This window comes from Haladaptatus rarus, assembly GCF_054177585.1.
Genome location: NZ_JBPEHG010000011.1, coordinates 57,672 through 146,481 on the forward strand (window position 1 = coordinate 57,672; position 88,810 = coordinate 146,481).

At 60.3% G+C, this 88,810-nt stretch carries 84 protein-coding genes, 3 tRNA genes and 1 pseudogene (1 of these 88 running past the window's edge); 36 read left to right on the forward strand and 52 right to left on the reverse strand.

Annotated elements, in window-relative coordinates; all coding sequences use genetic code 11:
- Together ACR3FE_RS19795 and ACR3FE_RS19800 are read right to left on the reverse strand one after the other, a co-directional pair.
- A protein-coding gene (locus tag ACR3FE_RS19795; protein WP_458209362.1) for an ABC transporter permease crosses the window boundary here: on the reverse strand, positions 1–189 show its 5' portion. The gene continues 774 nt to the left of window position 1, outside the view; the window shows 189 of its 963 coding nt (coding positions 1–189); it begins with the start codon at positions 187–189; its stop codon lies off the left edge, out of view.
- Between the two features lie 87 nt (positions 190–276).
- Positions 277–1,992, reverse strand: a complete 1,716-nt coding sequence (locus ACR3FE_RS19800; protein WP_458209252.1) for an ABC transporter substrate-binding protein — start codon at positions 1,990–1,992, stop codon at positions 277–279.
- 151 nt (positions 1,993–2,143) lie between these two features.
- On the opposite strand from ACR3FE_RS19800, the gene ACR3FE_RS19805 reads away from it, so the two are divergent.
- Positions 2,144–3,412, forward strand: a complete 1,269-nt coding sequence (locus tag ACR3FE_RS19805; RefSeq protein ID WP_458209253.1) for an amidohydrolase — start codon at positions 2,144–2,146, stop codon at positions 3,410–3,412.
- A 118-nt stretch (positions 3,413–3,530) separates the two neighbouring features.
- Here the strand turns inward: ACR3FE_RS19805 and ACR3FE_RS19810 are convergent.
- Positions 3,531–3,827: pseudogene (locus ACR3FE_RS19810) on the reverse strand (DUF1990 family protein); the annotation flags it as partial.
- 25 nt (positions 3,828–3,852) lie between these two features.
- Positions 3,853–6,606 carry a lamin tail domain-containing protein gene (locus tag ACR3FE_RS19815; protein WP_458209254.1) on the reverse strand — a complete coding sequence of 918 codons (2,754 nt, stop codon included), beginning with the start codon at positions 6,604–6,606 and terminating at the stop codon, positions 3,853–3,855.
- Between the two features lie 278 nt (positions 6,607–6,884).
- On the opposite strand from ACR3FE_RS19815, the gene ACR3FE_RS19820 reads away from it, so the two are divergent.
- The 3 genes from ACR3FE_RS19820 (at position 6,885) to ACR3FE_RS19830 (ending at position 9,976) form a co-directional block, all read left to right on the forward strand.
- A complete protein-coding gene (locus ACR3FE_RS19820; RefSeq protein WP_458209255.1) occupies positions 6,885–7,469 on the forward strand; it encodes a DUF7504 family protein in 585 nt (194 codons plus the stop codon).
- A gap of 82 nt (positions 7,470–7,551) precedes the next feature.
- A complete protein-coding gene (locus ACR3FE_RS19825) occupies positions 7,552–8,688 on the forward strand; it encodes an SAM-dependent methyltransferase (RefSeq protein WP_458209256.1) in 1,137 nt (378 codons plus the stop codon).
- A 10-nt stretch (positions 8,689–8,698) separates the two neighbouring features.
- Positions 8,699–9,976: an MFS transporter gene (locus tag ACR3FE_RS19830; protein WP_458209257.1), complete on the forward strand. Its 1,278-nt coding sequence runs from the start codon at positions 8,699–8,701 to the stop codon at positions 9,974–9,976.
- Between the two features lie 22 nt (positions 9,977–9,998).
- Here the strand turns inward: ACR3FE_RS19830 and ACR3FE_RS19835 are convergent, their stop codons facing one another.
- The 5 genes from ACR3FE_RS19835 to ACR3FE_RS19855 all read right to left on the reverse strand — a co-directional run bounded on the left by ACR3FE_RS19835 (position 9,999) and on the right by ACR3FE_RS19855 (position 15,458).
- Positions 9,999–10,922, reverse strand: a complete 924-nt coding sequence (locus tag ACR3FE_RS19835) for a helix-turn-helix transcriptional regulator (RefSeq protein ID WP_458209259.1) — start codon at positions 10,920–10,922, stop codon at positions 9,999–10,001.
- 33 nt (positions 10,923–10,955) lie between these two features.
- A complete protein-coding gene (locus ACR3FE_RS19840; protein ID WP_458209363.1) occupies positions 10,956–11,825 on the reverse strand; it encodes an NmrA family NAD(P)-binding protein in 870 nt (289 codons plus the stop codon).
- A gap of 112 nt (positions 11,826–11,937) precedes the next feature.
- Positions 11,938–13,422, reverse strand: coding sequence for an MATE family efflux transporter (locus ACR3FE_RS19845; protein ID WP_458209261.1), 1,485 nt, complete (start codon positions 13,420–13,422; stop codon positions 11,938–11,940).
- Positions 13,419–14,027, reverse strand: coding sequence for a TetR/AcrR family transcriptional regulator (locus ACR3FE_RS19850; RefSeq protein WP_458209262.1), 609 nt, complete (start codon positions 14,025–14,027; stop codon positions 13,419–13,421). Before ACR3FE_RS19850 ends, ACR3FE_RS19845 begins: the two co-directional genes overlap by 4 nt.
- 93 nt (positions 14,028–14,120) lie before the next feature.
- Positions 14,121–15,458, reverse strand: a complete 1,338-nt coding sequence (locus ACR3FE_RS19855; RefSeq protein WP_458209263.1) for a serpin family protein — start codon at positions 15,456–15,458, stop codon at positions 14,121–14,123.
- A gap of 146 nt (positions 15,459–15,604) precedes the next feature.
- On the opposite strand from ACR3FE_RS19855, the gene ACR3FE_RS19860 reads away from it, so the two are divergent.
- Both ACR3FE_RS19860 and ACR3FE_RS19865 read left to right on the forward strand, forming a co-directional pair.
- Complete coding sequence (locus ACR3FE_RS19860) at positions 15,605–15,850, forward strand: hypothetical protein (protein ID WP_458209264.1); 246 nt, start codon at positions 15,605–15,607, stop codon at positions 15,848–15,850.
- A gap of 148 nt (positions 15,851–15,998) precedes the next feature.
- Positions 15,999–16,072, forward strand: a tRNA-Arg gene (locus ACR3FE_RS19865).
- A gap of 23 nt (positions 16,073–16,095) precedes the next feature.
- Here the strand turns inward: ACR3FE_RS19865 and ACR3FE_RS19870 are convergent.
- Complete coding sequence (locus ACR3FE_RS19870; RefSeq protein WP_458209265.1) at positions 16,096–16,257, reverse strand: hypothetical protein; 162 nt, start codon at positions 16,255–16,257, stop codon at positions 16,096–16,098.
- Positions 16,258–16,275: 18 nt separating this feature from the next.
- Between ACR3FE_RS19870 and ACR3FE_RS19875 the strand changes: the two genes are divergently transcribed.
- The 3 genes from ACR3FE_RS19875 to ACR3FE_RS19885 all read left to right on the forward strand — a co-directional run bounded on the left by ACR3FE_RS19875 (position 16,276) and on the right by ACR3FE_RS19885 (position 16,767).
- Positions 16,276–16,348 (forward strand) — tRNA-Glu (locus tag ACR3FE_RS19875).
- A gap of 2 nt (positions 16,349–16,350) precedes the next feature.
- Positions 16,351–16,647 carry a hypothetical protein gene (locus ACR3FE_RS19880; RefSeq protein ID WP_458209266.1) on the forward strand — a complete coding sequence of 99 codons (297 nt, stop codon included), beginning with the start codon at positions 16,351–16,353 and terminating at the stop codon, positions 16,645–16,647.
- Positions 16,648–16,696: 49 nt separating this feature from the next.
- Positions 16,697–16,767, forward strand: a tRNA-Tyr gene (locus ACR3FE_RS19885).
- A 12-nt stretch (positions 16,768–16,779) separates the two neighbouring features.
- Here ACR3FE_RS19885 and ACR3FE_RS19890 read toward each other — a convergent pair.
- From ACR3FE_RS19890 to ACR3FE_RS19925, 8 genes are all read right to left on the reverse strand, one after another.
- Positions 16,780–17,391 carry a hypothetical protein gene (locus ACR3FE_RS19890; RefSeq protein ID WP_458209268.1) on the reverse strand — a complete coding sequence of 204 codons (612 nt, stop codon included), beginning with the start codon at positions 17,389–17,391 and terminating at the stop codon, positions 16,780–16,782.
- A gap of 107 nt (positions 17,392–17,498) precedes the next feature.
- Entirely contained in the window at positions 17,499–18,794 is a 1,296-nt protein-coding gene (locus ACR3FE_RS19895) for an aryl-sulfate sulfotransferase (protein WP_458209269.1), read from the reverse strand.
- Positions 18,795–18,974: 180 nt separating this feature from the next.
- Positions 18,975–20,162 (reverse strand): hypothetical protein, encoded by a 1,188-nt coding sequence (locus ACR3FE_RS19900; protein WP_458209270.1) that lies wholly within the window; start codon positions 20,160–20,162, stop codon positions 18,975–18,977.
- 206 nt (positions 20,163–20,368) lie between these two features.
- On the reverse strand, positions 20,369–20,596 hold the full coding sequence (locus ACR3FE_RS19905) for a hypothetical protein (RefSeq protein ID WP_458209271.1): 228 nt from the start codon (positions 20,594–20,596) through the stop codon (positions 20,369–20,371).
- Between the two features lie 13 nt (positions 20,597–20,609).
- Positions 20,610–20,846, reverse strand: coding sequence for an Lrp/AsnC family transcriptional regulator (locus ACR3FE_RS19910; RefSeq protein WP_458209272.1), 237 nt, complete (start codon positions 20,844–20,846; stop codon positions 20,610–20,612).
- A 94-nt stretch (positions 20,847–20,940) separates the two neighbouring features.
- On the reverse strand, positions 20,941–23,040 hold the full coding sequence (locus tag ACR3FE_RS19915) for a type B DNA-directed DNA polymerase (RefSeq protein WP_458209274.1): 2,100 nt from the start codon (positions 23,038–23,040) through the stop codon (positions 20,941–20,943).
- A gap of 1 nt (position 23,041) precedes the next feature.
- Positions 23,042–23,218: a DUF8156 family protein gene (locus ACR3FE_RS19920; protein ID WP_458209275.1), complete on the reverse strand. Its 177-nt coding sequence runs from the start codon at positions 23,216–23,218 to the stop codon at positions 23,042–23,044.
- Between the two features lie 81 nt (positions 23,219–23,299).
- Positions 23,300–23,974 (reverse strand): P-loop NTPase family protein, encoded by a 675-nt coding sequence (locus ACR3FE_RS19925; protein ID WP_458209276.1) that lies wholly within the window; start codon positions 23,972–23,974, stop codon positions 23,300–23,302.
- 357 nt (positions 23,975–24,331) lie between these two features.
- On the opposite strand from ACR3FE_RS19925, the gene ACR3FE_RS19930 reads away from it, so the two are divergent.
- Positions 24,332–25,510, forward strand: a complete 1,179-nt coding sequence (locus tag ACR3FE_RS19930; protein WP_458209278.1) for a M24 family metallopeptidase — start codon at positions 24,332–24,334, stop codon at positions 25,508–25,510.
- A 21-nt stretch (positions 25,511–25,531) separates the two neighbouring features.
- On the opposite strand, the gene ACR3FE_RS19935 is transcribed toward ACR3FE_RS19930, so the two are convergent.
- Positions 25,532–28,618 (reverse strand): FAD-binding and (Fe-S)-binding domain-containing protein, encoded by a 3,087-nt coding sequence (locus ACR3FE_RS19935; RefSeq protein WP_458209280.1) that lies wholly within the window; start codon positions 28,616–28,618, stop codon positions 25,532–25,534.
- 7 nt (positions 28,619–28,625) lie between these two features.
- Positions 28,626–29,603, reverse strand: a complete 978-nt coding sequence (locus ACR3FE_RS19940) for an NAD(P)-dependent oxidoreductase (RefSeq protein ID WP_458209282.1) — start codon at positions 29,601–29,603, stop codon at positions 28,626–28,628.
- A 132-nt stretch (positions 29,604–29,735) separates the two neighbouring features.
- Here ACR3FE_RS19940 and ACR3FE_RS19945 point away from each other — a divergent pair, with 132 nt between their 5' ends.
- Positions 29,736–31,016: an amidohydrolase gene (locus ACR3FE_RS19945; protein WP_458209283.1), complete on the forward strand. Its 1,281-nt coding sequence runs from the start codon at positions 29,736–29,738 to the stop codon at positions 31,014–31,016.
- On the forward strand, positions 31,013–32,281 hold the full coding sequence (gene ilvA, locus ACR3FE_RS19950; RefSeq protein ID WP_458209284.1) for a threonine ammonia-lyase: 1,269 nt from the start codon (positions 31,013–31,015) through the stop codon (positions 32,279–32,281). The genes ACR3FE_RS19945 and ilvA overlap by 4 nt, the downstream gene beginning before the upstream one ends.
- A 48-nt stretch (positions 32,282–32,329) precedes the next feature.
- On the opposite strand, the gene ACR3FE_RS19955 is transcribed toward ilvA, so the two are convergent.
- Both ACR3FE_RS19955 and ACR3FE_RS19960 read right to left on the reverse strand, forming a co-directional pair.
- Positions 32,330–33,670, reverse strand: coding sequence for an aminotransferase class III-fold pyridoxal phosphate-dependent enzyme (locus tag ACR3FE_RS19955; protein WP_458209285.1), 1,341 nt, complete (start codon positions 33,668–33,670; stop codon positions 32,330–32,332).
- Positions 33,671–33,759: 89 nt separating this feature from the next.
- On the reverse strand, positions 33,760–35,391 hold the full coding sequence (locus ACR3FE_RS19960) for a BCCT family transporter (protein WP_458209287.1): 1,632 nt from the start codon (positions 35,389–35,391) through the stop codon (positions 33,760–33,762).
- A 541-nt stretch (positions 35,392–35,932) separates the two neighbouring features.
- Here ACR3FE_RS19960 and ACR3FE_RS19965 point away from each other — a divergent pair.
- A complete protein-coding gene (locus tag ACR3FE_RS19965; RefSeq protein ID WP_458209288.1) occupies positions 35,933–36,586 on the forward strand; it encodes a DUF8102 family protein in 654 nt (217 codons plus the stop codon).
- Positions 36,587–36,601: 15 nt separating this feature from the next.
- Here ACR3FE_RS19965 and ACR3FE_RS19970 read toward each other — a convergent pair whose 3' ends face one another.
- The 3 genes from ACR3FE_RS19970 to ACR3FE_RS19980 form a co-directional block, all read right to left on the reverse strand.
- Positions 36,602–36,991 carry a Rid family detoxifying hydrolase gene (locus ACR3FE_RS19970; protein WP_458209289.1) on the reverse strand — a complete coding sequence of 130 codons (390 nt, stop codon included), beginning with the start codon at positions 36,989–36,991 and terminating at the stop codon, positions 36,602–36,604.
- A 56-nt stretch (positions 36,992–37,047) separates the two neighbouring features.
- On the reverse strand, positions 37,048–38,430 hold the full coding sequence (locus ACR3FE_RS19975) for an aspartate aminotransferase family protein (protein WP_458209290.1): 1,383 nt from the start codon (positions 38,428–38,430) through the stop codon (positions 37,048–37,050).
- Positions 38,431–38,610: 180 nt separating this feature from the next.
- Positions 38,611–39,612, reverse strand: coding sequence for a Cdc6/Cdc18 family protein (locus ACR3FE_RS19980; RefSeq protein ID WP_458209291.1), 1,002 nt, complete (start codon positions 39,610–39,612; stop codon positions 38,611–38,613).
- A gap of 239 nt (positions 39,613–39,851) precedes the next feature.
- On the opposite strand from ACR3FE_RS19980, the gene ACR3FE_RS19985 reads away from it, so the two are divergent.
- A complete protein-coding gene (locus ACR3FE_RS19985; protein ID WP_458209292.1) occupies positions 39,852–40,241 on the forward strand; it encodes a DUF7344 domain-containing protein in 390 nt (129 codons plus the stop codon).
- A 109-nt stretch (positions 40,242–40,350) separates the two neighbouring features.
- On the opposite strand, the gene ACR3FE_RS19990 is transcribed toward ACR3FE_RS19985, so the two are convergent.
- Positions 40,351–40,632: a hypothetical protein gene (locus ACR3FE_RS19990; protein WP_458209294.1), complete on the reverse strand. Its 282-nt coding sequence runs from the start codon at positions 40,630–40,632 to the stop codon at positions 40,351–40,353.
- A 505-nt stretch (positions 40,633–41,137) separates the two neighbouring features.
- Between ACR3FE_RS19990 and ACR3FE_RS19995 the strand changes: the two genes are divergently transcribed.
- Positions 41,138–41,515, forward strand: a complete 378-nt coding sequence (locus ACR3FE_RS19995) for a DUF7522 family protein (protein ID WP_458209296.1) — start codon at positions 41,138–41,140, stop codon at positions 41,513–41,515.
- Between the two features lie 17 nt (positions 41,516–41,532).
- Here ACR3FE_RS19995 and ACR3FE_RS20000 read toward each other — a convergent pair whose 3' ends face one another.
- A complete protein-coding gene (locus ACR3FE_RS20000) occupies positions 41,533–44,964 on the reverse strand; it encodes a PAS domain S-box protein (protein ID WP_458209297.1) in 3,432 nt (1,143 codons plus the stop codon).
- 385 nt (positions 44,965–45,349) lie between these two features.
- Between ACR3FE_RS20000 and ACR3FE_RS20005 the strand changes: the two genes are divergently transcribed.
- Entirely contained in the window at positions 45,350–45,475 is a 126-nt protein-coding gene (locus ACR3FE_RS20005; RefSeq protein WP_458209299.1) for a hypothetical protein, read from the forward strand.
- Between the two features lie 18 nt (positions 45,476–45,493).
- Here the strand turns inward: ACR3FE_RS20005 and ACR3FE_RS20010 are convergent, their stop codons facing one another.
- Positions 45,494–46,051 carry a 20S proteasome subunit A/B gene (locus ACR3FE_RS20010; RefSeq protein ID WP_458209301.1) on the reverse strand — a complete coding sequence of 186 codons (558 nt, stop codon included), beginning with the start codon at positions 46,049–46,051 and terminating at the stop codon, positions 45,494–45,496.
- A gap of 105 nt (positions 46,052–46,156) precedes the next feature.
- Positions 46,157–46,630, reverse strand: a complete 474-nt coding sequence (locus ACR3FE_RS20015; protein ID WP_458209303.1) for a molybdopterin-dependent oxidoreductase — start codon at positions 46,628–46,630, stop codon at positions 46,157–46,159.
- A 347-nt stretch (positions 46,631–46,977) separates the two neighbouring features.
- On the opposite strand from ACR3FE_RS20015, the gene ACR3FE_RS20020 reads away from it, so the two are divergent.
- Both ACR3FE_RS20020 and ACR3FE_RS20025 read left to right on the forward strand, forming a co-directional pair.
- Entirely contained in the window at positions 46,978–47,670 is a 693-nt protein-coding gene (locus tag ACR3FE_RS20020; protein WP_458209304.1) for a hypothetical protein, read from the forward strand.
- Positions 47,671–47,752: 82 nt separating this feature from the next.
- Positions 47,753–48,211, forward strand: a complete 459-nt coding sequence (locus ACR3FE_RS20025; protein ID WP_458209306.1) for a pyridoxamine 5'-phosphate oxidase family protein — start codon at positions 47,753–47,755, stop codon at positions 48,209–48,211.
- An 11-nt stretch (positions 48,212–48,222) separates the two neighbouring features.
- Here ACR3FE_RS20025 and ACR3FE_RS20030 read toward each other — a convergent pair whose 3' ends face one another.
- The gene (locus ACR3FE_RS20030; protein WP_458209307.1) at positions 48,223–48,699 is read right to left on the reverse strand and encodes a DUF4112 domain-containing protein; all 477 of its coding nucleotides are present in this window, start codon (positions 48,697–48,699) and stop codon (positions 48,223–48,225) included.
- 208 nt (positions 48,700–48,907) lie between these two features.
- On the opposite strand from ACR3FE_RS20030, the gene ACR3FE_RS20035 reads away from it, so the two are divergent.
- Positions 48,908–50,611 carry a cbb3-type cytochrome c oxidase subunit I gene (locus tag ACR3FE_RS20035; RefSeq protein ID WP_458209365.1) on the forward strand — a complete coding sequence of 568 codons (1,704 nt, stop codon included), beginning with the start codon at positions 48,908–48,910 and terminating at the stop codon, positions 50,609–50,611.
- Here ACR3FE_RS20035 and ACR3FE_RS20040 read toward each other — a convergent pair.
- From ACR3FE_RS20040 to ACR3FE_RS20060, 5 genes are all read right to left on the reverse strand, one after another.
- Entirely contained in the window at positions 50,608–50,790 is a 183-nt protein-coding gene (locus ACR3FE_RS20040) for a hypothetical protein (protein WP_458209308.1), read from the reverse strand. The two genes, ACR3FE_RS20035 and ACR3FE_RS20040, sit on opposite strands and share 4 nt — an antisense overlap.
- A 208-nt stretch (positions 50,791–50,998) precedes the next feature.
- A complete protein-coding gene (locus ACR3FE_RS20045; RefSeq protein WP_458209310.1) occupies positions 50,999–52,390 on the reverse strand; it encodes a S8 family peptidase in 1,392 nt (463 codons plus the stop codon).
- A 204-nt stretch (positions 52,391–52,594) separates the two neighbouring features.
- Complete coding sequence (locus tag ACR3FE_RS20050; RefSeq protein WP_458209311.1) at positions 52,595–53,644, reverse strand: ABC transporter permease; 1,050 nt, start codon at positions 53,642–53,644, stop codon at positions 52,595–52,597.
- On the reverse strand, positions 53,637–55,502 hold the full coding sequence (locus ACR3FE_RS20055; RefSeq protein WP_458209313.1) for an ABC transporter permease subunit: 1,866 nt from the start codon (positions 55,500–55,502) through the stop codon (positions 53,637–53,639). The genes ACR3FE_RS20050 and ACR3FE_RS20055 overlap by 8 nt, the downstream gene beginning before the upstream one ends.
- The gene (locus ACR3FE_RS20060) at positions 55,499–56,386 is read right to left on the reverse strand and encodes an ABC transporter ATP-binding protein (RefSeq protein WP_458209314.1); all 888 of its coding nucleotides are present in this window, start codon (positions 56,384–56,386) and stop codon (positions 55,499–55,501) included. The genes ACR3FE_RS20055 and ACR3FE_RS20060 overlap by 4 nt, the downstream gene beginning before the upstream one ends.
- A 200-nt stretch (positions 56,387–56,586) precedes the next feature.
- On the opposite strand from ACR3FE_RS20060, the gene ACR3FE_RS20065 reads away from it, so the two are divergent.
- Positions 56,587–57,816 (forward strand): Zn-dependent hydrolase, encoded by a 1,230-nt coding sequence (locus ACR3FE_RS20065; protein ID WP_458209316.1) that lies wholly within the window; start codon positions 56,587–56,589, stop codon positions 57,814–57,816.
- On the opposite strand, the gene ACR3FE_RS20070 is transcribed toward ACR3FE_RS20065, so the two are convergent.
- The gene (locus tag ACR3FE_RS20070) at positions 57,813–58,520 is read right to left on the reverse strand and encodes a DUF502 domain-containing protein (protein WP_458209317.1); all 708 of its coding nucleotides are present in this window, start codon (positions 58,518–58,520) and stop codon (positions 57,813–57,815) included. The two genes, ACR3FE_RS20065 and ACR3FE_RS20070, sit on opposite strands and share 4 nt — an antisense overlap.
- 126 nt (positions 58,521–58,646) lie before the next feature.
- On the opposite strand from ACR3FE_RS20070, the gene ACR3FE_RS20075 reads away from it, so the two are divergent.
- Together ACR3FE_RS20075 and ACR3FE_RS20080 are read left to right on the forward strand one after the other, a co-directional pair.
- Entirely contained in the window at positions 58,647–59,315 is a 669-nt protein-coding gene (locus ACR3FE_RS20075; protein ID WP_458209318.1) for a helix-turn-helix domain-containing protein, read from the forward strand.
- 86 nt (positions 59,316–59,401) lie between these two features.
- Positions 59,402–60,205: a YihY/virulence factor BrkB family protein gene (locus ACR3FE_RS20080; RefSeq protein WP_458209319.1), complete on the forward strand. Its 804-nt coding sequence runs from the start codon at positions 59,402–59,404 to the stop codon at positions 60,203–60,205.
- 57 nt (positions 60,206–60,262) lie between these two features.
- Here the strand turns inward: ACR3FE_RS20080 and ACR3FE_RS20085 are convergent, their stop codons facing one another.
- Positions 60,263–61,450: an AI-2E family transporter gene (locus ACR3FE_RS20085; protein WP_458209320.1), complete on the reverse strand. Its 1,188-nt coding sequence runs from the start codon at positions 61,448–61,450 to the stop codon at positions 60,263–60,265.
- 378 nt (positions 61,451–61,828) lie between these two features.
- On the opposite strand from ACR3FE_RS20085, the gene ACR3FE_RS20090 reads away from it, so the two are divergent.
- Positions 61,829–62,584, forward strand: a complete 756-nt coding sequence (locus ACR3FE_RS20090) for a hypothetical protein (protein WP_458209321.1) — start codon at positions 61,829–61,831, stop codon at positions 62,582–62,584.
- A gap of 25 nt (positions 62,585–62,609) precedes the next feature.
- Entirely contained in the window at positions 62,610–63,266 is a 657-nt protein-coding gene (locus tag ACR3FE_RS20095; protein ID WP_458209322.1) for an O-methyltransferase, read from the forward strand.
- Positions 63,267–63,344: 78 nt separating this feature from the next.
- On the opposite strand, the gene ACR3FE_RS20100 is transcribed toward ACR3FE_RS20095, so the two are convergent.
- The 5 genes from ACR3FE_RS20100 to trpS all read right to left on the reverse strand — a co-directional run bounded on the left by ACR3FE_RS20100 (position 63,345) and on the right by trpS (position 67,409).
- Positions 63,345–63,611 carry a hypothetical protein gene (locus ACR3FE_RS20100; RefSeq protein ID WP_458209324.1) on the reverse strand — a complete coding sequence of 89 codons (267 nt, stop codon included), beginning with the start codon at positions 63,609–63,611 and terminating at the stop codon, positions 63,345–63,347.
- 54 nt (positions 63,612–63,665) lie between these two features.
- The gene (hflX, locus tag ACR3FE_RS20105; protein ID WP_458209325.1) at positions 63,666–64,622 is read right to left on the reverse strand and encodes a GTPase HflX; all 957 of its coding nucleotides are present in this window, start codon (positions 64,620–64,622) and stop codon (positions 63,666–63,668) included.
- Between the two features lie 317 nt (positions 64,623–64,939).
- On the reverse strand, positions 64,940–65,734 hold the full coding sequence (locus ACR3FE_RS20110; protein ID WP_458209326.1) for a creatininase family protein: 795 nt from the start codon (positions 65,732–65,734) through the stop codon (positions 64,940–64,942).
- 101 nt (positions 65,735–65,835) lie between these two features.
- Positions 65,836–66,303 carry a GNAT family N-acetyltransferase gene (locus ACR3FE_RS20115; RefSeq protein WP_458209327.1) on the reverse strand — a complete coding sequence of 156 codons (468 nt, stop codon included), beginning with the start codon at positions 66,301–66,303 and terminating at the stop codon, positions 65,836–65,838.
- Positions 66,303–67,409, reverse strand: coding sequence for a tryptophan--tRNA ligase (trpS, locus tag ACR3FE_RS20120; RefSeq protein ID WP_458209329.1), 1,107 nt, complete (start codon positions 67,407–67,409; stop codon positions 66,303–66,305). Before trpS ends, ACR3FE_RS20115 begins: the two co-directional genes overlap by 1 nt.
- 466 nt (positions 67,410–67,875) lie before the next feature.
- Here trpS and ACR3FE_RS20125 point away from each other — a divergent pair, with 466 nt between their 5' ends.
- Complete coding sequence (locus ACR3FE_RS20125; RefSeq protein ID WP_458209330.1) at positions 67,876–68,550, forward strand: helix-turn-helix domain-containing protein; 675 nt, start codon at positions 67,876–67,878, stop codon at positions 68,548–68,550.
- Between the two features lie 57 nt (positions 68,551–68,607).
- On the opposite strand, the gene ACR3FE_RS20130 is transcribed toward ACR3FE_RS20125, so the two are convergent.
- Positions 68,608–69,885 carry a TIGR00341 family protein gene (locus ACR3FE_RS20130; RefSeq protein ID WP_458209331.1) on the reverse strand — a complete coding sequence of 426 codons (1,278 nt, stop codon included), beginning with the start codon at positions 69,883–69,885 and terminating at the stop codon, positions 68,608–68,610.
- A 154-nt stretch (positions 69,886–70,039) separates the two neighbouring features.
- Between ACR3FE_RS20130 and ACR3FE_RS20135 the strand changes: the two genes are divergently transcribed.
- From ACR3FE_RS20135 to ACR3FE_RS20165, 7 genes are all read left to right on the forward strand, one after another.
- Entirely contained in the window at positions 70,040–70,327 is a 288-nt protein-coding gene (locus tag ACR3FE_RS20135; protein ID WP_458209332.1) for a winged helix-turn-helix domain-containing protein, read from the forward strand.
- Between the two features lie 54 nt (positions 70,328–70,381).
- Positions 70,382–70,684 carry a DUF8036 family membrane protein gene (locus tag ACR3FE_RS20140; RefSeq protein WP_458209334.1) on the forward strand — a complete coding sequence of 101 codons (303 nt, stop codon included), beginning with the start codon at positions 70,382–70,384 and terminating at the stop codon, positions 70,682–70,684.
- An 81-nt stretch (positions 70,685–70,765) separates the two neighbouring features.
- Positions 70,766–71,344 (forward strand): COG4315 family predicted lipoprotein, encoded by a 579-nt coding sequence (locus ACR3FE_RS20145; RefSeq protein WP_458209336.1) that lies wholly within the window; start codon positions 70,766–70,768, stop codon positions 71,342–71,344.
- 120 nt (positions 71,345–71,464) lie between these two features.
- Complete coding sequence (locus ACR3FE_RS20150) at positions 71,465–71,722, forward strand: hypothetical protein (protein WP_458209337.1); 258 nt, start codon at positions 71,465–71,467, stop codon at positions 71,720–71,722.
- Positions 71,723–71,859: 137 nt separating this feature from the next.
- The gene (locus tag ACR3FE_RS20155) at positions 71,860–72,015 is read left to right on the forward strand and encodes a hypothetical protein (RefSeq protein ID WP_458209338.1); all 156 of its coding nucleotides are present in this window, start codon (positions 71,860–71,862) and stop codon (positions 72,013–72,015) included.
- Positions 72,016–72,160: 145 nt separating this feature from the next.
- A complete protein-coding gene (locus ACR3FE_RS20160; RefSeq protein WP_458209340.1) occupies positions 72,161–74,008 on the forward strand; it encodes a S9 family peptidase in 1,848 nt (615 codons plus the stop codon).
- Between the two features lie 142 nt (positions 74,009–74,150).
- Positions 74,151–75,398: a hypothetical protein gene (locus tag ACR3FE_RS20165; RefSeq protein ID WP_458209342.1), complete on the forward strand. Its 1,248-nt coding sequence runs from the start codon at positions 74,151–74,153 to the stop codon at positions 75,396–75,398.
- A 9-nt stretch (positions 75,399–75,407) separates the two neighbouring features.
- Here the strand turns inward: ACR3FE_RS20165 and ACR3FE_RS20170 are convergent, their stop codons facing one another.
- Both ACR3FE_RS20170 and ACR3FE_RS20175 read right to left on the reverse strand, forming a co-directional pair.
- Positions 75,408–76,628 carry an MFS transporter gene (locus tag ACR3FE_RS20170; RefSeq protein ID WP_458209343.1) on the reverse strand — a complete coding sequence of 407 codons (1,221 nt, stop codon included), beginning with the start codon at positions 76,626–76,628 and terminating at the stop codon, positions 75,408–75,410.
- A 115-nt stretch (positions 76,629–76,743) separates the two neighbouring features.
- Complete coding sequence (locus ACR3FE_RS20175) at positions 76,744–78,006, reverse strand: DUF2238 domain-containing protein (RefSeq protein WP_458209345.1); 1,263 nt, start codon at positions 78,004–78,006, stop codon at positions 76,744–76,746.
- Positions 78,007–78,160: 154 nt separating this feature from the next.
- On the opposite strand from ACR3FE_RS20175, the gene ACR3FE_RS20180 reads away from it, so the two are divergent.
- Together ACR3FE_RS20180 and ACR3FE_RS20185 are read left to right on the forward strand one after the other, a co-directional pair.
- Positions 78,161–80,167, forward strand: coding sequence for a hydantoinase/oxoprolinase family protein (locus ACR3FE_RS20180; protein WP_458209346.1), 2,007 nt, complete (start codon positions 78,161–78,163; stop codon positions 80,165–80,167).
- Positions 80,164–81,774, forward strand: a complete 1,611-nt coding sequence (locus ACR3FE_RS20185) for a hydantoinase B/oxoprolinase family protein (protein ID WP_458209347.1) — start codon at positions 80,164–80,166, stop codon at positions 81,772–81,774. Before ACR3FE_RS20180 ends, ACR3FE_RS20185 begins: the two co-directional genes overlap by 4 nt.
- Positions 81,775–81,816: 42 nt before the next feature.
- On the opposite strand, the gene ACR3FE_RS20190 is transcribed toward ACR3FE_RS20185, so the two are convergent.
- Positions 81,817–82,065 carry a hypothetical protein gene (locus tag ACR3FE_RS20190; protein WP_458209348.1) on the reverse strand — a complete coding sequence of 83 codons (249 nt, stop codon included), beginning with the start codon at positions 82,063–82,065 and terminating at the stop codon, positions 81,817–81,819.
- Between the two features lie 287 nt (positions 82,066–82,352).
- On the opposite strand from ACR3FE_RS20190, the gene ACR3FE_RS20195 reads away from it, so the two are divergent.
- Positions 82,353–83,345, forward strand: a complete 993-nt coding sequence (locus tag ACR3FE_RS20195; protein ID WP_458209349.1) for a winged helix-turn-helix domain-containing protein — start codon at positions 82,353–82,355, stop codon at positions 83,343–83,345.
- A gap of 31 nt (positions 83,346–83,376) precedes the next feature.
- Here the strand turns inward: ACR3FE_RS20195 and ACR3FE_RS20200 are convergent, their stop codons facing one another.
- The 5 genes from ACR3FE_RS20200 to ACR3FE_RS20220 all read right to left on the reverse strand — a co-directional run bounded on the left by ACR3FE_RS20200 (position 83,377) and on the right by ACR3FE_RS20220 (position 86,119).
- Complete coding sequence (locus ACR3FE_RS20200; RefSeq protein WP_458209350.1) at positions 83,377–83,541, reverse strand: hypothetical protein; 165 nt, start codon at positions 83,539–83,541, stop codon at positions 83,377–83,379.
- Positions 83,542–83,921: 380 nt separating this feature from the next.
- Positions 83,922–84,488, reverse strand: a complete 567-nt coding sequence (locus ACR3FE_RS20205) for a metal-dependent hydrolase (protein ID WP_458209352.1) — start codon at positions 84,486–84,488, stop codon at positions 83,922–83,924.
- A gap of 97 nt (positions 84,489–84,585) precedes the next feature.
- Positions 84,586–84,876 (reverse strand): DUF8036 family membrane protein, encoded by a 291-nt coding sequence (locus tag ACR3FE_RS20210; RefSeq protein WP_458209353.1) that lies wholly within the window; start codon positions 84,874–84,876, stop codon positions 84,586–84,588.
- A 2-nt stretch (positions 84,877–84,878) separates the two neighbouring features.
- Positions 84,879–85,157 carry an ArsR/SmtB family transcription factor gene (locus tag ACR3FE_RS20215; RefSeq protein WP_458209354.1) on the reverse strand — a complete coding sequence of 93 codons (279 nt, stop codon included), beginning with the start codon at positions 85,155–85,157 and terminating at the stop codon, positions 84,879–84,881.
- Positions 85,158–85,303: 146 nt separating this feature from the next.
- Positions 85,304–86,119, reverse strand: coding sequence for a spondin domain-containing protein (locus ACR3FE_RS20220; protein WP_458209356.1), 816 nt, complete (start codon positions 86,117–86,119; stop codon positions 85,304–85,306).
- Positions 86,120–86,368: 249 nt separating this feature from the next.
- On the opposite strand from ACR3FE_RS20220, the gene ACR3FE_RS20225 reads away from it, so the two are divergent.
- On the forward strand, positions 86,369–87,580 hold the full coding sequence (locus ACR3FE_RS20225) for a glycoside hydrolase 5 family protein (RefSeq protein WP_458209357.1): 1,212 nt from the start codon (positions 86,369–86,371) through the stop codon (positions 87,578–87,580).
- Positions 87,581–87,592: 12 nt separating this feature from the next.
- Here the strand turns inward: ACR3FE_RS20225 and ACR3FE_RS20230 are convergent, their stop codons facing one another.
- Positions 87,593–88,231 carry a right-handed parallel beta-helix repeat-containing protein gene (locus ACR3FE_RS20230; protein WP_458209358.1) on the reverse strand — a complete coding sequence of 213 codons (639 nt, stop codon included), beginning with the start codon at positions 88,229–88,231 and terminating at the stop codon, positions 87,593–87,595.
- Positions 88,232–88,810 lie beyond the last annotated feature (579 nt).

Sequence of the window (88,810 nt, forward strand, 5' to 3'; positions counted from 1 at the left end):
GACGTACAGCGGCTGGTTGAGTCCGAGGTCTGCCCGAATCTGACTGACGAGCTCCTCGCTCTGGAGTGGGCCGAGCATCACACGAACCGGGCCACCCGGTGCGAGATGGACGAGACCGAACACGACGACGCTCACCCCGAGCAAGACCGGAATCGTTAGTAGGAGTCGTTTCAGCACGTATCGGGCCATACTCATCGACGATGCACCGTCCTGCCGCTCAAATGATGTGTGGTAAGTTGTCGCATATGTAATCTCTGAAAGACCGAAGTCGATGGGTTAGTTCCCTTCGCCGACCATCACAGTTCGATACTCGTCTTCGAACGTCCCGATGTCGTACCCTTCGACGTCGTTACGCCACGCTTCCAGTTTGTTCACGTAAGCGATGTCGATCTGGATGGCGTTCTCGACGACGTACTCTTCGAGTTCGTAGACGATCTCCTTCTGTTTGTCCTCGCTCTGGGCGGACTGTGCCTCCCGAAGGCGGGACACGAACCACTCGTGACCATTCGAGAAGTCGCCCTTGGCATCTTTCGGGGCTGGTGGGCCACTCGGTTTGTACGGCTTCTTCAGGTCGTCGGCGGGATGGTGCCAGTTGTTGTGGTTGTGGTTGTTGTCGGCGTACCCGGCGTCGAGCCAGTAGGTCGCCACGGGGATCGACTGGCCCCAGTCTTCCATCGCCGCGTGCCAGTCGGTCGTGCCGTACACCTGATTGAACAGCGTCGATTTGTCCATCGTCGTGACGCTCACGTCGATGCCGATCTGTGAGAGCTGGTTCTGGATGATGACCGCTTCGTCCTTGAACCACGACCCCTTCGTCGCCATGATCTCCATCGAGAACCCGTCCGGATTGCCCGCCTTTTCGAGCTCCTTTTTGGCCTTCTTGGGGTCATACATCTTCATATCCTTGAGTTTCGGCGAGGTCCACTCGTCGTCGGGATACCACGGGCCTTTCTGGACGACTCCCTGTCCGTGGAACACCTCGTCGAGTATCTCCTGGGCGTTGATACCGAACAGCACTGCCCGACGATTGTTGACGTTACTCATCGGGTTGTTCTTCGCTTCCATCAGGTTGAGGTACAGCACCTCCGTCGTGTTGCCGGGGACGCTCTCCGCAGAGATTTTCGGTTGCCCCTTCAGTGACTCGAAATCCTTCGGCGGCACCTTGTTCGTCAGGTCGATGTTACCCGAGCGGAGTTTCGCGAGGCGGGTGGAGTTCTCTCCGATGAAGTTGAATTTGATCTCGTCTACCTTCGGCTGGCCGTCTTTCCAGTAATCGTCGAACTTCTTCAGCAGGACGTGACTGCCGCTCTTCCATTCGGCGAATTTGAACGGTCCCGTGCCCTTGCCTTTCGGGTTCTTCGTGAGTTTCGTGGAGAGTCCGCTCGGGCCTTTTCCCTTCTCGACGTTCCCACGCGACCCTTTCGGGACGATACCTTCGACACCGCGTGTCAACCACCAGTTCAACGTCGAAAACGGCTTTTCTAAGTTCAGTCGAAGCGTTCGGTCGCCCACGATTTCGGTTCCCGTAACGAACGGCAGCCGACTTTTGATCGGGGATTTGTTCTTCGGGTCGAGGATCCAATCGACGCTATATTTGAAGTCCTCGGCCGTTACGTCGTCGCCGCTATGGAACTTCAGTCCCTTACGGAGTTTGTAATCGAACGCCTTCCCGCCGTTCGTCGGTTCGGGAACCTTCTCGACCAGTCCCGGTTTCAGCTCGTTCTTTGGCGTGAGTTCGATGACCTCGTCGTAGACGAGCCCGCCGATAGTGCTGGTCGCAGTGTCGGTCCAGAGAGCCGGATCGAAGTTCCAGACCTCCGAAGAAAGAGCGACGTTCAATCGTACTTTCTTCCCGCCGTTGCCGTCGCCGCCTGACGAATCGTTCGAGGTGTTACCCGAACAGCCAGCGAGTGCGGTTCCAGATAAGACTCCTGCAAGACCCAAGAACTGACGCCGGTCCAAGTCAAACGTCAGCGTGTCACGTTCTGACATGCTATGTAGTTCATCAAGTCACCAAGCAGCCAAAAACTTTTTCCATGTTCTATAATAGTATCCGCTCTAGATAGTGTTTTCTGCAAACTAGTTTTGATTTTCATTACCGGTACCAGTAGAATTTTCACAGTGCTTTACAGAATCATCCACCATGTCAGAATCTACCAAACCATCGCTCGTCGAACTGCGCCGTGACCTCCATGCACATCCGGAGTCTGGATGGAAGGAGTTCCGAACCACCGCGATCGTCGCCGAGGAACTGGACGACGGTGACTTCACGCTCCATCTGGGAACAGATGCCGTCGCCGGAAACGAGCGTCTCGGCGTCCCACCCGAAGACGAGGTTCGCACCGCCATCGAACGAGCACGCCGGGAAGGTGCGCCGGAGACGTATCTCGACCGGATGGACGGAATCACGGGGCTCGTCGCAGAGAAGACCTACGGCGACGGGACGGGGCCGGTCGTAGGCGTCCGCGTGGACATGGACGCGCTGGAGCGCACGGAGGCGCAGGACGACGACCACCGACCCGCCAGAGAGGGGTTCGCCAGCACGCATCCGAACGAGATGCACGCCTGCGGGCACGACGGCCACACCGCCATCGGGGTCGGTGTCGCCCGCGAACTCGACGAGCACGGTGGTTTCGACGGCACCGTGAAACTGTTCTTCCAGCCTGCCGAGGAAGGGGGTCGTGGCGGCCTGCCGATGAGTGAGACAGCTCTCCTCGACGATGTCGACCACTTCGTCGCCATCCACCTTGGCCTCGGGTTCGAGACGGGGACGGTCGTCGCGGCATACGACCGCCCGCTTTCGAACGCCAAGCTGGACGTGACCTTCGAGGGCGAACCGAGCCACGCTGGCGGCGCACCGGAGGAAGGGCGCAACGCACTCCAAGCAGCCACGACCGCGATCCAGAATTGCTACGCGATTCCGCGGCACAGTGACGGTGTCACACGCATCAACGTCGGACAGGTTCACTCGCCGAATCCACAGAACATCATCCCCGAACACGTGGCGATGCGCGTCGAAGTGCGCGGTGGCTCCGCGGAGTTGAACGAGTACATGCTAGACCGGGCACGACAGATCGTTTCCGCCGCGGCAGATATGCACGACGTGTCCGTGGAGACCGGGCTGTACGGCAAGACGACCACGTTCACTGCCGACGACGACATCACTGCAGTGGTCGCCGACGCGGCCCGCGATGTCGATGGCGTCTCCGAGGTCGTGGAGCGAGACGAGATCGGCGGCAGCGAGGACGCCTCCTATCTTATCAGGCGCGTGCAAGAAAACGGAGGGGAGGCAACCTACGTCGGAATCGGTGCGAGCAACCCGTACGGCCACCACACCGCACGATTCGACATCGAAGAAGAATCGCTCGACATCGGCGTCGGCGTCGTGGCCGAAACGATACGCCGGTTGTAGAGACGGGGTTGCCGTCTCGCGCGATGATCTCTGCTGTCAGCAAACCACTCGACGGTTCATGTCCACTCAACTGCTCGAACGACGTTCCACGACGACCTCTTTCGTCTTCTTCGCGTCGATGCCGAACAGGAATCCCGAGATGAACAGGAGCTCGTTCCCGACGTAGTACTGCTGGACGATGTGCCCGACGAGCGAGTTGACCGGGTCGGGTGCGACGCCACCGAGCAACACGAGCACGAGTGCGATGATGGCAGCGAGTCCGGCGAACCAGCGTGTCACCGTTCCCGAGATGAATCCGACGACGAAGATGCCGATAGCCGTGAGGAGGCTCATACCCGCGATTGGTTCGTATTCCGCTTAGCTGTTGATGGTTCGAGAGCGACCGCAGAGCAGATACGAAGCGCCGAAAAACCAGATCGGAAACGAGTTCGACTGTCGAGTTAGTAGCTGTACGCCTCTACCTGCGTTCCAGTGTCGTCGAAGACGTAGACCGTATCTCCCGAGTTGTTCCAGATCGCAGAACCGCTTCCCCAGTAGAGGTCGGTGGACGTGTCCGTGCCACTGCCGGTGTGGAGCGTTACGGTTGCACCGGCGTCGAGGGAGAAGCCATCTGGGAACTGGTAGGTGTGCGCGACTTCGTCCTCGACGGTGTAGCTGGTGAGGTCGAGCGCCGCAGTTCCGGGATTCTCGAAGACGACGTACTCGTCGTTCAGGTTGTCCGTATCGCTTCCAGATGCATCAGCGTGGACGCTCTTGACTGCGATGGAACCGCTGCCGGACGAAGGGGAGTACGACTTCTTCGCGATGAGTGCCCCAGCGTCGTCGTACACGTAGCAGGTGTCACCGTCGTTGTTCCAGACCGCCGACCCACGGTTCCAGTAGAGGTCGCTGTCGGTGTCCGTTCCGCTCCCCGTGTGGAGCGTTACGGTCGCTCCCGGCGTGAGTGTGAAGCCATTCGGGAACTGGTAGGTGTACCCCGCTTCGTCTTCGACGGTCCATCCGGTGAGGTCGAGGTCGCCGCTATCGGTGTTCTCGAAGACGACGTACTCGTCGTTGAGATTGTCAGAGTCGGTTCCACTCGCGTCACCGTGGATCTCGGAGATGGCGAGTGACCCCGTCCCTCCAACGGAGGGGTATGCCGAGAAGATGGGATAGTCAGTGTTGAACCGGGTCGTCGTCGGGAGCGACGAATCGGCGTTCACGTTGTTCGTCGAATCCGTGACGTCGTCGTCGTTGAGGCGAAGATCGGTTCCGAGGGAGGATGCGACGGTGTTTAGGTTCGACACTGCCGAATCCGGGGCTGCGCTCGCACCCAGCAGGATGACTGCACCACCGTCGTCGACGAGTCCCTGGATCGCGTCGAGTTCGGCACTCGTGAACGACTCGGGGGGCGCGGAGACGATGAGGGCGCGACCACGGGAGAGGTTCGCGGCGGTGAGCTCGTTCACCTGCTCGAACTCGATGTCGAACCCTTCGAGGTGGCGTTGATAGTACGCCGCATCTTCGCTGGAGAGCGCGTAGTCGGCACTGAACTGGTCGTGGCCGCCGTCGATGAGCACCTGTCCGTCGAGGGTCGAAAGGTAATCGATGAGGTTCGTCAGGACGACGAAGTTCTCGTAGGTGGACGTATCGACCGCGAAGTCCTCCTCTAGCTCGTAGCTCTCGTCGATGACGAGTCCGCCGACGATGGCGACACCGGCCGTTTCGTCGACACCGACGAGTGGCAGGTCAGCACTTCCGTAGTCGTATCCACCGGTCGTCGATTGGGTCGCCGAGGATTCCGCGTAGATGGCTACATCGCTGTCGGGCACCGGGCCGGAGGTCGTTTTGACCGTCGTGGCCTCCGGGAAGAATAGGTCGTCTGCATCACGGTTGCGATACTCCGGCGAGTTCGAGGGGTCGCTGTCGGTCCAGACGCGCAAGGAGTTCGACCGCGCGTCCGCCTCGGCGTCGTAGAACGTTTCGTGATACGAGAACGACGAGCTGTAGAGGCGGGCGTACCCCTCCCGTACCATATCGTAGTTGTAGAAGGTGTTCCGAACACCGCTTCCCGACTTGTCGTAATGTATGTACCCGAGCAGTCGGTCGTAGGCGTCGAAGATACCCGGTTCGGCATCGTCGAACGAGAGGTCGATGCGGATTCCCGAGAGTTCTTGGATGGCGTAATCGGAGGCGTTCGCGCCCCACGTGGCGAGGTAATCGAGACTCTCGATTCCTTCCCACTCCTCTTCACGCTCGAATCGCTGGTACTGTTCTTTCTCCGGTGTGTCGATGCCGAGGATGCGAACCGCCTCTTCCCGACCGCTGTCGAAGCGTACGTCGACGGTGTCGCCGTCGTTCACGTCGATGACTGCCACGTCGTGTGTCGCGTTCGGGTCGATCTCCATCCCCGGTCGGTCGGCGAAGTAGTCGAAGGAGGTGTTGTACTGGTCGGTCGTCGGCTTGTAGTACACTCCCGCGTTGTTCGTATCATCGGTCACCTGGTCGTCGTTGAATCGGAAGGCGAGCGACAGTGCGTCTGCGATGTCGTTGAAGTTCGCCGTCTCGTCGTAGTTCGAATAGTCCGCCCGGTCGTGGAGGAGGAGGACGCCACCGCCCGCGACGAAATCGGCGAGCGACTGCTTTTCCGAGGACGTGAACGCCGTGGAGGGGGCAGTGATCCACGCCGCATCCGCCGACGAGAGGTCGGACGCCAACGTCGAGGTGGCCTGCACGGTGTATCCGTTCTCCCCGCCGTAGTTCGCCATGTTCGAGAAGTCGTTCAAGCTGTGGTACTGGTCGTGTCCCTCGTCGTAGAGTATCGTCCCGGAACCACCGAGATGGGCATCCCAGACGTTGAGGACGAACTCCTCGTTCCCGCTTTTGAAGTTCGCATCGTTCGAGTCGAGTGTCGCACCGAATCCGACCACGTCGCCATCGACGGCGACCAGCGGGATGTCGGTCGAACTATTGTAGATCGTCGCGTCCCCGTTCCCGTCCGAATCCTCGTTCGAAGCCGTGCTCTCGGCCCAGACCGCGATATTCCTGTCGTCGGTGAGTTTCCGGCCTTTCTTGTCGAGGAGACTCGCGGTCGAATCGAATTCGAGGGAATCGATGGTTGTCGTTGCTGCCTGTGCGAGATCGATCGAGTCGCTCGTCGTCGCACTTCCGGCAGTTGCGAGTCCAAGCATGCTGACAAACTGTCGCCGTCGCATACCTCAAAGGCGATAGTAATCGGTGATAAATTGTTTGATTCTTAAATTATATTTATTAAAAATACTGATTCTCTGTCAGATTTGAATTCGAAATCCACCGACACCGACGTCGCTCTATCAATTCCGAGGATTCCGCTCTGTCCGCTCCAAGGGATTCGACACGCATGCTTTCGTGTCCGAGGAAACCTCTCCTGCTGGGGGGAGTATCTTCGGCAAACGAGCTATGAAAAGAGTTATATGACATCGAATTGCTGTGTTAGCCGAACACGAACAAATTCATGAGTGACCGTTTCCGGGAATCTGATACGGGTGGGACGAACGTTCTCGTCCACACACCACCGCTGGATACCAACGGAGAGTCGAAATGTCTCGATTTTCTCACTTCGACACCTCCTGCTCGGTCGAACGTTCTCATCGTCTCCTACGTTCGAACCCCTGACGAGTGGTTAGAGCGGTGGAACGAGTCCGTCGGCGATCATCCAGCACGACTCGGCTTCGTCCACGTCGGGGATTCGATGCGTTCTGCTGCCACGACCGCATCACAGTCTTCTTCCGTAGCACAGTCACCGGACATCGTCGAGGCGGTGGCGAGTCCAACGAATCTCACCGGTCTGGGCATTAAGATCAGCGAATATCTGGCGAAGTGGGAGGAAAACGAGAACCAGACCGTCGTCTGCTTCGACTCCCTCACGGTGCTCCTACAGTACACCAAGGACGTACAAACCACGTTCCAGTTCCTCCACACACTCATCGGGCGTGTCCAGACGGCGGAGGCACGCGCCTGCTACAAGATTACGCCATCCGCTCACGACGACCAGACGGTCGCGACACTCACCAGTCTCTTCGATACCGTTGTCGAGTAACGTCGAGGGTTCAGGCCGACGTACTGCGACTCTTCGTCCTCCAGATGTAACCCGTTTCAGCCTGTGAAACGGATTTCCGTTCGTGGAATCGCTCCCGGTAGATGGGGCTAACGGCCTCGCTCTCGTCCGATTCGGTATGGCACAGCAAACCATCGAAGCCGAGAAAGAACAGTTCATCGACCAGCTGCTCGACGCGAGCATCGGGACGTTCACGACGTTCACGACCTACCTCGGCGACCAGTTGGGGTACTACGAGGCGTTGGCCGACTCGGAACCTACGACAGCGGAGACACTCGCCGAGCAGACCGGGACACACGAGCGGTACGCCAGAGAGTGGCTGGAAGCGCAGGCCGTCGTCGGCATCCTCGACGTCGAAGACGAGACCGCACCGCCGAGCGCACGGCGATACAGCCTCCCACCGGGTCGCGCAGAAGCACTGACCGACGAAGCGAGCCTCGATTACGTCGCAGGACTTCCGCAAGTCGTGGTCGGGTCGGTACTCCCGGTACACGACGTCGTCGATGCGTTCCGAGTCGGCGACGGCGTCCCCTTCGAAGAATTCAGTCCGGATCTCCACGAAGGGCAGGCCCGAATGAACCGCGCGTCGTTCCTGACGTTGCTGGGTACCGAATGGCTCCCGGCAGTCGACGACGTTCACAAGCGACTCCAGAATGGCGGCCGGGTCGCAGATATCGGCTGTGGGTTCGGCTACTCCTGTGTCGGAATCGCACAAGGGTATCCCGACGCCCACGTCGATGGGTACGACCTTGACCGCGAATCGGTGGAGGCGGCGCGTGATATCGTTGCCGATGCCGGTCTCGAAGAGCGCGTCACGATCCATCATCGTGACGCTGCCGATTCCGAGATCGACGGTGACTACGACCTCGTGACCGCATTCGAGTGCATCCACGACATGTCCGATCCCGTCGGCGCACTGGAGACCATGCGCCGACTCGCTGGTGACGATGGGACGGTCATCGTCATGGACGAGCGAACCGGCGAGACGTTCGCGGAGGCCAACGATATCGAGCCGATCCTCTACGGATTCAGCGTTCTGCACTGTCTGCCGGTCGGAATGGCCGACCAACCCTCGGCTGCCACGGGCACCGTGATGCGCGCAGATACCCTGCAGTCGTACGCCGAAGAGGCAGGCTTCTCCCGATTCGATGTCTTGCCCATCGAGAACTTCTTCTTCCGGTTCTATCGGTTGGAGTCGTGAGGTGAACGAGATGAAAGACACGTCCGAATCGACGAACCCCGATTCGACGCATGCCGAACCGCCGACCGACGAGCAGACGCCCGACGAATCCGCGTCCGTTCCGTGGCGATCTTCGACCGTACAGGTCGTCCTCCTCAGTACGGTTCTCGCACCGCTGGGCGTCCCATTGGTGAGTCCGGCCCTGCCCGTCATCCGTGATGCGTTCGGTGTCACCAACGCAGAAGCGAGCCTGCTGGTCTCCGCGTACTTCGTGACGGGGATCGTCCTCTCGCCGTTCATCGGCCTCCTCGCGGATCGCGTCGGACGGCGCCGAGTGTTGATTCCCAGTTTGCTGCTGTTCAGCCTGACCGGCGGGGCGATGGTGTTCGCACCGTCGTTCGAACTCGACGTCGCCCTACGAGTCGTCCAGGGAACAGCAGCGGCGGGAATCTTCATCACCACGGTGACGCTCGTCGGCGACGTCTTCGATGGAACCCAGCGCAACGCCGTTCTCGGCGTCAACATCGCCGCGCTGTCCGCAGGTGCGGCCCTGTTCCCCATCGTCGGCGGGGCACTCGCCGCGATCTCGTGGAATGCGCCGTTCGTCATGTACCTCGCCGCCCTGCCCGTCGCGTTGTTCGCGGCGTGGGTACTGGAGGAACCGGCTGCCGAACACGAAGCGAAGGGTCTCGCCTACCTCAGGGGTGCATTCCGTTCGATGGCCTCCACGAACGCGCTCGTCCTGTACGGTGCGGCGTTCGCGACCGAGGTGTTGCTATTCGGCGCGATCATCACCGGACTACCGTTCCTCCTGACCGCATCCTACGCGATCGCACCCGTGTTCGTGGGACTCGTACTGACCGCGTCGGAGGTGTCTTCGACGGTCGTCTCGTCCCAGAACGGACGGTTTGCGAAGTATCTCTCCAACTATCAGCTTATCGCGCTCAGCTTCGGTTGCTACGGCGTCGGTCTCGTGGGTGCGTGGCTCGCATCGTCACCCGTTCTCATCGCGGTCGCGGTCGGTATGTTCGGGGCAGGTGTCGGCCTCTCGATGCCCGCCGTCGACGCGGCTATCAGCGACCTCGTCGAGACGCGGTATCGCGGTGGCGCGCTCAGTCTGCGGAACAGCACGACCTTCCTCGGGCGAGCGACCGGCCCGATCCTGTTCACCGGTATCGCGGCTATCATCGGCTACGAGTCGTTGCTCTTTGCTGCCGGAGTGGTCGCGCTGACGAGTGGCCTCCTGGTGGTCGCCGTATCCGGCAGTCGTTCCGAACCCATCGGCGCACCTGAAGAAATGGAGGGATGAGCGACAGTCCGCCTTCTTCGAGTCAATTCGTGGTGTCGAGATACTCGTCGATGTGGTCGTCGAGGGGTTCGGAGTCGTCACGGTAGACCGTGTAGACGCGCTCTGCCCACTCGCGGGCGATGGCGGCGTCGGTATCGACGAACACCTGCATCGTCCCGGTGGTTTCGTCGTAGCCGCCGATGCCGACTCGGTCGTCGAAGATGGCGAGTCCGTACGGAAGCGCCTCGCGCGTCCGTAGTGCGAAGTGTCCACGGTCGATCGCTTCCCTCGCTCGATCCGGGAACACGTCGAAGAGCGTCTCGACGACCGATGGGAGATAGATGATCTCGGTGTCGGTGTCCTCGTAGGTGGAATCGAAGAACGAACCACTCGTGAGCGGCACCATGTGGGTGGTGTTGAAGCCTCGCAGCGTCGTCGATTCGTCGGCGAGTGAGACGAATCGACGCACCGGGCGGTACGGGTCGTCCGGTGTCGCAGTCGTCACGGTCGCGTCGGCGAACGGTTCGATGACGAACTCCTGATGTTCCTCGCAGATGCAATCCCATAGCGGCGTGAGACGCTCGTACGTGGCGACGTTTCGCTCGAATCGAAGGACTTCGTCGGCCATTCCCATCCCCTTCCCGGTGAGCCGATACCGACCGTCGACCTTCTCGACCAGTCCGTGCTCGTCCAACCACCGGGTGAATCGGTGGCTGGTGGTTCGAGAGATGTCCAGTCGGCCTTCGATCTCGCGCCGATCCAGTGGCTCTTTCCGGAGTGCTTCGAGCACTGGGCCATGACGAACGAGGTCGAGGAGATCGTTCCTGTCGATGCGTTGTTCGTCCGAGCGCAACTGTTCGCCAGCGACTCGTAGGTCTAACTCCGCCTGCAGGAGTTCGTCGAAGATGTCCGTCCCTCCCGTCTGTCGTTCGACGTTCCGGTGCTCCTCTTCGACGTGTTCGCTCATGCTCTAACCGAGGATATGGAGTAAGATAACAGTTCACACGAGGGAGGTGGACGACCCGTTATCAGCACGGAACGAATCCACGTAGTCCCGAACGAACTGCCGCATCGTGTGCGGTGCTCGGCCCAGGACGGCCTCCACATCGATCGTCGTCCGTCCGGAAGATCCGAGGCGAGCTACCGAGTACTCGATGGTCATGAACGTGACGAGTGACGCAGGCACACCTCGCTGGTACATGTGCCGGGCGAACGCGGGCCTCGAAGGGTTTGCGTAGGTTATCGGGCGACCGAGCGTGTCTGCAAAGATATCGGCCACGGAGAAAAAGTCCAGTGCGGCCGGGCCAGTGAGATCGTACGCGCGATTCTCGTGACCTGGTTCGATGAGGGTCGTCGCAGCCACCGCCGCGACATCTCGGGCATCCACGAAACTCAGCGAGCCGTCGCCCGCCGGAACGAATATCTCGTCTCGCTCGACGATCTCCGGTCGATGGATCTCGCTCAAGTTCTGCATGAAGTACGAAGCCCGGAGGAACGTGTACGTCAATCCGGTTCCTTGCAGATGCCTCTCGATCCGTCGGTGTGGAAGGATCGGTAACTTCTCCGCACCGAGAATCGAGAGGTACGTGGCGTGGTCGATGCCGACTCGACTAGCGGCGTCAAGGAACGTCCGAACTGGATCCACGCCGACTTCCGGCGGGACCAGGAGAAACATTCGGCCGACGTTTTCGAGCACACGGCCCCACGTTTCAGGATGGTCGAGGTCGAACGCGGTGTACTCGGCCCCGTCACCGAACCGTTCGCGTGCTTTTTCCGGTGCTCGTGTGGCGATGCGAACCGCTACCGGTGCGTCGAGTAAGCGAGAGACGAGCGGCGCACCGACCGTTCCCGTTGCGCCGATGACGAGGATGCGGTCTCTCCCTTTCTCGTCGACCTCGTTCCTTTCCCCGTTCGTCTCGTCTCTCTCGTCGAGACCCCTCTCTTCCTCGTCTCTTTCGTCAGGCACGTCCCTCTCGTCGCGTTCAGTCGTCAACGGGCGTCACCTCCTTTCCAGGGGATTCGCGCTCGACGACGCCGTCGGTCCACGTCCCGCGCAGGAAGTAGGCACCGGAGACGAGTAGCATCAGCACGTTCGCCACCGCGATACCGTACCAGACGCCCATCGCACCCATGTCGAACCAGGCGACGAGGGCGTACGCTGGCGGAATTCGAAGCAGGATGAGCCCGAGAATCCCGAATATCATCGCCAGTCGGGTGCTTCCGCTACCGCGGTAGGCACCCTGGACGACGTAGAACGCGCCCAGGAACACGTACGTGAGGCCGACGATACGCAAGTAGTCCGCACCGGTGGCGATCACGGATGCGGCCTCCTCGCCGGTGATGAAGATGCCGACGATAGCTGCCGCGTTGAGGTAGACGACAGCCGAAATACCGAGGAGAGCGACGGCGATGATTCCTGCACTGGCGAAGACCGCGCGTTTCGCACGGTCGGGTTGCTTCGCGCCGAGGTTCTGCCCGACGACCGTCTCGGTACCACGCGCGAGACCGAGTGCAGGGAGAACCACCAGCGAGGTGATTCGCGTGCCGATACCGAACGCGGCGACCGCCTCGGCTCCAGCGAGCGCCACCAGCGCCGTGACGACAGTCACGCCCAGTGATTGCGTGCTCATCTCGATGCTCGCAGGGGCACCGATGCGGACGATCTTGCGAACCATCTCGCGCTTCGGGACGAAGTCGTAGGGCGAGAGATGGATGCCGACGCGACCGGAGAGCAGCAAGCCGATCGCGATGACTGCGCCCACACCGCGAGAAGCGATCGTCGCGATCGCGGCCCCTTGCACGCCGAAACCAGCGAACTCCGTCATCTCGTAGAGCGTGGTCTGAAGGGCTGTCTGTCCCGTCACTTCGAACAGCAGGTTGTCCTGGAATCCGAGGATGAGGAACGGGTCGATGACGACGTTCAGAACGACGCCGAGGAGCATCAGATACAACGGCGTCTTCGTGTCGCCCCAGCCTTGCAGCAGCGACTGGAAGATGAAGAACGCGAAGACGAAGGGGATACCGAGAAACATCGTTCGCGTGTAGTCGACCGAGAGGCGGAAGACCTCGGTTCCGGGCGTCGAACCGATCACCTGGAGTAACCACGGAGCTAGCAGATAGCCGGCGATAGAGAAGATGACCGAAAGGCCGACGACGAACCCGATGGTCTGGCCCGCCACGTCGCTGATTCGGTCGAGGTTACCGGCACCTTTGTTCTGGGCGACGAGTACCGTCCCCGCGACCGTGAAACCGGCTGCAAGCGTGATGAAGAAGAACACGAGTGCCCACGAGAACGAGAGCGCACTGACCGCGTCCTGTCCGAGTCGCCCGACCCAGAACGTGTCCGCGAGGTTGTACGCGACCTGCAGCATGTTCGTGAGGACGATAGGAAACGAGAGGAACAACAGCGGCTTGATGAGCGGTCCGTCCGTGACGTTCACCGCACGTCCGGGACCGGCTCCGCTCATACGTCCCCCTGAAGGATGGTTCGGACGTACCGCTCGACCTGCTCACGAACCGTCGGGGTAGTGTCGTCGTCGCTCGTGACACGCTGTGTCATCGACCCGTTGACGATGGTGACGAGAAACGTCGCCGTCGCCTCGGGATCGACGCCCTCGAATTCCCCCGTCTCGATACCGGATTCGATGATCGACTCGATACCATCTCGGAAGAAGCGATCGCTGCGAGTGAAGTGATCCCGGTATCGCTCGTCGTGGGCCGCCTGAGCACGGAGTTCGACCATCGCTCGCGCGAACTCGCGTCGCTCGTCCGGGAGTGGCGTCGCGAGGACGTGATCGAGAACCGCACGGAGGTGGTCGTCTGCACCGTCGGCGTCCTCGACGGGAACCGTTCGCTCGAAGCGTTCGAGCATGAATTCGAGGAAGTCGAGGAGGAGTTCGTCTTTCCCGTCGTAGTGGTGGTAGATGAGCGACTTACTCTTGGGAAACTCGGCGGAGATACGCTCTATCGTCAGCCCTGCGTACCCGTGCTCGCAAAGGGCGAGATAGGTCGCGCACATGATCTCTTCGCGCGTTCCCTCGGGTGCGTCGAGGAACGAATCGGGCGTCGCCATTGCTGACTGAATATTCATTCAACACGGATAGCCTTTCTCATTCCGACTGTTCCGGCCATAACCATTCCGGACGACCGGGGGTAGAGAGAAGAATCAGTCGGCCTGGGCGGCATCCGCATCGACGACGCGACCGAGGAAGAGCACGGTGTCGGTCGGTCGATGCCGGATCAGGAAGTAGAACGGTCTATCGACGGTCATCTCGAACGGATCGAGCGGTGCCGACGTCGCCACCATCTCGACGGCGGTCGCCGCCGCCGCTTCGGTTCCCTCCTCATCGACGGCGACGTAGCTCTTGTGGAGCACGTCGTCGATTCGCAACGATTCCCCGGCTTTTTCCAGGTCGGCCATTCCACCGAAGTCGGCGGCGTTCGAGAACGCGATGGGCATGCCGAGTTCAGCGAGTGTTTGAGGGAGTGAAAACGTCGATTCGACCGAGAATCTCGGGAGCGAGATCGTTCCCTTCTGTTGTTCCATCTCATTCAGCATCGTTACCACTCGGTCTGCGTTCAGCGACTCCACGAACTCCTCGAATCTGCCTTCTTCGGGGAGGACGACGATCATCCCCACTTCGTCACCGACGTATGGGAGTTCGAGGACCTGATGGCCGTCGACAGACGCATAGGGGAACGAATCGTGTTGGCGCATCATCGGTACCTGTGTGGTCGTCCCATCGAGCGCGGTGAACCGTTTCTGTTTCGTCTGGTCTTTCTCGAACGGCTCTTTCCACGTCGCTTGGAAGTAGATGGCGTTGGTCAGGACGAGTCGGGTCAACGAACTGAGCGCACCCTTCGGGAGCAGGTCGGTGATCTTCTCTTCGGTCTGGTCGGCGACCCACTCGTTGATGGTTCGTGTCGCTTCCTCGTGATTTCCTTCGAAATCGCAGACGTAGAGACCGGCGTCGTAGTAGGTCTTGAGCGTCGTGAGAAAGTCGTCTCGCCACGGGTAATCCTGTTGCCCCCAGACGGCGTTCGCGGTCGTAAGTTGGAACGGGACGTCTTTCTTCGATCCAGTGTCATCCTCGTTGCTCGCGGCCAGTCGGTCGTCGGTTTCACCGAACGCGGCGTGCAGCGTCCCGTCTTCCAGTGGGAACTGGAGCGCGTCGGCCATCTGGGTTCGTGTCTCGCCGCGAGCACCTGCGTAGGTCATCGCCAGCGCGACCGAGATGCTGTAGGGCGAGAGGAACTGGTTCTTCGTCGGTTCTTCCTCCACGAGCGACGAGAGTAACGTCAGGCCGAATCCGGTGTTTCCACGGGCCAGCGTTTCGATCGTCTCGTCGTTGGCCGTGGCCGGATTCGGATCGTTCTCACCGGTCACGGTCTGAACGTTCGGCTTGGGGTCGTTCGATGTCATCGGTGAAAGGCAGCCAGGGAGGAGGGCGCCCGCTACGAGCGCGTTCGAAAGTGCGAGAACCATGCGTCGAGTCAGCGGCATATCTGATAGATGCGTATCAGTGACGAAAGGTGTTGGGTAGACTCAAAGAGCCGTATGACATAGTGACTGAAAAGGTCGGGGGTAACCGTTCGATACTCGCTCAGTAGACCCATGCTAGTCAATGTCAGTGTAGCATAAGGATTATTATGACAGCTCGAATAGGTCTGCGTACACCCAACCGAATCCGAGTGGACATCATGACGACCAGAACCAACCCATCGCGCCGGATGCTCGCCTCCTTCTGGGAGAGCGACGTGTCCGCCACCGGGAAATCCGGCTGGCAAGGCTATGGATGCCTTGGCCAGCAGGAAATTCCGCTGGTAGCACGCGACGGGTGGTATGGTCTGACCGGTGTCCACGCGACCCGGGGCAAACCCACGCTCGTTGCGTAAGGCTGGAACGCCATCGCGCCGACGGCGGGTGTTTCTCTTCGATTTCGACGAATCGAGAGGAACCACCTTCCGCGTGGGTCTCGGGCCTTGTTACGGGCTCTTTTCGACCACCTGTCTTCCGGTGCTGGCTTTCCACCGACTTGCTATGAGTCCCATGGTGTAGCCGGCCTAACACGCGAGGCATCGAACCTCGAACCGCACGTTCGAACCGTGGTGGGACTATCGAATCCGCGGCATCGCCGCGGTCACGCCCAAAAGCGGGCGTGGTCGTCATCGACTAACCGATGGCGACGAACGACGAGCGGCATCGCTATCCGACCGCCAGGGATCGCCATCGGCGACGGCGGCACACTGCCGCCCGAGATGAGCGATTCCCGGACGCCACCCCCCGCTGACGTTCGAAGCACGCCCCTCCGTTCTGCCCGGCTCCCGTGGGGTAGTGGTCGATCCTCCCACCCTTTCGAGGTGGGGACGCGCGTTCGAATCGCGCCGGGAGTATCATGTCACAGGCAGTACACGCAGTCACGGTCACTGCGGAGGTCACGCTGCTCGTTTCACGCGGAACCGACGGCGACCTCACGACGGCAGCACGCAGTGTTCTGACGGCTATCGACAGTGTTCACACCGTCGATAACGTTTCGAACTCCGGTTTCCGTCCTCGTGCGACGGACATCGAGGTCGATATCACCGCACAGTTGACCGTCGCCGCACCGACCGACCCGGACACTATCGCCGACGACCTCGTCGACGGTTTCGGCGTTCGTTCGGCCACCGTGACTGCGATCGACGGTGTATAGTAGCAAAGACTGTTTCGGGAGACAAGCGGCTGCCTCCCGATCTCGATCTCTCTCCGTGGTCTACCGGTACGACGCCGGGGTGTAATCCCGGAGATGCAGGTTCGATTCCTGCCGGAGAGATTTGATGAGACGCTAACGGGACGGGGTGGATTTCCGTTTTCGGTGCGGCGACTGCAACAGTTCAGCGGCGGCTATCACCAGTAGTGATCCGAGACCGACGTAGGTGATCGCGGAGTCGGGCGTGCGAACGGCGAGGAACAGTAGTGCGATGGTGACGAGAACTGTCACTGCCAACAATCCGCCCTTGATCGCCCGATTCACCTGTGCGGGCACGAGTCGACGTTCACCATTCGCACGTAAAGTGACGAACCCGCGGCCTAGAAGCAGGACGCCGATTCCGACGTAGAGGAACATGAATCTGCCAGCCACAGGAGTCACTGCGAGCAGACCCACGCCGACGACGAACGCCAAGATGGCAGTGAAGCGGGTTGCGTGGCAAACCGGCAGATTCCAGGAACTGTCTCGACGTATCCGCTCGATGAACGATATCGTCGCTACCAGTATCGCCACCCCGAGTCCGAGGTAGAGGAGAACTTTCCCACCTCTGACGACGGCGAGCGAAACGAGTACTGACATCGCCAGTATCCCTGCTATGGCAAGTCCGAAGTCGGTCACCCGTCTCGCCGTCTCCGGAAGGCGGCGGAATACGCTATGGTCTCGCAGGCCACCGACGCCACCATTCACGAGGAGGGCACCGAGTCCCGCGTAGATGGTCGTCTAATCCGTCGCAATCGGAATCAGAGCGATGAGGCTCGCACCACCGACGACTGACGCTGCGGCGGCGAGATGAGTTACGTGGCGCAGTGGGCGTTGCAAGGATTCCCGTCGCCGATGCGACGATCTGGGATCAGACCGACCGCCTCCGTGAACATCCAGCCGACGAACAACAGCGTCGCCGAGAGCAAGAATCCGTACTCCTTGAGCGTGATCCACCCTGGTAACACCCAGGTCAGTATCTGGAACGTCTTCCGATACGACGAATCCAGTTTGAAGAGCACGTTCCACGTCGCCGCCGCAGACCCGGATCTGGTATCGGGTTCGTCGTACTCGTGGCCCTGACTGGCCATCGTCGGCCCGGCGGGTTCGTCACCGTATCGGAGTCGCTCGACGTCGTAGGTTCCTCGCTCGATGTGGAACTGCCAGACGACCTTCCGGTCGGGAGTCACTTCGAGGACGCGGTCGTTCAGTGAATCCGCGATGAGCGTGTTTCCGTTCGGCAATCGGTCGGCATCGCGCGGCCAGTGGAGGTGGCCGGAGTACACCCACGTCCGTTTCCAGTCGCCGTCCTGCCGTCGATACTCGACGATCCGGTGGTTCTCGCTGTCCGAGACGAGAACGGTGGGCGGATTCCGTTCGAGCAGAACTGGGTTGTGTTGTTCGTACAGGATATCGTAATCGTCCTCGGAACCCAACGTCCACTCAATCTGCTTCGACTCTCTATCGACCAACATCACACGGTCGAAGTTCCGGGGACTCAGTAGGAACGCAGAGCCGTTATCGACCGAATCGATGTCGTTCAGATGCGTGTAGTCTTTCTCCGGGCCACCGACGTTCGGCGAGAAGTGCTTCTCGAAATCGTATTCCCAGACGATCTCCTTCGTCGTCGCGTTATAGACGTAGGCGCGGTCGTTTCGCTTGTCGGCGACAGCGTAGCGGTCGTTTCCGAGATAGTCGACGTCGTGTGCGTCCGGCGGAACTTTGAACTTCACGAGTTCCTCACCGGTTCGCCAGTTCGCCACGACAACGACGCGCCGGAAGGCGTTCTTCCCGATCTGTTCACCCGCCACGAACAGGATACGGTCGTCGCCGATGGGGTCGATATCCATGTAACGCCGATACGCATCGTGTTTCCAGAGGATCTGCTTCGAATCCGTGTGGACTGCGACGAGTGCCCCCGCATGTTCGTAGATGTGTGTCGAGCCACCCTGTGTTGAGATGAACGTGACGTTCGTGGCGGTCTTTCGAAGTTCACTGTTCTGGCTTACCGCCGCCGTATCGTTCGTCAGCGCGGTGAAACTGATTGGTGTCAGCAGAAGCAAGACGACGAGAACGACTCCGAGACGAGCAGTGTTCTTCGAGGGTGACATGTATCGTCGTGGCATAGATGGATGATAATCCGTTAAGTAACTTTTTCCACCGAAAAATCATAAAATAGCATTTATTATTTTACATTCATTCCGGTGGCTGGAGTGAACGGACCCTCCCATGGCAATATCGTTGTGCCGTTCGTGTTCCGGTACGGTTACTGGTCTTATATCAACGGATCTTTAGGTGGATCGTTCCCGAAAGAGGCCGACGAGGAGGACGGCGTACAGTCCTGCCCCGAGTACCGTCAGGACGTTTCCTGCCAGCGTGACGCGGGGGAGATCACCGACGAGACCAACGATTTCGACCAGTAATCCGCCGCCGAGACAGAGGATAGAGACGATGGCAGTCCGGTCAGACGCACCGGGAAACGACCCGATAGCGGGCGGATAGAACTGGTAGGCGACGCCGACGATGGTCAATCCGAGGAATCCGAGCAGGTTCGCCCGGAAGTGCGCCGTCACCAACGAGGAGGGGATCGACCCGAACGCGAACGAGAGACCGAGAAGAACCGCCACGACACCGCTTGCAACACCTGCGAGGACGCCGTAGAATCCGACTCGCCGACGATCAGAACGGTAGTACAGCGTGCCGTAGGCGGCAGCGAACCCAAGGATAGCGACCGCTTCGGTGATGGCCGCGGCCCGAAACCAGAGGTCTCCTCTGAGCGTCTCGGCGAGGAGGAGAGGCCCGAGCGCCCCCGTCGGGAGGACGATAGCGACCAGCCACCGTGGTGATGTTGCGACCAAGAATCGCGGGAGTAGCCGAAATCCGATAGCGAACAGGATCATCGTGGCCGCTCCAGCAGCCAACAGGTGCGTTATCTGTGGAAAGTAGCCGTCGAATAGCGGCGGAAGTTCCGTGTAGTACGCCAGCGTCCCGTAGGTTCCGAGCACGAGATAGCCGAACGCGACCGGCATGAATCCATTCGCCATGCGGTCGATGGGTCGGCGATCGGCGTTCGCACTGCTCGTTCCCGTTTCGCTGCCGGTGAGGTTATCGCGGACGCTCCAGGTCAGCGCAGTCAGAAAGACACCGATGCCGATAGTCCACGAGAGCGCGCCCGCAGTTCCGAGATATGGAACAGGGTCGGTGGCAACCGTATCGAGAACGAGCGCGCCCGTCCCGAACACCGTGAGAGGAAAGTGGATGGCTGGTGCGCGCGGAAACGCGAGTTCGCGGTCGAAGTACGTGGGGACGAGCGAATAGGCCTTCCCGAACACCATGTGCAGAACGAACCCGAACAGGCCGAGAAAGACCTCCGTTCGACGCGCGATCCCACCGAGCGACGCGAGTTGCCACACCATCAGGAAGAGCGCGCTGGTGACGACGAACCGACGTGCCCAACGGGTAACCGATGTCGATACCATCTGATCAGTGCTCCCACGAACGCATCACCGACGATATGCTTCGCTCGCGGTATAATACCAGCACATCATCCGCTGCTACCACAACCTCCATACCGACAGCTCCCTCGCCTGCAGTTTCCCCACAGACAGCCTCACCACCCACACCCTCATCGCTGACCGCCTCACCACCCCCTCCTAACCGACATCTCCACCAACATCCTTCTCGCCTACGTCGTATCCGCTTCAGGATGGTTCAGTCGATACTTCGTCATCCCCTTTTGTCTCCGTCGCGCGATTCGCTGTTCGACGACCAACTCACTGAGTACCTCTTCGACTTCCTCCCGGGAATCGTCGTCCCCGACTAGCGAAACGAGCGAACGCGCCGTGATCGGCCCCGGATATGCTCGTTCCAGCTCTCGTACTATCGCCTGTTTCGTCGATTCCTTCGACATCATTCGGCGTTCGCTGTCACTCCATCGCCATGTACGTGTGAGTGTTCTCGACCCCGTTTATCGTCAGGATTCCGGACGCGACCGTCTCTCTGACGGCTGCGGGCGTATCGACCGCGATCTTGGCGATGATATCGACGTCGCCAGCGACGATGTGCGCGTCGGTGACTCCATCGAGTTCGGTGATCGTATCTCGTATCCGTTCGACCGCCGGGACGTTCGCTTTGATCAGAACGTATGCTGTTACTGTAACCATCGAAACTCCTCCTCCCTCGAATGGTACTCGACGTGAGTGATTATCAGCGTAGTGGCACTCCGCAGATAAGTCGTCGTCAGGAGGGGCATTCCAATCAAACGAACGACCGGAGCGAGCAGTCGTCGTGCTCCGAGAGATACTGCTCGATCCGTCTCTGCCGCCAGCCTACCGGTGACAGCACGCTCGCTGCCGCCCGAAGCAGTAACTCTCTATAGAACGTGGCGTCGTAGTCGGTCGGTTCCTCGACTGCCAGCGCCACCCGGTCGTGTGACCGTTTTTCGTCGTCGACGACCACGTACGAGACGCTCTGGCCCGGCGCACGCTCGAAACCGAGGGCAGCTGCGCGGTCCAGTGCGGCGACACTCCGCGTCGATCGGGTGTACTCCTCGCGGGGCTTCGAGACACGGTTCGTGATGACGAGATCGGCGGGGTCGATGGCCCCCCGCTGGAGGTGGTCGAGCCACGACCGAAGGACGTCGCAGATTCGTTCTGGCTCTCGATGCTCGTCCATCGCGGTGACGAGTTCCTTCTGTGCGTCCTCGACGAACGACGGGGTGTTTCGCTGGCGACACTCGATACCGCGATACTTGTACTCGTCCGTGCCTGCGACCTTCCCGAAATACTTCGTCAGCGCACCAGCGTCAGAATCGCGCAGTGGGACGAACGCGATCCAGTCGTAGTGGGCTTCGTGTTCGAGTCGGATATCGATCTGTTCTGAGATCCGTGTGGCAACGTCGTCGAGTGGCGTCTGTTCCGCTTCGTCCATCGGTGTGACCCAGACGCTATCGACGATACCGTGGACGATGCGCCAGCCGTGGTCTTCGAGCATCGATTTCGTCTCCAGAAGGATCTCCCTGGCGAACGCGTTGATGGCTTCGTGGCACTCTATCCGCCCGAATTTGGCGTTCGAAAAGCCCTGATAGCCGAAACAGGAGACGAGTATCCACTTGAGCGCACTCGACTGGCCTTCGAGTGCTGCTCGCCGGTCTTCGTCGTCCGTCTCTCGAATCTCGGCCTTGATCGCGTCCCGATCCTCGACGAGCGGTGCGAGCACGTCCGGCAGATAGCCGCGCTCGTCGCAGATGGAATAGCCGAGTCCGGGCACGTCCTCACGGTCGGCGTGACAGTCACACCGGATCTTCTCCGGACTCACGTTCCGCGTGACGATGATGTTCGGATACAGCGACGAGAAATCGAGTTCGTGGACGTCCTCGTGCAGTCCGACGTCCGGCGAGAAGGTGAACCCGCCCCGGTCGGCGTCGTGGAGCTGTCGCATCGTCTTGAACAGTTCGTGCCGCCACGAATGCCACGGGACGAGCACGTCTCGCCGTCGCGCTTCTCGAATCTGGATCGCGGTGAGGATGGTTCCGATAGACGACCACGAGAGTTCCTGGAGGGGTTTTCCCGACCGCCGCACGAGGTCGAGACAGCCTGCCATATTCGTCTGGTTCCACATGAACGTGTTCGACCTGTCGACGATGACCCGGCCAGGGAGATTGTACCGTGCCGGTGAGTGACCGACCCGACCGTAGCTCGTGTACGTCGATTCGCCAGCGAGCTGCTGCCAACCGGGCCGCCGACCGAGTTGGAATCGCACGTCGAGTCGCTCCGCCTGACGATAGAGCACGGGAACGACCTCACTGGTGTTCAGCAGGAGGACATCCGGATCGACGCGGTCGATGCGGCCAGATAGCGTTTCGAGCACACTCCTCCCGTCGCCCGTCACCAGTTCCTCGTCGATGGTGAGTTCGGTGACCGTCTCGCTCACGAGTTCTGCCTCCGGGACGGCTACCTGCATCGTGACGAGGTCGCGGTCTGGAACCGGTGACCGGTCGGTTTCGAGACAGTACCGAAACTCCCGCGAGAGGTCGACGTTGTAACAGCGATACTCTCCCGGTGCCCCCCATCGCTGTATCATTCGGGCGGCCGTCGTAACCGCATCGAGATCGACGACGTCGACTCGCAACACTGGCTCGGGGTCGTGTCGAAAGCTCACTCGCTCGTCCACGACGCCGACGCGGTCGACGGCGGGATGGTCACGGAGTCCAGCGCGGGCGTCTGCGAGCGACCCGGAACCGTGTGCGGAGACGTACATCGTCGGCGTGTACGACCTGTCGCGCTCGTACTCAGCACCCGTCTTCGTCAGCGACCAGCGGAAGACGTCCCCATCGAGATAGTCGACCTTGTAGACCATGTCACTCTTCGTCGTTCAGATCTGCTTCGAGATGGTCGAGGCGGTCTTCGAGGTCGTCGAGCTGTTTCTGCTGTTCCAGCAGTATCGAGACGAGCGCGGTTACCTCGACGGACTGGTGATTCTGGAGACCGCCTGCGTCCGCGTGTGCTCGCGCGGACTCGAAGAGACGGTCGAACACGGCCTGGTCGGCACGTCGAAGGGCACGTCGGTACTCTCCCAGCGCGTCTCCATCGCTTGCAACAGGTCACGGTACGTCGAATTAGTACGCCCCATGTGCGCTCACCTCCGGCGTTGCGGTCGCACTGCTGATCGCTTCGTGACGGGTCGCGAGGATTCGTTTCCAGAACGCCAGCGTTGTCTGTACCGTCCCATCGCCGAGTGGGTACACCAGCGTCTCGTACTCCTCGCCGGTAAACCGCGGCCCGAACTGCGTCTGTTCACAGCGAACGACGTCGTCTGCCACGTCTCGAACCGGTTCGGTGAACGAGTCGGTCGCGTGCCGAGTCAGAAGAACCGGCACGTCGAGCGTGGCTGCGATATCCGCGACGAGTTCGACACCTGCCGAGAGCATTCGTTCGCCATCGCCACGAGCGAGGTCGTCGGAGCGGTAGAACCGATCGACCGCTGGAAGGACGACGACCGCTGTGTCGTCGGATATCTCGGCTGCGAGACTCTGTAACAGACTCTGGTGTTGCCACGCGGTGAACGCACGAGCGATGTGGATTCTGTCGAGGATTCGCATGCTCGGTGCGATCTGCGCGAGTGGCTGTGTCGTCCCGTGGCCGTGTGCATCGACCCAGACTGCCGACCCTCCATCGGTCAGGAGTTGATCGAGGACGAGTGACAGTAACGCGCCGGTCACTCGCTCGTCGGTTTCGAGCACTGTTACACCACTCTCGACCGGCGGGAGCGTCGGCATTCGACTGTGGCTCATCACGTGTAGATATTTTCCAGGAGCCACATAGGCAAGACAGGGTCGTTTCCGGTGTTTCCGAAAGGCGAACGGAGCGATTTCAGGTACTGTGGACGATCTCTCGGCAGTACGCGGCTGCTGGAAAATCGAGCGAGAACTCCTCTCTTTCCGTCGTTTGATTCCAAATGCCAATAGCTGGCGTGCTTCGACTGCACCACCACGTTCCGTTCCGATTGTCGATTCCGAAAATTTCGCCCGATACGCACAGGAGAGGAGGTGCAATGACGATTCGAGGGAACGAATCAGTACACACAATCCGTTTGTAACGTACACAAAAAACTTAACCGATATCCGGTAGACTATTCGAGTGACGTTGTCATGCCACAAGCCGTCTTCGACAGCAACGAATACGAACGGCGGATAGCGCGGACGAAAGAACGGATGCGTGAGGAGGACTTGGATGCACTCGTCGTCTCCGACCCAGCGAACATGAACTATCTCGCTGGCTACGACGGGTGGTCGTTCTACGTCCACCAGGCCGTCATCGTCACCCACGACCGCGAAGAACCGGTCTGGGTCGGGCGAGAGATGGACGCGAACGGTGCACGCGCGACGACGTGGCTCGCCGAGGAGAACATCCGGTCGTACAGCGACGACCACGTACAGTCGCCCTACGACCTCCATCCGATGGATTTCTTCGCGGAGATACTGGACGAACTCGACGTCGCGGATGGTCGCATCGGCCTGGAGATGGACGCCTACTACTTCACCGCGAAGTCGTACACCCGACTTCAGAAGAACCTCCCCGACGCCGAGTTCGACGATGCGACGCTCCTCGTCAACTGGGTTCGAATCATCAAATCCGAAGCGGAGTTGGAGTACATGCGCCAGGCCGCCCGCGTCTCCGAGAACGCGATGCAGGCCGGACTCGACGCCGTCGGGGAGGGTATCCCCGAGTACGAAGTGGCAGCGGAGATCTACGACGGACTCATCAGGGGCACCGACGAATTCGGTGGTGACTACCCCTCCATCGTTCCGTTGATGCCGTCCGGCGACCACACCGGAACGCCACACCTCACGTGGACCGACCGCCCCTTCGAGCGCGGCGACCCGGTCATCATCGAACTCTCCGGCTGTCGGAACCGGTATCACTCCCCGCTGGCGCGAACCACCTTCGTCGGCGAGCCGCCCGAGGAGATGCAGTACCGGGCGGAAATCGTTGTCGAAGGTCTCGAAGCCGCTATCGACCACGTCGAACCGGGTGTCACCGCCGAATCGGTCGAAAAGGCGTGGCGAGAGGTCATCGAAAAGTACGACATCGAGAAGGAAGACCGGATCGGCTACTCCATGGGACTCGGCTACCCGCCGGACTGGGGCGAACACACCGCCAGTCTCCGCCCCGGTGACGAGACGGTGCTCGAAGAGAACATGACGTTCCACATGATTCCGGGCCTCTGGTTCGACGACTTCGGCGTCGAACTCAGCGAGACGTTCCGCGTCACCTCGACCGGTGCCGAGGTGTTAGCCGAGTTCCCGCGAGAACTCTTCACCGCCTGAAGCGGCGAAGACCGACCAGAACTATCGCATCGCTTTGGCTACCTTTTCGATCGGATGGGCAGGGTCGTCTCCACGCCTGCGGTCTCCGATCTGAGTTCGACACGATGCGCCAGGTGCGACGACCGCGTCTCCGTCGCTTTCGTCTATCTGGTCGAAAAGGATGCTGCCGATGGCCCTGCTCAACGAGTAGTGTTCCGCCTCGTAGCCGAACGAGCCGGCCATGCCACAACAGCCGGAATCGAGCGCGTCGACCTCGTAGCCCGCGGCACGGAGAACGGTGGCCGCGTGGCCCGCTTTCTTCGTCGCCTTCTGGTGGCAGTGACCGTGGTACGTGAGTCGCTCGTCGGGAGTTCCGAATGCAAGGTCGTCCGTCAGGTCGAAGGTGTCGAGATATTCCATGACGCCATACGTGTTCGCGGCGATGCGCTCGACACCCTGTCCAGTGAGCAGGTCGCGGTAATCCGACTGGAACATCACGGCGTCGGAGGGTTCGACCAGCACCACGTCCCACCCATCGGCAACGTGCGGTGCAAGCGCCCCGACGTTGTGGGCTGCTCGGGACTGAGACATATCGAGGAACCCTTTCGAATGGGCTGGACGCCCCGTCGCAGTCACGTCGTCGGGAATCCTGACGTGGACGCCCGCCGATTCGAGCACCTCGACGGTCGCCTTCCCGGCCTCGGGATGGTTGTAGTTCGTGTAGGTGTCCGGAAAGAGGAGCACCTTCCGGGTCGCCTCCGTCGCGGGAACGTGTGCCCCACCGCGACTCTCGAACCAGTCTTCGAGGCTCTCGCGGTGGAACGTCGGCAGTGAGCGTTCGCGGGCGATGCCGAGAACTTTCTCGGTGACAGCACGCACCCCCGGCAGTTTCGTCGCCCAGTTCGAGAGCGGCGCGAGGGTGCTCCCGAACGCCGAAAGCTGATCGATGTTCGCGAACAGTCGATCGCGGAGGCTCGCACCGTGTTGCTGGTGGTGGGCGTGTTCGACCTCTGCTTTGAGTTTCGCCATGTCGACCTCGCTCGGGCAGTCGCGGGCACAGCCCTTGCAGCCGATACAGAGATCCATCACTTCGTGCATGAACTCCGCATCGAACTGCTCTCCCTCTGGGAGGTCACCGCTCATCGCCTGCCGAAGCATGTTCGCCCGACCGCGCGTGCTGAGGCTCTCCTCGTCCGCGGCGCGGTAGGTCGGGCACATCACACCACCCGTCGTTTCCTGGCCGCCGCGACAGCCACCGCAGCCGTGACAGAGTTCGACCATCCCCTGGAACCCGTTCTCGTTCTCCCAGTTCAACACGGGGTCGAACCCAGAATCGAACTCGTAGGTGGGTGAAAAACGGAGGTTCTCGGTCATGTCAACGTCGCCGCAGACCTGTCCGGGATTCAGGAGCCAGTCGGGGTCGAAGGCGGATTTGAGGTCGCGAAACACCTCCCAGACGTGTTCGCCGTACAGTTTCCGATTCCACTGGGTACGGGCGCGACCGTCGCCGTGCTCGCCCGAGACGCTCCCGCCGTACTCCACGACGAGATCGGTCGCTGCATCCGCGATGGATTCCATCTGGTTCACGCCCGCCGGACTCTTCGTATCGACGAGCGGACGCATGTGCATACAGCCGGGACCAGCGTGGGCGTAGAAACTGGCGAACGTGTCGTTGTCCGTCAACACCTGCTGGAAGTCCGCGACGTACTCGGGGAGGTGTTCGGTCGGGACGGCGGTGTCCTCGATGAACGAGATATGCTTCGCGTCAGACGTTCGGGAGAGCAGGATAGGCATCCCGCTCTTCCGGAGCTTCCACAGTTGAGCACGCTCGTCGTCCTCGTACGCTTCTAACGCAGCGAACGCACCCTGTCGATCGGGTTCGTCGGTGGCTGCATCCGCGGCAGAATCGTCGTCCGCCGGGGATTCGTCGCCGACGCGGTCGGCCACGAGGTCGGCGACCTTCTGGCGTCGTTCGTCGTCCGAGTCGGCGTAGAACTCGACCAGCAGTGCCGTCTCGGTTCCGTCCGGAAGCCGCGAAGCGACCTCCGCGAACTCCTCGGTCTCCCGCGCGAGGTTGAGCAGTACGTCGTCGATGGCTTCGACCGCCGCCGGGTCGTGCTTGCGAACGATGGTATCTACGTCGGCCATCGCGTCGAGGAGATCGCGGTACGTGAGGAGTGCGACCGACTTCGTTTCGGGAATCGGCTCGAGCGAGACGGTGGCTTCGGTGATGATTCCGAGGGTTCCTTCGCTCCCGGCGAAGACGCGAGCTACGTTGATGTGTCCTTCCTCGGCTTCCTTCACCAGTCGGTCGAGATTGTAGCCCGAGACGTTGCGCTTGAGTTGCGGATACACCTCCCGTATCGCCTCGGCCTCCTCGTCGATGACGTGGCGGAGTGCGTCGTATATCCGCGCTTCGCGGTCGCCCTCCGGGTCGGCACGCTCCCGGAGTTCGTCGACGGTCACCTCGCCGAACGTCGTCACGATACCGTCCGAGAGGACGACTTCGATCTCCTCGACGTAGGCGTCGGTCTTGCCGTACTTCAACGAGTGCGCCCCGGTCGAGTTGTTCCCGATGGCTCCGCCGAGCGCGCTCCGATTTCCGGCGGCGGGGTCGGGTGCGAACTTCAGTCCGTGTGGGGCGACCGCTTCGTTCAACTCGGCGAGGACGGTTCCGGCCTGTGCGCGCGCTCGTCGGTCGTCGGGATCGATATCGACGACGCTGTCCATGGCGACGGTGAAATCGAGGACGACCGCCTCGTTGACCGCTTGCCCGGCGAGACTCGTGCCACCGCCCCGAGGGAGAACGGGAATCTCGCGTTCGGCGCAGTACTCGACGACGGCAGCCACGTCCGCGGTCGATTCCGGAAGGACGACTCCGACGGGCGTCACCTCGTAAGCGCTAGCGTCCGTCGCGTACAGTTGGCGGGTGTATTCGTCGAATCGAACGTCGCCCTCGATGCGGGCGCTGAGGTCGGTGACGAGGGCCGAGCGCGTTACGTCACCGCCAACGTAGTCGTAATCGGCTCGTGAGTCGTCTGCTGGGTCGGCAGCGGAGTTCGTGACAGCATCGATGTCGGCGTTCACGTCCCTTCGCTCGCGGGTGGGTCTGGGGTCTTGTGATGCCATCGTTTCGTCAGTCGTCGTCGGATTTCGGCGCGAGAACCTGATTCTCTAGCGTCTCTCCGGTATCGAGTCGTGGGACGTTCTCTGCCACGATGTCCGCGAGGCGTTCCCAGTGGCGCGGCGTGTGTCCCCCAGTGTGGGGCGTGATGAGGCAGTTTTCGAGGTTCCAGAGTGGATGGTCGGCTGGGAGCGGCTCGGGGTCGGTCACGTCCAAAGCTGCCCCGCGAATCTTGTTCGACCGGAGTGCCGAGACGAGCGCGTCGGTATCGACGATTCCCCCACGCGCGGTGTTGACGAGAACGGCGTCCGTCGGCATCGTCGCGAACTCCGATTCACCGACGAGTCCGCGCGTCATCTCGTTGAGCGGGCAGGCGACGACGACGTACTCACTCCGCGAGAAAGCGTCGTGGATGGCTTCCTCTTCGAAGCCGACGACTTCGTCCGTCGGACCGCCTTTCTCCGGGGTGTATCGGACACCGATGGTCTCGACTTCGAAGCCCTGGAGACGCTGGACGACGGCTTTGCCGATGGAGCCGAGACCGACGACTGTGACGGTGCTGTCGGTGAGTTCACCGGACTGGAAGTGCCGCCACTCGGCACGTTGCTTGCGTCGCCATCCTTCGTGGAGGCGGCGTGCGATGATGAGCATGTTGCCGATGGCTTGCTCGGCGATACCGGGTGCGTGGATGCCGCCAGCGTTCGTCACGGCGATGCCACGCTCTGCGAAGGCGTCCATCGGAACGTGGTCGGTACCCGCGAACGTGCACGCGAACAGTTCGAGTCGGTCGGCACGGGCGAGCAGGTCTTCGTCGACGGTGATGCCGGTGACGACCCGTGCGTCGGTGACGAGTTCGCGTTCCTGTTTCGGCGTTCGTGCGAGCGCGACCGATCGCCCGGGGAGGCGCTGGCGCAACTCCTCGGCGTACGATTCCATCGAGAGTCCTTCCGTCCCCTCGCGGAGGACGACGATATCGGGGTTCTCACTCATTCTCTCACCACCGCGTCGGCTGACGCGAATCGATGGTCGAACGATTGTGACAGTCCAACTTAGTCCTTTTGTGTAGTCGCAGTCAACGGAAAGCGTTTACAATTAAGTGGATGGGGCGTGTCAGTCTCACGCATGGCAGAGTCAGTACGAGGACGACTCACCGACGTCCGACGGGAGTTCCATCGGTATCCAGAACCAGCGTGGTGTGAGTTCTACACGACGCACCGACTCGTCGAAGAACTGCGGGCGATCGGCGTCGACGAACTCGCCGTCGGAACCGAAGTGTACGATAGCGACGACCGGATGGCCGTCCCCGAAGACGACGACATCGACAGGTGGTACGAAAAGGCGAGAGAGCGCGGCGCAGACCCGGACCTCCTCGACCGGATGGCGAACGGAAACACGGGCGTCGTCGCTGTCCTCGACCGGGGTTCCGGGCCGACGGTCGGTCTCCGCGTCGACATCGACGCCTTGTTCATCGAGGAATCGACGGCAGACGACCACGAACCCGTAGCCGAAGGGTTCCGGTCGGAAGGAGACGGGACGATGCACGCCTGCGGTCACGACGCACACATGACGTGGGGGCTCGCCACCCTCGAAGCCATCAAAGACAGCGATTTCGAGGGGAAACTCGTCGTCTTCTTCCAGCCTGCCGAGGAGGTGTCGGGTGGGGGCCATCCGATGGCCGAGAGCCGGTTCGTCGACGACATCGACTACTTGTTCGCCGTCCACGTCGGACTCGACCACCCGACCGGCGAAGTCGTCGCTGGCATCGAACGCCCACTCGCCATGTGCCACGTCGATGCGACCTTCGAGGGAACGTCGGCACATGCGGGGAAAGCGCCTGAAGAGGGTGATAACGCGATGCAGGCGCTCGGCACCGCCATCCAGAACGCCTACGGTATCCCCCGCCACTCGGATGGGATGACCCGCGTGAACCTCGGAAAGGCTGAAGCAGGCACCGCGAGCAACGTCATCGCTGAACGCGCGCACGTCGTGGCAGAAGCGCGCGGCGAGACGACCGAACTCAAGGAGTACATGAAATCTCGCCTGACGAAAACGCTGGAGTCCGCCGCGGAGATGCACGGCTGTGATGTGGATATCGACATCGTGAGCGAATCTCCCCGTGCCGACAGCGATCCCGAACTCGTCGACGTCGTGGCAGACGTGGCTCGTGGCGTCGATGGCGTGAAATCGGTCGTCCCGACTGCGGATTTCGGCGCGAGTGAGGATGCCACTTTCCTGATGCAGCGAGTGAAGGAGGAAGGCGGCCTGACGACGTATCTCATCGTCGGCACCGACCACCCGACGAGTCACCATACGCCGACGTTCGACGTGGACGAGCGAAGTCTCGGTATCGGCGTCGACGTGCTGACGAGGTCGATACTGTCCGTCACAGCAGACGAGTCATGAGTTCCGAGCGGACGAACAGCGACCGCCCGACTGCCGACGAGGTCGTCACCGCCGCCGACGTGGAAGCCGCCCGTGACCGTCTCGAAGCGGTGGTTCATCGAACGCCACTCGACCGCTCGACGACGTTCGCAGAGCGGAGCGGGGCGGCGTCGGTGGGACTCAAACTAGAGAACATGCAGCGAACCGGATCGTTCAAGATCCGCGGTGCGTACAACGCGATGGCCCAACTTTCACCGGCGGAGCGCGAACGCGGCGTCGTCGCGTCGAGTGCGGGAAACCACGCGCAGGGCGTCGCCCTCGCGGGGCAGTTGCTCGACATCGAGACGACCATCGTCGTCCCCGAGGTGACCCCCGCCGCGAAGATCGAAGCGACCCGTGGCTATGGTGCCGAGGTCGTCGTCGAAGGCGACATCTACGAGCGTTCCTACGAGTACGCCCTCGATCTCGCCGACGAGGAGGGACTGTCGTTCGTCCATCCGTTCGACGACGAGGACGTCATCGCCGGGCAGGGCACTGTCGGACTCGAACTGCGAGAACAGTACCCCGAACTCGACACCGTCCTGGTCGCCATCGGCGGCGGTGGACTGATCTCCGGTATCGCAACCGTGCTCGAGGCACACGACACGGACATCCGAGTCGTCGGCGTCCAACCGGAGGGGGCGTTCCACGCCAAGCCGTCGATCGAACGCGGCGAGATACACGAACTTCCGGACGTGGACACCGTCGCGGAGGGGATCGCCGACACGCGCCTGCTGGAGAAGACCTTCGCCGTCGTCGGCGAGCGCGTGGACGACGTGGTCAGCGTCAGCGACCGGGAGATGAGCGTCGCCGTCACGCTCCTCGCCGAACGAGCCAAGAGCGTCGCCGAGACTGCTGGCGCAGCACCGCTCGCGGCGCTGCTCTCCGGCGCGGTGGACGTGGATGGCGAACACGTCGCCGTCGTCGTCTCCGGGGGCAACGTGAACCTCTCCGAACACAGTGAACTCACGCGTACTGGACGAATGGAACTCGGACGCTACGTCGAGGCTCGCCTCTCCATCGCCGACTGGCCGACCGATCTCGATATCCTCACGGAAATCGTCGAGCACCACGGCGCGGAACTCGACGCGCTGGAGCGCGCCCGCCGAACCGCCGCAGACGACCCGAATCGAACACCCGTGACTGTCGGCGTGGCAGGTAGTGGGCCGGAACTTCTCGCCGACGTATTGACTGCGTTGGACGAACAGGATGGAATCGCGATTAGCGACGATTCTCTCGATGAGTGAGTTACCTTCGAGTCACATTCCAGCCGTCAGAATACAGTGAAGAATCGCTCACGCCGCTTCGATGGCGTCGTTCATGATACCGATACCGAGTTCGATCTCACGCTCGGTCGAGTCCAGGGGCGGAAGCAGGCGGATGGTCTTCTTCTCACAGCCGAGGGTAAGCATCCCTCGTTTCAGCGCCTCCTTGACCACCGAATCGCGTCGATACGGCGTATCGAACTCGACGGCGAGCATCAGCCCTTTCCCGCGCACGTCGACGATGTGTGGTGAGGCTGCATCTCGGAGCAGTTCTTTGGCCTGCTCGCCGCGTTCCGTCGCGTTGGCGAGCAAGTCGTGTTCTTCGATGGCCTCCAGCGTAAACGCGCCCTGCATAGACGAGAGGAGGTCGCCACCGCCGAACGTCGACCCCAGGCGGTTCTTCTCCTCCGGGAAGATATCCGACCGGGAGATGGTCGCACCGACGCGGAGTGCTTTCGCGCTGGCGATGACGTCGGGTTCGATGGGGTAGTGATCCGACGCCCACATCTTGCCCGTTCGACCGACTCCCGATTGAATCTCGTCCACGACGAGTGGGATGTCGTAGGTCTCACAGACGTCACCCACTTCGGCCATGAACTCGGTGCTTGGGAACCGATAGCCGCCGACACCCTGTATCGGTTCGACGACGACGAACGCGATCTCGTCGGGATTGACGTGGCCACCCTCAGGTTGGAGCGCGTTCCGGAGCTGTGAGCCGTTTTCTGTGAAGAATCCACAGTCACAGGATTCGGGGGTGCTGTCGCGGTCGTCACAGAACGGAACCGTCCGAACCCCCGCGATCTCGGGGTAGTGGCGCGTGTACACCTCGTTCGAGCGAGTGATAGAGAGGGTACCGAGTGTCCGACCGTGGAAGCTTCCGTCGAACGTGTAGGCGTACTTCGCGGGTGGGTTGTGGTCGTGGGTGATCTTCATCGCGTTCTCCATGGCCTCGGCCCCGGAGTTCGAGAGGAAGACGGTGTCCATCCCGTACTGGCTGGAGACGTCGACGAGCTTCTCGATGAGGTGGCTGGACGCCGGGAAGTCGGCGGTCTTCGGGTCCTCGCCAGCGCCGAAGTACATGTCCTGTCCGGCGATCTTCATCGGTTCGACGAGTGAGAACTCGCGTAGTTTGGAGAGGAGCTTTTCGTTGTTGTATCCGAGCGGTGCCGCACCGATGTGACAGGTGAAATCGAGGAGGACGTTGCCATCGACGTCGGAGACGAACGGGCCGTCCGCCTCGCCCGTCACGTCCCAGACGAACTCGTGTGAGAATTCACTCGGTGCCGCATGTTCGTGGTGAAAATCGATCCACTGCTGCGCGTTCGGCCCAGGAAACGCGCCCACGTCGGGTTCTGCCGTGTCCCTGTCCATACACAAAGTTCGTATATACCGTTATTAAAACTTGTTATCGTTTCCGTGAGAGAGGAGGACCGTGGGGTCGGCCGGTGGGCCGGATGCGGTCAGTCGTCGTCCTGCCCTGCCACCTTCGCACGCCCTGCAGTTTCGTCGCTCCGACTGGGTTTGCCGAAGAACTGCGTTCGATCTTGGAGAAGGACGCTACCGTGCTCGTCTTGGAAGGTTCTGATAAGTCCGAGCATGGCGACGAGACAGACGACGGCGAAGGGAGCGCCGGTGATGATGGCCGCCGACTGGAGTGCCCTGACGCCACCGATGACCATCAGGATGGATGCGACAGTTCCCTGAAGCAGTGCCCAGAAGATGCGGTTGACGGAGGACGGATGCTCTTTCCCGCCGGTCGTCATCATCGATACCGCCAGCGTCGAGGAGTCCGCCGACGTGACGAAGAACGTCGTCACGAGGACGAGGAACGCGAACAGAAGAACGGTACCGACGATGGGAAGGGCACCGAACATAACGTATCCAGAAACCGCTTCACCGAACTTGGTGACTGGACCGAGGATGTTTGCAGTACCCGAGTTCTGCATGATGACTGCCGACCCGCCGACGATGACGAACCACGGGATGGTCGCCATCGACGTCGCTCCGATACCGGCGAACGCGACCTCACGGACGCTCCGGCCGCGCGAGATGCGGGCGATGAACAGACCCGCGAATGGCGACCACGCCAGCGGCCACAGCCAGTAGAAGACGGTCCACGAGTTCGCCCACTTGTCCGCGCTGGTTTGAGTTGCCTGGGTGAACAGGCTCGTCTGGAAGAAGTCAGCGATGAACCGACCAGTGGCCTGCGTCCCCAGTTCGAGGATCCTGATCGTCGGGCCGAAGATCAGGGTCGCACCCATCAGCAGGAGGAACACGGTCATATTGAAGTTCGAGAGTCGCCGGATACCACGGTCGACCCCCAGCACCAGCGAGACGGTGAAGATGACCGTCATCCCGGTGATGACCGCGATGGTTCCGATGTCACCGAGTTGGATGCCCCACTGGAACTGAAGCCCCGTGATGAACTGGCTTCCGATGAAGCCCAGCGAGGTGGCGACACCACCTAGCGTTGCGAACACCGCGAGGATGTCGACGGTCTTGCCCAACCATCCGTCGACGTTGTCGGCTCCGAGAATCGGTGTCAACACCGCCGACACCCTGAGCGGGGCGTCATAGTTGTAAACGAAGTAGCCGATACCGAGGCCCATCACGGTGAAACACGACCACTGGGTGAGACTCCAGTGGAAGATGGAGTACTGGACTGCGACCGGCATCGCGGCTGCCGACTTCGCCTGCACGTCATATAGCGGTGGAACCGACGAATAGTGGAATAGCGCCTCGGCCGGTCCCCAGAAGACGATGCCTGCCGCGAGTCCTGCGGAGTACATCATCGCAAAGTACGAGAAGAAACTGTATTCGGGATCTTCGTCTCCTAATCGAAGTTTCCCCCACGGGCCGAAGATGAGGAACCCGAGGAAGAGGACGAACCCAAGCATCACGAGGAGGAAGAACCAGTTGAAGTGTGCGAGAATCCAGACCCGTACCCCGTCAACCGTATTGTACGCCGCATCCGGACTCACCCCGAAAGCGGCCACGAACAGGAGAGTGATTCCCGCACCGAACGCGAAGATCGTCGGTTCGATCTCGTCGAAGAACTCCGCGAATGCACCCTTCTCGTTGGGGCTACTCATGTGTGCTTACCCCCTCGGTGGCGGTTCGGCGATCTATCGCCCGCTTTGTTGGCGGTCGAATCTCCACACCCCGACGACCGCAAACCGATCCGCTCAGAACGTGTGCTCGAATGTCGATTCACCAGTTCGTACTCATTGCGGTCGTGTGGATCGTATTTCATGGGTAGTGTGTGCTCTCAATGACCATGCCGTACGGTGCCATACACAACACCCATCGTGAAAGACCCTGATAAATATTACGGATATTGGTGCCATCGGTTACAGTATATGTTTACAAAATTGGTCTGAGAACGCATTCTGTGTACACCTACAACAGGAAAAATCGTGCGCAGGCCTGACGGGATGGAGGGTACCATGCCACACAAACAGGGTTGAAACAACCCTTTATAGGGATAAGATAACGACGACGCCGTTATAGTGACGACCGCCGTCGAGAACGGTCGTTCGGTGAGTCAAGCGATTCCTGTGATTCGTTCGAGTCGGTGCGGTGTAGGTGGGATGCTTCGTAACCCTTAATCTTGCCCATACACAAAATCTGTGTATGAGCGACGGTTCCGACGAAACCGAATCTCCAGACAGCCTCGCCTACTCGGCGGATCGAGACCGAGGCATCCTCACACCGAGTGACAGGGAGTACTTGATTGGACGGAAGTCGGATTACACCGAGCACTCGAAGAAGCAGAAACGGAATCGGATTCGTCGTCGTCTCCGCAACGCGATCCTCGATTTCACGATCCTCTTCGAGCATCTCGAAGACCGCGACCGAGAGACGGTGTTCAATCCGGACGACGATGCGCGAGACGCCTATACGCAGGGTATCACCGATATGCTCGCGTTCCTCCACCTCGGGACGATGGGGTACTACACCCCGTTCAAAGATATGCTCGCCGAAGGGGTCAACAAGGCAGAACAAGAGCTCGCAGGGTCGGACTATCGCATGGTCACCGTCGATTTCAACGTCGACCCGGTCGGCCAGATCGACGTCGACGAGGTCATCGACAAACTCGAATTCGGTGACTTCGAGGAGATCACCGACGAGGAACTCCGTGCGTTCGTCCGCCTCCTCGCCGAATCCGAGGACTTCTCGGCAACCTCCATGCGGTCGGAGATGAAAGAACAGATGAGCGAGTTCATCGAGAAGGTCAACGCAGCGACGGAACAACGCGACCAGCGCATCGAAGAACTGAACGACTGATCTCCTTTTCGTTCGTCAGCCCAGATACGCCACTGCATCCATCTCGACGTGAACGTCGCCCGGAAGGCGCGAGACTTCGACGCAGACCCTCGCAGGCGGGTCACCGGCAAATCGTGCGCCGTAGGCGTCGTTGACTTCGTCGTAGTCGTCGAGATTCGTCAGATAGACGGTTACCTTGACCACGTCGTCGAGTCCATCGCCGCCACCCTCGTCGACGACGGCGGCGATGTTGTCCAACACCTGATCGGTCTGTGCCTGGATGTCGCCTTCGACGTCCTCGCCGGTTTCGGGGTCGACGGGGCCGTAGCCGGAGACGTACAGCGTGTCACCAGCGTGGATGCCCTGCGAGTACGGATTGTCGTTGCGCGGTGCGTCGTCGGTGATGATTCGGTCGGTGTCGCTCATGGTCGTGTATATCTCGTGTCGAGTGTCGAAACTGTACTCTGTGGTAGAGACGCGATTCAGGCGGCGCTCTGTCGTTCTGCCGTGACCTCGTGGATGGCCTCGACGATGACGTCCATCGCCGTCTCGGCCAGTTCCTCGGTGAGAACCAGCGGCGGGAGGAGCCGAAGGACGTTTCCGTGTCGTCCGGCCTTCCAGACGAGGACGCCATGTTCGTAGCAGTACTGCTGGATTGCGGCGACGGTGTCGCTGTCCGGGCTACCGCCCGCGTCCACGAACTCGGCACCGACGAACAGCCCTTTCCCGCGAACCTCGCCGAGTCTGCCCGTTTCCGCTGCGGTTTCGCGCAGTCGGTCACGGATGTACGCACCGAGGTCGCGTCCGTGGGAGAGCAGGTCGTGGTCTTGGATGTACTCGATCGCGCGGGTGCCTGCACGCATCGCAACCACGTGCCCGCGGTAGGTGCCCGCGTGGTCGCCCGACCCCCACGTGTCGAGGTCTTCGTGATAGATCGTCGCGGAGAGTGGGAAGCCGACCCCACCCAGAGCTTTGGCCGTCGTCATCACGTCGGGAGTCACGTCGTACCACTCGCTGGCCCACCACTGCCCCGAACGTCCGAGACCACTCTGTATCTCATCGAAGATCAGCAGCACGTCGTTGTCGTCGGCGATCTCGCGCAGGCCTTCGAGGAAACCCTCGGGAGGTGCGATGACGCCGCCTTCTCCCTGGATCGGTTCGACGAAGATGCCTGCTGGATTCGCCAGGCCACCATACGGGTCTTCGAGGATCGCTCGAACTTCTTCGAGTGCGTGGTCGACAGCTTCCTCCGGCGTCTTCTCCTGTCCGAACGGGTGCGGATACGGTGCGTGAACGACATCTGAGAGGAGAGGGGTGTAGTGGCCCTTGAAGTCCTTGTTCCCGGTGAGGCTCATCGCGCCGCTGGTCGCGCCGTGGTAGGCCCCTCGGAAGGCGATGAGACCGTCGCCGCCCGTGTTGTACTTGGCGAGTTTGATCGCCGCTTCGATGGCGTCGCTTCCGGTCGGGCCGCCGAAGACGACCCGGTTGTTCCCGCGAAGCTCGCCCGGTGCTATCTCGTCGAGTTTCTCGATGAGTTCGAGGCGGGCTTCACTCGGAAAATCGACGGTGTGGACGAGCTTGTCCGTCTGTTCGTGAACCGCGTCAAGTACGTATGGGTTCGCGTGTCCGACGTTCAGCACGCCGATACCTGCGAACATGTCGATGAACGCGTTTCCGTCGGCATCACGAATCGTCGCGCCTTTGCCTTCTTCGAACGCGACCGGGATGTCCTCGGGATAGGCCACTGCACTGCTGTCGATCTCGCGTTGTTTCTCCAGCAGTTCCCGAGAGTTCGGCCCCGGTACGGTACCGACACTCGGTACGTCCTCGTAGTGCAGTTCGTCGATGGGTGGGCCTGCCGTCATACGGGATACCATGTGAAACAGTTATAAATAATTTATCCACGATTTTTATACAGAGTGTAAACAATAACTGAATACGGTAAACACTAAAGAACCGATTTTCGACATCGAAATACACAAATTCTGTATCCAATTTACGACCTGACCGAAGCTACAAACCGATTCGAATCCGGAAGGGTAGAGTCACCGAGGGCGGTAGGTGCGGGCACGATTCTTGCCATCGGCGACGACCAGTCGGTAGTGGTCCATCTTCGCGAGGTAGTTGCGAACCGTTCGTTTCGTCTTCGGGTCGTCGACGCGCTCGGTGTAGGCGTCGTAGAGTTCTCCAGGGTCGAGTTCTCCCTCATCCTGTAGTATCTCGTAGAGGGCGCGCTGGTGGGGATTGAGCTGTTCGACCGTCTTCTGCCGAACTTCGTGGCGACCGGTCGGCACTGCGTCGCGGACGATCTCGGTCGTGATCCGGTCTTCCCCCGTCTGGTCGGCGCACCGGGCCGCATTTCGAAGGATTCCGATGGCAACCCGTGCGTCACCAGCAGCAGCGTCGGCGATCAGATTCAACTGCTCAGTTCCGATTGCGTCTTCCGAGAGCCCCCGCTGGGCGCGTGCGCGAAGGATAGAGACGAGTTCGTCGAGGTGATACTTCTCGAACGGTATCCTGACACAGGTCTGCAATCGGCTGGTCAGGCGACCGTCGAGCTGCGTGAACAGTTCCTCCTCCCGATTCGTGATGAGGATCATCGAGACGTTCCGCATCCGGTAGAGGTCGTAGAGGACGCTCTTGTCTTCGAGTTGGTCGACCTCGTCCAGGATGACGACGAACTGCGGGCCGTCGTGCTCCTGCAATCGGTCGAGGAGTTCGTCTTTCGGCGTCGACCGGCGGTGGATATCGACCGTCTTGCCGATACCCTCCAGGATTCGGTACAACACCTGGAATCGAGTGTACTCCTGCCAGCAGTTGACGTACTGGGTATCGATGTCGAGGACGTTCTCGCGCAGGCGTTCGACCGTGTAGTTGGCGATACAGGTCTTCCCCGCACCGGATGGCCCGAGTAGAAGGGAGGTTTCGCCGGTCTGTCCGTCCATGATCGGTCTGAGTGTGTTCGAGAGGGCGTTGACCTCGGAATTACGATGCTCGACCTCCTCTGGAACGAACTGTGGCTGCAGGACGCGAGCATCACGGATCATGGTCTATTCGCCGATACTTCCTCCGAGATAATAAACGGAAGTGCGTCGGTTCCGATTCTTCCGATACACGAATCCGGCATCGAACGAACGGGAACGCGAAAACGGCATCGGTCCAGTGGATATATCGGGTGAATGCAAGAAGGCGGTCAGTCGGATGTTTTTTTATAGAAATATTGTGTCGGTGATATCAGCGAAACTCTTACGTAATTTCATATCAACCACCTATATGGTGCAAGAGGATGTCTACCAAGGAGAGGGAGGAAGCGAACGCCTCCAAACGAGGAGATGTTCCTGCTGAGAGCGACCGACCAGTGACCCGAGATGTCTCACTTTCGCTGGACACGACGTTCGAGATACTCGCAAACCGAGAGCGGCGGAAGATACTCGGCTATCTTAGCGAGATTCCTGGCCGGACTGCGACCGTCGACGAACTCACAGAACTCCTCCGCCGAACCGACGAATCGACAGCTCGACCGACCGACGACCCATCGATAACGCTCGTTCACGCCCATCTGCCGAAGCTCGCAGATGTTGGGGTCATCGAGTACGAGAACCGAATCGTTCGATATCGTCAGGACGACCGTCTCGACGAATGGCTAAGCCGGATTCGAACCGAGAAAACGAACTGATCTGACCCTCGTACTCGACACCCTCGTTTCGGAAACTGGTCACTCGACGACCTGGATCCTGATTCGAAATCAGTCGAAACTCGACCGACGAATCTTCGATTTCAACGACTCATTCGTCACCGAACAGGGATTGCTCGTCTTCGCCCTCCGTTTCGAGCAATGGAACGGGTGGCCCCCAGAGATACCGATGCTCGTCGCCGCACTCCTGACAGTCGTACGTTGCGATGCCTTCCCCATCTCTCACGTTCGAGTCCCAGGATTCGGGTTCTGTATGCTCGGTCGCGATCAATCCCAGGGTCTCGGGGCATCGAATCTCGATACGATGGTCACGGGTGAGGTCTGGTCGCTCTCGGCCCGTTCGCTTCGACTTGTTTTTGAATCGGTCGAACATGACTATCGTTGCACCTCCCCTGGCCGAACGCGGATTCTCCGTGCCCTCCCTTGCATCAGGAGTGTTCGACGCTGACCGATTGCCCCCATACCGGCACGTACCTGCGGCCCCGTCGTCACGAGTTCACGCTCCCGTAGACTGTCCGTACACACTGTTACAATCGTACGTTCTGGACAAGTACTAATCCATCGATTTGAATCGCATGGAGTATTTGAAAATGATAGATACGGCGACGGAGACGACGCTCGGATGCCGCCTGAGCGATTCGACACTATCCTGCTGGTCGGTATCCTCACGCCAGTGACCAGGCGTTAGGAAGTGTGGGAGACGACAGACTGTATCTGGTTGGAACCACCGGTCACTGCCGACGAAATCGTAATCTCGTCGGTTGGAAGAGATGGAAAGATGATCGTTTATCCTGTCGATATACTCAACTTATTACACTATATGGCAAATACAATCGAAAAAGACAAGTGGAATTGGATATCGATAATTTACGTGACATATGATGGAAGGCCCAAACAGGGACATCGTCTCGACCCTCCAGACCGAAATGGGCGATGGACTGCGCTCTGTCGGCCATTATACCAAGGACGGCTACGAGGTCTTCTACCTCCGCCCTGACGTCGAAGCGCAGTATACGCGGGACGATATCGAAGACATCCACCAGGATCTCATCCTCGAAGGGTTATCGAAAGACCGTTTCGAGGATCTGTTTCGAGCTGGCCCGTTGGAGTGCTCGATGCATGGTTTCGAGGACGCGTTGATGTTTCATTTCGTCGGAAGCGAAAACTCCGATTTGTTTGTCGGCGTCGATTCTGATGCACCTATCGATCTTTCATCATTCATCGGACGGTGCAAAGAGGGCGTGGAGACGGTCTAGTCGTCGATGCCGTACCGTTACTCTCCGCCCACGGTCGGTTCGGCGAACAGCGCTTCGAAAAGCTTCTTCTCCGCGAGTCGGACGTGTTGATGGAACGTCGGTGCGCTGACACCGAGTGAGTCGGCGATATCCTCGCCGGAGCTGTTCCGGGGCCACTCGAAAAAGCCCGAGTGATACGCCGCTTCGAGGGCGACGCGCTGGCGGTCGGTCAGTTCCTCGGTGAAAACGCGCTCGGCTCGATTGGACGACGTATCCGGGCGAGTCACCTGTCGTCGTGTCACCATCTCTGCCGTGGGATACTCCAGCTGAACTGTGTCGATAACACGTCTCAATTCCACACTCGGGGGAAGTTGAATCGTCATAAGGAAGTCACCATCCCCAACGACGACACGTTCGATGTGACCGCCATGCGATGCGACGGTGGAGATCACTGGAGGCTCAGAAAGCCGAAGTTCGAATCGGATATCGCCGAACTTCTCGTCGAGTATCGTCAGTTCTTCCCAGTGGGGTAGATGATCGACGAGCGTCTCTAATACGTCTCTGGTCTCGTCCGTCGCAGTACCGTATTCGAGGTACGTTCCGTCGCCGATAGGCACCGACCGTTCCACCGTGATCGAATCATCCGTCGGTGCTTCGATACCGACCGTTTCGAAGACGTCCGAGATACGAAGTTCGACTTCGACGATTTCGTCGCTCATCAGTGCTTGCTTTCGTTCGACGGCGGCGATTGCATGCCCGATTATCTCTCCAAGATGGCCGATCACGTCCCGCTCGTCACTCGTAAACGCATCTGTTCGTTCCGTGTAGACGCCCAGAACACCGTAAAGAGTATCTTCGTGGATTACCGGAATCGCTGCCGCCGACGAATACCCGTACTCCTTCGCGTACTCACGCCACGGCTCGAAGTCGGGATCGTCGTCGACATCTCTCGTGATCTGCATCTTCTTCGTTCGAATCGCCTTTCCGGTCGGACCACGACTCGTCGGCTCCTCGGGGTCGGTCGAGAGGGGAATCTCGTCGAGATAGCCATCGACGCCTGCCTCCACTCGTGGCGTTATCGAGCGTGTCTTCGCATCGATCTCGCTGATCCACGCGAACTGGTAGGAATCCGACTCGGCCAACCGCTCGCACACCACCTGCTCGATCTCCTCGCGGGTAGACTGCTGGACGAGCGCATCGTTGATCTCCCTGACGACCGCGTTCAGGTCGTTGAGTGCCGCCAACTGCTCGCGTTGCTGGTTCAACTTGCGTTCGCGCTGTACTCGTTCAGTGATGTCCTGAATCACAGCCATCCCGGCGAATACGTCTCTGTCGTCGTCTGTCACGGGGAGGCTCCACGCCTGAAACGTCTGCTCTCCACAATCGAACTCGAACTTTCGGGTCTCACCATCCAGTGCGGCACGGTAGTTCGATTCGAGAAGCTCTCCGATCTCGGGCGAAGCGTGCAGTTCACCGACGCGGACACCCGTGAACTCCTGTGGCTCGAACCCGTCGTTCGAGTACAGCTCTCCTTCGACGAGTGTGTAGCGGAGATCGTGGTCGAACAGGGCGACGCTCCCGTCCGGAAAGCGTTCGACGAGGGTTCGGTAGCGTTGCTCGCTCTCCTCCAACCGACGCTCGTGTTCGACACGGTCGTATGCTACTTCGGCATTCGCAGCTAGCAGTTCCACCAACTGTTGTGTTTCGTCGTCGAACGCACCGATGGCTCGTGACCCGACGATGAGGATTCCCTGGTCGCTCATCGGGACGAACAGTCCGGATCGCATCTCGGTCGCTGACGTATCTACTTCGAGGCTGGACGATTCCCGGATGTCTTCGAAGTACCGACTCTCCCCTTCGGCGAAGACGTGTCCAGTGATGCTACTCTCGTCCGGGGGGAGTTCGGGGAACTCCTGGCGTATGAATCCCGTTTCGACGGACCGCCTGTCCGGAATCAACATCTCATCGTCGTTCAGTCGGTAGACGATCACGCCGGGCAGATCGAGGACGTCGGTCGCCGTCTCGACGACTATCTCGCTGACCTCATCTTTCGACCGCGCGCCGAGTAGGGAGCGAGCAGAGTGATGGAGTGATTTGAGCGTCTGCTCGAACCGTCGTCGTTCGGTGATGTCGCGGACGACGCCGGTCCGTGCGAACCTGTCGTCACCGTAGCGGTACGGCCCGAACCGACTCTCGACTGGTATCGTCTCGCCGTTCGATTTGACGAGTTCGAATTCGAGGGAGGCACCGTCACGTTCGCCAACCTGAACCTCGTGGCTAAGTTCGGCGGCGGTATCGTTCAACGATTCGGAGTGGACGATCGACGCCGGTTCACCCATGAGCTCCTCACGCTCGTAGCCTGCCATCTCCATGAAGGCCTTGTTCGCTCCGACGAACCGCTCATCCGGGTCGAGGGCGTAGACACCGTCCCAGATCGTCTCGACGATGGTCTCGTAGCGTTCCAGTTCGTGTTCGCGCTCCTTGCGTTCGGTAACGTCTCTGAAGTACACCGAGACACCGGTCTCCGAGGGGTAGACGTGGACTTCGAGCCACGCATCGAACGGCTCGTAGTACTCCTCGAAACTCTCCGGTCGTTGGTGTTCGACCGCTTGGCGGAACACGTCGTACCCGTTGTACGCCTTCGCATCGGGAAAGAGATCCCAGACCGTCTGACCGAGCAACTCCGATTCTTTCGTATCGAGGAACTCCTCCGCTTGCTCGTTGACGTAGTCGAATCGCCACTCGTCGTCGAGCGCGAGAACCGCGTCGTCCACGCGGTCGAACACCTCGTCCAGTTCGTGTTTGAGATCGTTGCGTTGTCGTTTGAGCCGTCGTGCCTGCTCTTTCAGCTGGGTGATGTCGGTGAGCGTCGCGACGACCTGTTCGAAGCCGTCCTCGCCCTCCTTGAGGGGTGTGGCATCGACAGAAACCCACTTTCTTACACCGTCGATACCGACGATCTCGACTTCCGTATCGGATACTGGTTCACCCGTCTTCAGTGCCTGGATCGCTGGCCACTCCTCGAACGAAAGGCGCTCACCCGTCGAGTCGTGCACCTCCCAATCGTCCATCGAGTACTCGTCGATATTGTCCTCCGAAGCACCGAGAATCTCCACGGCATACGAGTTCGTTCGGACGATCCCGTCGTCCTGAGAGAAGACGATGATGCCGACAGGACAGGTTTCGAGGATCTTGCGAAATCGTTCTTCGTAGTTCTGAGAATCGGTTTCCTCTCCCTTACGGTCGGACGCTCGGGGTCGCCACCAGACGCGTCCACGAGCACCGACCTTCTTGGTCTCCACGTCCCCCTGTTCTACCAGCCGATCCAGTCGGTCGTACGCTGCTCGCCGGGTGCAGTCGAGGGAGTCGGCGACCTCACTCGTCGTCAGCGGTGTCGAAGGCGGCTCGACACCATCGAAGACGGCGAGTGTTTCGGCGAGGATATCACCTGAAGAATCCACAGAACCCATATCTCACGGCACAGCCTGCAGATAGATAAATCCCCGTTGACGGAAGTTGCCACCTTCAGTCGATTTCGATAGCCAGGAATTCAAGGAACACCCCACTTTTGAACTCATCTGATGTTCGTTCTATAAACTGGGTCGTTCTCGCGAATATGGTCGTCTAACCTACACTAATCCTTTACGCCCAATAGTTAGGGAACCACGATGTCTGTCTATCGATACGCACCGCGCTACCGGCGTGTGCAATTTCAGGAAGATTGATGTCAATGATCGAGAAAGTGTCCTCGAACGCTCAAATAGCGGGAAATGGGTGGGACACACGACAGAATGGACGACGAGAGACATCGACCAATTGCAACGGACGGAGAACACGGTCCTGGAGGAAAAAGCCGTGACGAAGGTGATCTGTGAGGACTGTGGAACGGAGCAATCGGTGTCTATCTTCAGCCCGAACTGTTCGGAGTGTGACTCACAGGAACTGACGATGATAGAGGGCAAGAACGAATCGTCTGCTTGATGCTGTCGGACTGTCGTATCACGAAAGAGAACTGGTGGAACCGGTCTCGTGTTCGAATCGGAGAACGTCGAGGTCGGAACCGGTATCCGGTGTCCGTTCGGCGACGACCGCTAACGTTTCACGAGCGAGGCGTTCGACGGCGTCGAGTTCTCGATTCGTATCTGCTTCTTCGAGTCGCCCGAACGCGATCGGCGCACCACTTCCGAGTGCGGCAGTTTCGGTCGACAACACGCGTCCATCGCTGCCGACTTCGCGGAGTCCGACGGTTCCGTCCGAGTCCGTTGCGACGACGAGCGCATCGACGCCGACATCTTCTGTGATCTCGCTCGCAGTCCGAGCGACACGGTCGAGGGACATCGGTTCGTCTTCCTCGTCTCGGTACGTCCGAAGTTCGGACTCGAATCGTCTGTCGAACTCCTGTATCGCGCCGACGTCACCCACGACACCAGCCCCCGCATCGTCGTAGTCGAACACTCGCTGAACTGACTCGCTCGTGATCGACCCCCCCTTCGTCTCCCGCCGGTCACCTGCGAGGACGGCACCGTCGGGGCAGGCGACCCCAAGTATGGTTGCCATGGTCGATATTCGACGAGTGATGAAAAGAGGGTTTTTGCCGCTCCTCACGAAGGAGTCCCGAACCGGAATCGCCACGAACGAGTCTCGAACCGAGGTTGGCAGTCGCTACTCCCCTTCCAGTACGTCGACTCGCTGCTCGTACTCCTCGGGATGCTCGCCGTTCGCTAGTCGAAGCGCGCGAATCTGGACGACGTCTTTCACCGACCGGGGTGCCTGTATCCCACCGGCCACGAATCGTGGACGACAGGGCTGTAGTTCGTCCTCGCTCGTCTTCGACTGGTGGAGTGCGAGTACCCCCTCGGTCGCTTCGATGACGGGAACACACGACGTGAAATCGTCGCGGGCGACGACCTGGACGTGGGTCGTCTCACCGTGTACGTCGGCGAAATCGAGGAGGTCGCCGAGCGAGACGCCGCGCCAGTAGCCATCCCATCGGGTGCCGCTCGCGCAGAGAAACGAACCGTGATAGGAAAACTGTGGGAACTCCTCGAGTGCCGTTCTGTCGAGCGTAACCGGAGTACCGACTTCTCCGGCGATACGAACGCCATCCGTCGTGGTTTCGTGTCGTGTATCGAACATCTGTTTCGGTATCGCGGTGGTCGATAGAGGTTCGTGCGCCGCCACGATTACTCTTTGCAATGGCACGCTCTCTGGTATGGATCACCAATGGATGCCGTCTCACAGGCGAACACGATCCGCCGCGCCACAAGTCAACACGGTACACGACGCTGGACAAAACCGAACATGTACGCGATCAGGTCTTAGCGCCACCGCCTCGAAATGAGCATGTGGGGTGTAACGCCACGGGAACGCCGGTTCGAATCGGCCCCTTCCCATCGAGTGTTCCACCCCGCCATTCACCTACCGAACTGCATGCGAGACGTGACGGAACGCCGTTACGTCGTCACCTACAATTCAAACCGATCATGACCGACGTATCTTCCGACGCTGACGTATCGACTCATATCTCACGAGACACGACGCCATGGGAGCGACTGGCCGAGACAGACCCGATCTCGATTCGAGACCCGCTCGCAGAACTGCTCGGGATGATTCCCGAGAGTGAACCGTTGGCAGTGACGTTCGCCGACGTTGCAAAGGCTGCCGGACACGCCTGTCCCGCAGTCGCTGGTGCGTATCGGAGTACCCAACTCGCGCTCGAAGAACTGTATCCCGACTCCATACCCGTTCGAAGCGATATCGAGGTCGTCGTCGGAGGCGCACCCGACGATCCGGGCTACGGCCCGATGGCGAACGTCGTCCGAGTCATTACTGGCGCGGCAGACGAGACGGGATTCGGCGGGTTCGGCGGCTACGGTGGTCGGAACGGACTGCTCTCGTTCGGCGACGTTCCGGGTTCAGGGCGCTCGTTCGCGTTCACGAGACGCGACACTGGCGACACGGTGCGTGTCTCTTTCGACCCCAAAGAAACCGGAGTCGAGCCACCGGGCGGCGCTGACGACGCGGTGAACCTGATTCCGAAACTCGTCTCGGGTGCGGCTACCGAAGACGAGCGCGAAGCGTTCTACGATGTCTGGCACGGTCGCGTGCAACGAATCCTCGACGCGACACCCGGCCCGGACAGCCCGTTCACCCTCTCGACTGATGACGAGCCATAACGAACGACGAGAATCAGTGACGAGAGATACGATAGCACCACTGCACCACTAGTTTTTGTGGTATGCCATCGTGTATGACAGTATGAACGACCATCGAGCGGTTCAGATGGACGCGGACGGTATAACCGATTTCTTGGGACGGGGTGGATCTGGAGTGTTGTCCCTCGCGAAAGACGACGCTCCGTACTCGATTCCCGTGTCGTACGGCTACGACGCATCCTCCAGACGGTTCTTCATCAGGCTAGGTTTCACTGGCGAGAGCGAGAAGCGAGCGTATCTGAACGCATCCGAGATGGCGCGTCTCGTCGTCTACGGCCAGACAGAATCGGGATGGAAGAGCGTCATCGCAACCGGACAACTCGAAGAAGCCACCGACAGCGACATCGACGTACACGTCGTCTGGGTTCTTCGTGAATCGCAGTTGCCGGTTCGTGACCTGTTCGAGGTTCCACCGGATGAGGTATCGTTCGATATGTATCGACTCGACGTCGAGGAACTCTCCGGGCGACAGACAGCGAACGGGACGAGTGGGTCTGTCTAACTCCCGTTCGTTCACTCGACTTCTATCGTCACTGCTTCTTCGTCGTCGAACCGACCGTCGTCGAATCGATCGTGTTTCGGTCCCTCCAGGAGGTCTTCGATGACCAGTTCGAGGTTCCGCTTGTTCGACTTCCAGACGGCGTCGATGACACCACCGACGTAGGGGAGCGAACCGCCGACTACGTCGATGGTCACGTTCGCTATCATCCGCAGGAGCGTCGTGTACGAGACGCCGAGTCGGGCCGCTTCGAGGACGATGTACAGCGAGAGTCCCGCACTGACCACGTCACCGACGACCGGGATCACGCCGAGGATCGGGTCGATCCCGACCTTGAAATCCGTTCCGGGAACGCGGATGAAGTCGTCGAAGATCCGCGCGACCGTCCGCATGCGGTCGATGGCCGCCCTATCGACCGTCTCCGGCAACTCGTCGTCGAACTCGCCGTCGAACACGGATTCGATATCGACCTGGTTTCTGTCCCCTGTCATAGGTGATAACAGTTACTGTAGTCCAATAAGCCCGATGGTTGCATATCTCGCCGACTCGTCCACCGAAATCGAAATAGTCAGGACAACCCTCCGCTCGGTGCTTCTATATACATTTTTGCCCGAACATGTGCCCGACAAGTATCATTGATGTTCATCGAGAATGCCTCCTATGGTCGGCATTACGACACAATTTGCCCTATCTCTCTCAATGGGGCTGTTGTTATTGGGCGTACTGTGGTGGATCACCACGATTGAAAACCGGCGGACGTACACGCCAGCAGGTGGGGGAACGTCCGGACACGAAACGGGGCACCACGCTGAAAAGCCGCCGGGACTGATTCGATGGCTGACGACCGTCGACCACAAAGATATCGGACTATTGTACGGAACTTTCGCAGTCATCTCGTTCGCGTGGGGTGGTATCGCCGTCGTCCTGATGCGAACCGAACTCGCGACTCCACCAGCCGACCTCTTCAATGCAGGGTTCTACAACGCCCTCATGACGACACACGGGATCACGATGCTGTTCCTGTTCGGAACACCGATATTGGCGGCATTCTCGAACTACTTCATCCCGTTGCTCATCGGCGCAGACGACATGGCGTTCCCGCGCATCAACGCTATCGCGTTCTGGCTTCTGCCACCCGCAGCACTGCTCATCTGGGGTGGACTCATCCTGGAACCGTTAGGGATGGGCATCGAAGGGGCACAGACAGCGTGGACGCTGTACCCACCACTCTCCGCGGAGCAGGCCAACCCCGGCGTGGACTTGTTGATACTCGGACTGCATCTGTCGGGTGCGAGCGCGACGATGGGTGCGATAAACTTCGTCGCAACCATCTTCACCGAACGTTCCGAGGACGTTCCGTGGGCCAAACTGGACATCTTCTCGTGGACGGTGCTCGTTCAGTCCGGGCAGATCCTCTTCGCGTTTCCCCTGCTCGGCAGTGCACTCTTGATGCTCCTGCTCGACCGGAACGTGGGCACGACGTTCTTCGCTGCAGAGGGTGGTGGGCCCATCCTGTGGCAACACCTGTTCTGGTTCTTCGGCCATCCGGAGGTGTACATCCTCGTCCTCCCGCCGATGGGACTGGTCAGTCTCATCCTCCCCAGGTTCGCGGGGCGGAAGCTGTTCGGCTTCAAGTTCGTCGTCTACTCCACACTCGCACTGGGTGTGCTCTCGTTCGGCGTCTGGGCCCACCACATGTTCGCCACCGGTATTGACCCACGTCTCCGCGCGAGTTTCATGGCCGTCTCCATCGCAATCGCACTCCCGAGCGCGGTCAAGACGTTCAACTGGATCACGACGCTCTGGAACGGCAACCTTCGACTCACCGCGCCGATGCTGTTCTGTATCGGCTTCGTGGCGAACTTCGTCATCGGCGGCGTGACTGGCGTCTTCGAGGCCGCCATCCCTGTCGACCTCGTGCTTCACGACACCTACCACGTTATCGCGCATTTCCACTACGTCATCATGGGTGGCATCGCGTTCGCGGTCTTCGCGGGCATCTACTACTGGTTCCCGCTCTACACGGGCAGGTGGTATCAGCGAACGCTGGCGCGATGGCACTTCTGGCTGACGATGATCGGGACGAACGTCACGTTCTTCCCCATGATCTTCTTGGGCTACGGCGGTATGCCCCGCCGATACGCGAGCTACGAACTCTCGGTCGGGCCGACGGCCTACTTCGCCGACCTCCACCAGCTCGCCACGCTCGGCGTGTTCATCCTCGTGGCCGGGCAGATCGTCTTTCTCTGGAACCTCGTCCAGTCGTGGCTCGAAGGCCCCCACATCGAGGACGCTGACCCCTGGGACCTCGAAGACCGTGGCCTATCGACCAACGAGTGGGACTGGCTTGCCGAGAAACAGCAGACCGCGCTCGTGGACGGCGGCAGCGAGATGGACGACTAACCGAACACGCGTACCGTACTTCCGACTATCTTTCCGAGGAAGAACCCGACGAGCGCACCGAAGACACCGGATGAGCTATCGCCGAACAAAAATCCAACCAGGCCACCGACGAGGCCGGTGACGAACGCGAGATACTGCCACGACATCGGTACGCGTGACGCGAAGCTATCGTTCGCCATCAGACTGCCTCCGACGGGGACGAAATCGCTGATGGGCGAAAATGGTAAATCGATTCGAGCAGGGGTAGATGGCGAGTCGATTCGGGCAGTGAGGGGGTGCGTGGGAATTCATTACCCGTTTCGATACAGTCACGCCTCGTAAGATTTTCCCGAACATGTTCTAGCAGTCAAAAAAGGTCGGTCCGTGAAAGTGAACGAAACGGTCGTCTTACTGCATCGACATCACGGCAGCGAGTGGGTTCAGGAAGCCGTGGCCGTAGTACTCCTTCCCCCAATCCTTCGGAACTTCGGCGGTCTGTTCGAGGACGTTTTCGAGGCGACCGGCCCGTGAACTGCGTGGCCCGTCGTCCAGACTGGCGACGAGGGCGACAGCCCCGGTGACCTGCGGGGCGGCCATGCTCGTCCCGGCGGCCCATCCGTAGCCTTCTTCCGCGTCAAGGTAGTTACCATCGTCGTCGAAGACCGGTTCCGCGACCGTGCTCAATACGAGGTTCAGGTACCACCCTACGCCGGAACCGATCGCGTCGAGGTCAGCATCGCCACCGGGCGCACCGAGGTCGACGGCGTTCGTCCCGTAGTTCGTGTAGAACGCGGGGCTTTCGAATCCTTCACGAAGCCCCTCCTCGCCCCACTCGAACCCGATAGGGCCGGTCGCGCTGATGCTCATCGCCTGTGCCGCCTCGTTCGGGAGGCTGATAGCCGGGAAGCACTCGACCTCGCCGTCGTCGTTCTCGACGCAGATACGGCCATCGTGCTGGAGGTCTGCCGCGTCGTTGCCTGCCGAGACGACGAGGAGCGTTCCCTGACTGTTCGTGTAGGTCACGGTTCGGTTGAGCACCTTGCCGTAGAACGATTTCAGTTCGTTCCGGGGGACGGGGTACGCCCCGATACTCATGTTCGCAGCGACGCAGTCGTTCTCGGCGCTGTAGACGAGCGCGGCGAGCATATCGCCGAAATCGGCGTACGGCCCGGTGCTGAACACGCGACAGTCGATGACTTCCGCGCCCGGTGCAGTGCCGACGATCCCCTCGTCGTTCTGGTCGTTCGCCGCGACGATGCCTGCGACGTGAGTTCCGTGATAGCCACCGATCGGGAGCCCGGCTCCGTAGCCATCGCCCGTGAAGTCCCGCGAGAGGTCGGTGTTGACAGCGTGCTGGAGGTCAGGGTGGTCGGCGTAGACGCCCGAATCCACGATGGCGACGCGCGCGCCCTCGCCGCGCGTATACTCGTGTACCGCCGGAATCTCCTGAACCTGTTTGTCCCACTGGAGCGAATACAGCGGTTCGTCGGTTGCCTCCGACGCCTCCGTGATGGGTGCCTCTTCGACCGGGAAGTCGAGTTTGTACGAGATGTCCGGTGCGGTGGTCGTCCGCAGCGAGGGAACGTCGCGCTTCGCACCCTCGACCACAGCGACGTTGATCGCGTCGAGGTCGTGAACGACGGTGAGATCGTTTCGTTCGAGCGTCTTCGTACTGATTCCCCTCGTATCGACAATGAATCGGTCCGTCCGTACCGCCGCAGTGACCGTCGATCCGACAGCAAGTCCACCGAGCAGCGTGCCGCTTAACTTCAAAAATGATCTTCTATTGTGTGTTGTCATTCTTCACTATGACTCTAGACAACCTCTTATATATTGTTAACTATAATTAATTAATGATATATCAGATTTGGCACCCTATCTATCCGGTAACTTCCTTTCGAATATCGTCGAGATTTGTCGCTCACGGTTTCAATGAGTTGTCGAACGAGTAGAAGAGAACCGACGAGTCAGCGTGAACTGAGCGATCGAATCAGCATCACCCGGCTACGTTCGTAGTCCCCGCGAACCGACGAACTGCCGAACACCGAGATAAGCGACGACCGAGAGCAACACGTAGACACCCACCATCACGTGCGTGAGGGATGTCGGACTCCCGATGGCGAGTTTTGCGACGGTGTTCGCGGGGGACTCCGGGAGCAAGTAGGTCGCGCTGAAAACGACCAGCACCCCCATCGAGAAGAGGAACTGGGCCTGCTTTCGGTCGCGGAACTGCAAGGCGACCACTGCACCCATCGTCACCACGCTCACCGAGAAGCCAGCTACGAGCAGGAGGATTTCGAGCGGATTGGAGACGGCAGTCCCGTTGAGCGACAGCAACACCAGCCACGCTCCGGCTTGCAGTGGAGCGAGCATCCCCATCGCCAACAGCTTGCCGTCCACGATGTCCACGCTCGTCAGTGGCGTCACGCGGAGCAGTTCGAGCGTGCCTCGGTCGAACTCCTCGGTGATGGTGTCCACCGCGACGCTCCCGCTGATGAACACCGGCAGGAAGGTCAATAGCGGGACGAGGACGGTGTAGGTGAAACCGAAGTAGGGGCTGGCGGCGCTCTCTGGCGGCAGCGAGACGGGAGTTCTTTCGAGACGGTAGTCGAGTCGCACGCGCTCCTGTCGCTCGAACTCGCCGAGCAACTCCTTGAGTTGGGTCACGACCAGCGTCGTCCGGATGTTGCCATCGGGAGCGATGGCTCTGACGCGCGCTCGACCGTCCACCTCTCGTTCGACGTGGATAGTGGCGTGGAGTTCCCCTCTGCGGAAGTCAGCCATCGCAGCCCGTTGGGTCTCGTATTCGACCGCTCGCCAGCCGTCGTTCTCCCGGATGATGGGCGTGATGTCGTCACTGGCGTCGCCGCTGACGCCGACCTCGACGACGAACCCGTTCGAGACCGAGCCGGGGTCGTACAGCGAGACGAGCCCCACTGCAAGAAACGACGAGAACGCCGCGACGAACAGCTGTATCAGGATCGCCAACACGATCGTCTTCTCGCTCCGGAGCGACGCGAGTTCCCGACGGGCGACGGTGAGACGCTTATCCAAGGCTGTTCACCACCGTGAGGTTGTACGCCGTGTGAACCAACGTCGCCCAGACGAGCGTGCCGAAGTACCAGTCACGGTTCTTGCTCGCACCGAAGGCCGTGACGGTCGCGGTGACGACGTGAAGTCCGAGTGGCGCGAACAGCAGTCCGACCAGGACGAGTGGAGACGTCTCCACGCCGAGACCGGTCGTCATGCCGAACGCCGCCCGTCCGAGTTCGAGGTCCGGCAGACTGACCAACTGGGCGATCGCCGTCGATTTCTCGCCGAAGAAGAAGCCGAACCCACTGAACCCACCGAGGACGGCTACGGTTCGAAGCGAGTGGTCGAAACGCGAGTGGGTGTACCCCGCAAAGACGTGGATGCTCTTTGCGACCTCCTCTATGAAGGCGATAGCGACCAGCAGGACGGGAACCGAAACGTCGACGGGCAGTGCGAACAGGAGCGCGATCGCGAGCAACTCCCCGACGAAGACGAACGGGATCGATAGTGCACTCAGTTTTGCGACGCTCCGCCGACTCGAAAGCTGGCTGTCGAGCGCATCGAGCGCCTTCAACGGCACGGGTCGCTGGGTGAACATATCCTCTTCGCGGTAGACGCCCGCACCGAGCGCGAATAACACCGCAGCGGTGAGGAACAGCGGAAGGGTCGAGAAGGCGTAGTCCGATAGCGGGACGGCCTCGCCCTGGAGTGCGCGCACCACCAGCGTCAGTGGCGAGATGGCCGCGATAGGGTGAACGTCGGTGAAGATGGCCGGGATGAAGGCGTAGGAGGTGAGAAACACCGAAAGCGAGACGGTCACGAACGTGAGTTCCTTGAACGACCGAGCGAACATCGCGCCGACGAACGCGCTGGCCAGGAACAACAGGGCGATGGGAACGACCGCCGAGACCGACGTGAGTGCAGCGACGGCGACCGCCAGTGGCTCTGCACCCACGGCAGGGGTCAGGGTGACGATTCCGAGGGCGGTCATCGAGGCGACCGCGACCATTCCGAGGAAGTACGGCAGCGTCTTGCCGGTGATGATGTCGCCCCGCGATACCGGCGAGACCAACAGCAGTTCGCCCCGGTCGTTGATCCGTTCGTCCATGATGCTACTGGCATACGCCTGGATGACGAAGTTCATCGGCAGGACGAACGCGAACGCGAGCACCAGCGACTCGAAGGGGAACGGCGGCGTGATGTCGGCGGGCGTTCCGTGGCGTTCGTTATCCACGAAGATGGACGACCCGCTTCCGACCGAAGGTGGTGCTACCGCACCGCCCTCCCCTCCGGAGGGAACCGAACTGCCGCCGCCAGTCCCACTCCCACCAAGTCGCGTCTCGCCCTCCGATGTCGTTCGAGTGACTTGCGAGCGGGAATCGGATTCTCCCGTGCCCGCCGGCGGAAGCGAGTCCTGTTCGACGTAGCGAAGAGTGACATTCACCGGAAACGCGGCGGCCTGGTCGGACTCCGCGATCATCTGGCGATCGTTGTAGCGTTCCACCGTGGTACTGAGTTCGGCGAGGGCAGCGCGTCCCTTGGGGGTATCTTTTCGCAATATCTCAGCGGGTGGACAGCCACGAACGTCGGTCGGGCAGATGAATATCTCGAACTGCCCAGATTCGAAGGTACGGACTGTCGGTTCGACCGCGACGAACGTCGGGTCGTCCGCGATGGGGGCGTAGTACGGACTATCTTCGGAGACACCGACGCGGTAGATTCCATCGTCCAGGGTGACGCCCTGACTGGCGACCATCGGCGTGAGGATGCCGACCAGCAGGAGGACGACACCGACAGCGACGATGGTTCGCCGGTCGAGTTGTCCGGCGTTCTTCGAAACCTCCCACCGCGCGATTCGAAGCGTCTTCCGTAGTTTCACGGTCGCCCCTCCACTTCCGGCGCGTCTTTCGCCAGATCGAGGAAGATAGCTTCGAGGCTGGGCGTGTGCGTCTGGATATCGACGACCTCGCCACCAGCGGCCCCCGCGAGTTCGCGCGTCTCCTCGACGGCGTCCATACTCTCGACGACGCGGCGGTAGGTTCCGTTCTCCGCGACCGAGCCATCGACTTCGACGGAGGTCGTGACGTGGTACGTTGTCTGTCCGTGTTCGTCCCGGATGTCCTCGACACTGCCACGAGCGACGATGTACCCCTCGTTCATCACGACGAGCCGGTCACAGATGCTCTCGACGTGGAACAGGTTGTGGGCGCTGAAGACGACGGTCTTGCCGGATTCGCTCAGTTCGCGCGTGAACTCGATGATGTAGTTCGTCGTCAGTGGGTCGAGACCGCTGGCCGGTTCGTCGTAGATCAGCACGTCGGGATCGTTGACCAGCGACCGTGCGATGGCGACCTTTCGTCGCATCCCCTTCGACATATCCCCCAGTCGTCGGTCGCGGTGGTCGAGGTCGAGGCGGTCGAGCGTGGTGTGGATGCGTTCTTCGGCAGTCTCACGCGGAACGTCGTAGAGGTCGGCGAAGAACTCCAGATACGAAAGAGGCGTCATGTCCTCGTACAGCGGCGACTCCTCGGGCAAGAAGCCGAGCTGAGACCGCATCTCCGGGTCTTGTGCGTCGTATCCCGCGACGTGAGCAGTTCCCCCCGTCGGTTCGATGAGACCGGCGAGCATCTTCAGCGTCGTCGTCTTCCCCGCCCCGTTCGGCCCGATGATGCCGAACACTTCACCCTCCGCCACGGCGAAGTCGCTGCCTTCGACGGCGGTGAACTCACCGTATTTTTTCCGCAGATTCGAAACCTCGATCATTGAGATGTTCGACACTCGATACTGGGACGACTTGAGTGTTTGGCAGACGGCGGGTGTACGAACTGTTCACAACCACGAACCTGATCGAAAACTATCCGATCGTACGGAACGTGAGATCGGTCGGATTCAGGACTGTGGTGGACGAACAGGTCATCTCGGGCACACCGAGATTCATACCATGGGGGTGCTTCGACTGTGTCATGGAAGTCGACGGTCAGCGACTCAGGGGCGACATCGAAACCAACGCCGAGTTCGGCGCACTCGACGTGGAGGGACATGGACGGACGGTGCTAACGGGCACCGAAGCGAACCGTGAGGCACGCGAATACTTCGGCGAGCGACTCGAAGCCGCCGGTCTCGACGTTCGTGTAGATGCGGTCGGGAACATCGCCGGACGGTGGACGCCCGACGGCGCAGACCCGGAGGCCGCCCCCGTCGCGGCCGGGAGCCACCTCGATTCGGTTCCGGAGGGTGGCATCTTCGACGGCCCGCTCGGTGTCTACGCCGCACTGGAGGCAGTGCGAACGATGCAAGATGCAGGCGTCGAGGTGACCCGACCGGTGGAGGTTGTCTCGTTCACCGAAGAAGAGGGACAGCGATTCGCCGACGGTATGCTCGGGTCGTCGGTCGCCGTGGGTCACCGAACCGTCAAGGAGGCGCTCGCGCTGAAAGACGGGCAGACGACGCTCGAAGACGCCCTCGAAACGATGGGATTCCACGGCGAGGGCCGGATCGACGCGAGCGAATGGGATGCATGGCTGGAACTCCACGTCGAACAGAGCAAACGATTGGAACGCATGGCAGTACCGGTTGGGGTGGTGACGACGATAACGGGAATCACACACTGTGACGTGGGCATCGTCGGGGAAGCGAACCACGCGGGAGCAACCCCGATGCAGGAACGAACCGACGCGTTGGTGGCCGCGAGCGAGTTCGTCGGCGACGTAGAGCGTGCGGCTAACGACGTCGGCGACACGGCGGTCGGAACGGTCGGCAAACTAAACGTGCGACCGAACGCGACGAACGTCGTACCCGGTCGGGTCGAGATGGGTGTCGACGTCCGCGACGTGAGCTACGACGCGATGAACGAGATCGTCTCCCGCGCACGAGCGTCGCTCGACCGTCTCGAATCCGAGCGCGGCGTCGAAACCAGTTTCGACCGCGAGTTCGACCTCGAACCGACCGAGATGAGCGAACGGTGTCGAACCGCGGCACACGAGGCTGGCGAGGAGGCGGGGATCGACACCGTCGACATCCACTCCGGCGCGGCCCACGACACGATGCGTATCGCAGACGTAACCGAGGCTGCGATGCTGTTTGCACCGTCACGCAACGGTATCTCGCACAATCCGGCCGAGTGGACCGACTGGGACGACTGTGCAGATGCGACGCGCGTGCTCGCTGGTGCACTCGCCTCGATAGCCCGCTAATCCCGGTTCTGGCGTGCCGCCGGGTCGTATCCCGTCAACTGCTGTAGTTCGTCCTGCGAGAGGCCGTCGCGGTTGACGTCCATCTCGTCGATACCGACGCCACTGGTGACGATCGCCCGGAACGCTTCTTCCAACGTGAGATCGACGTCGATCAGTTGGTCGTCGGGGACGTTGACGACGAATCCACCCATGACGGGGTTCGGAGCCATCGGGAGGAAGACCGTCGTCATGGCGTCTTCGCCTGCCGCTTCCCGTATTCCTTCGGGGGTCTCTGCCGTCACGAACGCGACGGTGTAGGCATCATCGGTCGGGAATTCGAGAAGTTTCACATCGCGGAAATGATCCGCGTCGCTCTGTATCATGGCGTCGCCCATCCGACGGAAACTCCGATAGATGGTTCCGAAACCCGGAACCTGACTCATGGCCTTGTCGAAGCCGTCGATCGCACGCTCACCCATCGGCGAGTGAGCGACGAATCCGATGGTCAAGACCAGCGCAGAGACCGTCACCGCAGTGACACCACCCAGAACGTAGATAGAGGAGATCGAAACGAACTCCAGGAGCGGTCTGAGCACATTTGCCACGAAGTTGAGCAAGACGACGAGGACGTACACCGTGATGAGTAGTGGAACGACGACGGTGACGCCAGTGAGCGCCGCCTCTCGAAGAACCTCGAATGCCGATAAGTTCTCGGAATCGTCCATCATTCAATGAACGTTGGTGGTTCATAAAGAACGTACCGCCTGCATCTGCCAGCATCCGTCGGTACATCGCTGAAAACGGGTATCACCACCAGCAGAGTCTTTCGTCGGTACTCCCTATGGATGACAATGAGTACGATCACTATCGTTCGACTCCCTGCCTCGGAGTTCGCGCTTTCGAAGACGCTCGAACGGATTCCGGAGGTCGAGTTCGAAGTCGAACGCGTCGTCGCGCACGGGACGGGGGGTGTGATGCCTTACGTCTGGGTCACAGCATCCCCCGAACTCGGGGAAGAGGTTCAGGCCGCGCTCGAAGTCGACCCGACGACGGCTGACGTGGAACTCCTCGTCGAGACGGAGGGTGAGTGGCTCTATCGGATGCGTTGGGTCGGAAAGACGCGTTTCGTCGTCCACGTGCTCGTCGACGAAGCGGGAACCATCGTCGGTGCCCACGGCAAGGAAAACGAGTGGCATTTTCGAATCCTCTTTCCCGACCGCGATTCGCTGGGCGAGACCTACGATTTCTGTGAAGTCAACGATATCCCTATCGAGATAGAACAGATATACCGACTGGACGAATCACCCCGGCGAGGACAGTACAGCCTCACGAAAGAACAGTACGAAACGCTCGTGATGGCTATCGAACGAGGCTACTATGACATCCCGAGAGCGGTGTCGGGCGAAGAACTAGCTGATGGACTGGGTATCTCACACCAGGCGCTATCGGAACGTCTCAGACGGGCGTACAAGAATCTGATCACGAACGCTCTTCTCGTGGAAGACACCGAGATGGAGTAGCCGTTCTCCGTGCTGTCTCAGCGATGGGACGTGTTCGAGAGAATCACTATAGGTATCGATGCAGTATCGTACTGCATGAGTGGGGAATGCGCGGTGATAGGACAGCGACCGAGGGCCTGAAACTCGTGACGGTCGGCGGAACTGCTCGGGAACTCGTATCCACAATCCGCGAGAACCATATCAGCTTCTACGCGGCCAGCTTCGCGTACTATGCATTCGTCTCCATCCTCCCGATGCTGCTCTTGCTTTTCGTCGTCGTCTCGACGCTCCGAGGCGAAGAGTTGGCACGGGCAGTCATCCAGCAGGTTGCGACGCTCACCCCAACTGGGAGGGGACTCATCAGGAACGCTCTCACGAGTTCGTCGGGGCGGCTCGAAGTGTCGATAATCAGCCTTCTTACGCTGCTGTGGAGTGCGGTGAAGGTCTTTCGAAGTCTCGATTTCGCGTTCTCTCTGATCTACGACGCGACGACCGAGCCCACGTTCCTCGACCAGCTCCGTGACGGCGGCGTCGTGCTCGTCACGATGGCGGTCGCGTTCGTATTGATGGTCGTCGTCAACATCCCGACGGAACTGTTCTCGATTCCAGTGCCCGTCGACGAGTTCCTGAGTCAACTCGAACTGTTCGCAGGGCTCGTCCTCGCGTTCTTTCCGATGTACTACATCCTCCCACCGGTTTCGCTCTCGATCCGTGAGGCGTTACCGGGGACGTTCGTCGCCGCAGGTGGCTGGCTGGTGCTCCAGGTCGGCTTCCAACTCTACGCGGGAGTCGCAACGCAGTACACGACCTACGGTATCCTGGGAGCCGTCCTCCTGTTCGTCATCTGGCTCTACATCGCGGGGATCGTATTGCTCGTCGGTGCGTGTGTCAACGTCGTCCTCTCGGGGTAGCGAACCGATCACCACCTCTGGAGCGTCGGCAAGAGAACCTCGAACTCTTGGATGGATTCAGACGGACGGGTCGCCTTCTGGCTCCCCGTCCTCGGTTTTCGGCTCATCGTGGTCGGCGATGCTATCTGGTGGAACCTCCTCGCCGACTGGTTCGACCGTGGTGTCGGGTTCAGCTGAGCCACCGTGGAGCATCTCCGGGAACACGACACCGAGGAACTGGACGACGATGACCATGATGAACGGGCCGAGAAAGATGCCGTACCAACCGAAGATGGGTGGCCCGAGGAGGTACGCGAACATGATAAGTCCGGTGTGGAACATGCGTCCCGAGAGATATGGTCGAATGTAGGTTCGGACTATGTTGTCGAACACGAGACCCATGATGGCGTAGAAGATGATCGGGAACCAGAGACGAGTCGGATCGGTCTGAACCGCGATAATGCCAAGATAGAGGACGACGAAGAGATACACGATCGACCGCCCGACGAGTGGGATGATGGTCGCCAACCCGGTTGCGATGGCGACGAGCATCGTCTGTGGAATCGCCATTCCGGGCGGGGCGATGAGGTTCAAGAGGTTGTAGATGATTGCAGAGATGATGATGATGACGAAGATGGTGAGCGTGTAGCCGAAGTAGACCGAGGTCAGCCCACGGTCGACTGCCTGTAGATAGTCGTACGTGGTCGTCCCTTCGTCTGTGACGGTCGTCCGGAACCAATCGACGATCCTGTCTTCGTCACGCACCAGGAAGAAGGTGAAGATAAGCGCGAGAAACAGGTTGTACGCCTGCGCTGCGAACGTCCCAACGAACGCACCCAACTGACCGAACACGTTCCGGATGGATGGGTCACTGAGTAACTGGGTCGCTGATTCGTACAACTGCGTCGGATCCGTTGGGATGGTCTCCACGTCGAATCCTGGGAAGAACGTCTGTGCGAACTGTTCGATGTCCGCCGGGCGTATCGCCGACAGTTGTCCAAACGCGACGACGACGACCGCACCGAGAAGCGCCACGAACGGGAGGATGATGACCGCCAGCGTGACCAACGATGCGATACCGGACGACAATCCTCGGTGCTGAAGCCAACGGGCGATAGGACGCGCGACGTAGTACAGAAAGAGACCGAATATCAGCCATCCGAGATAGGTGTCCAGCGATACTACGAGAACGACCGCGAGTGCGAGTGCGAATATCCACCAGCCGATCCACGATCTATCCCCCGTCCGGTCGTTCCAGAATTGCATCTCGTCCTCCCGTCGATGGGCACCCGGTGATGGTCGTCCACCGATGGACGGAGGTAGGCTAGCTACGGAGATAATTCGTTCGGGAGCCACGAGACTGCCCATCATCTTTATTCTCGTTCTCGTCGTCTCACGTGTCCATGTGGACGCGAACGATAGAAACGGAGCGCACGGAACAAGCGGACGTGACGGAAGAGACGGGCGGAGCCGGTGTCAAGATGGTCGGACTCTGGATACTGCTGACGATAGTGCTCTACGCTCTCATAAGGCAGAGGCGTCGAAGCGAGACAGACTCATAATAGTTATCGGGATAGCACACACCCACCTGTGTATGCGTCCTCCGGCAATCACTCGTTTCGATAGTTCCAGAGGAATCACGCGATGACGTTCCAGCGATACCTCTCTACGGGGGTCGGACGTGTCGAGGATCTCCTTCCGCTCGCGGTAGTTCCGCTCTTCGCCACGTTCCTGCACGTCGACAACGTTCGAAAGGTGATAGCCGCCCCCGGACTCCACTTCGGCGTCAACTTCCGATTCCCGACCTCTATCCCCACGTTCTGGACGTTCGCAAGCGTTCCCAACCCCGATTCAGGAGTGTTCATCTCGCCGACGCTGTTCTTCGCCCCCATCTTCATCCTCCTCGAAAGCGCACTCGCGGCGGGCTATCTTGGAAGCGTTCGTGACGGGATCGAAACCGGTTCGTTCGACTTCGTCCAGAATATCCGCAGCTACTTTCTCCCGCTACTGGGCTACACGCTTCTCGTATGGCTCGTGCAACTGCTGATGTTCGCGCTGGGCCTGCTCTTTTTCCCGCTTCTCCTCGTCGGACTGGTGGCGATGCTCGTCCTCGCGTACTGGTTCTACGGAGCGCCGTATCTCGTCGTGGTCGCAGATCTCTCGCTCGATGACGCGCTCCGACGAAGTTACGATCTGGCGACGACCGACTCGGCGTACTTCGAGTTCGGAACCAGATATCTCGTCTTCGTGCTCGTCGTGTCGGTCATCGGAACGCTGTTCGTCAACCTGGGGATCATCGGTATCGTCGTCGGAGCGGTGCTCGCTGCGCCGGTCTCCCTGGCACTCAGCGTGGCGACCGTCTCCTTTTTTCTCGACCACTGCACGACCCCGGAGTATTAACCCACTTGCCGACGAATCGTGCCGTATGACGGATATCTTGACGGACGAGACGGATCGGTTCTTGCGTGCTGCACTTTCGGAACCGGACGAGACGCTTCGTGCGATGGAAGACCGAGGCGAGGGCTTTCCGACCGTCGGGCCAGAGGTCGGCCAGTTCCTCCGATTCCTGGCTCACGCTGTAGACGCAGAGCGTATCTTCGAGTTCGGGTCGGGATTCGGCTACTCCGCCTACTGGTTCGCCGAAGCCCTCCCCGAAGACGGTGAGATCGTGCTCACCGAGTTCGACGACGACGAACTCCGTGAAGCCCGTCAGTATCTCGAAGACGGCGGGTTCGCAGATCGCGCCGTCTTCGAAAACGGCGATGCGAACGAAGTGATAGAACGCTACGATGGCCCGTTCGACGTGGTGCTCATCGACCACAACAAGGACAGTTACCCGGAGGCGCTGGGGGCAGTGCGGGACAAGCTCGCACCGGGTGGAATCGTCGTCGCCGACAACGCGATGGTCAGCGGCATCCAGGATTTCGACGGTATCCTCGCTTCGCTGGAGGGCGACGACCCCGAGATGGACGACGAGACTCGCGGCATCGCAGAATACCTGACGACGGTGCGCGACGACCCGGCGTTCGAAACGTCCGTCGTTCCACTCGGCGAGGGAATCGCAGTGAGCTACAAGCGGTAGGGAAAACGACGCCCCCAGTCGGACTTCGAGTACGGGAGGAAAATTCCGTTTCTCGCTGTCGATGCCATCGGTACGCTCTTAGCCAGCGATAGTGGCTGCTTTCGCCTTCGCCTGTTCGATCACTGTCGGACGCCCTCGCACCGTCAGATGAACCATCTCGTCTTCGTAGTCGACGTTCTCCACGGTCGCGTGGTCGTACGCCCACGAGACGACCGACATCGCGTCCGAACAGTTCGGCATCGCCAGTTTCGTAGTAGTGGATGGGAGCTGTTCGTACACGACATCGACCAGTTGGTCGATATTCGTCCCGTTCGTGACGCTGATCGGGATCGGACTCGGAGCCACCTCCGCGATCTCGTCAAGTCGCTGCTCCCGTTCCTCCTCGGCTACAAGATCGATCTAATTGAGCGCCGTGAGTATCGATCCGTGTTCGACACCCTGTGATTCCAGGACATCGAGCGAGACACGAAGTTTCGTGCGGAGTTCGTCCAGTGGGTCACTCACGTCGGCGACCAGGATCACCGTGTCGGCAGCGGCGGCCTCCGAGAGGGTTTCGCTGAACGATTTGACGAGCCAGTGTGGAAGCTCCTGAACGAACCCGACGGTGTCGGTCATGAGGATCGGTCGCCCTTCGATGGTCGTCCGTCTGGTCGTCGTTTCGAGCGTCTTGAACAGTCGATCTTCGATGGCTGCCGTCGCGTCCTTGTCCGGATGATCCGGCTCCGCGTTCGAGAGGTCGAGTTCGTCAGCGAGTCGGTGCAACAGCGTCGATTTTCCGGCGTTCGTGTATCCGGCGATCGTCACGAGGTCGAAGCCCTGCTCCCGACGACGCTCGCGGAACTGCTCTGCCGGAGTCGGCAGTTCGTCGAGTTTCCGTTCGAGTTCCCGGATTCGGTTGCGTGCGTCGTGAACGCGCGTCCCCTTCTCCAGGGCTATGTTGAGATGTTGGGCGTCCGATTCCGCTTCGATTCGCGGTAGCTCGTACTTGAGGCGGGCGAGTTCGACCTGAAGCTGTGCATTTTTGGTACTTGCTTGCTCGTTGAAGATGTCGAGGATGAGGCGGTACCGGTCGTAGAGACGCGTCTCGGTCGGCAGTTCGTCTCTCAGTTGCTTCGTCTGGCCGGGCGTCAATTCGTCGTCGACGACGACGAGACGAGCGTTCGTTTCGGAAACCTCGGCGACGAGTTCCTCGACCTTCCCGCTTCCGAGATACGTCCCGGGGTCTTCAGCCCGAACTTGCGTTATCTCGCCGACGACTTCGTAACCGGCAGCGGATACGAGGGCGGTGATCTCTTCCGTATCGACGGGAGAGACATCTGAGCATTTCGCAACGATTGCTGGCAGACTATCTGACATTTGTGGATATGGATCGGTATGATTAGCTGTCGATACTGACCGCTCTGGAGTTCGAGCTATCCGTTCGAACCCAGAGACCGACAAAAACCGGGAACTCACGGAGGTATGGTGGAACCTCGACTAGTAAGCCCGGTTCAGAAGAGGAATAAGGTCTCCATGTCCTTGCATAATGATATATTCCATCGTATTTAAAGGTTCGTGTGGTTATGGATTCGACACTCACGACAAGCAGGAGGATTCAGGAAAGAGATCTAGAAAGCTATCCAGCAAGCTTTCCGATCGAATAACCCTCGAACCGAACGACCACGCACTCTCGATTATCGCCGACTCCCCGGTTGCGGGTCGACGTGCGGCTTCGCCATCAGATCCGCGAAGGGTTTCTCGTCGATCCAATCGAGCAATTGCACGAGCTGGTCGGCCGCAGCGTCGAAGAGTCGTTCGCCCTTCTCGGGAGTTGCATCAGTCTGGTCGCCGAGGACGCCATTCTCGGTATTGTCGATGGCATCGTAGTAGTTTCGCGCACCGTGGATTCTGAAGCGACCGTCTCTGAGATCCGCCAGCCCACCGTCTCGGGCATCTTCGAGGCGGTCGGTTCGAACCAGTTCTTCGGCGATGTGCATGATCATCGCTGTCTCTTTCGGGCCGCCATGTGGCCCGTTGTACTCGAAGAGATCACTCACGAGGTCGGGAATCGACTCGTCCCACATCCACTCGACTGCGAAGGCCACCTCGTCTTCTCGCAGTCGGCGGCCGACCTCGCGTAGGTGTTGCATGTTCCCGCCGTGGGCGTTGACATAGACGATGCGGTCGATGCCGTGGTACGTGAGGTTTCGAGAGAAGCTCTCGACGTAGTCACGGAACGCTGGTGGGTCGACCCACATCGTCCCGTGGAACTGCTTGTGATGTGGACTGACGCCGACGTTGACGGTCGGCGTGCAGAGATAGCCACCACTGTCTGCAGCCTCGCGGGCCAACGCCTCCGCGATGAGATGGTCGGTTGCAAGCGGCAGGTGTGGGCCATGCTGCTCGGTCGACCCGAGCGGGACGACTGCGACCGATTCTTCTGCGACGTAGTCCCCGAGTTCCGGCCACGTCTTGTCGGCGAGATACATGCTGAAACCACAGTGGAGGAGAAGCATAAATTTCCGCTCTCCTCGAAGATCACATTCGTTCGTCTATCACGTTCACTGACGATGCTCGGTCGCTCTCGGTACTACAATCGCTTCGTCATCCGGTGGCGTTTCATCTCGTAATCGCTCTGCTGATACAGCGATTGGGCCACCTCGTTGTCGGCGTGAACGTCGAGCGAGAGATACTCGCATCCCTGTCGTCGCGCCCACGCCTCCGCACGCACGAGGAGGTACGTAGCGATGCTTTCTCGGCGACGATCCGGTACGACGTACAGCCCATCGACGTATCCTCGTGGGCCACGAGCGAACACCGGAGGCGACGACCGTTTTTCGACCGCGACGTACCCAACCAGACCGTCATCGTCGGCGACGTAGGTGGCGATGTCGTCGTCCGAAAAGCGGTCTTTCACGTAGGAGAAGACGTTCTGTCGGACACCCTCTTCAGCGAGCGTGTCGAAGTCGTCCATCGCCGCCATCTCGCGGGCGAACGGCAACCAGAGGTCGTCCACGAACGTCACGAGCTCGGTCGCCTGTAGTCGCCGGACTTGCATCAGTTAGTATCCTCGTCAGTGTGCGTTTCGAGATACGCATCCACTTTCGGGCGTGCTTCCTCGCGCCTCCGCTGGTGGGCGCGCAGGAACGTTTCGAGTCGCCCCTTGGCGATCTGCTTCAACTCGCCGGAGAGCATCTCGCCCGACTCGTACTCGCGTCGGATTCGGTCGAGTTCGTCGTCGTCGTCAACGAGGTGGTAGGCGAGCAGTTCGAACACCATGTCCTCCTCCACGTTCCCGCCTTCCCGACGATGTTCGTCGACACTGGCTCGACCACCTGTCTTCGCTTCGTCTAGCTTCCGTTTCGCGTCGTCGATGGAATCCGTGAGCGCGATGTGGCTCTTCGGGTTCGACGAACTCATCTTCCCACCCTGGAGGCCCCGCATGAAGCGATGGTACGTGCTGGCTGGCTTTACGTACGTTGCATCGCGGTAGCGAGCGGCAACGTCACGGGTCAATCGAACGTGGGGATCCTGGTCGATACCGACCGGAACGACCGTCGGTTTCGGCCCGCCGTGTTCAGGCGATTGTGGTCGAAGGATGTCGGCGTACTGGGTCAACGCAGACACGAGCTTTCCGGGGTCTGCGCCCCCGTAGGTCGCTTCGAACTCGTTCTGGGTGACGTGCCGGGCGAACAGTTTGCTCCGGACGTGGTGGTCGTTGCCCGCTTCGGACTGGAAGTAGAAATCCGTCGCATCGAGGTCTAAGCCCAAGGCGACGTAGTTCAGCAGGTACTCCTCGATCACGAGATCACGCGCCTCTTCCAGCGGTACGTCTCTGGTGGCGTAGGATTCGATATCCGCCGCACAGAGCGTCACTTCGGCACCCATCTCCTGGAACATGAGCACCTGTTCGACCACGGTGAGATGACCGAAGTGGAACACACCCGACGGCATGATACCGGTCATCATCGCGAACGGCTCACCTTCGTCGCGGGCGTCGAGGACGGTGTCGAGGTCACGATGTCCGAAGACCAGTCCCCGCCGAACCAGTCGGTTGTCGGGCAGGCGGTCTGCGACGGTCTCGATGGGTTCGATGCCGAACTGCTCCATCGTCGCCTCGTAATCGGTTATCGCTACGTCTCCCCAGGGGTCGAGTTCGGTCATCGCTTCCCTCCTCGCAGGGGACGGTGTACTAACGGTACGGCAGAAATCGACTCACTGTGCCGTGGTCGGCCAAAATCGACCACCGGCAGCGGCAGATGTGAACATGCCAGTTTCTCGTGGGCGGGGTTCGGTGAAAAACGTTTCGCCTGTGTTACAACAATTGCCACACGACGCGGACTACCAATCGGCCACACGTTGATAACCAATCGATGGCGATGCGGTATTGTCGTCCGAACCGGTGGGGGGCCATCGCTACGCGGGGTCGTCCGGCCCAGCCCCGAATCTATTGACCTGTTCGTCGCACACAGAGCAACAGAGGACGGACTCACGTCAGTTGATTTGTATATTGGTCTCGTTATCGAACCGACGCTCTCGTCTGCAGTCTGTTCGAATCAGGACGGTGAATCCGGACCGAGAAACTCTCTTAGCCAGTGAGTATTTTTACCGTCTTCCCCACCAATCTCGTATGAGTGGAACCGTCGTCGAACTCGAGATGCCTGCTGAAGAATTCGCACTCAAGCAAACCTTATCTTCGGTCGAAGGGGTCAAGTTCGAGATAGAGCGTGTGGTCGCTCACAGTCGTGGCCGAGTGATGCCGTTCGTGTGGGTGAGTAACGGCGATCGCGAGGGGATCCAAACGGCTCTCGAAGACGACCCGAGCATCGACGAGATCGAACTGCTCGCCGATCTGGAGGACGAATGGCTCTATCGGATGGAGTGGGTCGACCAGATCGAAACGCTCGTCCAGATCCTCATCGAAGAAGAAGGAACCGTGCTCGCCGCGTCGGGTAACAAGGGAAGCTGGAACCTTCGAATCCTGTTCGCCGAGCGGGATAGCGTGTCTCGAACCTACGAATACTGTGAAGAGAGCGGTCTCTCGCTCAACATCCTGAACATCTACCAGATAGAAGAGGGTCGGAAAGGTCGCTTCGGACTGACGGACGACCAGCAAGACGTGCTTACGGCCGCATACGACAATGGCTATTACGAAATCCCCCGTGAGAAGGACGCTGGAGATCTCGCCGACGAGTTAGGTATCACCCATCAAGCGGTGTCTGAACGACTTCGACGAGCGCACGAGAACCTCGTGAAGAATGCCATCATCATCGGTCGTGGTGCCGAGAACGAAGACGATACGTAGCGTCCCTGGCGTCGGGTGGGACATCCAGATGGGACGCTCGGAAGACGAATTTGGGGTCTACGCTACCGTCCGTGATTCCGTGAACTCGACGGTGATCCGAACGTCCTGATTCGTTCGTCGCTCGATTCTGCGCTCTAACTGTGACGCGAGGTTCGAGTAATTCCGATCGGACGTCCGACTCACTCGGACGGTGACGTTCGTCGACTCAGCTCCCCAATTCGGGCCGCCGTACTCCGATTGAACGCCCGAAAGAGAGAGGTTTCGATACGCCGGTTGGTCGAGTGTCGTCTCCACTTCCTGATTGACGGACTGTGCGAAGACGATGTTCGTCGTTGTGAAGAACCCGGTTCCGAGTGTCGTTATCAGGAGAACGAAGATCGTTCCGTAGACCGCCAATCGGTGCTCGGACGGTATCGACGCTCGAAAGGAGCTATCTTCGCTTCGCCAGTTCGGCTGATACCCCATGGCGATCAGCGTCGAGAAGGCACCGAGGTTGATGCCGAGTAGGTTGACCAGTAAGAGGAGCAGTGCGCCAATACCGAATATCGGAGCCGTCCAGGCGATCGCGAGACCGGTCGCAGCAGCCGCAGGGATCAGCGCCGCAGCGATCATGACACCGATGAGTGCCGTCGATTGCTCGGTCGTGTATCCGAACGCACCGACGATACCTGCGATGACAGCCCCGACCGTCGAGAGAAACGTCGGTGCGAGACGAACGCCGATCAGTTCGATACTCGTGATCGAGAGCCCCGTCGGGACGAACCCCGCCCATCGAACGAACAAGCCGAACAGCGCAGCGCCGACGATGGCTATCCCGAGACCCAGGAACTGCTCTTTGGTGCTTTCGAGGAACAGCTCCCAGTCACTCAGCAGTACGCCAGCAGGTGCAGCGAGAGCCGAACTCGCCTGTGGCGCGATGATCATCGAACCGATGATGAGTGCCGGTTGATCGAGCAAGAGACCGGCGGCTGCTGCGATGACGCTCAAGACGGTTCCGAGATAGTAGATCTGATACGGCCACTGGATCTCGTGGATCTTCGCGTGCAACTCGGACTTCGAGAGCTTTCGGACGACCGTCGAATACCGCTGGCGGAGGTCGGCGAAGTTCGGTGTCTCGACGAACTCCGATTTCGTTATCACGGAAAACGATCCATCTTCCACGCCCGCATCACGGAGTTCGTCGAGTATGACAGAAACAGCCGCTGTCGGCAGTGGAAAAAGAACGAGCACCCCATCGTCTTCCGGTACCGTGGTATAATCGACGTCGTAATCGTCGAGGATAGCAGTGGTTTCGTCGAGTTGGTCGTCAGAAACGTGAACGTGAAGCTCTCGCATCAGCTTATCTATCCACCTCCTCTTTGCAATACCTTCCGGCCAGTCGAATTTACTTGGATTTTTCTCGTTATCCAGAACATCGTCCACGAATCCCGGAAGTAAACTCCTCGTTAGACCACACGTATTTTGTTACCGGCCACCAATCGGGTCACAGATGGAAGGCGTGCTCTGGTATCTGCTGGCGAGTTCCCGGGGCGGACCGACGAGAGTCCGTATCCTCCGGGCGCTCGACGAGCGACCACAGAACGCCAACCAACTGGCGACCGAACTCGACCTCGACTACACGACGATCCGCCATCACCTCGACGTGCTGCTGGAGAACAACGTCGTCAAGCGAACGAACGACGAGTACGCGGCGGTCTACTTGTTCACCGACCAGGTCAGATCGAACTGGGAGACCGTCGAAGAGATCGTCGCGGTCGTCGACCCGGAGGAACCATGATTCAGGACGAAGTTTGGACAGAGCATATAATCACCACCTACGAACGGAGTACCGATGACCCTCTGGCTTGACGTTGCCCGGACTGCTGCAGGGGTGAACCTGCTGTTGCTGCTGGCACTGGGCTCCGTCTGGCTTCACAACTACCGCCGACACGGTGCGAAACACACGCTCGGACTGCTCGTGTTCGCGGCGTTTCTCCTCGTGGAGAACGCACTCTGGTTGTACTTCTACGTTTTCCATCCAGCATTCGTCGGCTGGTTCGTTAACGCCGGGGTCGACGTCCAGTTCGGGATGATGCTCCTCTGTGGCTTCGAACTGGTCGCGCTCGCCTTCCTCGCACGGATCACGTTGCTCTAACCCAAGTGGGCGTCCAACGTTGGATGAATTTTGGACTGAGTTCGGAAAACACTCTTGCCCCGACTCGACTTCCTATCGATCATGCCCCCAACACGACGCACGTTCCTCACGGTCGGCGCGACGATGACGCTCGCGGGATGTCTCGGCGGAAACGGTGGATCTGATCGAACCACGACCACCGCGACGACCACGGATATATCCACGACGACAACGGAGTCGACGGCGACGACAGCGACCACGGATGGTACGATGTCCAAAGCGACCGTCCAGGTCGCTTCCCACCTGGAACTCGGTGACATCCTCGTCGGCCCGAAACAGATGACCCTCTACATGTTCAACAGCGATACGAAGGGCAAGAAAGAGAGCACCTGTTACGACTCCTGTGTCGATGCGTGGCCGCCCCTCACGGTGAAAGGTTCTCCGACGAAAGGCGATGGCGTCATTGCTCCGCTCGAAACCTTCGAGCGGAAGTCCGGGGAGAAGCAGGTGATGGCCGGTGGCTGGCCCCTGTACCACTTCGCATCCGACGAGCGACCCGGCGACGTGAACGGTCAGGGCGTCAACGACGTTTGGTGGGTGCTCACCCCCGACGGTAGCCCGATGAAGTCGAAGGCGACGGCGACCACGACCACATCGTCGGACGGTGGCGGTGGTTACTGAACGAGGAGATGTAAGACGAGGAACCCACGGCACCAAGACGAATCGCTCTCGATTCACGTTGCCGAATCGATCGACGCTGCCGAAGCCGGTTTGTGTTGGCGTACGTAGCTCCGAACGATCATGACCTCCGAGGAAGATGGTAAGTTCGGTGAGGAGTCCTCGAAGCGGGTGGAACGCGACGAGATCGTCGCCGTGATTCGGGACGCGCCAGCGCCGGTCGTGAACACGCAGTATCTCGGAGACGAGTTTGGTATGTCGCCCGATTCGATGGGCGACCGACTCGACGAGTTAGCAGAAGACGGCGTCCTCGAACATACTGAAGCCCGCGAGAGAGGACATCTGTGGTGGCTCTCGGTCGAGGCAGAACTCGACGAGTGACTGAGGAGACGGACGTTTGGGTCCGTCGAAATTCCATTCGTTGAACACGACGAGGGAGAAATAGCCGGGATGCAGTTCAGGATCAGATTCGATGACGCCGTAGATTTAAGAAACAACATCGGGAATAATCTGGAAAGATGGCCAATCCAGTCGAAGCCGTTAGCGTTCTGGTGGCGCTCGAATTCGTCGTGATGTCCGCAGTAGTGCTTCTCCTGGTTCCCTTCGAGATCGCAGCCCCGCTCATTCCACTTCTTCTCGTCTTCCTGATCGCGCTTCAGCTGTATCGCTCTTGAGTCGTTCAGTACTCCGTAGCTCTCCGAAGAGTTCGACAGAACTGGATAGTTTGAAACATGATGTAATCGATCGCAACAACGTGTAAAGACTGAACAATGACATACCACCGACAGTTTTATCGCCCGTAGCCCATTCTCGTTAGCTATGTCAGACACGGTTCACGACAGCCCCGAACCGGAGTATCCCCTCGAAGAACTCGCCGCACTCCCAGAGTTCTATCATCCGATGGTGTCGCCAGAGGGTGAACGAATCGCGTGCTACTACGACGGATTTGGGCGAAACGAACTGTGTGTACTCGAGATCGAAACCGGCGAGCTAGAACAAGTGAGCGACGGCAACGTTCCCAAAACTGCGCGCTGGCATCTCGATTGGGACGTGGATGGCGAGCGTATCTTCTTCCACCGTGACAACGGGGGTGACGAACAAAACGACATCCACGCGTTGACGATGTCGGGCGACCACGAGACGATTCTGGAGATCGACGGACAGGGCGTGATCAGCGAAGCGTCCCCCGACGGCAGTTATCTGCTGTACGCCACCGATGCTGGAGAACAGATGAACCTCTACCGGTACGACAAGGATACCGGCGAATCCGAGCAGCTCACTTCCTACGACCAACCAACTTCGTTCGGGAGGTACTCACCCGACGGAAACCTGATCACGTACACAGCCAACGACACTGACGATCTCGACAACAAAGACGCCTACGTCGCTTCGGCCGACGGAAGTGATCCGCGTGCTCTCGACATAGGCGAACTCGGGTCGGAGACGAGCGTCGCCGACTGGGGCCCGGACGGTCAGCGCCTGCTGGTCGAGGACAATGCCGAGGACAAACCCCGTGCCGGTGTCTACGACCTCGAAGATGACACGGTCGAGTGGCTCGGTGACGGCGAGGCCGTCGAGTCACCATCTGTGTTCACCCCGGATGGTCGCCACGCACTGGTCGTCCGAACCCGTCGCGCCGCGAAGGTGCCGGTCGTCTACGACCTCGAAACCGGTGACTGTCGGGAGTTCGACCTTCCGGAGGGGGTGACAGCCATCGCTGGCGGCGTCGAAGGGCCGTTCCTCGCAGATGGCAGGGTCGTCCTCACCCAGACGACTTCCAACGAGCGCAAGCGCCTGTTGGCCTACGACCTCGAATCCGATGAACACGAGACCCTCCTCGACGCCGACTACGGCGACATCGACCCGACGGCGTTCGTCGACGCCGAGTACGTCACCTACGAATCCGGCGAATGGGAGATCGGCGGACTGCTGTACGACGCTCGGAAGCGTCCCGGTGCTGACTCCGAGGCGACCGACCAACCGGCAGTGGTGATGGTTCACGGCGGCCCCCACGCTCAATCCGTGCAAGCGTTCAATGAGTACGCGCAGTTCTTCGTCTCCCGTGGATACACCGTCTTCCTGCCGAACTACCGAGGATCGACGGGTCGCGGTCGGGAGTTCAAATACGCGATTCGCGGAGACTGGGGCGGCGGCGAACAGGCCGACATCGCCAACGGTGGTCGCTGGTTGATGAACCGCGAGTGGATCGACGAAGACCGCGTCGCAGTCTTCGGCGGTTCCTACGGCGGCTACAGCGCGTACAGCCAGCACGTCCAGAATCCGGGGCTCTGGGGAGCCGCGATGGCCTGGGTCGGTATCACCGATCTCAAGCGGCTGTACGAGAACTCCATGCCGCATTTCAAGCACGCTCTGGATCAGCAACTCGGTTACCCGGACGAGAACGAAGCGTTGTACCGTGAGCGGTCGCCGATCACACACGTGGAGAACGCCGAAGACCCGATCTTGATCGCCCACGGAGTCAACGACCCACGGTGTCCGATCGAGCAGGCCCGTCTCTACCGCGACGCGCTCGAAGAACGCGGCTGGGAAGAGGGCAAAGAGTTCGTCTACGAGGAACTCGGCGAGGAAGGCCACGGATCGACCGACACCGACCAGAAGATTCGAGCCTATCGAATCGTCGCCGACTATCTCGACGACACGCTATAATCGTCGGTGATCTGTCGCCACGACTGATTCGACTACTTCGGTTGGCTCGACCATGCTTTCCGTGACTGGTTCGACTACCACGATTCCCACGACCGATTCGATTAACACAATCTTCTTGTGAAACTCACGCAAACTGCACGCCATGGCGAGCGCGACGCGTGAGTTGACGGAGCCACACGTTCTCGCGCACACCAAACGGCACCTCTTTCCGGACGACGAGGAAGAGCGATCGTACGCCGTCGTCGATACGCAGTTCGCCAGAGACCGCTGGATCGCTGGCGAACGGATAGCGACCGAAGTTAGGGAGACTCTGGCTCCGTTCAACCACGTCCGCGTCGGGTCGGGGTATCCTGACCTCGTCGGCGTTCGCGTCCTGGACGACGAACTGCTGGCGGTCGAACGGCTCGGTGACAATCCGCCGCTGGTGGCGATCGAAGCGAAAGGATACACCGAGACGGGGGCTGTGGATGTCGAACGTGGTATCGTACAGGCACACGACCGGCTTCAGGAAGCCAACGCCGCGTACGTCGCGGCACCCGAGCAAGCGATCTCGCCGTCCGCTCGGTCGCTCGCCAGGGAACTGAACGTCGGCGTCCTCTCCGTCGAAGGCGGTGGCCGTGTCGAACCGCTCGAAGTACCACGACTCGTCGGCAACCGGACGACGACGGAGACGAACGCGATCCGGTTCCAGGCGAGCGCACAGGGTGTTGCGAACAAATCCTTCGGTCTCAACCACCCGAAGAACTATCTCGGCTATCCACTCGCACACTACGCCGACGGGTCGACCGAGGAACTCATGAAGGCGAACAAGGTCGTTCGTGAGGTCGATAGCGCACAACTAGGCGCGGCCTTCCTCGACCTCATCGACGACCGACCGGCGGGGGTTCGTCTCACGCCCCTAGGAAAGGAGGTCGTCCGCTTCGCACTCGATCGATACGGCTCGGTCGAGAACGCTCTACGGACGTTCGAGGATTGGTATCGAAAGTCGCGGTGTTTCTACGACCTCGCACCGGAGTGGGGGTTGCTCACCCGCAGAATCGTGTTCTCGTATCCGGCGACGAAGCTGCTCGTCGAAGAGATACAGCAGCTACACGACGACGGCGAACCAGAACCGTCGCTCGTCGACCTCGTCGAGTATCTACATGGACTCCACCCCTCTTTCGCGATCGAGTTGTTCATCCGTGGCACGGACGACGCCCGAGAACGGGTTTTGACCCCTGATGGTGAACTACAGGCTCGAGAGCTGACCGACGGGAACGTCTATCATTCGCCGACAGTCTTCCAACTGAAGGCCATGCTGTTTCACGCCGGAATCCTGACCGAGCGTGGGACGGAGCCGTCCAGTCTCGATCCGACGACCGACACGTGGGCGCTCCGCAACCGGCTGTAATGTGCATCCTCACTCGCCGGGCAAGAGGAGATAACAGCCGAGTGCGACTGCCGAGAGGACGGCGAGGACGAGAAATGCGGCGTCGAAGCGGTTCGCGTCCGCGAAGAAGCCGACGAACGTCGACCCGGTCGAAGCGACGAGGAAGAAGCCGGTGCGGATGAACCCCCACGCCGCACCCTCGACGTGGTCGGGAAGCGTCTCGACGATGTAGGCGTTCGTGACGGGTGCGATAGCCATTCGGGTGCCGAGAACGACGACGACCACCGCGAGCACCACCGTCCCCGAAGCAACCGTGAGCGCGACGGGCGTGACGACTCCGATGGCCGTGACGACGAGTAACACCGGTTTGATCCCGACGCGGTCGGCGGTGTTGCCGGCGACCACCTGCGAAACGGCACCGGAGATGAACATGAGTCCGAACAACAGCGCGGCGGTCTGCTGGCTGAGGCCTTTCGTTTCGAGATACAACGGGAGGAACGCCGACAACCCCTGAAAGACGAAGAGGAGGATACCGACTGCGACGGTTGCGACGAGAACCGAGCGGTCGGAAAGCGTTCCGACGACTTCGCGGAGAAGTCGGTTCGGCTGGAGCGGTGTCTCCCCATTCGATTCGGACGGCGTCCGTTCTGGAACCACCCGCCACGCCAGCATTGCGACGGCGAAGAAGGGCAGCGCGAGACCACCGAGGACGAGTCGCCAACCGATTCGACCGACAACGGCGGTCGCGACGTTCGGGAGCACCGCAGACCCGATACTTCCCATCGCGAGGGTGATACCGAACGCGACACCTGCGTTCCGGGTGAAGGTGCGCGAAAGGACGGTCCCTCGGCTCGGCCCGTACAATCCTGAGCCGAGTCCGAAGGCGGCGATCGCCACGAAAAAGACCGCGAACACGGGGGAGAGTCCGAGGAGCCCCAGACTCAGTCCCGAGAGACAGAGGCTCGCCGTGAGCAGTGTTCGTTCGCCGATCCTGTCGATCATCACTCCAGCAGGAAACTGCATCAGAGCGTAGCCGACCCAGAGCGTCGTGATAGCGAGACCTGCGGTGGCGTTGGAGACCGCGAACGTGGACTTTATTTGTGGCAACAGGGCCGGAACGAGAAATCGCAATCCGAGCGTGAACGCCCAGCCGGTCGCCACGGCGACGAGAAGCCAGCCGCGACCATCGCCGCGAAGACCGCGCACTACGTCTTGGAGGTCATCGGCGACAGTTCGGCGACTGGACGACATCGGTACGGTAGGTCGGATATGGTTCGGTGGCGGGTTAAACGAGTGGGTGCAACTGAATGTGACCGGTTTCGGCGAGTGCTGGCGAGTCAGCACTCGGTCGATACTCGGTCGTCACTCAGTCTGTCCCTTCTTCGGCCAGTCGAGTGGCGAGCGCATCCGAGATGTGCGAGAGATACACGGTTCCCCAGATGGCGACCAGAAGGCCGCCGACCGTATCGAACACGAGGTCGAACATCGTGTTCGACAGCGAGTACTGGGCGAGAACGCTCTGAGTTCCGGTTATCGATGCCAGCCCATCGAGTCCAAACTCCAGCAGTTCCCAGATGACGCCGAACGCGAGCGTGAACAGGAGGATGAAGACGATCATGAACTCCCGTGGAAGATAGACGTTCTCGGCGTGGATGTCGAGCGCACGAACCGTGGTGTAGCCAGCGGCGGCGACGAGCGACGCCGAGAGTGCGTGTGTCATCTGGTCCCACAGACCGATAGACTGGTAGAGTCCGATCGTGCCGACCGCGTGAAGAACCACGGGCACGACGATCCAGAGCGTCAGTCGCGTGTCGATCGGGACTCGAAGGTTTCGTTCGAGCAGTGCTGGTAACTCCGTGAGTGCGAGCGCTATCGCCGCGTTGACGATGATACCGGCGCTCGCTTCGTAGAATCCGACGAGCAGGATACCGACGAGGACGAGCTGAAACGCACGAACGATCCGCCGTTGACGGGTCTCGGAAACGTCCGCCCACCCTTCGGTCGCCGCCACCGCAGTCATTTCGTCGGACCTTCTGCGCCGGCCGCCTTCTCCAAACCCGAATCTAGCCGTATCGATCCGCTGGAAGTACGCGGTGAACAGCAGGCCAGCGGCGACACCGGCACCAGACGCAGCCAGCAACGACCACATCACTCTGTTGAGATTTCGAAGATTCTGTGTGCCGAGCACGCTGTCCGCAATCCACTGGACGACCGACCACGCACCGGCAGTCGCCATGGTCGTAGTGACGACGAAGAGCACCGCGAACGACGGCGAGAGTTCGACTTCGGTGAAGGTGTCGAACTCGACCGCGATGACGAGGGCGAGACCTGCGACAGCCAGGAACGTCGCGACGGAGCGCGGAAGCAACGACCCGAACGGTACGCTGGCGAGTGGAACGGCGACGAAGAGGAGTACCTCCCACGGGAGCATCACGGTGGGACGGCGATACGTTGCGACCGGTACCAGTGCGATTGCGAGCGCTGCGAGACCGAAGATCGCCCACAGGAGGTCGCCATCGACGATGCTCACGAGTGCGGTGATGGCGATAACGACGACGAGAAGCCAGCCCGCGAAGGCGTTTCGGTGGCGACTCGATACGCCCTCCTCAGCAGTCTCACCCCTGGCCATGAACGGGCTACGAGCGGCACGTCCAAAAACGAACCGTGAGAAACGACCACCTTACAGCAGAGCGTTTGTAGTCGGTTTTAAGTTCGAACCGCGGATTGGACAACACGAAATGGGGAGCGCCATGGCGACCGACTATCGGCTGGAGGGCAACTGAATGACCGGCGAGACGCGCGTCGGGGTCGACGTCGGCGGGACGTTTACCGACGTGGTACTCCTGTTGCCCGACGACGAACTCGTGACGGCGAAAGTACCCAGTACGGACGACCAGAGCGTCGGCGTCCTCGAAGGTATCAAGAAAGCCTGTGACGAGGCGGGCATCGAATCGAACGAGATTGATGGGTTCACCCACGCGATGACCGTCTCGGTGAACGCCCTCCTCGAAGAGGCTGGCGCGAAGACGGCGCTCGTGACGACCGAAGGTTTCCGGGACGTACTGGAAATCGGTCGGCAGACTCGCCCCGACCTCTACGACGTGACCGTCGACAAACCCGCTCCACTCGTACCGCGCCGACGCAGATTCGAAGTGGCGGAACGAACGACGATCGATGGCGTCCAGACGCCCCCCGACGAGAGCGACGTGCGTAACGTAGCCGAGCGAATCCGCGACTGTGACGCAGAGAGCGTCGCGGTCTGTCTCCTCCACGCCTACCAACATCCCGAGAACGAACGAGCGGTCGCCGACGCGCTCCGCGACGAACTCGACGTTCCGATCTCCGCCTCACATGAGGTGTTGGCCGAGTTCCGCGAGTACGAACGAACGTCCACGACTGTCGTGGACGCCTACGTCACGCCCGCTATCGACGCCTACATCGGTCGCCTCGAAGAGCGTGCAGAGAAACGAGGTGTTCCAGCACCGCAAATCATGCAGGCAAATGGCGGTATCGCCCCCGCCAAGACCGTCCGTGAACACGCAGTGACGACGACGATGTCCGGCCCGGCAGCGGGTGTGGTGGGTGCGGCAGCGACCGCTGACGAACGCAGTCTCGACGGTCTCGTCACCTTCGACATGGGTGGAACGTCCAGCGACGTGAGCCTCGTCCGGGACGGGGACGGAGAGCGAACGACGAACGCCGAGATCGATGGTCGGCCCATCAAGACCCCGATGGTGGACGTGCACACGGTCGGTGCAGGTGGCGGCTCCATCGCCTGGGTGGACGCCGGGAACGCGCTGCGAGTCGGGCCGCAATCTGCTGGCGCGAATCCCGGCCCGGCCTGCTACGGACGCGGTGGAACGGAGCCGACGGTGACAGACGCGAACGTCGTGTTGGGCTATATCGGCGGGAGTTCGGCGCTCGGCGGCGAACTCGAACTCGACACCGCTGCTGCACACGGCGCACTCGACCGGCTCGCAGACGATGCAGGATTGGACGACGCGCTCGACGCCGCACGCGGAGTATACCGCGTCGCCAACGCGAACATGACTCGTGCCATCCGTGCCGTCACGGTCGAACGCGGCCACGACCCCAGAGGGTTCGGTCTCGTCGCTTTCGGCGGGGCCGGGCCGATGCACGCCGCAGCGCTCGCGGAGCGTCTCGACGTGAATACCGTGGTCGTTCCCTACGCCTGCGGTGTCCTTTCGGCATACGGATTACTCGTCGCCGACGAGAAACACGACTCGGTGCGAACCCTTCGAACACCGCTGGTCGACGTCTCCCTCGACGCCGTGGAATCGACCGACGACGACCTCGTGGAGAACGTTCTCTCGGACGTTGCGAATCCCGACCAGGCAGTGGTTCGGCGCGCCGCAGACCTGCGGTACGTCGGCCAGAGCTTCGAGCTGACGGTTCCGGTCGGGGAATCGTTCGACCCCGAAGTCGTCGCCGAGCGATTCCGCGAGGCCCACGAGAACGCTTACGGCTACACGATGGACGACCCCATCGAACTTGTGAACCTGCGGGCGACCGCCGTCGTCGAACGCGAGTCCCCGTCGGTCTCGTATCGTGACTCCGGTGAGGCAAAAAAAGGGACGCGAGAAGCGTTCTTCGGCGACCGATTCCACGAGGCGCCCGTTTTCGTACGCACCGGTCTGGGTGTGGATTCGACGGTCGAGGGGCCTGCCATCCTCGAACAGAACGAGAGTACCGTCGTCGTTCCGCCAGCGTGGTCGGGCACGGTGCAGGAAGATGGTACGCTCGTCCTCACAGGAGGTGGGGACGAATGAGTCACGATATCGACGCCGTCACCCTGGAGATCATGCGAAACCAGTTCGAGAGCGTCGCCGAGGAGATGGGACAGGTGCTCATCACTTCGTCGTACTCGCCGAACATCAAGGAACGACGTGACTGCTCGACCGCGCTGTTCGACGCCGAGGGCCGCCTCGTCGCACAGGCGGAACACATCCCGGTACACCTCGGCGCGATGCCGGAAGCCGTGACGACGGTGCTGGAGTACGACCCCCGGATCGGGGACATCTTCGTCCTGAACGACCCCTTCGAAGGTGGCACCCACCTGCCGGACGTGACGATGGTGTCGCCCATCGCGATCGACGGGGAAATCCTTGGATACGCCGTTTCGCGTGCACACCACGCCGACGTCGGCGGGATGACGCCGGGAAGTATGCCCGCCGGAGCGCGGGAGATCTACCAAGAGGGAATCCGGCTCCCGCCCGTCCGACTCGTCCGAGACGGCGATGTGAACGACGACATGATGAACCTCCTGCTCGCCAACGTTCGAAACCCGGGCGAGCGCAGAGCGGACATCCGCGCACAGATCGCAGCGAACGAACGCGCCGAAGAACGACTCGGCGACCTCGTGAGCGAGCACGGAAGAGAGCGGATCGTGGCGGCGTTCGACGCCGTCATGGAGTACTCGCACGACCGCGTGACGACCGAACTCGCCGACTTACCGAACGGAACCTACAGCGCCCACGACGTGATGGAAGGCGATGGAGTCGTCAACGAGGAGATTCCCATCGAGGTAGCTGTGACGGTCGAAGACGAACGGATCGAGGTCGATTTCGACGGAACCGCAGACCAGGTCGCAGGAAACGTCAACGCGCCACTCGCGGTCGCAAAGAGTGCATTGTACTTCGTGATTCGGTGTGTGACCGATCCCGATATTCCACCGAATCAGGGCTGTTACGATCCGATATCGGTTTCGGTACCGGATGGATCGCTGTTGAATCCTCGCCCTCCGGCGGCGGTCGTCGGTGGCAACGTGGAAACCAGCCAGCGAGTGACGGACGTGGTGTTCACTGCGTTCGCCGAGGCGGCCCCCGACCGCGTCCCGGCGCAAGGGCAGGGGACGATGAACAACCTCACCATCGGGAGCCGTGACGGTGGCGACGACGGCTTCACGTACTACGAGACCATCGCTGGCGGATTCGGTGGGCGACCGACGAAAGACGGGATGGACGGCGTCCAGGTCGGGATGACGAACACGCTGAACACGCCGGTCGAAGCCCTCGAAGCCGAGTATCCCCTGATCGTCGAGGAGTACGGCCTCCGCGAAGATAGTGGCGGTCGGGGAGAGTATCGTGGCGGCCTCGGCGTCGTCCGCTCGGTCACGGTCGAAGCGGACGCGACGGTCTCGCTCCTCACCGAACGACGACGGGTCGCGCCGCGTGGCATCGCTGGTGGAGAGGACGGCGAACCGGGCGAGAACCGCATCGCAGGAGAGCTGGTTCCGGCGAAGACGACGCGCGACGTGACCACAGGAACGACCGTCACGGTTCGCACACCGGGGGGCGGTGGTCACGGTGCTCCCGACGACCGCGACCCCGAGGCTATCGAACGCGACCGCGTAGACGAAAAAATGCGGTGGGACTGAGAGTCGGTACGTCGATCTTCGAGTCCGTCGATCTCACACTGGTCAGTGGTGTTCGCGCTCCAACGTCGGGTCGACGTGAGGCTGTCGACCCTCCTCTTCCGGTTTCGTCGTGGTGAACGGTGTCTCGTCGTGCTCGTGGTCGACAGAGACTCGTTCACTCTCCGGCGTCCACACGTCCATCTCCAGTATGCGAACCGCTAGTCGCACAGTGGCCCACGGAACGACGACGAATAGTCCGACGATGGCCACCCACGCGAAGAGGAGGAACAGAAGGTCGAACGGTGCGCTCATCGTTCATCCCCCACTCCGAGATGGGATTCAGAAAGGGAACTGGCGCCTATCCCGAACGCGAGGCCGTCCACGAGTCGTACGACTCGTCTGAATGGTTCGTTCTCCATCTCGTTCACCCATGTGGGAGGACGTCCGTCGGGGCAATAAGTATTAGCTGAAATACATTTCTATCCACGTTCGGACTGAACGTGACTTGCCTGAATCGGCTGACAGGACGCCCGAGACCGGTGATGAGGCACCTGGCGATAATCGTTATCACACCACATGGCCTAGAGTCATCGAGAACCATGCTCAGCGACACCGAGGGAGAGGGTACGCTCGTGGCAGAGGAGATGTTCGCGATACTCGGCCACGAGACGCGTCTGGCTATCCTGCACGCGCTCTGGGAAGCGCGTGACCCGGTGCGGCACCCGGATATGCGGCCCGTGCCGTTCGCGGAACTCCGCAAGCGCGTGGGGATGGCCGACGGTTCACAGTTCAACTATCACCTCAAGCAACTCGTCGGGCGGTTCGTCCACCAGACCGAGGACGGCTACGTGCTTCGTCGTGCGGGCGAACAGATAACCAGTGCCGTCCTCGCCGGGGCGCTGACCGACGAAGTGGTTCTCGATGCGGTTCCGATCGACGATCCGTGTCCGTTGTGTGGTGGGTCGGTCGTCCTCGACTGTGGCACCGAGCGAACGCTCGATTTCTTCGTCGTCCGATGTACCGACTGCGAGGGTGCGTTCCAGAACCCTAGCTGTCTTCCGGGAACGCTGAGTATGACCGAGTTCATGCCACCCGCGGGAGTACGTAACCGCCGAACTGTGGACGAGATGTATCGCGCCCAGCAGACGTGGATCCGACACAAGCTAACGGCGCTGATAGAAGGAGTTTGCCCCGAGTGTTCAGGAACGATCTCCGTGACGCCATTGATCTGCGACGAACACGACGCTGATACCGTGGGTGACCATCGCGTGTGCGAGCACTGTGATTCTGTCTTCGAAGTCAGGTTTCGCCAGGTCTGTGATATCTGTAAGCTTGCCCTCCTCGCCCCCAGTGACAGGCACATCGTCTTGCATCCGACGGTAGCGGCGTTCTATCACGACCATGGCTACGAAACGTGGGGTCACGAGTGGCTCCGCATCGGAACCGAGACCATCGCCGAACAGACGGTCGTCTCTCACGATCCGCTGGAGATACGGGTCGAGGTCGGTATCGACGCGGATCGATTGGATGTAATCCTCGATGACGACGGCGACGTCATCGACGTTCGACACCGACGAACGACGCAGGAATAGATGCGGATGGGGCGTCGGTCGAACAGGCGCATCACTCGCGTATCAACAGAGTTACGCCGAGAAGGCAGGCCAGGAGGACGACGATGACGATTCGAACACGGGTGATGGTCGCTATCTCTACGATCGTGTTTACGAACGTCGTGAGCATCGTTACGACGGTCAGCGTTTCTTTGAGTATGTGAGTCGTGTTTCTCATAGTGGAGGTGTCGAGGGGATACTTGTCGACCACGCGGTCGGCGTGGTCAGTCGTGCATGGGTGGGCATGGCTTATGACCACCAACGACCGTTTTCTTTCGCAAACGGTCGAATTCGGATTAGCTGGGGAGTAATGCCGTCGCAGTGTGGAGGTCTCCAGTCAGGACGAGAAACGACCGGACTCTCGGCGGTGCCGTCGGTGAACGGAATGAATCAGTTACGCCCGGGCTAAGATGTACCGACCGTCGTATCGGTTACGGCCCTGCTAAGAGAATCTCGTGCGTACTGAGGAATCTATGGCCATGCTAAGATCCTTCATCGAACCTCGTTCATCCTCCAGCGATCCGTCCTCGTCCTTCATCGACCCATCCCCGTCCTTCATCAGCCCTGTCGGTGGTCGCCGATACGATAGCGCGTATCGAGTGGGTAGCTCTCGTACCGTGCGAGTACGAGATGGAGCGCGACCGCGACGGCGAGCAGCCCGAAGTTCCAGACGACTGATTTGTAGTAGATGACGTCGATGATCACCGGTTCGTTGTAGATCGGCCAGAACGGCGAGAGTGGGGCCGCGATGTCGGGTGCCGAGAGCAGGTCAGCGACGATGTGGCTGACCCCGCCCGTGAGCAACCCGCCCGTAGCGAAGACGAACACCGTCTCCTCCGTGATCTCGGTACTTTTGATCCACCGATGGGCGTTGAATCGAGACGTAAGCCAGCGGCTTGCAATCAACCCGGTGAGGACGCTCACGAGCGCGACGAACAGCAGGGTGTGGGTCACTCCGTGGTGGATAACTGGGAGGAAGACCTGAAGAACCAGGTCGACGTCCGGAAGCATGGCTGTCACCAGCGCGAACCCGGTGAAGCCAAGCGCCCCTCGCCGACCCCAGACCATCCACGCCGGTGCAGCGAACAACAGGGCCATCGCAAAGTGCCCGCTCACATCGACCATATGCGAAAATGATTGACATTCGCAGTGATATGTGTTCTGGCTTCGTGGGGTCTCCTCACTTCCTACTCCGTCTCGCACTCCGTCGCTCTCGACGTCCCTACTTCAGGGTAACGTAGGTGAGAAACGAGAGCGCGACGAACTGGAGCGCCCGAAGGATGAGGACGGACTGTTGAACCTTGGGCGACATCGCGTAGAACCCCTGCATCGTCACGAAGTAGTACAGTGCCATGGCGTTCTCCGCGAGCATGACGCCCGCGAACGCGACGAGACCCAACACCAACTGGGACTTGAACAGGGTGTAGTTCCGAATCCAGACTCCCGTCAGTACGAGGAGAAAGAGGACGTTCACGCCCGCGAGGACACTTGCCATTTCTATCGTCGTTGCCATGGTTAGAGGTCAGTTTTTTCGGTAATCGTCTCGAACGTCTCGCGGTACGTTTCGAATCTGTCGGTGAGAAAGTACAGCTTCGCGTACTTGTTCTCGCTCGATTCGACGACACCGTGGTCTTCGAGCATCTCCAGATGGTGTCGGATGGTCTTGTAGCCGAGTTCTAATTCGTCGGCGAGTTGGTTTGCGTTCATCGGTTTCTCGGAGAGGACGCGGATGATCCGCACGCGATTCTTGCCGCCGCGCGTTGCCGTGAGCAGATACCAGAGCGCCTTCTCCATCGCACGTTCCTACATTCCTGTGTGTCAGGCGTGCATAAATGCTTTTGCAGGCGACGAAGTCGCTAAGGGCCTCGATAAAAACGAGGGGAGAAGCGGTCGGCGGGAGTTGGTTGCGTTGCTCGACTTCGGTCACGGTGGGGGAGCGGTCACTGGGGTTGGATCGTCAGTTTCAGCACGTCGCACGTCTCGGGGTAGTCGTAGCCGTTGACGTCTGTTATCGGGACGACCGTTCCCCGTTCGACGAGTCCGAGGCCGGGTTCTTTCTGTAGGTGGGCTTGGTTCGGTCCGTTACCCGGCTCTTCGTTGATCTCGGTTCCTGCGTCCCAAAGCGAGACGCTATCGGTGACGTCGCCCATGACCGGTTCGTTTCCGTCGAAGAGCTGAATGCCTGATGCGCCACCGAGCGCGAAGAACAGGTCGTTCGACGGGACGAACATCGACACGAGCGAGAGACGGGTGCTCGCCGCCTGGGCTGCTTCGATATCGAACTGGTATGCTTCGCCGGGTGGGAGTGGACTCGGTTCGTCATTCCCCATCGGCGTCGTGAATGCGCCACTCGACATGACGGAGTCACGCTCTGGAAGCGTCGACGCGAGTCGTTCGGGGTTGCCGTCTTCTGCGACCTCTTCGAGGCCGTTGTTTCGCTCCGGTTCTCCGGACGTGAAGATCGGCTCGTCGTTCCCGTGGACGGCGTACGCGCCCGGTGATAGTGGAACCGCTTGTTCTGCGAGATCGCCGTCGTCACTCGTCGTGAGCGTCATGCCCGTCGAGACGTTTTCGAGGCGGACGGTGAACGCCTGCATCTGGTTCTGGCTGACACCGACGGTACTGCCGACTCCCGAAATGCCGAGTGCGGTTACGCCTGCGGCAGCGAGGAAGGTTCGTCGTGACGTGCGAAACCGAGACGATCGGTCGTCACCCGACTGGGTCGTCGCACGCGGGTCGTCTGTGATGTTGGTCATTCGAAATCCTGTGCGCTGGAACGCACGAACGATATTCCAGCGGGAAATAAAAAGTAGATTTTTCTACATCTGGGGTGAGTCTCTACCAAATCTCGGTCGAATCGATTCCAGAAGCGTTCCAACATCCTCAGCGACCCGTGTACGAGGCAACTAACCGAAGATAGGTTCCACATCGCTGACGAACGTCAGACCCTAAATTGTTAGACTACGTAGGATTACATTGTTGCCGTTCGAGGATGAACGGGGAGTATGAGCAGGCGAATTGGCCGCCGTGAATTTCTCGCATTGGGTGCTGGGGCGAGTGTGGGAATGGTTCCCAGTGTGTCGACAGGCGGAGGAGTCGTTGGGCGCGCGTCTGATACGAGCGCACAGAGGAATCGCAGTCTAGCCGCGCTCAATCTCCCACCGGAGACAGACGCACCGGTCGACGTTCGCGGCGCGATCTACATCCCGACGCGGGCGTTCAATCGGTACCAGATGTGGCGCGATTACGACCCCGAAATCATCGAACGTGACCTCGAATACGCGGCGAGCGTCAACTTGAACGCCATCCGAACGTGGATGAGCTACGAGTACTGGCTGCGACACGAAACCGAACATCGAGAGGCACTCGAACACTTTCTGGACACCGCCGACAGTCACGGGATTCGCGTTCTGCTCGGCCTGTTCGACAGTGTCGGGCGCGAACCGACGTACGAGAATCTCATCAACGACGACCCACGAACCGCAGTCCAGGCATTCTCACCATCGACGAGAACGATGGCGAACGACGATCTCTGGGCAAACCCCCGTGACTTCATCGTCTGGTTCATGCAGCGATACCGTAACGACGAGCGGCTATTGGCGATCGAGTTGACCAACGAGCCGGGGTGGAATCGCAAGGACATCAAATTCTTCAGGGAAATCTCGAAGACGTTCACCTACTACCGAGGCGAGATTCCACTCACGGTGGGTTCGACCAGTCTGGCGAACAACGTCGATTACCTGAATTGGGGGATGGACATCCTTCAGTTCCATTATAACTTCGCGCGAACACCACAGCTCTACGAGCGCGTCCTTCAGCAGGCGAATCACGTCTCTGACAAGCTCGACAGGCCGGTCTGGCTCTCGGAGTGGCAGCGAATCCGGCCCGGCGACAAGTTCTTCGCCGACGTGTCCGGTCAAGCAGCAGTTCCGGACTACTCCTCGCTCGCCCCGACCATCCAGGCCTCGGGCGTTGGGAACTTCTTCTGGTCGCTCATGGTCAAACCGGCGTTCTCCCTCTACTTGCGAGAGAAGGGTGTGCTCAATGGCCTCTTCCACGAAGACGGGGCCGTATGGAGCCTGGACGACGCACGGAGTGTCAAGGCGATGTCGGGTGACGCCGAGTACGAGGGAACCGAACGACAGGAGTATCCAGACTGGGCCAGAGTCATCAAGAAGAAAAAGACGCTCGCCCCTGGCGAAGAACAACCCGAGTAGGCTCTCGGATATTCAATCGTCGTTCTGTCGAAGCTGACCGCGATCGCGCGCGATATCTTCGACGTGGTTGTTTCGGAAGTGCATCGAGGAGAACGTCACCCCTTGACTCTGCTCGTCGATGACCACTCCGAACAGATTGTTGGTCACCCACGAGTCCCCGACCCTGACACGGGTTCCGTTCCAGATGGTGATTCCCTCCGTACTCCGAACAGCGATCACGTCTCGAATCGTCACGTCCGATGCGTTCGTGACGTGGATGCCACGGTTCCATCGCTCGACCCTGACCGAGTGGATGGTGACGTTGCTGACGCTTCGATCGTCTCCGACGAGGATGGCGGTCGTGTCGGTGACTCCTCTCCCCTGTATCTTGTGTCCTGCGCCGTTTATCATCACGTCGCTCGCGTTGACCTCGATACAGCTGTTCGCCAATCCAGCCGCACCGCCGAAGTTTCTCGTCAGAACGTACTCTCCGGGTTTGTTGATCTCTCTGCAATTTTTGATCGGCGTCGGTTCTGCTTGTTGTTTCGATCGTGGTTGGTCGTCACTCGGCAGGTCGACGGTATCGACAGCGAGGGTCAACATGACGAGGAGGAGCAGTGGGGCAACGATGAGAAGCTTGCGTCCGGTAGAGGACACATCGATAGAGACCATTCGTACGTCTCCCTGTTCACCGGTCCACCTATTAAATGTCGATGACTAGGACGACCATCACACTGATTGTATTTCCCGAATCGTAACTCGACTGGCGTCAAGTATCGACCATCCCACAGGGATCGTTCACCGTCGCACCGCCGTCTTCGTCGTCCGTTCGAACCGTCATCAGCATCGTGCTCCGAACTATCGAATCAATGTGATATTTCGACCTTCGTTTGGCGACCGTCTCGTCCGGCCCACGTCACGACGACGAATCAATGTGCTATTTCCTCTCTCGATAGCGAAACGACGATCAAAAATGACTTTCAGAAATCTATCAGACCCCGATCTCGACGGATTCGTGACAGCGAAAGGATAGTATGCACCGAGTGCATTCGACCAATGATTCGTCGTGATCTGACAGCGACGAATCAGGGCGGCGTTCGTCGGCTGCGGAGGGCTGTCGCTCTGTCTTCTATAAATAGAGAAACCCCACGCGGAGCGAATGCTCTACGTGGGGTTCAGGTATGAATGGAGGCGGCGAATCGGATTTCCCAGAGGCTCGCGCACTCCAGTACTGACCGAAACGCAGGCAGG

What these genes read in the sequence shown, in the direction of transcription:
- ACR3FE_RS19800 (WP_458209252.1), bottom strand. Translation starts at nt 1,992, where the DNA reads ATGTCAGAACGTGACACGCTGACGTTTGACTTGGACCGGCGTCAGTTC.
- ACR3FE_RS19805 (WP_458209253.1), top strand. Translation starts at nt 2,144, where the DNA reads ATGTCAGAATCTACCAAACCATCGCTCGTCGAACTGCGCCGTGACCTC.
- ACR3FE_RS19815 (WP_458209254.1), bottom strand. Translation starts at nt 6,606, where the DNA reads ATGCGACGGCGACAGTTTGTCAGCATGCTTGGACTCGCAACTGCCGGA.
- ACR3FE_RS19820 (WP_458209255.1), top strand. Translation starts at nt 6,885, where the DNA reads ATGAGTGACCGTTTCCGGGAATCTGATACGGGTGGGACGAACGTTCTC.
- ACR3FE_RS19830 (WP_458209257.1), top strand. Translation starts at nt 8,699, where the DNA reads ATGAAAGACACGTCCGAATCGACGAACCCCGATTCGACGCATGCCGAA.
- ACR3FE_RS19835 (WP_458209259.1), bottom strand. Translation starts at nt 10,922, where the DNA reads ATGAGCGAACACGTCGAAGAGGAGCACCGGAACGTCGAACGACAGACG.
- ACR3FE_RS19845 (WP_458209261.1), bottom strand. Translation starts at nt 13,422, where the DNA reads ATGAGCGGAGCCGGTCCCGGACGTGCGGTGAACGTCACGGACGGACCG.
- ACR3FE_RS19850 (WP_458209262.1), bottom strand. Translation starts at nt 14,027, where the DNA reads ATGGCGACGCCCGATTCGTTCCTCGACGCACCCGAGGGAACGCGCGAA.
- ACR3FE_RS19855 (WP_458209263.1), bottom strand. Translation starts at nt 15,458, where the DNA reads ATGCCGCTGACTCGACGCATGGTTCTCGCACTTTCGAACGCGCTCGTA.
- ACR3FE_RS19860 (WP_458209264.1), top strand. Translation starts at nt 15,605, where the DNA reads ATGACAGCTCGAATAGGTCTGCGTACACCCAACCGAATCCGAGTGGAC.
- ACR3FE_RS19880 (WP_458209266.1), top strand. Translation starts at nt 16,351, where the DNA reads ATGTCACAGGCAGTACACGCAGTCACGGTCACTGCGGAGGTCACGCTG.
- ACR3FE_RS19895 (WP_458209269.1), bottom strand. Translation starts at nt 18,794, where the DNA reads ATGTCACCCTCGAAGAACACTGCTCGTCTCGGAGTCGTTCTCGTCGTC.
- ACR3FE_RS19900 (WP_458209270.1), bottom strand. Translation starts at nt 20,162, where the DNA reads ATGGTATCGACATCGGTTACCCGTTGGGCACGTCGGTTCGTCGTCACC.
- ACR3FE_RS19905 (WP_458209271.1), bottom strand. Translation starts at nt 20,596, where the DNA reads ATGATGTCGAAGGAATCGACGAAACAGGCGATAGTACGAGAGCTGGAA.
- ACR3FE_RS19910 (WP_458209272.1), bottom strand. Translation starts at nt 20,846, where the DNA reads ATGGTTACAGTAACAGCATACGTTCTGATCAAAGCGAACGTCCCGGCG.
- ACR3FE_RS19915 (WP_458209274.1), bottom strand. Translation starts at nt 23,040, where the DNA reads ATGGTCTACAAGGTCGACTATCTCGATGGGGACGTCTTCCGCTGGTCG.
- ACR3FE_RS19925 (WP_458209276.1), bottom strand. Translation starts at nt 23,974, where the DNA reads ATGAGCCACAGTCGAATGCCGACGCTCCCGCCGGTCGAGAGTGGTGTA.
- ACR3FE_RS19930 (WP_458209278.1), top strand. Translation starts at nt 24,332, where the DNA reads ATGCCACAAGCCGTCTTCGACAGCAACGAATACGAACGGCGGATAGCG.
- ACR3FE_RS19935 (WP_458209280.1), bottom strand. Translation starts at nt 28,618, where the DNA reads ATGGCATCACAAGACCCCAGACCCACCCGCGAGCGAAGGGACGTGAAC.
- ACR3FE_RS19940 (WP_458209282.1), bottom strand. Translation starts at nt 29,603, where the DNA reads ATGAGTGAGAACCCCGATATCGTCGTCCTCCGCGAGGGGACGGAAGGA.
- ACR3FE_RS19945 (WP_458209283.1), top strand. Translation starts at nt 29,736, where the DNA reads ATGGCAGAGTCAGTACGAGGACGACTCACCGACGTCCGACGGGAGTTC.
- ilvA (WP_458209284.1), top strand. Translation starts at nt 31,013, where the DNA reads ATGAGTTCCGAGCGGACGAACAGCGACCGCCCGACTGCCGACGAGGTC.
- ACR3FE_RS19955 (WP_458209285.1), bottom strand. Translation starts at nt 33,670, where the DNA reads ATGGACAGGGACACGGCAGAACCCGACGTGGGCGCGTTTCCTGGGCCG.
- ACR3FE_RS19960 (WP_458209287.1), bottom strand. Translation starts at nt 35,391, where the DNA reads ATGAGTAGCCCCAACGAGAAGGGTGCATTCGCGGAGTTCTTCGACGAG.
- ACR3FE_RS19965 (WP_458209288.1), top strand. Translation starts at nt 35,933, where the DNA reads ATGAGCGACGGTTCCGACGAAACCGAATCTCCAGACAGCCTCGCCTAC.
- ACR3FE_RS19970 (WP_458209289.1), bottom strand. Translation starts at nt 36,991, where the DNA reads ATGAGCGACACCGACCGAATCATCACCGACGACGCACCGCGCAACGAC.
- ACR3FE_RS19975 (WP_458209290.1), bottom strand. Translation starts at nt 38,430, where the DNA reads ATGACGGCAGGCCCACCCATCGACGAACTGCACTACGAGGACGTACCG.
- ACR3FE_RS19980 (WP_458209291.1), bottom strand. Translation starts at nt 39,612, where the DNA reads ATGATCCGTGATGCTCGCGTCCTGCAGCCACAGTTCGTTCCAGAGGAG.
- ACR3FE_RS19985 (WP_458209292.1), top strand. Translation starts at nt 39,852, where the DNA reads ATGTCTACCAAGGAGAGGGAGGAAGCGAACGCCTCCAAACGAGGAGAT.
- ACR3FE_RS19990 (WP_458209294.1), bottom strand. Translation starts at nt 40,632, where the DNA reads ATGTTCGACCGATTCAAAAACAAGTCGAAGCGAACGGGCCGAGAGCGA.
- ACR3FE_RS19995 (WP_458209296.1), top strand. Translation starts at nt 41,138, where the DNA reads ATGATGGAAGGCCCAAACAGGGACATCGTCTCGACCCTCCAGACCGAA.
- ACR3FE_RS20000 (WP_458209297.1), bottom strand. Translation starts at nt 44,964, where the DNA reads ATGGGTTCTGTGGATTCTTCAGGTGATATCCTCGCCGAAACACTCGCC.
- ACR3FE_RS20010 (WP_458209301.1), bottom strand. Translation starts at nt 46,051, where the DNA reads ATGGCAACCATACTTGGGGTCGCCTGCCCCGACGGTGCCGTCCTCGCA.
- ACR3FE_RS20015 (WP_458209303.1), bottom strand. Translation starts at nt 46,630, where the DNA reads ATGTTCGATACACGACACGAAACCACGACGGATGGCGTTCGTATCGCC.
- ACR3FE_RS20020 (WP_458209304.1), top strand. Translation starts at nt 46,978, where the DNA reads ATGACCGACGTATCTTCCGACGCTGACGTATCGACTCATATCTCACGA.
- ACR3FE_RS20025 (WP_458209306.1), top strand. Translation starts at nt 47,753, where the DNA reads ATGAACGACCATCGAGCGGTTCAGATGGACGCGGACGGTATAACCGAT.
- ACR3FE_RS20030 (WP_458209307.1), bottom strand. Translation starts at nt 48,699, where the DNA reads ATGACAGGGGACAGAAACCAGGTCGATATCGAATCCGTGTTCGACGGC.
- ACR3FE_RS20035 (WP_458209365.1), top strand. Translation starts at nt 48,908, where the DNA reads ATGGGGCTGTTGTTATTGGGCGTACTGTGGTGGATCACCACGATTGAA.
- ACR3FE_RS20040 (WP_458209308.1), bottom strand. Translation starts at nt 50,790, where the DNA reads ATGGCGAACGATAGCTTCGCGTCACGCGTACCGATGTCGTGGCAGTAT.
- ACR3FE_RS20045 (WP_458209310.1), bottom strand. Translation starts at nt 52,390, where the DNA reads ATGACAACACACAATAGAAGATCATTTTTGAAGTTAAGCGGCACGCTG.
- ACR3FE_RS20060 (WP_458209314.1), bottom strand. Translation starts at nt 56,386, where the DNA reads ATGATCGAGGTTTCGAATCTGCGGAAAAAATACGGTGAGTTCACCGCC.
- ACR3FE_RS20065 (WP_458209316.1), top strand. Translation starts at nt 56,587, where the DNA reads ATGGAAGTCGACGGTCAGCGACTCAGGGGCGACATCGAAACCAACGCC.
- ACR3FE_RS20070 (WP_458209317.1), bottom strand. Translation starts at nt 58,520, where the DNA reads ATGGACGATTCCGAGAACTTATCGGCATTCGAGGTTCTTCGAGAGGCG.
- ACR3FE_RS20075 (WP_458209318.1), top strand. Translation starts at nt 58,647, where the DNA reads ATGAGTACGATCACTATCGTTCGACTCCCTGCCTCGGAGTTCGCGCTT.
- ACR3FE_RS20080 (WP_458209319.1), top strand. Translation starts at nt 59,402, where the DNA reads ATGCGCGGTGATAGGACAGCGACCGAGGGCCTGAAACTCGTGACGGTC.
- ACR3FE_RS20085 (WP_458209320.1), bottom strand. Translation starts at nt 61,450, where the DNA reads ATGCAATTCTGGAACGACCGGACGGGGGATAGATCGTGGATCGGCTGG.
- ACR3FE_RS20090 (WP_458209321.1), top strand. Translation starts at nt 61,829, where the DNA reads ATGACGTTCCAGCGATACCTCTCTACGGGGGTCGGACGTGTCGAGGAT.
- ACR3FE_RS20095 (WP_458209322.1), top strand. Translation starts at nt 62,610, where the DNA reads ATGACGGATATCTTGACGGACGAGACGGATCGGTTCTTGCGTGCTGCA.
- hflX (WP_458209325.1), bottom strand. Translation starts at nt 64,622, where the DNA reads ATGTCAGATAGTCTGCCAGCAATCGTTGCGAAATGCTCAGATGTCTCT.
- ACR3FE_RS20110 (WP_458209326.1), bottom strand. Translation starts at nt 65,734, where the DNA reads ATGTATCTCGCCGACAAGACGTGGCCGGAACTCGGGGACTACGTCGCA.
- ACR3FE_RS20115 (WP_458209327.1), bottom strand. Translation starts at nt 66,303, where the DNA reads ATGCAAGTCCGGCGACTACAGGCGACCGAGCTCGTGACGTTCGTGGAC.
- trpS (WP_458209329.1), bottom strand. Translation starts at nt 67,409, where the DNA reads ATGACCGAACTCGACCCCTGGGGAGACGTAGCGATAACCGATTACGAG.
- ACR3FE_RS20125 (WP_458209330.1), top strand. Translation starts at nt 67,876, where the DNA reads ATGAGTGGAACCGTCGTCGAACTCGAGATGCCTGCTGAAGAATTCGCA.
- ACR3FE_RS20130 (WP_458209331.1), bottom strand. Translation starts at nt 69,885, where the DNA reads ATGCGAGAGCTTCACGTTCACGTTTCTGACGACCAACTCGACGAAACC.
- ACR3FE_RS20135 (WP_458209332.1), top strand. Translation starts at nt 70,040, where the DNA reads ATGGAAGGCGTGCTCTGGTATCTGCTGGCGAGTTCCCGGGGCGGACCG.
- ACR3FE_RS20140 (WP_458209334.1), top strand. Translation starts at nt 70,382, where the DNA reads ATGACCCTCTGGCTTGACGTTGCCCGGACTGCTGCAGGGGTGAACCTG.
- ACR3FE_RS20145 (WP_458209336.1), top strand. Translation starts at nt 70,766, where the DNA reads ATGCCCCCAACACGACGCACGTTCCTCACGGTCGGCGCGACGATGACG.
- ACR3FE_RS20150 (WP_458209337.1), top strand. Translation starts at nt 71,465, where the DNA reads ATGACCTCCGAGGAAGATGGTAAGTTCGGTGAGGAGTCCTCGAAGCGG.
- ACR3FE_RS20155 (WP_458209338.1), top strand. Translation starts at nt 71,860, where the DNA reads ATGGCCAATCCAGTCGAAGCCGTTAGCGTTCTGGTGGCGCTCGAATTC.
- ACR3FE_RS20160 (WP_458209340.1), top strand. Translation starts at nt 72,161, where the DNA reads ATGTCAGACACGGTTCACGACAGCCCCGAACCGGAGTATCCCCTCGAA.
- ACR3FE_RS20165 (WP_458209342.1), top strand. Translation starts at nt 74,151, where the DNA reads ATGGCGAGCGCGACGCGTGAGTTGACGGAGCCACACGTTCTCGCGCAC.
- ACR3FE_RS20170 (WP_458209343.1), bottom strand. Translation starts at nt 76,628, where the DNA reads ATGTCGTCCAGTCGCCGAACTGTCGCCGATGACCTCCAAGACGTAGTG.
- ACR3FE_RS20175 (WP_458209345.1), bottom strand. Translation starts at nt 78,006, where the DNA reads ATGGCCAGGGGTGAGACTGCTGAGGAGGGCGTATCGAGTCGCCACCGA.
- ACR3FE_RS20180 (WP_458209346.1), top strand. Translation starts at nt 78,161, where the DNA reads ATGACCGGCGAGACGCGCGTCGGGGTCGACGTCGGCGGGACGTTTACC.
- ACR3FE_RS20185 (WP_458209347.1), top strand. Translation starts at nt 80,164, where the DNA reads ATGAGTCACGATATCGACGCCGTCACCCTGGAGATCATGCGAAACCAG.
- ACR3FE_RS20190 (WP_458209348.1), bottom strand. Translation starts at nt 82,065, where the DNA reads ATGAGCGCACCGTTCGACCTTCTGTTCCTCCTCTTCGCGTGGGTGGCC.
- ACR3FE_RS20195 (WP_458209349.1), top strand. Translation starts at nt 82,353, where the DNA reads ATGCTCAGCGACACCGAGGGAGAGGGTACGCTCGTGGCAGAGGAGATG.
- ACR3FE_RS20200 (WP_458209350.1), bottom strand. Translation starts at nt 83,541, where the DNA reads ATGAGAAACACGACTCACATACTCAAAGAAACGCTGACCGTCGTAACG.
- ACR3FE_RS20205 (WP_458209352.1), bottom strand. Translation starts at nt 84,488, where the DNA reads ATGGTCGATGTGAGCGGGCACTTTGCGATGGCCCTGTTGTTCGCTGCA.
- ACR3FE_RS20210 (WP_458209353.1), bottom strand. Translation starts at nt 84,876, where the DNA reads ATGGCAACGACGATAGAAATGGCAAGTGTCCTCGCGGGCGTGAACGTC.
- ACR3FE_RS20215 (WP_458209354.1), bottom strand. Translation starts at nt 85,157, where the DNA reads ATGGAGAAGGCGCTCTGGTATCTGCTCACGGCAACGCGCGGCGGCAAG.
- ACR3FE_RS20220 (WP_458209356.1), bottom strand. Translation starts at nt 86,119, where the DNA reads ATGACCAACATCACAGACGACCCGCGTGCGACGACCCAGTCGGGTGAC.
- ACR3FE_RS20225 (WP_458209357.1), top strand. Translation starts at nt 86,369, where the DNA reads ATGAGCAGGCGAATTGGCCGCCGTGAATTTCTCGCATTGGGTGCTGGG.
- ACR3FE_RS20230 (WP_458209358.1), bottom strand. Translation starts at nt 88,231, where the DNA reads ATGGTCTCTATCGATGTGTCCTCTACCGGACGCAAGCTTCTCATCGTT.